This is a genomic window from Geodermatophilus sp. URMC 62, assembly GCF_052931475.1.
This window is the reverse complement of the sequence record NZ_JBRFHY010000001.1, coordinates 576,716-689,919: the sequence shown is the minus strand read 5'-3', so window position 1 is coordinate 689,919 and position 113,204 is coordinate 576,716. Positions and strand designations below refer to the sequence as shown.

The window sequence follows — 113,204 nt, the reverse complement described above, 5'->3', positions numbered from 1 at the left end:
CCGGCGACCGCCTCGACGGCTGGTACGACGCGCTGCTGGCCACGGTGAGCGCCGGGGCCGCCGACACCGCCACCGCCGCCCGGGCCGCCGGCGCCGCCCTCGCCGGGCTCCCGGAGACGGGTGTCCCGCACGACGGCGCGGAGGTGTGCGCGGTGCTCGACCGGCTCGCCGACGGGGACTGCGCACCCGGGAGCTGACGGAGGGCCGGTCTCCCCACCGGGGAGGACGCGGTCCGTGGCGGGACCCGGTACGGGAGCCACCTGCTCGGGACAGGAGCCGGGAGGGGCCGCCTGCTTGGATGGGACTCCCGGTCGGAGAGGAGTGGTCCGTGGCCGTCGAGGAGATCCACGCCGAGATGGTCTCCAGCGTCTGGAAGGTCCTGGTCGCGCCGGGTGCCGAGGTCTCCGCGGGAGACACGCTGGTGATCCTCGAGTCGATGAAGATGGAGATCCCCGTCCTCACCGAGCTCGCCGGCGTCGTGCAGGAGCTGCACGTGGTCGAGGGCGAGGTGCTCCAGGAGGGCGACCTCATCGCCACCGTCGTCGACGGCTGAGCCGCGCGGCTCCCGGCGCGCCCAGGCCGCTCGGCTCCGTCAGCCGGGTCCGTCAGCCGGCATCCTCAGCCGGCTCCGCCGAGCCGCGCGGGGGTCCGCCCGGCCAGCTCGGCCAGCCGCTGCCCGAGGATCCCGTAGACCCCCGGGTGGACGCCCATGCCGATGTGGCTGGAGTCGACCTCGACGTTGTCGGCGTCCGGGTCGACGCAGGCGTGCCAGTCGACCACCCAGTCGCTGCGCGAGTAGACCGAGACGTACGGGACGCCGGCGGGGAAGGGCCGGGTCAGCTCCTCGGCGAGCTCGCCGGCGCACCCGCCCTGCAGGCAGTCGTCGTGGAACAGACCCGGGACACCCGCGGTGCCCAGCGCGGCGACCAGCCGCACCTGAGCGGCGACGAGCGGGTTGATCGCCATGTGGTCGACGTTCGGGCTGCCCAGGGTCACGATCCCGCTGACGCGGTCGGGCCGGCGCACGGCCATGAGCTTGGCGAACAGTCCGCCCCGGCTCTGGCCGACGATCGCCGCGGGCCGCCCCGTCCGGTCGGTGAACTCGATCAGGCGGCGCTCCAGGCGCTCGACCGCTGCGCGGGTGCAGTCGACGTTGGCGCGGATCTGCGAGGTGCACGTCCGGTAGCCCCGGGCGCGCAGCCAGCGCTCCAGCACCGACAGCGACGGGTCGCCGGCCAGGAAGCCGGGCACGAGCAGCACCGGCAGGCCGCCGCCGTCCGGGACGTCCCGGCCGCGCCACACGGGGGAGCGCAGGAGGGCGGCCATCTCCCGCCACGGCCGCTGCGCCGCCAGCAGCGCGACGACCGGGGAGGCGCCGGTCCACGGGGGAGCATCCCCGGCCGGTGCCCGGTGGAGCGGTGGCGCTGTGCCCATGTCGTGTCCTCGTCCCCGTCCGTGTGCCGGGACGGCGCGGCACCCACCTCCGGGCGCCGGGGGCGCTCGTCTCGCACGCAGGAGTGTGACTCCTGGCACACTCCTGCACACTCCGGGGGCCACCCGGGGCGCGTCGCGGGTGGGGCGCGGTCCGTGGTCCCCGCCGCCGACGCGAGGGGCAGGGACGATGAAACAGCTGTCGGGGCTCGACGCGACGTTCCTGCACCTCGAGACCTCCGCGCAGTTCGGCCACGTCTCGAGCGTGTCGGTCTACTCCCGCCCGGACGACCCGGACTACCGGCCCTACGACGCCTGGCGGGCCCAGCTGCAGCAGCGGCTGCACCTGCTCGAGCCGCTGCGCCGGCGCCTGGCCGAGGTGCCCCTGGGCCTGGACCACCCGTACTGGGTGGCCGACCCCGCCTTCGACCTCGACTTCCACGTGCGGCACACGGCCGTCCCACCGCCGGGCACCGACGACCAGCTCGCGGCGCTGGCCGCCCGCCTGGTCTCGCGGCCGCTGGACCGGCGCAAGCCGCTGTGGCTGTCCTACGTCATCGAGGGCCTGGCCGACCGCCGGTTCGCCGTCCTGACGATCGTCCACCACGCCACGATCGACGGGGCGTCCGGCGTGGAGCTGATGACGCTGATGCTCGACGACCGTCCCGAGGGCGGCACCGTGCCGCCGGAGACCGAGCCGTGGACGCCCGAGCGGCCGCCCGGCGACCTGGAGATGCTGGCCCGCGGCGCGCTCGGCCTGGCCCGCAAGCCCGCGCGAGGGGTGCTGCTCGCCGCGTGGAGCGCCCGGGAGATCGGCCGGGCGACGCGCAACCCGGTGCTGGTGCGGGCCGCCAACGACGTCCGCCGGAGCCTGCGCGGCCCGCTGGGCACGGTGCTCAACCTCGGCCGCTCCCGCCCCGAGGAGCCCGACCAGCCGCCACCGCTGCCCAGCGTCCGGCCGCCGCGCACACCGTTCAACGGACCCGTGACCCCGCACCGGAAGCTCGCCATCCGGTCGACGTCGCTCGACGTGGTCAAGCAGGTGAAGTCGGCCCTCGGCGTCACCGTCAACGACGTCGTCATGGCCGCGTGCGCCGGCGGGCTGCGCACCTTCCTCGACCGCCGCGGGGCACTGCCCACCGACCCGCTCGTGGCGCTCGTCCCGGTCTCGGTGCGGACCGGGGAGGAGACCGACCGCTGGACCAACCGGGTGTCGATGCTCTCGGCCGTCCTGCCCACCGACGAGCCCGATCCGGTCCAGCGGGTCCGGCGCGTGCACGAGGCGATGTCCACGAGCAAGGAGCTCTTCTCCGCGCTCCCCGCCGAGCGGCTCACCGACTTCGCCGAGTTCCCGCCGCCGGCGGTCTTCGCGCGGGCGATGCGGCTGGCCGCCCGGCTGCGCCTGGGCTCGCGGCTGGCGCCGGGCAACCTCGTCATCTCCAACGTGCCCGGCCCGCGCACCCCGCTCTACGCCGCCGGCGCGCGGCTGGAGCACTACTACCCGGTCTCGACCATCATCGAGGGCCAGGGCCTCAACATCACGGTGCAGAGCTACCTCGACCGCCTCGACTGGGGCCTGGTCTCGTGCGCCGAGCTGCTGCCGGACGTCGACGTGCTGCTCGGCGACGTCCTCGACGACCTCGACGCCCTCGCCGCCGCGGCGGGCGTGGCGCCGCCGGAGGCCCCGCCGGCCGCCCCCGCGCCCCGCCGTCCGGCCCGGCCCCGCAGCGGAGCGGCCCGCGCCCGGAGCTGAGCGGGCTGTTCAGAGGTCGAGCGCGTAGACCAGCAGGTCGATGCCCGGCTGCGGGGCCCAGTCGCGCCCGGGCAGCCGGGTGAAGCCGAGCCGGGCGTAGAGCCGGTGCGCGGCGGTCATCACCGGGTCGGTGGAGAGCACCACCCGCCGCTTGCCGGCCGCCCGCGCCCGCGCCAGGCACTCGGTGACCAGCAGCTCCCCGACGCCGCGCCCCCGCGCGCCGGGGTCGACGACGAGCATCCGGAACGCCGCCTCGTCCTCCGACTCGGTGGTCTCGCCGAAGTCGCCCTCGAGGACCAGGGCCACCGCGCCGACCAGGTGACGGCCCACCCGGGCCACGAGCAGCTGCGACCGGCCGGCGCGGCCCTCGACGTCGGCGAGCTGCGGCAGGTAGGCGTCCGAGGCCAGCCCCTCGTCGCGGTACACGCCGACGGTGAGCGCCGCGATGGCCGGGAAGTCGGCGAGCACGGCGTCCTCGACGGTCACGGGGGGCGGAGCGGGGGAGGGGAGAGCCACGGGTGGCCAGCCTAGGGAGAGGACCTCCCCGCCCCCCGGCGCCCGCAGGCTCGCGGCGGGACCCTGCGGGCAGGCCACCTACGCTCGGGGCACGATGAGCACCCTCTCCGAACGCCTGCACCGTGGCTCGGCGACCGCCCCCTCGCAGGTCGACCACGCCCGGCGGCTCGTGGCCGACTGGCAGCTGCTGGCCGACCTGGCCTTCGCCGACCTCACGCTGTGGGTCCCGCTGCGCACCGGCGCCTGGTGGTGCGTGGCCCAGGTGCGCCCGCTCACCGCTCCCACCAGCCAGCCCGAGGACCTCGTCGGCAGCGAGGTCGAGGGCCCCGGGGCCGACCCGTTCCGCGTGGCCCACCGCGAGGGCCGGCCGGTGACCGAGGGCGACCCGGACTGGTCGGGCGCCCACCCCCGCCGCCGGGAGGTCATCCCGGTGCGGCACGACGGCGTCGTCGTCGCCGTGCTGGTCAAGGACACGAACCTGGCCGTCACGCGGTCGCCGTCGACGCTGGAGCTGACCTACCTCGACATCGCCGCCGACCTCTGCCTCATGGTCTCGGCCGGCACCTTCCCACCGGAGAAGCTGCTCGGCGGCGAGATGAGCCCGCGGGTCGGCGACGGGCTCGTGCGCCTGGACGCCGCCGGCCGCGCCGTGTACGCCAGCCCCAACGCCCTGTCGGCCTACCGGCGGCTGGGGGTGACCGGCGACCTCGTCGGCGCCGACCTGGCGCGCCTGACGCGCGCGGCGGCCGCCGACCGGGTGGCCGGCGAGGCGGTCGCGGCGGGCATCGCCGCGGCGGTGGGCGGCCGGTTCCCCGACCCGATGGACGTCGAGGGCGACACGGCCACGCTGCTGGTGCGGGCACTGCCGCTGCAGGCACCCGGCGCCGAGGAGGGCGCCCTGGTGCTCGTCCGCGACGTCACCGACCTGCGCAGCCGCGACCGGGCCCTGCTGACCAAGGACGCCACCATCCGGGAGATCCACCACCGGGTGAAGAACAACCTGCAGACCGTCGCCGCGCTGCTGCGGCTGCAGGCCCGGCGGATGACCGAGCCGGCCGCGCGCGCGGCGCTCGAGGAGTCGGTGCGCCGGGTGGCCTCGATCGCCGTCGTGCACGAGACGCTGGCCGGCGGCCGGGAGGACGTCGTCGACGTCGACGACGTGCTCGACCGGGTGCTGCCGATGCTCGGAGACCTCACCTCGATCGGCCCGGCGGCGCGCACGCGGCGGGTGGGTGCCTTCGGCGAGCTGCCGGCTGCGACCGCCACGCCGCTGGTGATGGCGGTGACCGAGCTGCTGCACAACGCCGCCGAGCACGCCTTCCCCGCCGACGGCCAGCCCGGCTCGATCGAGCTGGTGGCCGAGCGGGACGGCGACGACCTGGTGGTGCGCGTGCGCGACGACGGGCAGGGGCTGCCGGAGGACTTCGACCCGGCGGCCAGCGACGGTCTGGGCCTGCAGATCGTGCGGACGCTGGTCACCAGCGAGCTCGGGGGCTCGCTGCGCATGACGACGCCGGCGCAGCCGCCGGGCCCGGGCCGGCCCGGCACGGAGGTGGTCCTCGACGTCCCCGGCGCCGCGCGACCCCGGCGGTAGGTGCGCCGACGACACGAGGCCGGCCCCCCGACGGGGGACCGGCCTCGTGTCGTCGGCGCGTGCTGTGTGGTGGGGCTCAGGCGCGGATGCGGGCGCGGGACTGACGGCGCTTGAGCGCGCGCCGTTCGTCCTCGGAGAGCCCGCCCCAGACGCCGGAGTCCTGGCCTGCGCTCAGCGCCCAGTCCAAGCAGGACTGGACGACCGGACAGCGGCCACACACCGCCTTGGCCTGCTCGATCTGCACGAGGGCGGGGCCGGTCGTCCCGATGGGGAAGAACAGCTCGGGGTCCTCGTCCCGGCAGAGCGCGCGGTGGCGCCAGTCCATGTCGGTGTACTCCTCGGTGTCGGCTACGGTCGGTGCTGCAGATCGCTGACGTCGGGCCGCTCGCGCAGGCGACACCGGTTCCCCAGCGCCTCGTTCCAGCGACCACCCGCCGCTTGTTACCGGCAGGTTGCGTTCCTCTCGCGATGTTTTCACCTGAGGGACGCGTGTCAAGCGCACAGAGGTCCTGTCTCGACCCCTCGTGAGCAAGCTCACCACGCGCGTGCTAGGGCCGCCACTCGACACCGCCGAGGTGGTTGACACGACCCGGCCGGCGTGCTTCCCGGCCTCCGCGCAGGGGTCCGCGGGCGGGAGGGTCGGGGGTGTCCCTAGGCGACGACGGAGAGGGCGGCGGGCACCGACCGCACGTGCAGGCCGGTCGCCGTGCCCAGGTGGTCGCCGTCGAGCTGCCAGCCCTGCGGCCGCGAGGCGGTCAGGGTCAGCCCGGCGACGGAGTGCCGGCGGTGCACACCCCGGCCGCGGGCGTCTGGCCGGCGGGCCAGGACCTGCCGCGAGCGGTGCAGCATCCGCAGCACGCCCGTGCGGCCGAGGGCGAAGACGTCGAGGTCGGCGTCGAAGGACGCCTCGGGGCTCGGGTTGACCGGCCGGGACCCCAGGTAGGTCCAGGGGCTGACGTTGGACACCAGGCAGAGGAACAGCCCGTCGAGGTCGGCCTCGCCGGGCAGGGACAGGGTCATGGCGGGGCGGCGCCGCTCCCGCCCGAGCACGAAGGTGCGCGCGGCCTCGCGGACGTAGAGGGACCCGGTGGACCGGCGGCCGCGGGCCCGCTGCGCCTCCACGCGGGCGATGACGTCGGCGTCGAAGCCCATGCCCGCGGCGAAGACGAACCAGCGCGGCTCGGTCCACCCCCCGCCGGCCGCGGCGTCGGTCGCGGCGTCGGTCGCGGCGCGGGCCGCCGCGACCGCGGGGTCCCCGCCGCCGAGCGTCGCGCCGCTCGTGCCGGAGGCGCTGGCGGTGCCCAGCGAGACCCGCCGCGTCCGGCCGGACCGCAGCGAGGCGAGGATCTCGCCGGTGGCCTCGACCGGGTCACGCGAACGTCCCAGCGCGCGGGAGAAGACGTTGGTCGAGCCGCCGGGGACGACGGCCAGCGTGGGGACGTGCGCGCCCGGGCCGTCGGACAGCAGCCCATTGACCACCTCGTTGACGGTGCCGTCGCCACCGAGGGCGACGACGACGTCGACGCCGTCGGCCAGCGCCTGCCGGCCCAGCTCGCGGGCGTGACCGCGGTGGGTCGTCTCCGCGAGGTCGACCTTGAACTCGCCGGCCAGGGCGCCCAGGAGGACGTCGCGCACCTGCCCGGTCGTCGTCGTCGCCGCGGGGTTGGCCACCACGAGCGCACGCATGACGGTCAGGCTAACCAGCGCAGCTGGCCGCTGACCGGCGCGGACGGCCGTGGCGTGGCCGGTGGCGCGTAGCCTCACCGGTGTGACGGAGGAGGACGGGGCGCGGCGCCCCAGCCGCGCCGAGCGGCTCCTCGGCGGAGCCGCCGCACCCTCGTCCCGCCCTGCCCGCCGGCCCGGGCGGGAGGCGCCGGCCGCCGTCCGCCGAGCCGCGCTGGTCGCCGCGGTGGAGGCCGCGCTGCTGCTCGGCGCGGCGCTGGTGGTCCTGTGGCTGACCCTCACCGGCTCGCCCGACAGCGTCGGCCGGGCCCTGGCCGAGGTCGTCTACGTCGGGCTGTTCGGCGGAGCGCTCGCCGTGGCCGCCGCGGGGCTGCGGCGGGTGGCGGCGTGGTCGCGCGGGCCGGTCGTCGCCCTGCAGATCCTCCTCGGGCTCTTCGGCTACAGCACCGCCTTCCCCGGCCAGCAGCCGCTGCTGGGCATCCCGCTGATCGCCCTCGCCGTCGCCGAGCTGTACCTGCTGATGACGCCCGAGGCGCGGCTGGCCTTCTCCGACCGCTGAGCTACACCAGGTCGACGACGTCGGCGATCGAGTCGAGCACCCTGCCCGGGCGGAACGAGAACCGGGCGACGTCGGCCGCGGTCGTCGACCCGGTGAGCACCAGGATCGTGTCCAGGCCCGCCTCGATGCCGGCGACGACGTCGGTGTCCATGCGGTCACCGATCATCACCGTGCTCTCCGAGTGCGCCTCGATGCGGTTCATGGCGCTGCGGAACATCATCGGGTTGGGCTTGCCGACGAAGTAGGGCTTCGCGCCGGTGGCCTCGGTGATCAGCGCGGCGACCGACCCGGTGGCCGGCAGCGGCCCCTCCGGCGAGGGGCCGGTGACGTCGGGGTTGGTGGCGATGAACCGCGCGCCGGCGCCGATCAGCCGGATGGCGCGGGTGATCGCCTCGAAGGAGTAGGTGCGGGTCTCGCCCAGGACCACGTAGTCGGGGTCGGTGTCGGTGAGGGTGTAGCCGGCCTCGTACAGCGCGGTGGTCAGGCCGGCCTCGCCGATCACGTAGGCCGAGCCGCCGGGCAGCTGGCCGGACAGGAAGTCCGCCGTCGCCAGGGCCGAGGTCCAGATCGACGCCTCCGGCACCTGCAGCCCGGAGCGCGCCAGCCGGGCGGCCAGGTCGCGCGGCGTGAAGATCGAGTTGTTGGTGAGGACGAGGAAGCGGCGCCCGGTGTCGACCAGGCGGGCCAGGAAGTCGGCGGCCCCCGGGAGGGCCAGCCCCTCGTGCACGAGGACGCCGTCCATGTCGGTCAGCCAGCACTCGGCCGGCGCGCGCTCGGTGCTCACGCCGCCAGCCTGCCGCACCGGCCCGGTGCGCGTCGGGCGGGAGGTTCAGGGACGCCGGTCGGCGGCGACGTCGGAGAGTGCCCGGTCGGTGAGCCGGAAGACGGTCCACTCGTCCATCGGGACGGCTCCCGCGGCCCGGTAGAACCCGACGGCGGGCTCGTTCCAGTCGAGCACCGACCACTCCAGCCGGTCGTAGCCGCGCTCGACGCAGGTGGCCGCCAGCGTGCGCAGCAGCTCCCGGCCCAGTCCCGCGCCGCGGTGGGCGGGCTGGACGTAGAGGTCCTCGAGGTACACGCCGTGGGTGCCGCGCCAGGTGGAGAAGTTGAGGAACCACAGCGCCACCCCGACGACGGCGCCGTCCGGCCCGAGGGCGACGTGCCCGAACAGGGCCGGGGAGCCGCCGAACAGCGCCGTGTGCAGCTGCTCCTCGGTGAGCCGCACCTCGTGCGCGGCCTGCTCGTACTCGGCCAGCTCGCGCACCAGGCCCACCACGGCGGCGACGTCGTCGGGCTCGACCGGGCGGACCGTCACGTGAGCGCCTCCCGGACCCGCTCGGGCACGAGACGGCCCAGCGGCGAGACCAGGGGCACCAGCACCGGCGCGAGCAGGTAGCCGTAGGCCAGCACGCAGCCGGTGACCACCGGGACGGTGGCGAAGCCGATCACGAGGGCCACCGCGGTGGCGACCAGGCCGTAGGGGCGCCCGCTCCTCGGGCTCACCAGCGAGCGGAACGAGCGGAACCGGATGGTGCTGACCATGAGCAGCGCCGGCACGGCGACGATGAGCAGCACCCACAGCCGGTCGCGGCCCTGCATCTGGTCGCCGAAGGCGAAGACCGAGGCCAGGACGACCCCGGCCGCGCCGGGACTGGGCATCCCGGTGAAGTAGCGCTTGTCCGCCGTCGGGTCGATGGTCGTGTTGAACCGGGCCAGCCGGATCGCCGCGCAGGCCACCCAGAGGAAGCAGATCACCCAGCCCAGCGGGTCCCACTCGTCGCGGCCCTGGGAGAACAGCGTGAACGCGAGCAGGGCCGGGGCCAGGCCGAAGGAGACCAGGTCGGCCAGGGAGTCGAACTGCAGGCCGAAGGAGCTCACCGCGCCCACCAGCCGGGCCACCGCGCCGTCGGTGATGTCGAAGAGCACCGACAGGCCGATGAGGACCGCGGCGAGCGTGTACTGGCCGCGGATGGACACCAGGATGGCGGCGAAGCCGCACATCATGTTGCCCAGCGTGAACAGGCTGGGCAGGGTCGCGAGCGCCCGGCGGCGGGAGCCGCGCACCGAGCCGCGCACGAACTCGACGGTGGCCGTGCGCCGCGTCTGGGGCCGGCCGGAGCCGGAGGCAGAACTGGGCACCGGGACCCCTCAGCCGGCGGCGGGCCAGCGGGCGATGACGGTCTCGCCGCCGCGCACGCGCTGCCCCTTGCGCACGGTCAGGGTGCACTCGGGTGGCAGGAAGACGTCCATCCGCGACCCGAACTTCATCAGGCCGAACCGCTCCCCGGTGGCCAGGTGCTGCCCGACGCCGGTGCGGGTGACGATGCGGCGGGCCAGCGCGCCGACCAGCTGGCGGACGACGAGCGTCCGGTCGCCGTCGCGCAGCCACAGCTCGCTGCGCTCGTTGCGGTGCGCCGACTCCGCCCGGTAGGCAGCGAGGAAGCTGCCCCTGCGGTAGGAGCTCTCCACCACCTCGCCCCGGTGGGGGGAGCGGTTGACGTGCACGTCGACCACGGAGAGGAAGACGCTGACCTGCTGCCAGCCACCCACGGGGGCCGGTTCCGGTGCGACGCCCTCCTGGGGCTCCCCGGCGACCATGACCATCCCGTCGGCGGGGGAGACGACGACGTCGGCCGGCGGCTCGACGCGGTCGCAGTCCCGCTCGGGGTCGCGGAAGAACAGCGCCATGTAGGCCGACAGGGCCAGGAACGGCCAGGCGGCCAGCCGGAGGCCGCGGTGTCCGGGGCGGCGTCCGGCGGCCCGTCCGGCGGCGGCGAGGACGGCGGCGGGCGCCAGGGGCCCGGTGATGAACGGCCACCCGGCCGGGTCGATACGCATCGAGGTCAGACGGTACCGGGCCGCAGTCAGCCCGAATCGCCGCCGGCGGGCCGCGAGGTCCCTCAGCCGGCGGGGGTGGCGATGTTGACCAGCCAGCGCGGGCCGAAGCGGTCGGTGACCTGACCGGAGGTGTCGCCCCACGCCTGCTCGTCCAGGGGGACGTCGACCTGCCCGCCCCCGGCCAGCGCCTCGAACCAGCGGGTGAGGGTCTCGGCGTCGTCCCCGGACAGCGACAGGGACACCGTGTCCGGTCCGCCGGCGTCCGGGTCGTGCCCGTCGGGGTGCGGGGTGGGTCGGTCGAGGCGCGGACCGGACGGGCCGCGGGGACCCGTCGCCGGGCCCGTGCACGGCAGCGGCCGGCGGGCACCGAGGTGCCCGCCGGCCGCTGCCGTCTGTGACGTCCTGGAACGGCCCCCGTGCCGGGCCCCGCCGCGAGCCTGCGAGCGGTGGGGGGCAGGGAGGTCCTCCCTCAGGCCGCGGCCTTGGTCTCCCAGAAGATCTTGTCGATCTCGGCGATGTAGTCGAGCAGCTTCTGGCCCTCCGCGGGGTCCATGCTGCCCTTCCCACCGGCCGCGCCGGCCTGCTTGGTGGCCTTGTTGAACAGCTCGTGCAGCTGCGGGTACTTCTCGAAGTGCGGGGGCTTGAAGTAGTCGGTCCACAGCACCCACAGGTGGTGCTTGACGAGGTCGGCGCGCTGCTCCTTGATGAGCACGCAGCGCATCCGGAAGACCGGGTCCTCGTTGCCCTGGTACTTCTCCTGGATGGCCTTGACGGACTCCGCCTCGATGCGGGCCTGGGCCGGGTCGTACACGCCGCACGGGAGGTCGCAGTGCGCGGTGGCCTCCACGGCGGAGAACAGGCGGCTGAACAGCATGTCCCTGCCTCTCGGTGTCTCGGGATCTGGTCGTCTGCGACCCTACTCGCGGTGATCAGACCCGACACGTCCGAGCGCGGGGTCCCCGGGCTGCCCTCGGCCTGGGTGCTGGCCCGGGTGAGCGGCCCGTCCATGACGCCGACGGTGCGGCACGGCGACCGGCTGCTGGTGCGCCGGTCGCGCCCCGGGACCGCGCGGCCGGGCGACGTCGTGCTGGCCCGCTTCCCGTCCCGCCCCGACCTGCTCGTGGTCAAGCGGGTGCAGCGGGTCCTCGACGACGGCGGCGTCTGGGTGGTGGGCGACAACCCGCTCGTCACCGACGACAGCCGCGCCTACGGGCCCGCGGTCGCCGTCGGCCGCGTCGTCCTCCGGCTGCGTCCCCGCCCCGGCCGGGTCGGACCGCCGCCGGACCCCGGCGGGCTCTCCTAGTACTACAGCCGCACTTGTTTCGCGTCTCTTCGGCGTGCCTGCGGAGCTGAGGCGATCGGGCGGATCACGGTCATTGGATGGCCGAGGATGTCACCGTGGCCGAGGTCGAGGACTGGGCCGCTCACCGACGGCGACCTGGCCCACTACCTGTGCTTCTGCCCGCCGCAGACCCCGCTGGAGGACCTGATCGCCGTCGCCGGCCGCCGGTGGGCGATCGAGGAGTCCTTCCAGACCGCCAAGAGCGAGATCGGCCTGGACCACTACCAGGTCCGCCGCTACGACGCCTGGTACCGGCACATCACCCTGGCGATGCTCGCGCACGCCTACCTGACCATCACCCGCGCCGCCGCAGCCGGCGAAAAAAGGGGATCTGCGATCTCCGCGGCGAGCTGACCGAGTTGACGATTCCCGAGATCCGCCACCTCATCACCCGCCTGGTCTGGCACCTCGACCAGGCCTCCGAGCAGGTCCTGCACTGGTCCCGATGGCGCCGCAGACACCAAGCCCGCGCCCGCCGCTGCCACTACGCAACCAGAGAACGACGCCTACAGATGCGGCTGTAGTACTAGCCGCCCGCGCGCAGCTGCGCGTAGCGGGCAGCGCACTGCTCCATGGTCGGCAGCAGGCCCTGCTCGCGGGCCTGCGCCAGCGTCGGCGCGGCCCGGTCCTTGTCCGAGAGCCGCACCTCGACGTCGGCGGGCCACGGCAGCCCGAGGTCGGGGTCCAGCGGCGAGATCCCGAACTCCCGGCCGGGGGAGTACCCCGAGGAGACTAGGTAAGTGACCGAGGAGCGGTCCTCCAGGGCGAGGAAGGCGTGGCCCAGTCCCTCGGCCAGGAAGACCGCGCGGGGACGCTCGGCGTCGAGCACGACGGCGTCGGACGCGCCGAACGTCGGGGAGCCGACCCGGACGTCGACGACGACGTCGAGCACCCGGCCCGCCGGGCAGTAGACGTACTTGGCCTGCCCGGGTGGGACGAGCGCGAAGTGCACGCCGCGCAGCACCCCGCGGGCCGACACGCTGTGGTTGGCCTGCGCGAGCGGCAGTGCCCAGCCGGTGGCGGCGGCGAGGACGTCGGCCCGGTACCACTCGGTGAAGCGACCGCGGTCGTCCCCGTGCGGCACCAGGTCGAGCACGTAGCCGTCCGGCACGGCGAGCCCGCGGATCTCCACGGGCGGCACGGTAGCGAGCGGGCCGCGGCGGTGCCGGGCGGCGACCCGGGGACAGGACTACCTTCCCGACCCATGGGTGCACAGACCGACACCGCCGGGGACAGCGCCGACCGCACCGCTCGGGCCTCGGCGGTGGAGCGCACACCGCAGGCCGCGGCGGTCGATCGCTTCGCGCAGGACCCGGCCTTCGGCGTCCACGAGGGCGGCAAGCTCGCCGTCCGGCCCACCCGCGGGATCAAGTCGCGGGAGGACCTCGCGCTGACCTACACGCCGGGGGTCGCCCGCGTGTCGAGCGCCATCGCCGCCGAGCCGGAGCTCGCCCGCCGGTTCACCTGGGCGCCGCGCGTGGTGGCCGTGGTCTCCGACGGCACCGCCGTCCTCGGGCTGGGCGACATCGGCCCGGCCGCGGCGCTGCCGGTCATGGAGGGCAAGGCCTGCCTGTTCAGCGAGTTCGCCGGGTTGTCGTCGGTGCCCGTGGTGCTCTCGACCACCGACGTCGACCGGATCGTCGAGACGGTCGCGACGATCGCGCCGTCCTTCGGCGGCATCAACCTCGAGGACATCAGCGCGCCGCGCTGCTTCGAGATCGAGGACCGGCTGCGCGAGCGGCTCGACATCCCGGTCATGCACGACGACCAGCACGGGACGGCGATCGTCGTCCTGGCCGCGCTGCGCAACGCCGCACGGGTCACCGGCCGGCAGATGGGCGACCTGCGCGTCGTCGTCTCCGGCGCCGGGGCGGCCGGCGTGGCCTGCACCAAGATCCTGCTGGAGGCCGGGGTCGGCGACCTCGCCGTCGCCGACTCCCGGGGCGTCATCCACACCGGCCGCGAGGACCTGACGCCGATCAAGCGCTGGGTCGCGGAGAACACCAACCGGAGCGGCTACGCGGGCACGATGGTCGGCGCGCTGGAGGGCGCCGACGTGTACCTCGGCCTGTCCGGGGGCTCGGTGCCCGAGGCGGCGGTCGCCGCGATGGCGCCGGACTGCATCGTGTTCTCGCTGGCCAACCCCACACCCGAGGTCGACCCGGAGATGGCGGCCCGGTACGCGGCGGTGGTGGCCACCGGCCGCAGCGACCTGCCCAACCAGATCAACAACGTGCTGGCCTTCCCCGGCGTGTTCCGCGGCGCGATCGACGCCCGCGCCACGGCGATCACCGAGCGGATGAAGATCGCGGCGGCCGAGGCGATCGCCGGGGTCGTGGGCGAGGACCTGGCGGCGGGGTACATCGTCCCGAGCCCCCTGGACCGGCGGGTGGCCACCGCGGTCGCCGAGGCCGTGGCCGGCTGCGCCCGCGAGGAGCAGGTCACCGTGTGAGGACGGCCCCTCCGCCACTCGGCGCGGCCGGGCTCAGCCGAGGTCCCGCAGCGCCTGCAGGTAGGGGTCCAGGAGGGTGTGGGCGCCGGTGTTGGCGTAGACGAACCACACGGCGACGCCGAGGAACAGCGGCGCGAGCACCGCCTTCTCCAGGGTCGTCCCGGTGCGCATGGGGGTCAGCGCCAGCCGCCTGCGGCGCAGCAGCCACAGCAGCGGGACGGGCACCCCCTGCGTCGTGATCAGGTCCCCGGCGATGTGCGTGAGGACGCCGAGCGCGACCGCCCACGGCAGCCACGTCGGCTGGGGCGTGTCGGCCAGCAGCAGCCAGGCCCCGCCCCAGGACAGCACCAGGTTGCCGACGACGGTGTTCTCCGCCCGGCCCGGGATGACGAAGTGCAGCGCGCGCAGCGCCAGCCCGATGGCCAGCGCCATCACCAGCAGGCTCGACCAGAACAGGTTCGCCGCGGCCAGCGCGAGCGCACCGCAGGCGACCGGCGCGAGCAGGGCGTCGTGGGTGCCCCAGCGGTGGCCGCCGGCCAGCCGGCCGACCGCCCCGGACGGGACGTCGGTCACCGGGCCCCACATGTCGGAGACCGTCGAGCCGCTGTGGTCGAGGTCGGGCAGCATCGAGAACCCGCCGACGGCGGCCACCCACGCGACCTGGCCGACGGCGCCCTCGACCGGCGCCCAGGGGAGGGTCGCCGCGCCGGCGGCCAGACCGGACAGGGCGTGCGAGTGACCGAGCACCCACGCAGCGTCTCTCCCCGCACCGGGCCCGCGGGGGAGGCGCACCGGCGCGATGATCAGGGACCCTGATCGTCGCGCGTCCTCCCTCACGTTCCACGGTGAGGGAGGACGCTCCACGATCAGGTCACCTGATCATCGCCGTCAGTCGTCGACGTCGTCGGTGCCGCCGCGCGCCAGCCAGGTGGCCAGCCGCTCGACCGGCACCTCGAAGTCGGGGTGCGCGTCGACGAAGGCCTGGAGCTGGTCGGCCAGCCAGGCGAGGGTCACCTGCTCCTCGCCCCGCCGGTCGGCCAGCTCCTCCAGCCCGCGGTCGGTGGAGTACACGGTCGGTGCCCCGTCAGCCGGCGAAGGCCTGCGCGACGAGCTCCTTCTGCTCCGCCTCGTGCACCTTCGCCGAACCCACGGCCGGGCTCGCCGACGCGCGGCGGCTGACGCGGCGCAGCGTCCGCCCGTCGAGGTGCTCGGGCAGGTTGAGGGCCATGAACGACCAGGCGCCCATGTTGGCCGGCTCCTCCTGCACCCACACCAGGTCCGTGGCGTTCGGGTAGCGCCCGATCGCCTGGCGGATCTGCTCGGCCGGCAGCGGGTACAGCTGCTCGACCCGGACGACGGCGGTGTCGGCGGTGCCCGCGGCCTCCCGCTGCGCCAGCAGGTCGTAGGCGACCTTGCCGCTGCACAGCAGCACCCGGCGGACCGCGCCGGCGTCGAGCGGCTCGCCGCCCACACCCGGGTCGGGCAGCACCGGCGCGAAGCCCTCGTCGGTGAACGCCGACACCGGGCTGACCGCGGCCTTGGCCCGCAGCAGCGACTTCGGCGTGAACACGACCAGCGGCCGGTGCACGTCCGAGAGCGCCTGCCGGCGCAGCAGGTGGAAGTAGTTGGCCGGGGTCGTGCAGTTGGCGACGGTCATGTTGTTCTCCGCCGACAGCTGCAGGAACCGCTCGATGCGACCGCTGGAGTGGTCGGGGCCCTGGCCCTCCAGCCCGTGCGGCAGCAGCAGGACGACGCCGGAGCGCTGCCCCCACTTGGCCTCGCCGGAGCTGATGAACTCGTCGATGACCATCTGCGCGCCGTCGACGAAGTCGCCGAACTGCGCCTCCCAGAGCACCAGCGCCCGGGGGTTGGCCACCGAGTAGCCGTACTCGAAGCCGAGCGCGGCGTACTCGCTGAGCAGGGAGTCGTAGACGAAGAACTTCGCCTGGTCCTCGGCGAGGTTGGCCAGCGGCGTGTACTCCGCGGCGGAGTCGCGGTCGATGAGGACGGCGTGCCGCTGCACGAAGGTGCCGCGGCGGGAGTCCTGCCCGGCCAGCCGGACCGGTACGCCCTGCACGAGCAGCGACCCGAAGGCCAGCAGCTCGCCCATGGCCCAGTCGATGCCGCCCTCGCTGGCCATCGCCGCGCGGCGCTCGAGCATCCGCTTGAGCTTGGGGTGCGCGGTGAAGTCCTGCGGGAAGGAGACGTGCGCGTCGCCGATGGTCTTGAGGACCTCGGTGCTGATCGCCGTCGCGACCGTCGACTGCTCCGGGGTGCGCGGGTCCATGACCGGCTGGGGCTTGGCCGTGTCGCTCGCGTCGTGCGTCTCGGCGAAGGCGCGCTCCAGCTGGTCGCGGAAGTCCTTGAGCGCCTCCTCGGCCTCGACCAGGGTGATGTCGCCGCGGCCGACCAGCGCCTCGGTGTAGAGCTTCCGGACCGAGCGCTTGCGGTCGATGATGTCGTACATCAGCGGCTGGGTCATCGACGGGTCGTCGCCCTCGTTGTGCCCGCGGCGGCGGTAGCAGACGAGGTCGATGACGACGTCCTTCGTGAACGCCTGCCGGTACTCCACGGCCAGCCGGGCCACGCGGATGCAGGCCTCGGGGTCGTCGCCGTTCACGTGGAAGACCGGAGCGCCGATCATCCGGGCGACGTCGGTCGAGTAGAGGCTCGAGCGGGCCGCGGCCGGGCTGGTGGTGAACCCGACCTGGTTGTTGACGACGACGTGCACGGTGCCGCCGGTGCGGTAGCCGCGCAGCTGGGAGAGGTTCAGCGTCTCCTGGACGACGCCCTGGCCCGCGAAGGCCGAGTCGCCGTGCAGCAGGACCGGCAGGACGGTGAAGCCGCCCTCGCCCTTGTCGATCATGTCCTGCTTGGCGCGGACCATGCCCTCGAGGACGGGGTTGACCGTCTCCAGGTGCGAGGGGTTGCTCGCCAGGGAGACGGCGATCTCGGCGTCGGACCGGAACGGGTTGCGGAAGGTGCCCTCGGCGCCCAGGTGGTACTTGACGTCGCCGGAGCCCTGGACCGTGCCGGGGTCGATGTTGCCCTCGAACTCACCGAAGATCTTCGCGTAGCTCTTGCCGAGCACGTTGGCCAGCACGTTGAGCCGGCCGCGGTGCGGCATGCCGATCGCGACCTCGTCGAGGCCGTGGTCGGTGGAGGCGATGAGCACCTCGTCGAGCACCGGGATCAGCGACTCACCGCCCTCGAGGCTGAACCGCTTCTGCCCGACGTACTTCGTCTGCAGGAACGTCTCGAACGCCTCGGCGGCGTTGAGCCGGCCGAGCACGTGCTTCTGCTTGTCGCGGTCGGGCTGGGCGTGCTTGACCTCGATGCGCTCCTGGAGCCACTGGCGCTCCTCGGGGTCGGTGATGTGCATGTACTCCACGCCGACGGTGCGGCAGTAGGAGTCGCGCAGGACGCCGAGGATGTCGCGCAGCGGCATGGTCCGCTCGCCGGCGAACCCGCCGACCGGGAACTCGCGGTCGAGGTCCCACAGGGTCAGGCCGTGCTGGAGGATGTCCAGGTCGGGGTGGCTGCGGACCTTGAACTCGAGCGGGTCGGTGTCGGCCATGAGGTGGCCGTTGCGCCGGTAGGCCTCGATGACCTCGATGACCCGGGCTTCCTTGTCGATCTGCCCCTCGCGGCCGACCCGCACGTCGGGCATCCAGCGCACCGGCTCGTAGGGCAGGCGCAGCGAGCGGAAGACCTCGTCGTAGAAGCCGTCCTCGCCCAGCAGCAGCTGGTGCAGCCGGCGCAGGAAGTCGCCGGACTGGGCGCCCTGGATGATCCGGTGGTCGTAGGTGGAGGTCAGCGTGATGGTCTTGCTGACCGCCATCTCGGTGAGCGCCTGGGGGCTCATCCCCTGGAACTCCGCCGGGTACTCCATGGCGCCGACGCCGATGATCGCGCCCTGGCCGGCGGTCAGCCGCGGCACGGAGTGGTTGGTGCCGACGGTGCCCGGGTTGGTCAGACTGATGGTGGTGCCGGAGAAGTCCTCGAGGGTCAGCTTGCCGGCGCGGGCGCGGCGGATGACGTCCTCGTAGGCGCCCCAGAACTGGGCGAAGTCCATCGTCTCGGCGGCCTTGATCGAGGCGACGACGAGCGACCGGCTGCCGTCGGACTTGGGCAGGTCGATGGCCAGGCCGAAGTTGACGTGCTCGGGCTGCACCAGGGTCGGCTTGCCGTCGACCTCGGTGAAGGAGGCGTTCATCTCCGGGAAGTCGTCGAGCGCCCGGACCAGCGCGTAGCCGATCAGGTGCGTGAAGGAGACCTTGCCGCCGCGGGCCCGCTTGAGGTGGTTGTTGATGACGATGCGGTTGTCGGCCAGGAGCTTGGCCGGCACCGAGCGCACGCTGGTCGCCGTCGGCACGGTCAGCGAGGCGTTCATGTTCTTCACGACGCTGGCGGCGGCGCCGCGCAGCGGCGTCCGCTTCGGCCCGTCGGCGGCCGGGGCCTCGGGGGCCTTCGGTGCGGCCTTCGGTGCGGCCTTGGCGGCGGGCTCCGGCGCGGCGGCGGGGGAGGCCGCGCGCTGCTGGTCGGCGCGGTCGGAGGCGCGGCCGACCACGGTGGCCTCGGTCCGCTCGGCGACGGGAGTGGACCGCGGGGCGGGCTCCGGCGCGTCCGGGGCGACGGCGGGGCTGCTGGGCCGGGTGGCCGAGCCGGCGGCGTCGGCGACGGCGGGGCGCTCGGGGGAGGTGGCGGCGGCCGCGGGGGCGGGCTGCTGCGCGCGGGCGGCGGGGGCCGCGCCGTTCGCCGACCCGTTGCCGGAGGCCGGGGCGGCCGGGGCAGGGGCGGGGGCGGTGTCGTCGGTCGGCGTGGCGGAGCCGCGCTCGCGGTCGTCACTGGCGGCGACGGGGCTGCCCGGCCGGTAGTCGGCGAAGAACTCGTGCCAGGCCTGGTCCACGCTGGAGGGGTCGGCGAGGAACTGCTGGTACATCTCCTCGACCAGCCACTCGTTGGTGCCGAATCCCGCCACCGCGGAGGAGGAGGAGGTGGTGGACGGCCGGGGTGAGTTGTCGCGTGACACGGGTCGGGTGCCTTCTTCGTCGTCGTCGGGGGACGTCTCTGAGCCGGGGCCGGAGTCTACGCCCGTCGGTGGGGCCGAACGGCGGAACGCGGGCGCCAGGAGACGGTCCGCGGCCCGTCGGTGCGGTGGGTCAATCCGTGGCGCCGGAGGCGACCAGGAGGTCGACCAGGCCGTCCACGGCCCGCGCCTGACCTGCGTCGTCGCGCCGGGAGCGGGCTGCGGCGACCCGGCTGATGTCCAGGGCGCTGGCGCCGTCGCTGGTGGTGGCGTTGACGTCGGCCCCGGCGGCCAGCAGCACGCGCACCACCTCGGGCGCGTCGCCGCCCGCGCCGGCCGACACGGCCTCGTGCAGTGGTGTGCGCCCGGTGTCGGGGTCGCGCCGGTCGACCGACGCGCCGGCCGCCAGCAGCACGCGCACCAGGTCGGCCCGCCGGAGCGTGGCCGCGGCGGCCAGCGCGCCGCCGTCGGGGTCGGCGCCGCGGTCGAGCAGCAGCCGCAGGGTCTGCGCGGCGCCGCCGGCCGCGGCGAGGGTGAGCAGGTCCAGGCCGCTGGCCGGGTCGGTGAGCGGGGCGCCGGCGTCGAGCTCGCGGGCCAGCCGGCGGGCGTCGTCGAGGGAGGCCGCGGCCGGCGCGTCCGGCACGGCACCCAGCTCGCCGAGCACCTCCACCAGCCCGGGGGCGTGCTCGACGGCCACGTGCAGCGGCGTGCGCCCGGACTCCGTGCGGGCCGTGAGGTCGGCACCGGCACCGACCAGGACCCGCACGACGTCCTCCCGGCCGGCTGCGGCGGCCAGGTGCAGCGGCGTCCAGCCGGTCTCACCGGCGTGTTCCACCGTGCCGGTCAGGAGCCGGGAGGCGTCGGCGACCGCCGTCCGCACCCCGGCGACGTCGCCGGCGGCCACCAGCCGCGCGAGGCGCGACGCGGTCATGCGGGTCGTCATCCGGGGTCCCCCGTCCTCCGTGCGGCGCCCGGGCTCAGACCACGTCACGGCGGACGGCGAGGACCGTGCCGAGCAGAGCGGTGAGCAGACCGTAGCCGAGCAGCAACAGGCCGCCAGCGGCGGGCCCGAGCAGGTCCGGGGCCTGGAGGGTGGCGGTCAGCGCCTCGAGCCCGCCGCCCGGCATCCACTTGTACGCGGCGGCGGTGGCCGGGATCTGCCGGATGATCGGCTCGACCACGTAGAGGTAGACCAGCGCGCCGACGATGGCCCCGACCTGGTTGCGCAGCAGGGCGCCGATGCCCACCCCGATGACCGCGTAGACCACGAGCGCGAGCCCGCTGCTGAGCAGGACGCGGAGGTCGTCCCCGTCGAGGTCGGGCACGGCGCCGCGCGCGCCGGCGGCGACGTAGACGACCAGGACGTTGACGGCCAGCACCACCAGCGCCAGCGGGACGGCGGCCAGCGCGTAGGCCAGCAGCTTGGCCGCCACCACGCGGCCCCGGCGGGGTGTGGTCAGGAACGTCGGTGTCGCCGTCCGGTGCCGGTACTCCTGGGTCGTCCCGATGACGCCGAGGATGAGGAACAGGACGACGACGTTCGTGCTGGTGGCGAAGGCCAGCTGCTCGTAGACGTCGCTGCCGACGGAGGGGACCGGGCTCCGGGCGTTCCCGGCGAAGGCGGTCAACAGGATGCTGAACCCGGCGACGAGCACGCAGGCGCCGACCAGCAGGCCGATCCAGACGCGCGTGGTGAACAGCTTGGTCCACTCGGCGCGGACGAGCCCGGTCATCGCGCGGCTCCCTCGGGGGTCGGGGTGGGGGAGCCGGCGGCGAACTGCTCCTGCCCGGCGGTGAGCCGGAAGTAGAGGTCCTCCAGGCCGGTGGTCTCGGCCCGCAGCTCGTGCAGCTCCACCCCGGCGGCGAAGGCGCGGGCGCCGACCTCGGCCGGCGTCGACCCGGTCACGGTCACCACACCGTCCTCGTCGCGGGCGGGGTCGAGGCCGGCGTCGGCGAGCACGGCGGCGAGCCGGCCGGCCTCCGGGCTGCGCGCGAGCACGGTGCCGGCGCCGTGCGCGCCGGAGCGCAGCTCGGCGATCGAGCCCTGCCGCACCAGCCGGCCGGCGCCCACGATGACCACGCGGTCGGCGGTCTGCTCCATCTCCGCCAGCAGGTGGCTGGAGACCAGGACCGTCCGGCCCTCGTCGTGGGCCAGGTGCCGCAGGAAGCCGCGCAGCCACAGGATGCCCTCGGGGTCGAGGCCGTTGGCCGGTTCGTCGAGCACCAGCACCGGCGGGTCGCCCAGCAGGGCGGTGGCCAGGGCCAGCCGCTGCCGCATGCCCAGGGAGTAGCCCCCGGCGCGGCGCCGGCCGGCCGCGGCCAGGCCGACGGTGGTGAGGACCTCGTCGGCGCGGGCGGGGGACAGGCCCGCGGCGCGGCAGTAGACCCGCAGGTGGTCGCGCCCGGAGCGGGCGGGGTGGAAGGCGGTCTCGAGGACCGCGCCGACGGTGCGCACCGGGTCGGGCAGCGCCGCGTAGGGGGCGCCGTCGAAGGTCGCGGTGCCGGCGTCGGGCGTGATCAGGCCGAGCACCATGCGCAGCGTCGTGGTCTTGCCCGCTCCGTTCGGGCCGAGGAAACCGGTGACCGCGCCCGGTTCCACGGTGAAGCCGAGGTCGGTGACCGCCCGCACGGGACCGAAGCTCTTGGTCAGGCCCGACACCTCGACCCGTACGGGTCCGCGGTGACCGGCCGCGTCGCTGGCCGTGGTCGCGATTGTCCTGTCTCCCCTCGTCGTCCACCCCCGTGCACCGGCCATCCTGGCCCACGCGGCCCCGCGGACGGCAGCCCCGTCAGTCGCGACACGCCCTCCCCGGGCGGTTCCGCGCGAGGTCCCCGAGTCGGCGTGACCGGCGGCACGGTGCCGTCCGCCGGTCACTAGAGTCGCGCCGTGAGCGCCTACCGGACGATCGTGGTCGGCACGGACGGCTCCGTCCCCTCCCTCCGCGCGAGCGGTCCCCGGCGGCCGGGCCGAGGCGAGCCCGTCGTGCACGCCACCGACTGACCGCCGGTCCGGCCGCCATGGACGCCCCCGGCACGGACCCTCCCGGACGGGACCCGGACTCCGCGATCCGGGACGCGCTCGAGCGCCTGCTGCTCGGCGGGCCGCGCCGGCTGACCCGGCTGCAGGTCGCCGAGGCCGCCGGCATGCCGCCCGAGCGCACCCAGCGGCTGTGGCGGGCGCTCGGGTTCCCCGACGTCGCCGACGACGACCCCGCCTTCACCCTCGCCGACGTCGGGGCACTGGGGACCCTCACGGCGCTCATCGACTCCGGCTTCGTCGACGCCGACACCGAGGCCTCGATCGCCCGGGCCACCGCGCAGGCGCTGTCGCGGCTGGCCGACTGGCAGACCGACATGCTCGCCGAGGTCCTCACCCGGCAGGCCCGGGAGCACGGGAGGGCCGACGCCGTGGCCGCCGCCGAGGTGCTGCTGCCGCTGCTGACCCGCACCCAGGACTACGTGTGGCGCCGGCACCTGGCGGCGAACGTCGACCGGCTGCTGTCGGCCGACGCGCCGGGGGACCGGCGGGAGCTGGCCGTCGGCTTCGCCGACCTGGTCGACTACACCGCCCGCTCGCGCGGCATGGACGGCCGCGAGCTCGGCGCGATGGTCGAGGCGTTCGAGGCGACGGCCACCGAGGTGATCGCCCGCTCGCACGGCCGGGTCGTCAAGACCGTCGGCGACGGCGTCCTGTACACCGCTGCCTCGGCCGTCGACGCCGTCGAGATCGGGCTGACCCTGCCCGACGCGTGGGAGACCGAGGACCGCCCGCCGCTGCGGGTGGGGGCCGCCCACGGCACGGTGCTCACGCGGCTGGGCGACGTCTACTCACCGGTGGTCAACCTGGCCAGCCGGCTGACCTCGCTGGCCCGGCCTGGGACGGTGCTGGTCGACCGTGTGCTCGCCGGTCACCTGCGCGGCCTGCACGGCTACCGGGTGCGGCCGCTGCGCCGGGTCTCGGTGCGCGGCTACGAGCAACTGCAGCCGTGGCTGGTGCAGCGCCGGCCGCCGGGAGAGGACGACAACGCCCTGGAGGAGATGCTCGACGAGCTGACCGACGACGTGCTGGCCACCGGCCCGGAGGACGACGTGGGCGGCCTGTTCGAGGGCGCCGACCCGGGGAACGACGAGGACGGCTGAGCCGGTCGCGCGCTATGGTGGCCCCGTGCTGTGAGCCCCGAGACCGACGTCGTGTGGATCCGACCGTCCTCCCGGGAGCACCTCATGAGCGCCACCCTCGTCGCGCGCGGCCTGGCCGCCGGCCACGGAGCCCGCGTCCTCTTCTCCGACCTCGACCTCGTCGTCGCCCCCGGTGACGTCGTCGGGCTGGTCGGCGTCAACGGCGCCGGCAAGTCCACGCTGCTGCGCACGCTGGCCGGCGAGCTGCCGGCCGAGTCCGGCTCGATCGCGCTGAGCCCGCCGACGGCGACCGTCGGCCACCTGCCGCAGGAGCGCGAGCGGCGCGAGGGCGAGACCGTCGCCGCGGCGCTGGCCCGCCGCACCGGCGTCACCGCCGCGCAGGCCGCCCTGGACGCCGCCACCGAGGACCTCACCGCCGGCCGGCCCGGTGCCGACGACGCCTACGGCGAGGCGCTGGAGCGGTGGCTGGCCCTCGGCGGCGCCGACCTCGACGAGCGGCTCGGTCAGGTGCTGGCCGACGTCGCTCCCGGTGTCGACCCGGGTGCGCCGATGCCCTCGCTGTCGGGTGGCCAGGCGGCGCGGGTCGGGCTGGCCGCGCTGCTGCTGTCGCGCCACGACGTCCTGCTGCTCGACGAGCCCACCAACGACCTCGACCTGGCCGGCCTCGAGCAGCTGGAGGCCTTCGTCGCCGGCAACCGCGCGGGCATCGTGCTGGTCAGCCACGACCGGGAGTTCCTGTCGCGCACGGTCACCCGCGTCGTCGAGCTCGACCTGGCCCAGCAGCTGGTCCGGGTGGTCGACGGCGGGTACGACGCCTACCTGGCCGAGCGGGAGGTGGCCCGCCGGCACGCGCGCGAGGAGTACGAGGAGTACGCCGAGACGAGGGCCGACCTCGAGGCCCGGGCGCGGATGCAGCGCAACTGGCTGGCCAAGGGCGTGCGGGACGCCGTGAAGAAGCAGAAGGACCCGGACAAGTTCATCAAGGCGCACAACCGGGCGACGGCGGAGAAGCAGGGCGCGAAGGCCAAGCAGACCGAGCGGCGCATCGAGCGGCTGGAGGTGGTCGAGGAGCCCCGCAAGGAGTGGGAGCTGCGGATGACCATCGCCGCCGCGCCGCGCGCCGGGGCCGTCGTCGCCACGCTGCGCGACGCCGTCGTCCGGCGGGGCGGGTTCACGCTCGGGCCGGTGAGCCTGCAGGTCGACTGGGGCGACCGGGTGGCCATCACCGGGCCCAACGGGTCGGGCAAGACGACCCTGCTGGGCGCGCTGCTGGGGCGGGTGCCGCTGGACTCCGGCAGCGCCTCGCTCGGCCCGGCGGTGCGGCTGGGCGAGGTCGACCAGGCGCGCGGGCTCTTCGTCGGCGAGCGCCGGCTGCTCGACGCGTTCGCCGCGGAGGTGCCCGACTGGCCGACCGCCGAGGTGCGCACCCTGCTGGCGAAGTTCGGGCTCACCGCCGAGCACGTGCTGCGCCCGGCCACCTCGCTGTCCCCGGGCGAGCGCACCCGCGCGGCGCTGGCGCTGCTGCAGGCCCGCGGGGTCAACGTGCTGGTGCTCGACGAGCCCACCAACCACCTGGACCTGCCGGCCATCGAGCAGCTCGAGTCGGCGCTGGCCGCCTATCCCGGCACGCTGCTGCTGGTGACCCACGACCGCCGGATGCTCGAGGCGGTCGCGACCACCCGCCGCGTCGCCGTCGACGGCGGCCGGGTCACGGGAGGGTGAGCCGACCTGCGGGGGCGCCCCGCAGGTCAGCTCAGGTCCTGGCCGAGCGCCTCGTCCAGGCCGACGGTGGCCATGCCGGCCCAGGTCTCGTCGACGTGGTGGGCCAGCACCATCAGGTCGCGCAGCTGCCCCTCGCGGTCGCGGACGTGGTCGCGCAGCAGCGCCTCGCCGGTGAAGCCGAGGTCGGTGAACAGCGCCAGCGCCGCGCCCTGCTCGGCGACCACCTCGACCACCAGCTTGGCCAGCCCGTCGCCGACCGCCGACACCAGGGCCAGGCGGGCCAGCTGCCGGCCCAGCCCCGAGCCGCGCCGGGTGGGGGAGACGACCAGCCGCACCTCGCCCACGTGCGACGACCAGCCGGTGAGCGGGCGGACGGCGACGTAGCCGGCCACCTCGCCGGAGTCGCCGTCCACGGCCACCCACCGCCGACCACCGGCCTTCCCCGTCGCCCACGACCGGACGACGTCGGGGTCGGTGACCTCCTCCTCGATGAACGTCAGGTCGCCCTCGGGCAGCCCGCCGAAGAAGCGCAGCAGGGCGTCACAGTGCGCCTCCTGCAGCTCGAGGACCTCCACCGTCACTGGTCCTCCTCCTGCCCGGCCGCCGGGCCGGGCGCGGTCTCGTCACTGCGTCGCCGGAGGAAGTCGATGATCTCCGGCACCGTCGTCTTCGCCGCCGTCCGGCCGACGACCAGGCCCATGTGGCCGGCCTTGAGCCGCAGCTCGTGCTTGTCCTCCGAGCCGACCAGGTCGATCAGCGGCGCGGTCGCGTCCGGCGGCACGATGTGGTCCCGGTCGGCCCGCACGGTCAGGAACGGCCACCGGATGTCGGACAGGTGCACCCGGTCACCGCCGACGGTCAGCCGGTCGGTGACCATCCCGTTGTCCCGCACGAGCATCTGCACCGTCTCGCGCGCGGCCGCCCCGGGGAAGGGGATGTGGTCGTCCGACCAGCCGGTCATCGCCTGGTAGGCCGAGACGTACTCGTCGCTCCAGAGCTTCTCCCACAGCGTCACGTAGCGGGTGACCTCGGCCGTGGGGGTGAGGGTCTTGAAGCCCTGCACCACCACCCGCGGCGGCACGTTGCCGTCCTCGTCCACCACGTCGTCGACCTCGAGGCCGCCGCGGAAGACGTCGGCCATCGGGCCCATCTGCGTGAAGTCGACCGGGGTGGCGAGGACGGTGAGGCTGCGCACCGGTGCGTCGGGGTGGTGGGCGGCGTAGAGCAGGGAGAGGTCGCCGCCGAAGCAGTAGCCGAAGAGGTTGACCTCGTCGGCGCCGGAGATCTCCCGCACCCGCTCGACGGCGGCGGGGACGTAGTCGTCGACGTAGTCCTCGAGCCGGTTCTGCGCGTCGCGGGCGTCCGGCTCGCCCCAGTCGACCATGTACACGTCGAAGCCCGCGTCGAGCAGCTGCTCGATGAAGCTGTTGCCCGGCGTCAGGTCGAGGATGTAGCTGCGGCTGACCAGGCTGAACACGACGAGCAGCGGCGGGGAGTACCGCACCTTGTCGCTGCGGTAGTGCCACAGCTGCGTGCGGCCGCGCTCCCAGACGACGTCCTTGGGCGTGAGCCCGACGCCGGGCCGGTCGACGCCGGCGACGAGCTTGATGCCGTTACGTGCCCGCAGGGCGTTGCGCTCGACGTCGCGCCGGACGCGGTCGAGGACTGCTTGCGGGCTGGGCACCGTCGGCATCGGGCTCCTCCGGGGTCGCGTCGGCGGTGGCGCGGGGACGGCGCCGCTCGTTCTCCAGCTGCACGGTCAGCCGCCGGACCTCCCGGTCGAGCGCGCCGATCTGGGCGCGCAGGCGGGCCAGGTCGGTGCCGGCCGGCAGGTTGAGCAGGTGCCAGGCGCGGGCCGACACCCCGCGGGCGCCGTCGCGGGCGAGGTTCTGCGCGCGGCGGACGAGGGCGACGCCGGTGGCGAACCCCGGCGTCCGGACGAGGTTCTCCGCGTGCGGGGTGACGCGGCGCTCCACGGCGTCGAACGCCTGCCGCCACTGCGGCGACCCCGACGGTGTCCCCGACGTCATGGACGGACCTCCTCCGTGTGCGGACCGGCTGGCGGGGGCTCCCTACCCGCCCCGCCGGTGATACACCCCACACCACGGTTACGGTCCCGGTGGGGTCGGGGGGACCGACAGAGGGACCGACGGAAGGAGTGCGCTCGTGGCGGACAGGACTGTCCTGGACATGTTCCGGCTCGACGGCCGGGTGGCGATCGTGACGGGGGCGTCCTCGGGGCTGGGCGTGGTGTTCGCCCGAGCGCTGGCGCAGGCGGGGGCCGACGTCGCCCTGGGCGCGCGGCGGGAGGACCGCATGGCCGCCACCAGGGAGGCGGTCGAGGCGGCCGGACGCCGGGCGATCACCGTGCGCACCGACGTCGCGCAGGTGGAGGACTGCCAGGGTCTGGTCGACGCCGCGATGGCGGAGTTCGGCCGGGTCGACGTCCTGGTCAACAACGCCGGCATCGGCACCGCGGCGCCGGCCACCCGGGAGAAGCCCGAGGAGTTCCGGCAGGTCATCGACGTCAACCTCAACGGCTGCTACTGGATGGCGCAGGCCTGCGGGCGGGTCATGCAGCCGGGCAGCTCGATCGTGAACATCTCCAGCGTGCTGGGGCTGACCACCGCCGGGCTGCCGCAGGCGGCCTACGCGGCGAGCAAGGCGGGGCTGATCGGCCTGACCCGCGACCTGGCCCAGCAGTGGACCGGGCGCAAGGGCATCCGGGTCAACGCGCTGGCCCCGGGCTTCTTCGCCTCGGAGATGACCGACCAGTACCCGGAGGGCTACCTCGACCAGCAGATGGGCCGCGTCCTCGCCGGCCGGCCCGGTGACCCGATGGAGCTGGCCGCCGCGCTGGTCTTCCTCGTCAGCGACGCCGGCGGCTACGTCACCGGGACGACGATCCCGGTGGAGGGCGGCATGCTCACCAGCTGACGCCGTCCCGGGGCCCCGCGCGCGGCGGGGCCCCGGAGGGCGGGGTCAGCGCCCGGCGGCGCCGACCATCTCGGGCCGGTCCTCGGCGGCGGCCGGACGCTGCAGGCCGGCGCCCTCCACGTCGAGGACGGGCAGCCAGCGCAGCCAGCGGGGCAGCCACCACGCCCGGTGGCCGAGCAGCGCCAGCGCGGCCGGCACCAGCACCATGCGGACGACGAAGGCGTCGAAGAGGATGCCGGCGGCCAGCGCGAAGGCGATCGACTTGATGGTCGCCTCGCCGGCGGGGACGAACCCGGCGAAGACGCTGAACATGATCAGCGCGGCCGCGACGACGACCGGCGCCGCCTGCCGGAAGCCGGTGCGGATCGCCTCCAGCGGCGGGGCGCCGTGCGCGTGCGCCTCGTGCATCCGCGACACCAGGAAGATCTGGTAGTCCATCGCCAGGCCGAACAGGATGCCGATGACCAGGATCGGCGTGAGGCTGATCAGCGGCCCGGTCCCGTCGAGGTTGACCACGTCGGCCAGCCAGCCCCACTGGAACACCGCGACGGTCGCCCCGAGCGAGGCACCGATGGTGAGCACGAAGCCCAGGACGCCGACCAGCGGCACCAGCAGTGAGCGGAAGACCAGCACCAGCAGGACCAGCGCCAGGCCGACCACGAGCGCCAGGTAGACCGGCATCGCCTCGTCCAGGCTCCGCGCGACGTCGACGCTGACCGCGGTCTGGCCGGTCACCGACGCCCGGACCCCGTCGGTGCCGGCGAGCAGGTCGCGCAGGTCGGCGACGAGCTGCTCGGTGGCCGGGTCCGTGGGACCCGACCGCGGGACGACCGTGAGCAGCGCCGCGGTGTCGTCGGCGTCGGGCACCGGCGGGGTGACCAGCGCGACGTCGTCGAGGCCGGTGACCGCGCCGCTGACCCCGGCCGCGGCCTCGGCCGCGCCGTCGCCCTCGAACAGGACGGTGATCGGGCCGTTGACGCCCTCGCCGAAGCCGTCGGCGAGCAGCTCCTGGGCGCGGGCCTGGGTGCTGTCGCTGGCGGGGGTCTGCACCAGCGTCGTCTGCATCGAGAAGAACGGGACGGCGACCGCGCCCAGGGCCACCACGGCCAGCACCAGCGACACGGCCCGGTGCCGGGTGACCGTGGCGACCCACCCGGCCAGGAAGCTGCGCCGGGCGGCCTCGTGGGCGCCGTGCCGCACGTGGCGGCCGCCCGTCGGCCGGTGCCGGCGGGGCAGCGCCCGGGTGCCGAGGAACCCGAGGACGGCCGGCACCAGGGTGAGGGCGATGAGGACGGCGACGACGATCGTGGCGGCCGCGGCCACGCCCATCTGGGTCAGGAACGGGATGCCGACGACCGACAGGCCGACCAGCGCGATGACCACGGTGAGACCGGCGGTGACCACGGCCGAGCCCGCGGTCCCCGTGGCGATGGCGACCGCGGTGCCGACGTCGGCGCCCCGGCGCAGCTCCTGGCGGAAGCGGGTGACGATGAACAGCGTGTAGTCGATGCCGACGGCCAGGCCGAGCATCGCCGCGAGCGTCGGCGTCGTCGAGGACAGGTCGGTGAAGCCGGTGGCGATCGTGATGCCCAGGACCCCGATGCCCACGCCGACCAGCGCGGTCAGCAGGTTCAGCCCGGCCATCACCAGCGTGCCGTAGGTGACGGCGAGGACCACGAGCGCGACGACGACACCGATCGCCTCCGCGGGACCCCCGACGTGCGGCGGCTCCTGGACGGCCTCGCCGCCGACCTCGACGGTCAGCCCGGTGTCGCGGGCGTCGTCGACGGCGGTCAGCAGCGCGTCCTGCTCCTCGGGCGTGACCTCGCCCGGCGCGGCGTCGTAGGTGACGGTGCTGTAGCCGGTGGTCTGGTCGGCGTTGACCGCGGGCGCCGCCGGGTCCAGCGGGTTGGTCGCCGACGCGACACCCGGCAGCTGCGCCAGCTCGCCGGCCAGCGCGGTGACCGCCGCGGCGTTGTCCGGCGAGGTCAGCTGAGCGCCGTCGGGGGCCTGCACGACCACCCGGGCGCTCGCGCCGCCGCTCACGCCGAACTCCTCGCCGATCCGCTCCAGCGCGGTCGTCGACTCCTGCCCGGGGATGGAGAAGGAGTTGGTGGTCTCGCCGGCCAGGGTGACCGCACCGACGCCGCCGGCGACGAGGACGACGAGCCAGACGAGGAGGACGGACAGCCGGTGCCGGTGCGAGGAGGCGCCGAGCCGGGACAACAACACAGCCATGCTGATCAGGCCTCCGCCTGGTCGGGGGTGGGGAGGGCGGCGCCGGGGCGGCGGTGGCCCAGCGCGTCGGTGCAGGTGGCGACGACGTGCGGCCGCCACGCGGTGGTGCGGTCCTCGGCGTGGGCCGCGAGGGTCAGGACGGCGAGCGCGGCCAGCGCCCCGAGGACCCGGACGAGGCGCTGCGGCTCGGTGGCCTCGCGGTCGACGCCGAAGACCTGCAGCACCAGCTCGGGCACCGAGGTGTCCGGGTCCTCGACGCCGTCGATCCGGGTGCCATCGATCCGGGTGCCACCGATCCGGGTGCCACCGATCCGGGTGCCCTCGAGCCGGGTGACCGGGGCGAGCAGCAGGGCGACCAGGCCGGGGTGGGCGAGGGCGACGTCGACCAGCACCTCCACGGCGCGCCGGTCGCGCTCGGCACCGGCCGGGAGGTCGCGCACCTCGTCGAGGACCTGCTTGCCGAACGTGTCGGCCTGGGCGAGGACGGCCCCGTACAGCGCGTCCTTGGAGGGGAAGTGGTGCAGCAGCCCGGCCTTGGACAGGCCGACGGCGGCCGCGACGTCCTGCACGGACGTCTTGGCGAAGCCGCGACGGGCGAAGAGGGCGGCGGCGCGGTCGAGGATGCCCTCGTCCACCTGCTGCCGGAACGGTCGTCCCACGGGGTCCACCGTACGGCGGGCCGACCGTATCGGTCGGTCTACCGACCGAACCGGTCGGTGGTGTCGCCTACAGCGGGGGACCGGCCGGAGGCCGCGGGCCGGGTGTGGGGCGATCCGGGTCTGACCAGCCCGCTCTCGTAGGCGACCACGACGGCCTGCGCGCGGCTGCCCAGGTGCAGCTTGGCCGTGACCCGGCCCAGGTGGGTCTTCACCGTCGCCTCGGTGACGAACAGCTCGCGGGCGATCTCCTGGTTGCTGCGGCCGGTCCCGACCAGCCGCAGGACGTCGACCTCCCGGTCGGTCAGGCCGTCGAGGCGCACCGTGGACGGCCGCCAGGAGGGGTCGGGACCGCGGGTGAACTCGGCGATGAGCCGGCGGGTGAGGTCAGGGGAGAGCAGCGCGTCGCCCTGGGCGACGACCCGGACCGCGGCGAGGAGCTCGACCGGCCGGGTGTCCTTGAGCAGGAAGCCGGAGGCGCCGGCGTACAGGGCCGCGAACACGTGGTCGTCGAGGTCGAAGGTGGTGAGGACCAGGACCCGCGGCCGGCTCCCGTCGTCGGCCCGGCAGCGCTCCAGGATCGTCCGGGTGGCCTCGATGCCGTCCATCACCGGCATCCGGACGTCCATGAGGACGACGTCGGGGCGGTGGGCGCAGGCCAGCTCGACGGCCTCCTGCCCGTCGCCGGCCTCGCCCACGACCTCGAGGCCGTCGTCGCGCAGCAGGGCGCAGAAGCCGGCCCGGACCAGCTCCTGGTCGTCGACGACGAGCACGCGGACGGTCACGCCAGGCCCTGCGGCGCCGGTGCCGGCCGCACGGGCAGCGGCAGCCTCGCGCGGAGGAGGAAGCCGCCGCGCGGTCCGGGCCCGGTCTCGAGGTCCCCGCCGACCGAGGCGGCGCGCTCGCGCAGGCCGACCAGCCCGTAGCCGCCGCCGGGCCGACCGCTCGCCGGCCCGGGCCCGTCGTCGTCCACCTCGATCAGCAGGCCGTCGTCGCGCCAGGTGAGCGCGACCTCGACCGTCGCCGGGCCAGCGTGCTTCGCGGCGTTGGTCAGCGCCTCCTGCAGGATGCGGTAGGCGGCCAGGTCCAGCTGGGCGGTCAGCGGCCGGGGCGTCCCCGACGTCGACAGCGTGACCGCGGACCCGGCTGCCCGGGCCGTGGCCAGCAGCTCCCCGAGCCGGTCGAGCCCCGGCTGCGGGGCGCGGGTCGCCGCTCCTGCCGCCGCGCCCGCCGGTGCGGCGCCGTCGCCGGCGGCCCTGCCGTCGGTGGCCCTGCCGTCGGTGGCCCTGCCGTCGGTGGCGGTGCCGTCGGTGGCGGTGGCCACGTCGTCGGTGACCTCGTCATCGACGCGGAGGACGCCGAGCAGCTGGCGCATCTCGGCCAGCGTGCGGCGGCTGGTGTCCTCGACGACGGCGAGCGCCCGGCGGGCGGTCCCGGGGTCGCGGTCCATGACGTGACGGCCGACGCCGGCCTGGACGGCGATGACGCTCATGCTGTGCGCCATCACGTCGTGGAGCTCGCGGGCGATCCGCAGGCGCTCGTGCACGACGGCCTCGCGGCTGTGCGCCTCGCGGCTCGCCTCCGCCTCCCGGGCCCGCTCGGCCAGGGCGCGGGCCTGCCTCCGCTGCGTGCGGGCCGCGTCGCCCAGGGCCCACATCGCGCCGGTCACCAGCAGGTCGGCCAGCACGTCGTTGAGGGTGTACCCCTGTGGCCACGAGAGGGAGAAGACGACCATGCCCGCCAGCACGAGCGGGACCGCCCCGAGCGAGATCCGCCGCGGGTACCGCGCCGCCACGCCGTAGAGCGCGACGAGGACGCCGTAGCCCGAGATCGACTCCGGATGGCCCAGGAGGCTGTAGCCGACCACCCCGGCGGAGGTCAGCGCCATCGCCGTCCACGGCCGCCGCCGGAGCAGCAGGACCGGCAGCGCGGCCAGCGCGGCCAGCGCCCAGGCGACGGCGTCGACGGGCCGCTGGCCCGCGACCGCGGCCGGCGCGGCCAGCAGCTGCGCCGCGGTGACCACGGTGACGGCTCCGGTCAGGGCGACGTCGGCGAGCCAGGGCGGGATCCGTCGCGCGGGGGCGGGGGAGTGCGCCACGGCCGCCACGGTAGGGCCGGGCCGGGCCCGTGGCGTCCTCCTCCAGGACGACACCCGGCCTCCTCCCCGGGTCGGGTACGCGACCTCGCCGTGCCCTCCCCGGGGGAGGTCGAGGACCCCGCCGCCGGCTGACGCGCACCCGGCTCCGCCGCTCCTAGCGTCCGGGGCCGTCCCGAGCGGGACACCGGCGAGGGGGGGGAGCGCGATGGCGGCCAGCGAGGTGTCCGGACCGACCGGCCGGGACGGCGACCGGTGGGCGTGGCGGCCGGTCGTCCTGTTCTGCGCGGTCGCGCTGCCGGCCGCGGGTGCGCTGCAGCGCGTGGCGGGAGCGACCCGGTTCTGCCCCCAGGCCTGGAGCCTCGTGCAGTTCGCGCCCTCGATCGCGGTGGCCGCCGTGCTCGCGGTCTTCCCACACCTGCGGAGCCTGGTGGCGGCCACCGTCCGCGGGAGCAGCGCCGCCACGGTGCGCCGGCTGGGTCCGGTCACGGGCACCGTGGCCCTCGTCCTCCTCGCGTACGTGGGGGTCCGCGCCGGGCTGGGGTGGCCGGTCGAGGTGCTGCCGCTGCGCGACCTGACCGCTCCGCTCGTGGTCGTGGCCCCGCTGGCGCTGCTGGGCGCGTGCGGCGAGGAGCTGGGCTGGCGGTGCCTGCTCCAGCCGCTGCTGCGCCGCCGTTTCCCCGTGCTGGGGGCCAGCACCGTCGTCGGCCTGTTGTGGACCGCCTGGCACGTGCAGGTGTTCGCGCGCGGGGTGGTCGTGGCCGGCGCCTTCGTGCTCTCCGGCGTGGCGATGTCCGTGGTGCTGGGCGTGGCCGTGGAGCGCGGCCGTGGCTCCTCCCTGCTGGTCGCAGGGGTGTTCCACGCCCTGGTCAACCTCGGCGGGCTCCTCCTCCGGGACGACGGGGTGGGCAGCGGCGCGGACGGCTGGGTGTTCGCGTTCGTGTGGGTGCTCGCCGCCGCCATGTGGGTCCTCGCCGACCGGAGGCCACCCCGCCGTCCGTCGGCGGGTGCGGCGCCCCGGCTCCGCCGCCGGAGGACGCGGGCCGGGACGCCGCCCGGCCTGGCGCGCGCGACGGCGGGCGGGGTGGTGGCCGGGGTGGCGGGCGCGCTGGTCCTCCTCCCGGGCGCGGCGGCCTCCGCCGCCCCGGCGGGCGGCGTGGCCCCCACCGGCGTGGAGCAGCGGGTGCGGGCCCAGCTGGCGGCGTCCTCCGTCCCCGTGGCGTCCTACGCGGTCGTCGACGGCGGGCGGGTGCGGACCGGGGGCTGGGGTCCCGGCATCGACGGCGACACCCCGTTCGTCATCGGCTCGGTCACCAAGACCGTCACCGCGCTGGCGGTCGTGCAGCTGGCCGACCGCGGCCTGGTCGACCTCGACGCGCCCGTCGCCCGCTACCTGCCCGGCTTCCGCACCGCCGACCCGGCCGCCGTCGTCACCGTGCGGCACCTGCTGGCGCAGACCAGCGGACTGCCCACCGAGGCGGGGCTGGACGTCTACGCGGACCCGCGGCTGTCGCTGCGCGAGCGGGTCGCCGGAGCCGCGGACGTCGAGCCGGTCAGCCGGCCCGGCGACGCGTTCCACTACTGCAACCTCAACTACGCCGTCCTGGGCCTGCTGGTGGAGCGGGTGTCCGGGCGGTCCTTCGGCGACTACGTCGAGGACGAGGTGTTCGCGCCGCTCGGCATGGCGCACAGCTCCGTCCGGCTCGCCGACGCGGAGGCCGACGGCCTGCCCGAGGGGTCGACGGTCTGGTTCGGGGTGAGCGTCGGCCAGGACGCGCGGTGGTACGACGGCGCGCTGGCCGACGGCCAGCTGGTCTCCACCGCGCACGACCTGGCGACCTACCTGCGGTTCCAGCTCGGGGACGGCACCTGGCAGGGGCGCCGGGTCATCTCCGCGGCCGGCCTGCGCGCCATGCACACCGCCGCCGTGCCGACGCCGCCCGGCGCCGCGGCCGAGGACACGGCATCCTACGGCCTCGGGTGGGGGATCGGCAGCGTCGGCGGGCACCGGGTGGTCGCCCACACCGGGGACGAGGTCGGGTTCCACGCCGACGTGGGGCTGCTGCCCGACACCGGGCAGGCCCTCGTCGTCCTGACCGCCCGCAACGGCTTCCTCACCGACCCGGCCGCTGCCTACCGCGCCGGCCTGCACGCGCTGGCCGGCCTGCCCGCGGCGGACCCGAGCCGGGCCTTCGGGTGGACCTACGCCGTCGTGGACGCCGCCGCGCTCCTGGCCCTCGCGGCGATGGGGTGGTCGCTGTGGCGGCGACGGAGGTGGGCGGCGTCCCTGCCCGGTCGGGCCACACGCCGCGGCCGGTGGGGCGCCCTCGCGCCGACCGTCGTGCTCGACGTCCTCCTCGCGGGAGCCCTGTACCTCGGGGTGTTCGTGGGACTGGGCACCCTGCTGCTCGGCTCCCCGTTCACCGTCCCGCTGCTGCTCGGCTCCACCCCCGACCTCCTGTGCCTAGTGCTCGCCGGGATCGCCTTCCTGCTGGTCAAGGCCGTCCTCGACCTGCTGCTCGGGCTCCGCGCGCTGGGGCGCCCGTCCGGCCGGCGCGCGCGACCGGTCCCGACCACCGCTGCGGCAGCCCGGTGGAGCGGCTCGTGACGCCCGTCCCGCGGAGGCGGCGACAGCCGGAGCGACCGGGCACGAGCTCGCCCCCGCTCGCCCGTCCCGACACGGCGGCCGGGGCCGCCGGGGGAGCTGCCCGACGAGCGGTCGACGCGCCGGTGGCCGACCCGCCGGTGGGATCGTGGTGTCCGTGGGCAGCCCGCGCGGCGTCCCCGCCGTCACCGTCCGAGGAGCGTCATGACCACCACCCTTCCCGACCGGGACGTCTTCACCCGCGCCTGGGCCGACTGGCACCGGCAGCACGAGGCCCGGCTGGCCGACCCGCACGGCTTCCTCGCCGTCACCGCCCTGCACTGGCTCACCGGCGACCCCCGGCGCTTCGACGGCGTGCCCGGCGCCTGGTCCACCGGCCCGGACGGCGTCGAGGTCGTCCTCGACCCCGGCGAGGAGCTCGCCCTCGACGGCGTCCCGCTGGCCGGCCGGCACTCCTTCGGCGTCGTCCCCGAGCGCGGCGGCGTGCTGGCCGCCTACGGCGACACCGTGCTGGAGATCGCCAAGCGCGGCGGGCACGACATCCTGCGGCCGCGGCACCCGGACAACCCGCTGCGCGCCCGCTTCCGCGGCACGCCGGCCTACGAGCCGGACCCGCGCTGGGCCGTCCCCGGCCGCTACGTCCCGTTCGACGAGCCGCGGCCGACCACGGTGGGCGCCGCGGTCGACGGGCTGCTGCACGTCTACGACGCCCCCGGCCGCGTCGAGTTCGAGCTCGACGGTCAGCCGCTGGCGCTCACCGCCTTCCCCGGCAAGGACCCCGGCAGCCTCGTGGTGCTGTTCACCGACGCCACCAGCGGCGTCACTACCTACGCGGCCAACCGGTCGCTGGCACTGGGCGTGCCGGGCCCCGACGGCTCGGTCCTCCTGGACTTCACCCGGGCGACCAACCTGCCGTGCGCCTACACCGACCTGGCCACCTGCCCGCTGCCGCCCGCGGAGAACCGGCTGCCCGTGGCCGTGGAGGCCGGCGAGCGGATCCCGTACGAGCGGCTGGAGGAGTCCTCCCGTGCCTGACCCCCTGGACACCGGCCACCTGCACCTGGCCGTCGCCCTGGACGGCGCCGGCTGGCACCCCGCTGCCTGGCGTGAGCCGGACGCCCGCCCGGCGGAGCTGTTCACCGCCGGGTACTGGGCCGACCTGGTCGGCGAGGCCGAGGCCGGCCTGCTCGACCTGGTCACCCTCGAGGACTCCTTCGCGCTGCAGTCCGACGACCGGTTCCGGCCCGACGACCGCACCGACCGGGTGCGCGGCCGGCTCGACGCCGTCCTCGTCGCCGCCCGCGTCGCGCCGCTCACCCGGCACATCGGCCTGGTGCCGACCGCCCTGGTCACCCACACCGAGCCGTTCCACCTGTCCAAGGCGATCGCCACTCTCGACTTCGTGAGCGGCGGGCGCGCCGGCGTGCAGGTGCGGGTGTCGCTGGCGCAGCACGAGGCCCGGTTGTTCGGCCGGCGCGAGTTCCCCGAGTTGACCCGCGTCGACCGCGACGACCCCGCCGTGCAGCAGGTGCTGCGCGACGCGTTCGACGAGGCCGCCGACTGGGTCGAGGTGGTCCGCCGGCTGTGGGACAGCTGGGAGGACGACGCGGAGATCCGCGACGTCGCCACCGGCCGGTTCGTCGACCGCGAGAAGCTGCACTACACCGACTTCGCGGGCCGCTCCTTCTCGGTCAAGGGCCCGTCGATCACCCCGCGCCCGCCGCAGGGCCAGCCGCTGGTCGCGGCGCTGGCGCACCAGCGCATCCCGTACGAGCTGGTCGCCTCGTCCGCCGACCTCGGCTTCGTCACCCCGCGGGACGCCGACGACGCCCGCTCCGTCGTCGCCGAGGTGCGGCAGGCGCAGGAGGCCGCGGGCCGTGCCGGCGAGCGGGTGCACCTCTTCGGCGACGTCGTCGTCTTCCTCGACGACGACGCGGCCGCGGCCCGCGCGCGCAGGGAGCGCCTCGACGAGCGGGCGGGTGCGGAGTACCGCAGCGACGCGCTCGTCGTCGCCGGCACGCCGGCGGACCTGGCCGACCTGCTGCAGGAGTGGGCCGCCGCCGGGCTCACCGGGTTCCGGCTGCGCCCCGGCGCGCTGCCGCACGACCTGACCGCCATCACCCGCGGCCTGGTGCCCGAGCTGCAGCGCCGCGGCGCGTTCCGCACCGGGTACGAGGCAGGGGCGGGGACGCTGCGCGGGCTGCTCGGCCTGCCGCGCCCGGCCAACCGCTACGCCCGCGACGACGCCACCGTCGCGTGACAGGAGAGACCGTGACCAAGCAGGTGCACCTCGCCGCGCACTTCCCGGGCGTCAACAACACCACCGTCTGGAGCGACCCGGCGTCGGGCAGCCAGATCGACTTCAGCTCGTTCGTGCACTTCGCGCAGACCGCCGAGCGCGGGAAGTTCGACTTCCTGTTCCTCGCCGAGGGGCTGCGGCTGCGCGAGCAGAACGGGGCCATCTACGACCTCGACGTCGTCGGCCGGCCGGACACGTTCACCGTGCTGGCCGCCCTCGGCGCGGTCACCGACCGGCTGGGCCTGACCGGCACGATCAACTCGACGTTCAACGAGCCGTTCGAGGTGGCCCGCCAGTTCGCCAGCCTCGACCACCTCACCGGTGGGCGGGCCGCCTGGAACGTCGTCACCTCGTGGGACGCCTTCACCGGCGAGAACTTCCGCCGGGGCGGCTTCCTGCCGCAGGACCAGCGCTACGAGCGCGCCCGCACGTTCCTGCAGACCACGTGGGAGCTGTTCGACTCGTGGCGCGGCGACGAGGTGGTCGCGGACGAGGAGTCCGGGGTCTTCCTGCGCGACCCGCACCCGGGCGCGTTCGCGCGCACCGACGCGCACTTCGACATCGCCGGGCAGTTCTCCGTGCCGCGCAGCCCGCAGGGCCGGCCGGTCGTCTTCCAGGCCGGCGACTCGGAGGAGGGCCGCGAGTTCGCCGCGTCGTCCGCCGACGCGATCTTCAGCCGGCACGCCACCAAGGAGGCCGGCCAGGCCTTCTACCGCGACGTCAAGGGCCGGCTGGGGAAGCACGGGCGCACGCCCGACCAGCTGCTCATCCTGCCGGCGGCCACGTTCGTCGTCGGCGACACCGACGCCGAGGCCGCGGAGCTCGCCCACGAGATCCGCCGCCAGCAGGTGTCCGGGCAGACGGCGCTGCGGTTCCTCGAGCAGGTGTGGAACCGCGACCTGTCCGACTACGACCCCGACGGCCCGCTGCCCGACGTCGACCCGCTGGTGGGGGAGACCCACGTGGCCCAGGGCCGGGCGCAGGTGCGCATGTACCGCGACCCGCTGGCCACCGCGCGGCAGTGGCGCGAGCTCGCCGCGGAGAAGGGCTACTCCATCCGCGAGCTGATGATCGAGGTGCAGAGCCGGCAGTCGTTCGTCGGCAGCCCGCAGACGGTGGCCGCGGAGATCGACGACCTGGTGCAGTCCGACGCCAGCGACGGCTTCATCCTCGTGCCGCACCTGGTGCCCGGCGGGCTGGACCCCTTCGTCGACGCCGTCGTCCCGCTGCTGCAGGAGCGCGGTGTCTTCCGCGCCGACTACGAGGGGACGACGCTGCGCGACCACCTGGGCCTGGCGCCCCTGCCCTGACGGCCGTCCCCTCAGCGCCGCCGCGCCGCGGCCACCTGCGGCGCGGCGGTGGCCAGCCACGGGTCCAGGGCCGCCGGGTCGTCCCAGCTCTTCTCCAGCAGGTAGAGCCCGCGGGTGGGTGCGGTCGCCCCCAGCTCGACCAGCACCGGCTTGAGCAGCAGCTCCGGCGCCAGGTGGTGGGTCGGCCCGCCGCCCAGCATGAGCGGGACGGCCACCACGCCGGCCAGGTCGCCGGTGCCCACCTGGTCGAGGAACAGCTTGAGCAGCCCGGTGTAGGTGGCCTTGTACGTGGGGCTGGCCACGACGGCGACGTCGGCGGCCTCCAGCGCCTCGACCGCCGCGCCGACCGCGGGGTCACCCCAGCCGAGCAGGCCCGGACCGAGGTCGACCACGTCGACCACGACGTCCGGCGGGGCGCCGGTGAGCCGCTCGACCACCAGCTCGGCCGCGGCGCGGGTGCGGGAACGGGGCTTGGGGTTGCCGACGACGGCGATCGTGCTCATGCCACACAGTGGACTACCCCATCCCGATCGGGTGTGACGGACGTGTCCGTTCCCCGGGAGCCCGGGACCGGTCACGAGTGCCGGCGCGGAGCCCCGGCTCGCCGGCCGCCCTCGCCCGCGGCGTGCGGAGATCCCCGGTGACCGCGGGAAGGCCGGCCGCGGGCCCGCTGTTGGTCCCGGGTGAGGAGAGGAGGGGACGCGTGCGCCGACCGGTCCTGTCGCGACGCCGGCACATCGACCTGCTCCGCACCAGCAGCGCCCTGTGCCGGGCCCGCTGACCACCGTCCCTCCCGCGACGTCCCGGCCTGGAGCCCCCCTCTCATGACCCTCCCGTCCACCCGTCCCGCCGTCCTGTGCGTGGTCGGCGCCGGCCCGACCGCCGTCGGTGTACTCGAGCGCCTGGTCGCCAACGCCGTCGAGCTGCGCGACGGCCGGCCGCTCGAGGTCCACCTGGTCGACCCGCACCCGCCGGGCGGCGGCCGCGTCTGGCGGGCCGAGCAGCCGCGGCTGCTGTGGGCCAACTCGCTCGTCGCCGACGTCACCGTGCTGCCCGACCGCTCCGTCGTCGTCGACGGGCCGGTGGGGGAGGGGACCACGCTGTGGCAGTGGGTCGAGCGCGTCGGCCGCACGCTGCCCGAGGCCGACCCGGTCGGCGCCGAGGCGCGGCGGCTGACCCCGACGTCGTTCCCGTCCCGGCCGCTGGTCAACGCCTACCTCGGCTGGGTCCTCGAGCAGGTGGTGGCCGCCGGCGAGCCGGAGGTGCGGGTGCACCGCCACCGGCAGCGGGCGGTCGACGTGCGGCCCCGGCCGGACGGGGCCGACGTCGTGCTCGCCGACGGCCGGGTGCTCGCGGCCGACGTCGTCCTGCTGGCCCAGGGCCACCTCGACGCCCGGCCCACCACCGCCGAGCGGGCCACGCAGCGCTGGGCCGCCGCCCGCGGGCTCACCTACGTGCCGCCGGGCTACACCGCCGACCTGGACCTCTCGGCGCTCCGGCCCGGTGAGGACGTCCTCGTGCGCGGGGCCGGGCTCGCGTTCGTCGACCTCGTCGTCCTGCTCACCAGTGGCCGGGGCGGGGAGTTCGAGCGCGGGGACGACGGCCGGCTGCGCTACCTCGCCTCCGGGCGCGAGCCGGTGCTGCACGTCGGGTCCCGCCGCGGGGTGCCCTACCGGGCGAAGCTCGGCTACGTCTGGCCGGGCCCGCCCGTCCCGCTGCGCTTCTTCACCCCCGCGGCGATCGACGAGGAGTTCGGCCCGGGACAGCTGGACCTCCGCGTGGACCTCGCGCCGGTCATCGAGCGGGAGCTCGCGTGGGCGCACTACACCGAGCTGTTCCGCGCCCACCCGCAGCGGACGCGGATGGCCTGGGACGAGTTCGCCGAGCGCTTCGCCAGCGACCCGGACGGCGTGGACGCGCTGGTCGCGCAGGCCGTTCCCGACCCCGCCGACCGCTTCGACCTGCCCACCCGCAACCGCCCGCTGGCCGACCGGCGGTTCGCCGACGCCGACGAGCTGCAGGAGTGGCTGCGGGCCCACGTCCGCGCCGACCTCGCCCGCGCCGCGGACCCGGCCCACAGCCCGGACGCCGCGGTCTTCACCGCGCTGCTGTTCTGCCACGGCACGGTGGCCACCCTCGCCGCCACCGGCCGGCTCTCCCCGCGCTCGGAGGCCGAGGACGTCGCCGGCTGGTGGATGAACCTGTTCAGCTACCTGGCCAGCGGTCCGCCGGCACCGCGGCTGGAGGAGCTGGTCGCGCTCTCCGAGGCCGGCGTCGTCCGCTTCCTCGGCGGCGACGTGCAGATCGACCTCGACGCCTCCACCGGCCTGTTCCGGGCGACGTCGGCCGGTGTCGACGGCGTCACCGAGGCCCGCGCCCTGGTCGAGGCGCGGCTGCCCGCCCCCGACGTCGCCGTGACGCCGGACCCGCTGGTCAGCGGCCTGCTGCAGCGCGACGAGGCGGCCGGCAGGGGTGGCGGGGGCCGGCTGCACGTCGACGCCGCCCAGCGCGTGGTCGACGCCGTGGGCGCCCCGCACCCCCGGCTGTTCGCCGCCGGCTACTGGACCTCCGGCGCGCAGATCGCGGCCTTCGCCCGACCGGGCACCAATGCTCCGTTCTTCCGGCAGAACGACGCGCTGGCCCGCGCGCTCTGGCAGGAGCTCGCGCCGGCGCAGGCCGCGGTGGAGGTGGCCTCGTGACGGCGCCCGCCGACGTCCCCGGGAGGTCGTGACCGCGCCCGACGACGCGTAGCCGGTGCCGGATGACTGGTCGAACAGTCGGACGGGGTCAGCCCGGCCGCCGCGCGGCGAGGACCACCTGGCCCGGCAGAGCAAGGGCCGACGGCTCCGCAGCAGGTGGTGGCAGCCGCAGCTCGGCGACCGGCTGCAGGCCGGCCCGGGCGAGCAGGGCGGCCAGCTGCCGGGGCTGCCAGAGGTGGGTCGTCCAGGTGACGGGCTCGCCGTAGACCTCGGTGCGCTCGACGTCGCCGTCGCCCACGTGCATCCCGAGCAGGAGCTGCCCGCCCGGGCGCAGCGCCCGGGCGAACGAGGTGAGCACGTCGGGCAGCACGTGGCGAGGCAGGTTGAACAGCGACCACCAGCCGAGGACGCCACCGAGGGAGGCCTCGGCCAGGTCCAGTTCGGTGGCGGAGGCGACGACGAACCGCAGTCCGGGGTGCAGCCGGCGGGCGTACGCGATCATCCGCGGCGACAGGTCGACACCGGAGACGTCGACGCCCAGCTCCGCGAGGTGGGCGGTGACCGTTCCCGGGCCACAGCCGACGTCGAGCACCGGCCCGAGGGCGCGGACGTCCTCGGCGAACGCTCCCAGAGCGGCGCGCAGCCACGGGGCCGGTGACAGGTCACCGATCCCCATCGCGACGTAGTTGTCGGCCACCCGGTCGTAGGACGCCCGAACGCGGTGCAGGTCCGCGGGCTGCTCGACCGAGTCGGACACGCGGCCCGAGGCTAGCGGCCGATCAGAGCCGGCGTGTACGTCGCGCCGGGATGCGGTGGTTCCTGGGATCCTGTGCCCGACCGCGGCATCCGATCCTCGAGCAAGGACGACGGCATGACCGGAGCGCACGTCCCCCTCGGTTCCGACCTGTACGAGGTCGCCCTGCTCGCCGGCGGGCCGCGCCGGGTGGTCGACGCCGCGGTGGTGGCCCTGATCGAGGCCGGGCGCCTGCAGGTCTTCCGGTCCATCGCCGAGGTGCACGTGGTCGACCCCCATCCCCGGCACCCCGTCGAGGCCGCCGTGCTCGACGCAGCAGAGCCGCACGCCCGCCGGTCGCTCGACGGGGTCGTCCGGCGGGTGCGCACCGACGCCCGGCTGGTCGCTCTCGCCGATGGCCTCCGGCAGGCCGGTCTGGTCTCCCGGCGCGGCGGCGTCGACGCCACGGGGGAGTGGCCCTGGACGGCCGTCGGACTGACCCGGGCCGGACGGCGCGCCCTCCGCCGCCTCCGGTCCGACTCGACGCTCGTCGGGCGCTCCGAGGCCCACGCGGTGGCACTGGGTGGTCCTCGGACGTGGGCGGACGGCGAGCTGCTACGGGCGGTCGTCCTCGTTCCTCCTCGGCCGCATCCACCGGCGGACCCGGAGTCGAGCGGGCGGGAGGCCCTCCGGAGCCGCTCGGCGACCTGGGTTCACGGCGCCGGAGCCGGGTGGGCCGTGGCCGACTGGGGTGGCCTCGGGGGCGGTTACGGCGGTGACTGCGGCGCCGGCGGTGGCGGTGCCGGCGGCGGGTGCTGAGACGGACGCGAGTTCCCCCAGGTCGGCAGTGGCTGCTGGCTCAGCCGCGTGTGTCCTCGACCTCGGAGCCCAGGGACGCTGCTGGCCGGACGTGGCTGGTGGCGCACTCTCGACGCTGCAGTTCGGCGGTCAGGTCCGCATCGTCGTCATCCGCTGCGGCCCGGTGGGGTGCACACCGATCCGCGGCAGCGACCAGGGCCAGCAGGAGGACCGCCACCGCGGTCACCGCCAGCCACAGCTGCAGCGCATCGGTCCAGTCGTTCCACAACCACATCCCCGTCCTCCTCCGCTCGTGGGGAGGAAACGATCCGGGCGGGGGAGCCGGCGGAGCCATGCACGGGCGGGCCGCCTCACCCGAGGGAGCGAGGTCGGTGCCGTCCCCGCGGCGATGACGCCGGACCGGTACGGGCACGACGGATCTGGCGACTGCTCGACCATGGACCAGCAGTCGCCACCGCTACTTGACAGACACAGGAGCGTCATCTTGGGAGCGAGTCCTGCGCGGAGTAGGCCGCGGCCCGGCGCAGTACCTCGTTCTCCATCTCCAGCCGGCGCAGCTTGCGGCGCAACTGCACCAGCTCGGACCGCTCGCTACTGGTATGGCCCTCGACGACGCCGTCGTCGATGTCAGCCTGCCGGACCAACGGCGCACCGACTCCACCGAGATGTCAGCCCGGCTCGGGCCGCGGTCGCGGCTGCCCCGCGTCAGCCGCACGGGATGCGGCTGGCGCGGGGCGAGTCCTCATGCGTCGAGCGTGACGACGATCTTGCCGTTGGCCTTGCCTGCGGCGAGCGCACCGAGGGCGTCGGCGGCCTGCTCCAGCGGGACCACCGAGGAGACGCTGACCGTGAGGGCGCCGCTGGCAGCCTGCTCGGCCAGCGGGGTGATGACCTCGCGCGTCGGGCGGGCCATGATCGACGTGCCGGTGAGCCCGGCGGTGCTGAGCGCCTGCTCGTCGGGCAGCGCGGTGGTGCTGGCGACGGCGCCGCCGCTGCGCACCGCGCCGGCCGGCACCTGAGCCGGGTCGAAGCCGGCGACGTTGACCAGCGCGTCGACGCCGTCGGGGTACGCGTCGCGGACCTGGTCCACCACCGGACCAGCGGTCCAGTCGACGATGGTGGTCGCGCCCAGCTGGCGCAGGCGGTCGGCGGACGCGGGCGTCCCCGTCGCGACGACGGTCACGCCGCGGGCGGCGAGCAGCTGGACGGCGTAGGAGCCGACGCCGCCGTCCGCGCCGTTGACCAGCACGGTCTGGCCGGACTGCGGCTGGACCGCGTCGACGGACTGCGCGGCGGCGGCGCCGGCGAGCGGCAGCGCCGCGGCCGTGACGTCGTCGAGGCCCGCGGGCTTCTTGGCGACCGACGCGGCGGGCAGGACGGCGTACTCCGCGAGGGTGCCCATCTTAATGGGCGGCACGAGCAGGACGTGACCGAAGACCTCGTCTCCGACCGCCAGGTCGCTGACCCCGTCACCCACGCCCTCGACGACCCCGGCGGCATCGCGGCCGAGCACGAGTGGGTACTCGTGCGGCATCATCCCGGCCATCATCCCGCTGGCAAGACCGTTGTCGAGCGCGTTGAGGCCGGCGGCCTTGACCCGGATGAGCACCGTGCCCTCGCCGGCGGTGGGGGTGGGCAGGTCGCCGAGCTCGATCGCGGCTCCGGCGGCGGGGACGTGCAGGGCGCGCATGGTCTCTCCCAGGTGTGAGGGGACACCGGAGGTCGACGTCCCGGCGGGGCGTGCCGGGTCGAGGTGCTCGGTCAGGTGGGCCCGGACGGCCTCGGCGAGCTGACGGATCCCCGCCTGGTCCTGCTCCTTGCTGCTCTCCGGGAAGCCGTGGTCGACCCCGGGGATGCACAGGTAGTCGATCGCCGCGCCTGCGTTGCGGGCCTTGTCGGTGAAACGCTCGTCGAACACGCGCACCGAGTCGCGCTCGGCGGTCACGACGAGCGTCGGGGGCAGCGTGGCCATCCCGGCGTCGTTGTACACGGGGGACGCCAGCGGGTCGGTGCGGCGGGTAGCGTCGGCGAAGTAGTTCTCTTGGCTCACCCGGACGAGTCGCTCATTCACGAACGGCGCAGGCGCGCCGCTGCCGGCGGGCATCGGGCTGACGAACTCCGCCGCCCCTGCTGCCGCGTCGACGAACGGGACGATGAGCGCCGCCGCGCGCAGCGGAGGGTCGCCCGCCCGGCGGGCCTGCTCGATCACCGCGAGGGCCAGGTTGCCACCGGCGCTGACGCCGCTGACCGACACCCGATCGGCGTCCCACCCCATGGCCTGGCCGGAGGAGCGGACCCAGCGCAAGGCGTCGTACGCCTCCTCATGGGCCCGCGGGAAGCGGGTGCCGTACGCCGTCGTGTAGTCGACGTTGACGACGGTCGCGCCGACCTCGCCGGCGACCAGCCGCGCGAGGTGCTCGTCCTGCCACGGGGCGCCGACCAGGAACGCTCCGCCGTGGAAGTGCAGGTGGACCGGCGGGGTCCCGGATGCCAGCGGTGCGTCGGCGGCTGGCCGGGTGACGAAGGCGCGGATGCTCCCGTGCCGGGTGGGGATGGAGACGGTCTCGGTCGCCGGCACGGAGCGGGTCGTGAGGCTGATGGGCGTTGCCTTCACCAGGCGCGTGGCGATGGTCGCGAGGAAGCGCGCGTACAGCGCGTCGGCGAGTGAGGTCAGGGTCATGAACGTGCCTCTCAGTAGGACCTGGCGGTTGCGTGTCCACGTGCCGGACGCGAGATGCCGATCTCGAGCCGGGCGTCCGGCAGGCGACCAGCCATCGGGCAAGCGGTGTTCAGTGGGGGCGTTCTCGTGCCGTAGCCGACCGTTGGACATGCGCGGCCGCTGCCAGGGGGTCGTGCGGCCGCACAGCGGGCCGAGCGGAGGTCACCGGGTGGAAGAGGCGGTCCTGACACCCCCGAGCGCCTGCCTCTCGGGACCCTCGTGACGGCGTTCCCCACGACTGCTCGCACATGCAGCCGGAGCGCGCCGAGGACCTGCCCCAGCACGGCGCGTTCGCGGTCCGCCTTGCCACTCCGGCAACGTAGGGACCGCTGTGCGCTCACAGCAAACTGAGAGTCGTGCTCGTGTCAGTGCCCTCCGGGAGTGGAGGTCGAGCCGGCGGCTGCGGCGCTGCTGCTGGAGCTCCTGGCCACGCGCAGGCGGGACCTGCGGCGCTCGGGACGCTGGATGGCGACGCCGGCGTCGCTCCGGTGGTGCGGCGAGCTACGACGTCGTCGGCCGAGCGACGACGGGAGCGGCACGTGCGCAGCTGACTGCGGCGACGAGCGGGTGGCAGGCTCTACTCGGTGCGTGCAGCCGGAGAGTCGGCGGGTAGCTCGCTGAGCAGGAGCGGCCTGGACCTCCGCTGTGCGTTCGGACACGCGGTGTCCGAGGAGCCGCTCCACCCGGTCGAGGCGGCTGATGAGGGTGTTGCGGTGCAGGAACAACAGCTCCGCGGTGGGCGCGACCCGCATGCGTGTCGCGAAGAAGGCCCGAAGGGTGGCACGGAGGGTGACCATGTCGTGGTCGGGTCCGGCGAGGTCACCCAGTGTGTGCTCGACGTACCACCGGGCGCGTTCCTCGTCCTGGTTGAGCGTCGCGGCGAGTGCCACGTCGGCGTAGCGCAACGGCGACGTAGCGGAGCGGCGCGCGAGCCGCATCGCGTCGCTCGCCTCCACGTAGGTGCGGCGCAGTCCGCTCGGGCCGCTGCACGCACGACCGACCCCGACGACGAGCGGCGGGGGGATCTCCAGTCCCGCCGGCTCCGGCGCCCGCCCTGGTCGCTCAGCACACACCCACAGGGCCACCTGACCGGTGCTGCTCTCGTGTTGGAGCACGGTGCCGCCGCCGACGGCCCTGACCAGGGAAGCGGCCACGCGCGCGACCGAGCTGCTCTCGACAGTGCTCCCGACGGCAGCACCGACGACGCAGGCGACATGCCACCCCGCCAACGGCACGCCGAGCAGCGTTGACGCGGCACCAGTGTCAACAGCGTTCCCGGCGAGCAGCGCCTGGACGACGGCGCGGCGACGCGTGTGGGTCGACTCGAGGGCCCGCTGTCGTTCGGCGACCACGTCGACGATCAGGTCGTCCACCCAGCCGTCCAGGGCGGAGGTGAGGATGTGCACTCCCTGCGACGCGGCCGCTGCGCCCTCAGGCCGTCGGAGAGCGTGCACGAGGAACAGCTGCAGGAGCGCGTGCTGCAACGTGCGGACCAGGGCCGTCAAGGTCGGCAGGTCGACGTCGCGTCCGACGATGTCCTGGATGACGACCGCGTCCCTGCTGGTGCCGTCCGGCACGGTGGACACGTCTCCCGCGACCATGCGGACCAGGCAGTCCGCGATGGTGCGCTGCAACCGCCAGCGGACCCGGTCCCAGGGGGCCATCAGGTCGGAGCCACCGGCGCCCCGGGCTTCCTCGATGGCCTGCTCGACCGCCCCGGCGACCCAGCGCGTCGCCCCTTCACCCAACACCCCCACGAGCCGGGCCGCCTCCGGCGGAGGCAGGACGAGCTCGGGGGCGTGCGGCCAGTCGAGGCTCCGCACGACGTCGTGGACGCTGCTCGCGGTCAGGCTCACGACTGGAACGTACGGCTGAGGCACTGTGCCCAGCGCGACGTCGGAACGCCGGTCACCTTGACCGTGGGCAGGGGGCTCTCGCGCGAGCAGTCTGGTCGTGCACCCCAAGGACCACTACTCGACCCCGGAGATCACCATGTCCCACAACGTCATCGCCATCGCCTTCGGCGAGCGCAGCAGGGCCTTCGAGGCTCTCAGCGAGCTGAAGGGGGCGGGGTTCGAGGGCCGCGTCGACGTCCTGTCGGCCGCGGTCGTCGAGCGCGACGCTGACGGCCTGCTCAGCGTGCCCGACGGGGTGGACAACGTCGGCGGCGCGGGATGGACCGCTGGAGGACTCGTCGGTCTCACGTTCGGCATCCTCGGGGGCCCCGTCGGCATGCTCTTCGGCTGGGCGACTGGCGCTCTCATCGGCAGCGCCGACGACGTCAAGCGCGCCGGGGACTCGACGCTCCTGCTGGACGCCGTGAGCGCGGCCATCCCCGCCGGAGGCACGGCGCTGTTCGCCGAGGTCGAGGAGTCGACCGAGGAGATCCTCGATGGGCTCGCGGCGAGCCTTGGCGGGGTCCTCACCCGGCGCCCCGCAGAAGAGGTCCTGGCCGAGCTCGAGATCGCGCAGCGTGCCTTCGACGACGCCCGCCAGGCGGCCGACAAGGCCGCGCGCCAGGAGAAGAGGGCCGTGAAGAAGGCCGAGATCAAGCAGGACCTCACCGAGCGCAAGGAGGCGCTCAAGGCCAAGCTCGGCAAGAAGTAGCCCCGAGGTCCCGGCCGCGCTCGCTGCGGCCGGGACGGATCCGGCGCGGGCCGGCCGGAGCGCTGCCCGCGGGACGACGCCTGCCCCTCGGCACCACGGCCGACAGCGCGCATGCCACCCGCGGCTGGTGGCCGTTGCGTCGCGCCGGTGTCCTGCCGCCTCCCCCCGGTCCCGGGCTCCTTCCGGACGGCGCTGCTGAGGTCGTGCGTCGCATCAGTCGCTGAGCCGACGCACCACCCGCATGGTCGCCACGGTCATGAGGACCGGGAGGACGATGCCCAGGACGACGAAGACGGTGGCGCCGTCCAGGTGGTCGGCCATCCAGCCGAAGTTCATGCCGAAGAAGCCGCCCGCCAGCGTCAAGGGCAGGAAGACCGTGCTGACGATCGTCAACCGCTCGCTGACGGTCGTGCGCAGGTCGTCGAGAGCGTCGCCGAGGGCCGCGTAGGCCGCAGCAGCGCTGTCGGCGGCCGCGGCGTAGCGCTCGGCAGCGGACGCCAGCCCTGGTACGGCCTCGGAGAGGTCGGCGTCGCGGGTGAGCACGCGCTGTTGCGCCGCGCACTGGTGCTGCAGGCGGAGCAGCCGTGCGCGGAACGCCACCATCGTGCGCCGCTGCTCACCGGTGAAGAAGCCGTTCGTCGCCACGTCCACGTCCTCGGCGCTCTCCGCCAGTGCGGCGACGCGCTGCTCGGTCTGGTCGGCGATGGTGAGCGCAGCAGCGGCGAGGGCTCGGACCGGGCCGTCCGCACGGCTCACCGCCGTGGACACGGCTCCGGCAACCGGCTCGTCGACGACCACGAGGAGCCCGCGGCCTGTCGACGCGGCCACTGCCACAGACGGCTCGCTCCGAACGTCGATCGTCCACAGAGTGAGGACGACCGACTCGGGAGTCAGGTCAGCCCGCGCAGACCGCGCGGGGTCGGCGAGGGTCGCCCTTGTGGCCGGACTCACACCCAGCCGTTCGGCCGCGAGCGCGAGCAGTTCACTGTCGCCGGGTGCCACGAGCAGGCACACGGCCTCCGCGACCTCCTGCCGGTGCTCAGACAGCTCCGCCGCTCGGAAGACGTCCATCCTGCCGACCTCAGCCGTCCGCGTCGGCGGGCGCAAGCGCGGCGTCCGGGGGTCCAGGCGAGCGACACCGCGACGCCGGCCCTACGGCGCCACCGTGAACGTGCTGGCCCAGCCGGGGCAGGCCGCAGGAGCCGCTGGTCCTCGAGCTCCAGCTCTCGCGGGCGGCCGACGTGTTCGTCACGAGCTCTTGGCAGGTGCGGCGCTGCCCGCGTTCCCGCCCTCGCCCGGCTGACCGTGGGGGAGTGGACCGACCGGTGGCTCGCCGGGCAGGTGCACCTGAAGCCCTCGACCCTGGAGCGCTACGCCGGGATCGTGCGCCGTCACATCTCGCCGACCTGGGGCACGGTCAGGTTGGCCGACGTCTCTCATGCCGAGGTGCAGCGGTGGGTGACACGGCTGGCGGCTCACGGGGAGCCGGCCACGGTGCGCAAGGTCGACCGCGTGCTCTCGCTGATCCTGGACCTGGCCGTACGCGACGGCCGGCTCGCGAGGAACCTCGCCGCCGGCATCAAGCTGCCCCGGGCCGTCGGCCGGGAACGGCGCTACCTGACCCACCGGCAGGTCGACCCATCGGCCGCGATGACGCTCGACCAGTACGGGCACCTGTTCGGCGACCGGCTGGACGAGGTGGCCGAGGCGATGGCGGCCGCGCGCGCCGCTGCTGTTGCCCGAGTGTTGCCCGAGGCCGAGGTCATCGACCTCGGCGGCGCCCGGCGGAGCGGGACATCCCCGCTCCGACCAGGCGTTATACGAAGTGCCCCCGGCAGGATTCGAACCTGCGCACCCGCCTCCGGAGGGCGGTGCTCTATCCCCTGAGCTACGGGGGCTCGCGGTGGGGCAGGGGAGAAGTTACCAGCCCCCTCCGCGCCCTCCGCCGACGGGCGGTCAGGGCGCCGGCAGCGGCGTCCCGCCCCGCGCGGTCAGCATCCCGGCCATCGTGGTGACCTCGGCGGTCTGCGTGTCGGCGATCGAGCGGGCGAGGGTGCGCACCGCGGGCTCGGCGGCGTGCTCCGCGGCGTACTGCGCCATCTCCAGGCCGCCCTGGTGGTGGCGGATCATCAGCCGCAGGAACTCGACGTCGAACGCCGTCCCCGACAGCGACCGCAGGTCCGCGAGCTCCGCCTCGGTGGCCATACCGGGCATCAGCGCGCCGTCGGACCCCGGCATCGACGCCATGTCGTGCCCGGCGTGCTCGCCGCCCATCCAGGCCATGTGCTCCCCGCCCGAGCGGGGCAGGCCCCACAGCGACAGCCAGCCCTCCATCCGGCCGGCCTGGTTGGTCTGCGTGCTGGAGATGTCGAAGGCGATCTGCCGGATCTCGGGGTCGGTGCTGCGCTCCAGCGCCAGGTTGGCCATCTCCACGCCCTGCCGGTGGTGCAGCGACATGTCCCGGGCGAACCCGGCGTCGACCGAGTCGGTCGACGGCGTCCGCTCGTGGCCGATGCCCAGCCCCACCGCCAGCCCACCGCCGAGCGCGACGAGCGCGACGGCGATGACGGCCAGGAGGACGGCGCGCAGCCCGCGCCCGCGGGGAGCGGGAGCAGGGGCGTCCTGGTCGGGGCGGACGGCGGTGGCGGTCATCGCGGGCTCACTGGGGGGTCGGCGTGGTCGGGGCGTCGGTGGTCATCGCGCCCGTGCCGCGGCTGCCGTCGCCGACGACCAGTGGGTCGGTCACGAACGTCGGGTTCTCGCAGCTCGCGCCGATCTCGGGGTAGTGGCCCTCGACGTCGCCGTTGAAGGTGAGGAAGTCGGCGAACTGCTCGATGCGCGGGTCGTCGGCCGAGTCGACCTTGAGCTGGTGGTTCCAGGACTGCAGGCTGACCGCGGAGTCCAGCCCCGCGTAAGGCGACATGAGCCGGCCGGAGACGCCGTCGACGAGCTCGGCCAGCTTCGCGACGTCGTCGCCGGAGACCTCGTCGGGGTTGTACGCGATCCACACCGCGCCGTGCTCCAGCGAGTGGACGGCGTTCTCGTGCCGGATGTCGACGTCGTAGACGGTGCCGGTGCAGTCGGCCCACTCGCCGTCGTGCGGCCCGCCGACCGGCGGCGACTGCTCGTAGTCGACCGGGGTGCTCACGTGCTCCTGCCCCGCGGCGTAGTCGAAGCTCTGGATGCCGGCGATCTCGTCGAGCGCGTCGATCTGCTCGGCGTCGGCCTGCCGCACCTGCACCACCGCGTAGGTGATGGCGGCGGCGGCGAAGACGACGACCGCGACGGCCGCGGCGATCAGCCCCCACGGCCGCTGCTGCGTCACCACCTGCGTCGGCGGCCGGGTGCGCCCGCGGTTGCCGGCCCGGTTCGCCGCCGGGCGGGCGCCGGAGCCCGACCGGCTCGAGCCGCCCCCGGCACGGCCGGCATCGGGCTTGCGGTCCTTGGCCACGGGCTCTCCTCGTCCTCGGGCTCCGTCGCCGTCCGGCGGCGGTCGTGTCCTCGTGTGCGGCGGCTCCGGGTGGTGCTCTCGGGCGGGGGAGCCCACGATGAGGGCCTCCGGCCCCGCGGCCGCTGCTCGTCCGCGAGTCTAGGTCGGTTCCCTCTGTGCTCCCCCGACCGCGCGGGTGCGGCGGGGAAGCGCGTCGTGTCCGCTGCCTACGATGACGCGGTGACACCGGAGCAGCTGCGAGACCTCGTGCGGACCGCGGTCGGGGCGGTCGTCGAGCGCGGCACGCTCGCCGTCGCCGTCCCCGACGAGGTCGTCATCGAGCGCCCCAGGAACCCCGAGCACGGCGACTACGCCACCAACGTCGCCCTGCGCCTGGCCAAGCCGGCCGGGCGGCCGCCGCGCGAGGTCGCGGAGGTCCTCGCCGAGGAGCTGCGTGCGCAGGCGGGCATCGCCGCGGTCGACGTCGCCGGCCCCGGGTTCCTCAACATCCGCCTCGCCCAGGGTGCGCTGGGCCGCATCGCCGTCGAGGCGGTCACCGCGGGGCAGGCCTACGGCCGCACCACGACCCTGGCCGGGCAGAAGCTGAACCTCGAGTTCGTGTCGGCCAACCCGACCGGCCCGGTGCACATCGGCGGCACCCGCTGGGCCGCGGTCGGCGACGCCCTGGGCCGGCTGCTGGAGGCCAGCGGCGCGACGGTCACGAGGGAGTACTACTTCAACGACGCCGGCGCGCAGATCGACCGCTTCGCGAAGAGCCTGATGGCCACCGCGCACGGCCGGCCGGTGCCCGAGGACGGCTACGCCGGCGACTACGTCGGCGAGATCGCCGCCCAGGTCGTCGCCGCCGAGCCCGGCGTCCTCGACCTGCCCGAGGCCGAGCAGCAGGAGCGCTTCCGCGAGCGCGGCGTCGAGCTGATGTTCACCGAGATCAAGCGCACGCTCGCCGCGTTCGGCGTCGAGTTCGACGTCTACTTCAGCGAGCGCACGCTGCACGACACCGGCGCGCTGGAGAAGGCGATCGCGCGGCTGCGGGAGAACGGCCACGTGTACGAGGCCGACGGCGCCGTCTGGCTGCGCACCACCGACTTCGGCGACGACAAGGACCGGCCGCTGGTCAAGAGCGACGGCGACCCGACCTACTTCGCCGCCGACTGCGCCTACTACCTGGACAAGCGCACCCGCGGCTTCGACAAGGTCGTGATCATGCTGGGCGCCGACCACGCCGGCTACGTCGGCCGCTACGAGGCGCTGGTGGCCGCGGTCGGCGACGACCCCGAGGCCAACCTGGAGATCCTGCTCGGCCAGCTGGTCAACCTCGTCCGCGACGGCGAGCCGGTGCGGATGAGCAAGCGGGCCGGCACCGTCGTGCTGCTCGAGGACCTCGTGGAGGCCGTCGGCAAGGACGCCGCCCGCTACGCCCTGGCCCGGGCCTCGGTCGACCAGCAGATCGACCTCGACCTGGACCTGTGGAGCCGGCAGACCAACGACAACCCGGTCTTCTACGTGCAGTACGCGCACGCCCGGATCGCCTCGGTGCTGCGCAACGCCGCCGACCTCGGGCTGTCGCTGGGCGGGACGGACGGCGTCGACGCCGGGCTGCTCACGCACGAGCGGGAGAACGACCTGCTGCGGGCGATCGGCGAGTTCCCGCGGGTGCTGACCTCGGCCGCCGAGCTGCGCGCCCCGCACCGGGTGGCCCGCTACCTCGAGGAGCTGGCCGGCACCTACCACCGCTTCTACGACGCCTGCCGGGTGCTGCCGCGCGGCGACGAGGAGGCCGGCCCCCTGACCACCGCGCGGCTGTGGCTGTGCGCGGCCACCGCCGTGGTGCTGCGCAACGGCCTGGACGTGCTCGGCGTGAGCGCCCCGGAGCGGATGTGAGGGCGCACCCGGCGGGTCCGCTGCACGGGGGCATGACCCCGCCGCCGTCGGTCGGCCTCCCGCCGGAGGACCTCGGCGCGCTCGACCCGCAGGTGTGGCCGCGCTCGGCCCGCCGCGTCGACGGCGAGCTGCACCTGGGCGGCCGGCCGGTGACCGAGCTGGCCCGCGCCCACGGCACCCCGCTGTTCGTCCTCGACGAGGACGACTTCCGCGGCCGCGCCGCCGACTTCGCCACCGCGTTCGACGGCGCCGACGTCCACTACGCCTCCAAGGCGTTCCTCTGCGGCCAGGTGGCCCGCTGGATCGCCGACGACGGCCTGCACCTGGACGCCTGCAGCGGCAACGAGCTCGCCGTCGCGCTGGCCGCAGGCTTCCCGGCGCAGCGGATCGCCCTGCACGGCAACAACAAGTCGCCGCTCGAGCTGCAGCTGGCCGTCGACGCCGGCATCGGCCACGTCGTCCTCGACTCCTTCGACGAGATCGACCGGCTGGTGCCGATGGCCGCCGCCCGGGTGGCCGCCGGCGGCACGCCCGTGCCGGTGCTGGTGCGCACCACCGTGGGCATCGAGGCGCACACCCACGAGTTCATCGCCACCGCGCACGAGGACCAGAAGTTCGGGTTCTCCCTGGCCACCGGTGACGCGCTGACCGCCGCCGTGCGCGTCATCCGGGAGCCCGCGCTGCGCCTGTCGGGGCTGCACAGCCACATCGGCTCGCAGATCTTCGACACCGCGGGCTTCGAGGCCGCCGCGCACCGGGTCGTCGGCCTCGTGGGCCAGGTGCAGCAGGCCACCGGCGAGGTGCTCGAGGAGCTCAACCTCGGCGGCGGCTTCGGCATCGCCTACCTCTCCGACGACGACCCGGTGACCCCCGCCGACGTCGCCGGCCGGCTGCGTGCGGTGGTCGCCGCGGAGTGCGCGGCACTGGACCTGCCGGTGCCGCGGCTGGCCGTCGAGCCCGGGCGGGCCATCGCCGGGCCCGGCACGGTGACCCTCTACGAGATCGGCACCATCAAGCCGGTCCGCCTCGGCAGCGGCGGCCACGGCGCGCCGCAGGTGCGCAACTACGTCTCCGTCGACGGCGGGATGAGCGACAACATCCGCACCGCCCTCTACGACGCGAGCTACACCTGCGTGCTGGCCAACCGCACCTCCGAGGCGCCGCCGGCGCTGTGCCGCGTCGTCGGCAAGCACTGCGAGAGCGGCGACGTGCTGGTGCGCGACCTGTGGCTGCCGTCGGACGTGCAGCCCGGCGACCTGCTCGCCGTCGCGGCCACCGGCGCCTACTGCTGGTCGATGGCCAGCAACTACAACTACCTGCTCAAGCCGCCGGTGGTGGCCGTCCGGGACGGCGCCGCCACCGAGATCGTGCGGCGCCAGACACTGGCCGACGTCTTCGCCCTGGACGCCGTCCTCGCGGGCACGCCCGCGCCCCCCGCCCCGTCCCAGCCCGCCCCCGAGCACGCCGTGGGAGCTCGGCCGACGAGCTCGAGAGTCGGCGTAGGAGTACAGCCGTGACACCCCTGAAGGTCGCCCTGCTCGGCTGCGGCACCGTCGGCAGCGCCGTGCTGCGGCTGGTCGAGGAGCAGGCCGACGACCTCACCGCCCGGGTCGGCCGGCCCGTCGAGGTCGTCGGCGTCGCCGTCCGCCGGCCCGACCGGCACCCCGGGGTGCCCGCCGCGATGCTCACCACCGACGCGCACGGGCTGGTCACCCGTGACGACGTCGACCTCGTCGTGGAGGTCATCGGCGGCATCGAGCCGGCCCGCTCGCTGATCCTCGCCGCCGTCGAGGCCGGCAAGTCGGTGGTCAGCGCCAACAAGGCGCTGCTGGCCGAGGACGGCGTCGCGCTGCACGCCGCGGCGGCCAAGGCCGGGGTCGACCTGTACTACGAGGCGGCGGTGGCCGGCGCGATCCCGCTGCTGCGCCCGCTGCGCGAGTCGCTGGCCGGCGACCAGATCCGCCGCGTCGTCGGCATCGTCAACGGCACGACCAACTACATCCTCTCCCGCATGGCCGAGACCGGCGCCGGGTTCAGCGAGGCGCTGGCCGAGGCCACCGAGCTCGGCTACGCCGAGGCCGACCCGACCGCCGACGTCGACGGGTTCGACGCCGCCGCCAAGGGCGCCATCCTGGCGTCGCTGGCCTTCCACAGCGCCGTCACCGCCGCCGACGTGCACCGCGAGGGCATCTCCGCGGTCACCGCCACCGACGTCGCCCGCGCCGCCGAGATCGGCTGCACGGTCAAGCTGCTGGCCATCTGTGAGCGGGTGGCGGGGGAGGACGGCGACTCGGTGGCCGTCCGCGTGCACCCGGCGATGATCCCCACCAGTCACCCGCTGGCCGCCGTGGGCGGGGCCTTCAACGCCGTCTTCGTCGAGGCCGAGGCCGCCGGGCAGCTGATGTTCTACGGTCAGGGCGCGGGCGGCGAGCCCACCGCCAGCGCCGTTCTCGGCGACCTGGTCGCCGTCGCCCGCAACCGGGTGTCCGGCGCCGCCGGGGCCGGGCCCAGCGCCTACGCCGACCTGCCGGCGCGGCCGATCGCCGAGACGCCGACGCGCTACCACGTCAGCCTCGACGTCGCCGACGTCCCCGGCGTGCTGGCGACCGTGGCCACGGAGTTCGCCCGGCACGAGGTCAGCATCGCCACCGTCCGCCAGGACGGGCACGGCGACGCGGCCACACTGGTCATCGTCACGCACAGCGCCCCGGACGCGGCGCTGTCGGCGACGATCGCCGCACTGCGGGAGGTCCCCGCCGTCCGCGGGGTCACGAGCGTGCTGAGGGTGGAGGGTCTGTCATGACGGGGACGCTGCGCGGGGCCGTCTCGCCGGTCTGGCCCGGGCTGATCGAGGCATACCGGTCGCGGCTGCCGGTCAGCGACACGACGCCGGTGGTGACGCTGCACGAGGGGGCGACCCCGCTGGTGCCCGCGGTCGAGCTGTCGCGGCGGACCGGCTGCGAGGTGTTCCTCAAGGTCGAGGGCGCCAACCCGACCGGGTCGTTCAAGGACCGCGGCATGACCATGGCTATCACCAAGGCCGTGGAGGAGGGCGCCCAGGCGGTCATCTGCGCCTCCACCGGCAACACCAGCGCGAGCGCCGCCGCCTACGCCGCGCGGGCCGGCATCGTCTGCGCCGTCCTCGTGCCCACGGGCAAGATCGCGCTGGGCAAGCTGGCCCAGGCGCTGGTGCACGGCGCCAAGCTGCTGCAGGTCGAGGGCAACTTCGACGACTGCCTGGCCCTGGCGAGCAAGTTGTCCATCGACTACCCGGTGAGCCTGGTCAACAGCGTCAACCAGTACCGCATCGAGGGGCAGAAGACCGCGTCGTTCGAGATCGTCGACGTCCTCGGCGACGCCCCCGACGTGCACTGCCTGCCGGTCGGCAACGCCGGCAACATCACCGCCTACTGGCAGGGCTACCGCGAGTACGCCGCCGACGGCGTGGCCACCCGGACGCCGCGGATGTGGGGCTTCCAGGCCGCCGGCGCCGCACCCATCGTCACCGGCCGGGTGGTCGAGCAGCCGAGCACCATCGCCACCGCCATCCGGATCGGCAACCCCGCGTCCTGGACCAAGGCGCTGGCCGCGCGCGACGAGTCCGGCGGACGGATCGACGCCGTCACCGACCGCGAGATCCTCGCCGCCTACCGCCTGCTCGCCCGCAGCGAGGCGGTCTTCGTCGAGCCGGCGTCGGCCGCGTCGGTGGCCGGCCTGCTCAAGGTGGCCGCCGCGGGCGAGCTCGAGCCGGGACGGCGCGTCGTGTGCACCGTCACCGGCAACGGGCTCAAGGACCCCGACTGGGCCATCTCCGGTGCCCCCACGCCGGTGACCGTGCCCGTCGACGCCGCCGCGGCCGCCGCGCAGCTGGGTCTCTGATGGGAGGACCACGTCCTCCCCTCCGGTCGACGAAGGACCCCCTGCCCCCCACCACTCGTGAGCTCGCGGCGGGACCATGCACGGGGCCGACCCGGGACGTGGCCGGACCGAGCGGCGCGTCCGTCCGGGTCCGCGTGCCCGCGACCAGCGCCAACCTCGGCCCGGCCTTCGACTGCGCGGGCCTGGCGCTGACCTGTCACGACGTCCTGGAGTTCGCCGTCGCCGACGCCGGGCTGGGCGTCGAGGTGTCCGGCGTCGGGGCGGGGGAGCTGCCCACCGACGAGTCGCACCTGGTGGTCCGTGCGTTCCGCGCCGCCTGTGCGGAGCTCGGCTGGTCGCCACCGGGGCTGCGGGTGGTCGCGGAGAACGGCATCCCGCAGGGGCGGGGGATGGGCTCCTCGGCGGCGGCCGTCGTCGCCGGCGCGGTCGGCGCCTGGGCGCTGTGCCCCGCCGTCGACGGCGTCGACGCGGACGCCGTGCTGCGGCTGACCACCGAGCTCGAGGGTCACCCGGACAACGTGGCGCCCTGCCTGCTGGGCGGGGCGACGCTGTCGTGGATGACCGACGGCGGTGCGCGTGCCGCGCGACTGGCCGTCCTGCCCGAGGTGCGGCCGGTGGTGCTGGTGCCCGAGGCCCGGCTGTCCACGCACGTCGCCCGCGGGCTGCTCCCCGATGTCGTCCCGCACGCCGACGCCGCCCACGCCGCCGGCCGGGCCGCGCTCCTGGCGCACGCGCTGACCCGGGAGCCGGCGCTGCTGCTCGAGGCCACCGAGGACCGCCTGCACCAGCGGCAGCGGGCCGCGGCGATGCCGGGCTCGATCGACCTGCTCGAGCGGCTGCGCGCCGCGGGGCACGCCGCGGTGGTCTCCGGCGCCGGCCCGAGCCTGCTGGTGCTCGGGGCCGGGGACCGCGACGCGGTGGTGCGCGACGTGAGCTCCCTCACCCCTCCGGGGTGGCAGGTGTACCCCGTGGAGGTGGACGGCGACGGAGCCCACGTGCTGGCGCCGGGACCTGGGGTATCGTCTCGATGACGAGGAACACACTGCCGTCCAGCAGTGTTGTCCCGTCCGTGGGGTGAGTCTAAAGTTCGGCTCAGCCGCCCCCTCGGGCGAGCCTCGCGCGGGGCGATGCAGACGTTCTCACCCGTCGTCGCTGAATCCGCTCCGCACCCACTCGATCCGCCGTCTGTCCCGCTGTCCCGTCATCCGGCCGGACAGGCAGGCGCCGGGTCACCCCCTGCGCTGGTAGGCGCAGGTCACCGCAGGGAAGGACCTGTACGTGAGCGAAACCACCGACCTCGCGACCGTCGGTGCCACCGAGGGCACCGCGGCGGGCGAGGCAGCTGCGGCCACGGGGACGGCGGGCCGGTCCCGCCGCCGCGGCAGCGGACTGGCCGGGATGCTGCTCCCCGAGCTCCAGCGGCTCGCGGCCGAGCTGGGCATCCCCGGCACCGGCCGCATGCGCAAGGGCGACCTCGTCGCCGCCATCTCCGCCCGGCAGGTCGGCGGCGAGGCCCCGGGCAGCAGCGCCCCGGCGCCCAGCGCCCCGGCCGACGGCACGACCGCCGAGGCCGCCGGTGCTCCCGCGGCGCGCGGCGTCGCGGCGACCGCCGCACCCCTCGAGGCCCCCGTCAGCGGCGGGGCCAACGGCGGGCCGCTGACCGCCTCGCCCACCACCGACGGCGCCGGGAGCACGCCCCGCCGCCGCCGTGCGGCCAGCCGCCCCGCCGGCGCGCCCACCGAGGCGGGCGCCGAGCCGGCCCCCGCCCCCGAGCAGGCCACCGCTGCCACGCCCGCCGCCCCGCCCGCGGAGCGGACCGAGGGCGAGCGGACCGAGGGCGAGCGGACCGAGGGCGGACGCACCGACGGTCAGGACGACCGCACCGAGGACCGCACCGAGGACCGCACCGAGGACCGCACCGACGGCGACCGTCCGGCGCGTCGCGACCGCAGCCGCCGCGACAGCAACGGCAACGGCCGGGATGGCGGTCGGGCCGAGCGCGACGGCGGCAGGGACGGGGAGCGCGCCGAGCGCAACCGCGACGGCAACCGTGATGGCAGTGGTCGTGACGGCAGCGGCCGTGACGGCGAGCGGGCCGAGCGCGCCGGCCGCGACCGCGACGGCGCCCGTGACGGCGCCGGCCGGGACGGCCGCGGCCCCGACCGGGGCGAGCGCCCCGACCGCGCCGCCCGGCAGGACAACCGCACCGACCGCGGCAACGACCGCGGCGCCGACCGCGAGGACGACGACGACGACTTCGAGGGTGGCCGCGGCCGCCGGGGGCGCCGCTACCGCGACCGCAACCGCCGGGGTGGGCGCGAGCGCTTCGACCAGCCCACCGAGCCGACCGTCAGCGACGACGACGTCCTGCTGCCGGTCGCCGGCATCCTCGACGTCCTCGACAACTACGCGTTCGTCCGGACCTCCGGGTACCTGACCGGCCCGAACGACGTCTACGTCTCGCTGTCGCAGGTGCGCCGGCACGGCCTGCGCCGCGGTGACGCCATCACCGGCGCGGTCCGCCAGCCGCGCGAGGGGGAGCGCAAGGACAAGTACAACGCGCTCGTCCGCCTCGACACGGTCAACGGCCTGGACCCCGAGCAGGCGCGCAACCGGCCGGAGTTCACCAAGCTGACGCCGCTCTACCCGCAGGAGCGGCTGCGGCTCGAGACCGAGCCCCACCAGCTGACCACCCGCGTCATCGACCTCGTCATGCCGATCGGCAAGGGCCAGCGGGCGCTCATCGTCAGCCCGCCCAAGGCCGGCAAGACGATGGTGCTGCAGTCCCTCGCCAACGCGATCACGACGAACAACCCCGAGTGCCACCTCATGGTCGTCCTCGTCGACGAGCGTCCCGAGGAGGTCACCGACATGCAGCGCTCGGTGAAGGGCGAGGTCATCGCCTCGACCTTCGACCGGCCGCCGTCGGACCACACCACGGTCGCGGAGCTGTCCATCGAGCGGGCCAAGCGCCTGGTCGAGATGGGGCACGACGTCGTCGTCCTGCTTGACTCGATCACCCGCCTGGGCCGCGCCTACAACCTGGCGGCCCCCGCCAGCGGGCGCATCCTCTCCGGTGGTGTCGACTCCACGGCGCTCTACCCGCCCAAGCGCTTCCTCGGCGCCGCCCGCAACATCGAGAACGGCGGCTCGCTGACCATCATCGCCTCGGCGCTGGTCGAGACCGGCTCCACGATGGACACGGTCATCTTCGAGGAGTTCAAGGGCACCGGTAACGCGGAGATCAAGCTCGACCGCCGCCTGGCGGACAAGCGGGTCTTCCCTGCCGTCGACGTCAACGCGTCGGGCACGCGCAAGGAGGAGATCCTCATGTCGCCCGACGAGCTGGCCATCGTCATCAAGCTGCGCCGGGTGCTCGCCGCGCTCGAGCCGCAGCAGGCGCTGGAGCTGCTGCTCGGCCAGCTGCGCAAGACGCGCAACAACGTCGAGTTCCTCATGCAGGTCCAGAAGAACACGCCGGGCACCGCCCTCGACTGAGCAAGGACCCTCCTGCCCCGACCCCTCGCCGGCCCGGGTGGGGGAGGGCAGGAGGGCCCGGCGACGGGGCCCGGCCGCTCAGGGATACTGGTCGGCCGAGCCCCGCGCCACGGCCGGGGAGCGGCCGGAATGACCGGTCGGCCGCCCGCGTTCAGACAGACAGCAACGACGTCCCGGAAGAGGCCCGCATCATGAAGCCCGGTATCCACCCCGACTACCACACCACCACGGTGACCTGTGGGTGTGGGAACACCTTCACCACCCGCAGCACCGCGCCCAGCGGTCAGCTGACCGTCGAGACCTGCTCGGCCTGCCACCCCTTCTACACCGGCAAGCAGCGCATCCTCGACACCGGTGGCCGCGTGGCCCGCTTCGAGAAGCGGTTCGGCAAGCGCGGCGCCACCGCCGGCAAGTAGCACCTCCGACGGCGCCCGTCCCACCTCGCGTGGGACGGGCGCCGTCGTCGTGTCCGCCCCCGTGGGCGCTTCTGCGCAAGTGCCCGTCCTGCACGAGAGGTCCCCGTGAGCAGTCCCACCGACGCCGCACCCGACCGGCTGCGCGGGCTGCTCGAGGAGCACGCCGCGCTGGAGACCGAGCTGGCCGACCCGGCCGTGCACGCCGACCCCGGCCGCGCACGGCGGCTGGGCCGCCGCTACGCCCGGCTGGCGCCGGTGGTGGAGACGGCGCGGGCGCTCGACGCCGCCCGCGACGACCTGGCCGCCGCCCGCGAGCTGGCCGCCGAGGACTCCTCCTTCGCCGAGGAGGCCTCCGGGCTCGAGGGCCGCATCGAGGAGCTCACCGACCGGCTGCGCGAACAGCTGCTGCCGAAGGACCCCGACGACGACAAGGACGTCATCCTCGAGATCAAGGCGGGGGAGGGCGGCGCGGAGTCGGCGCTGTTCGCCGGTGACCTGCTGCGCATGTACCTGCGGTACGCCGAGCGGCGCGGCTGGGCCACCGAGGTGCTCGACGCCGTCCCCGCCGAGCTCGGCGGCTACAAGGACGTCTCGATCGCGGTGAAGTCCCGCACCGACGAGGGCATCTGGTCGCGGCTGAAGTTCGAGGGCGGCGTCCACCGCGTGCAGCGCGTGCCGGTCACCGAGTCGCAGGGCCGCATCCACACGTCCGCCGTCGGCGTCCTGGTGCTGCCCGAGGCGGAGGAGGTCGACGTCACCGTCGACCCGAACGACCTGCGCATCGACGTCTTCCGCTCCTCGGGACCCGGCGGGCAGAGCGTCAACACCACCGACTCGGCGGTCCGCATCACCCACCTGCCCACCGGCATCGTGGTCAGCTCGCAGAACGAGAAGAGCCAGCTGCAGAACCGCGAGTCGGCGCTGCGCGTGCTGCGCTCCCGGCTGCTGGCCGCCGCCCGCGAGGAGGCCGCGGCCACCGCCAGCGACCAGCGGCGCAGTCAGGTGCGCACCGTCGACCGCAGCGAGCGGGTGCGCACCTACAACTTCCCGGAGAGCCGCATCTCCGACCACCGGGTCGGCTTCAAGGCGCACAACCTCGACGCCGTCCTCGACGGCGAGCTCGACCCGGTCATCGACGCGCTCACCCGCGCGCACACCGCCGAGCTGCTGGCGGCGGGCTCCTGAACACCCGCACGCTGCTCGCCGACGCGGCTCGGCGGCTGGCCGCCGCCGGCGTCGAGTCGTCCCGCGTGGACGCCGAGCTGCTGCTCGCCCACGTCCTCGGCGTCCCCCGGACGGCGCTGCTCACCCGTGCCGACGTCGACGACGCGGCCGCCGCCCGCTTCGCCGCGCTGCTCGACCAGCGCGGCGAGCGGGTGCCGCTGCAGCACCTGACCGGGCGGGCGCCGTTCCGCCACCTCGAGCTCGCCGTCGGCCCCGGCGTGTTCGTGCCGCGGCCGGAGACCGAGCAGCTCGTCGAGTGGGCGCTCGCCCGGCTGGCCGGTCTCGACGAGCCGGTCGTCGTCGACCTGGGCAGCGGGTCGGGGGCCATCGCGCTGTCCCTCGCGCACGAGCACCCCGGCGCGGAGGTCACCGCCGTCGAGCGCGACCCGCAGGCGCTGGAGTGGACGCGGCACAACGCCGCCCTGCGGGCCGCCGCCGGCGACCGGCCGGTGACCGTGCTCGCCGGTGACATGACCGACCCCGCGCTGCTGGCCGACCTCGACGGCGTCGTCGACCTGGTGGTCTCCAACCCGCCCTACGTGCCCGACGGCGCCCGCGTGCCCCGCGAGGTCGCCGACCACGACCCGCCGCTCGCGCTGTGGGGCGGTCCCGACGGCCTCGACGTCGTCCGCGGGCTGCTGCGCACCGCCGCCCGGCTGCTGCGCCCCGGCGGCGCCCTGGGCATCGAGCACGCCGACCAGCAGGGGAGCGCGCTGCCCGCCCTGGTGCGCGGCGCCGGCGACTTCACCGACGTCGCCGACCACCCCGACCTCGCCGGCCGCCCCCGCTTCACCACCGCCCGCCGGGCCGCGCGAGACTGACCACCCGTGGCCGACGTCTACGACTGCACCGACCCCGACGCGCGCGCGGCCGGCCTGGCCGCCGCGGCCGCCGCCATCGCCCGCGGCGAGCTGGTCCTGCTGCCCACCGACACCGTCTACGGCGTCGGTGCCGACGCCTTCTCACCCGCCGCGGTCACCGGCCTGCTCGCCGCGAAGAACCGCGGCCGGGCCATGCCGGTGCCCGTGCTGGTGGGGGAGGCCTCGACCCTGGCCGGCCTGGTGCTGACCGTGCCCCCGGTCGCCACCCGGTTCGCCGAGGCGTTCTGGCCCGGTGGGCTGACCCTCGTCGTCGAGCACGCCTCGTCACTGGCCTGGGACCTCGGCGACGCCGAGGGCACGGTCGCCGTCCGCCTGCCCGACGACGACGTTGCCCGCGAGCTGCTCCGCCGCACCGGTCCGCTGGCCGTCTCCAGCGCCAACCGCTCCGGCCGGCCGGCCGCGACGACGGCCGAGGAGGCGGTCGCCCAGCTCGGCGAGCACGCCGCGGTGGTCCTCGACGGCGGCCCGCGGACCGGGTCGGCGGCCAGCACGATCGTCGACTGCACCGGTGCCGTGCCGCGGGTGCTGCGGGTCGGCGCGGTGCCCGTGGACCGGCTCCGCGAGGTCGTCCCCGAGACCACCGAGTGAGGCCCCCGGCGCCCGGCCGAGGGCCTTCGGTCCGCCTCCGGACGCAGGGGTGGCGATACCGTGGGAGGTCAGCCCTGTCGCCTCGCCCCGGGAGCACCGTCGCGATGAGCCCCTCCGCCGCGCTCCCGGCCCGGGTGCCGCGCGGTCCCCGTGGGGGCTGAGCCGTGCGCGAGTACGCCGTCGTCCTGCTGACCGCCGCGCTGGTGACCTTCCTGGCCACCCCGGTCGTGCGGGTCGCCGCGGTCCGGCTGCGGATGATGGCCGCGCCGCGCGAGCGCGACGTGCACGTCATCCCCACCCCGCGCGGCGGGGGGGTGGCGATGTACCTGGGCGTAGCCGCCGCGGTGCTCGTGGCCACCCGGCTGCCGGCGCTGCAGCGCACGTTCGACGACTCTCAGACCGCCGCGGTGCTCGTGGCCGGCGGGCTGATCTGCCTGCTCGGCGTCCTCGACGACAAGTTCGGCCTCGACGCGCTCACCAAGCTGACCGGCCAGATCGCCGCTGCCGGCGTGATGGTGCTGATCGGGGTGCAGCTGGCGTTCCTGTTCCTGCCCGTGGCCGACATCGGGACCCTGTCGCTGGGTCCGGACGTGGGCGTGCCGGCGACCATCCTGCTGACCGTCTTCACGGTCAACGCGCTCAACTTCATCGACGGCCTCGACGGACTGGCCGCCGGCGTCTCGGCGATCGCCGCGCTGGCCTTCTTCGCCTACAGCTACCACCTCGGCCGGGTCGGGTACGACGACGTGGCGAGCGCCCCGGCCCTGATCACCGCCGTGCTCGCCGGCGCCTGCCTGGGCTTCCTGCCGCACAACTTCAGCCCGGCGCGCATCTTCATGGGCGACTCGGGCTCGATGCTCGTCGGGCTGATGCTGTCGGCGGCCGCGGTGTCCGCGACCGGGCAGACCGACTCGCAGACCCTGGGCTCCGCGGCGAACCTGCTGCCGCTGACCCTGCCCCTGCTCGTGCCGATCGCGGTGCTCTTCATCCCGTTCGTCGACCTGCTCCTGGCCGTCGTCCGGCGGACCCGGCGCGGCCAGTCGCCGTTCTCGCCCGACAAGATGCACCTGCACCACCGGCTCCTGGCCATCGGCCACTCGCACCGCCGGGCGGTGCTGACCATGTACTTCTGGGCGGCTCTCCTGTCCTTCGGCGCGGTGGCACTGTCCATCACCGGCGGCAAGGTGGAGCTGCTCGTCCTGATCGGGGTGCTGCTCGCCGTGGGTGTCGTCGTCGTCCTCGGCCCGCACGCCCGGCGCGCGGCCCGGGAGGCCCGGGCCGCCGAGATCGCCGCGCAGCGGCGCCGCAGCCGAGCGGCGCACCCGAGCACCCGCGCTCCCCGCGCCCCCGCGCTCCCGGCCGACCCCGCGGACCGTCCCAGCACCGGCCCCGGGGACCGTCCCAGCACCGCTCCCGCGGTCCGCCGCACCGGCGCCGGGCAGGTGATCCCGTGACCCGCCGCCCGCCGGAGCGGCCCGGCTGGGACCTGTCCTTCCTGCGCGTCGGTGCCCTCGCGACCGCGGTCGTCGCGACGGTCGCAGCGCTGGTCGCCGGGCTGGTCGGCGGCTGGACCGACGCGGTCGGTGTGCTCGTGGCCGCCGCGGTGGTCACGTCCTTCTTCGTCGTCTCGGGCGTCGTCATCGCCTGGGCCGGCCGCATCCACGACACCTTCACCCTGCCGGCGGCACTCGGGACCTTCTTCGTCAAGGCGCTGGTCCTCTTCGCCGTGCTCAACGCACTGCCCGAGGACGGCTGGCTCGACCGGCTGACCCTGGCCTGGTCGGTGATCGTCGGTGCCCTGTTGTGGAGCGGCGTGCAGCTGCGCTGGGTGTGGACCCGGCCGCTCTACTACGTGACACCGCCGGCGCCACCCGGTCAGGCGACCGTGCCCCCGGGACCGGACGGGCCCGCGACACGCGGCTGATATGGTCCCCGGGATGGCCGAGGACGACCCCGCCCGCGGGGATCCCCCTCGGCCCCGACCTGCGCGGGAAGCCCCCCGGGGCAGCGGTGCCGAGACCGGCTATGCGGTCATCGGCACGATGATCTCCGGGATGGCCGTGTGGGGCGGTGCCGGGTGGTTGCTCGACCGGTGGTGGGACACGCGGGTGTTCCTGCCGGTCGGGATCCTCCTCGGCATCTCGGCGGCCATCTACCTGGTCGTGAAACGGTACGGCGGGCTGCCACCAACCCCTGGTGCACCCGAGAAGAGCGACACCCCGGGCGGACGACGGAGCCGGCCCAGGACGCAGAAGGGACAACGGTGACCTCCAGCGCCCTCGCGCACGTGCACGTCCTCGCCGCCGAGGGCGGCGCAGCGGGTGACGGGTTCCAGGCTCCCGGGATCGGTGAGTTCTACCCCGAGCCCCTCGCGCAGTTCTCACTGCTCGGCGTCGACTTCGAGATCACGCGCATCACGCTGGGTCTGTGGTTCGCCACCCTGGCGATGCTCGTCTTCATGGTGCTGACGGTCCGCAAGCCGCAGATCATCCCCGGCAAGCTGCAGTTCGTCGGCGAGAGCGGCTACTCGCTCGTCCGCGACGGCATCGCCCGCGACGTCGTCGGCCCGAAGGGCATCCCCTTCGCGCCGTTCCTGGCCTCACTGTTCTTCTTCATCCTCGCGAACAACTTCATGTCGATCCTGCCGCTGGCGCAGATCTCCCCCATGTCGCGGTTCGCGTTCCCGCTCGTGCTCGCCGCCATCTGCTGGGTCGTCTACATCTACATCGGCATCCGTGAGCAGGGCGCAGGCCGCTACTTCAAGGACATCCTGTTCCTGCCGGGCGTGCCCAAGCCGATGTACATCCTGGTCACGCCGATCGAGATCCTGCAGAACTTCATCGTCCGGCCCTTCACGCTGGCCGTCCGGCTCTTCGCCAACATGTTCGCCGGCCACATGCTGCTGGTCGTCTTCTCCCTCGGCGCGGTCTACCTCTTCAGCCGCGACAACTTCTCGATCGTGTTCGGGCCGATCTCGGCACTGATGGCGATCGTGATGACCTTCTTCGAGTTGCTGGTCATCTTCCTGCAGGCCTACGTCTTCACCGTGCTGATGGGGACCTACCTCAACGGCTCGATCGAGGCCGAGCACTGAGCCCCGGGCTCGGCCCCCCGGACCGCACCACCCGCACGACCCCCGCAAGCCGCCCGGAGCGCCCGGGCGACGACACAGGAGGAACACCCCGTCATGGATCTGGATATCTTCGCTGAGCTGAGCGGCAGCATCGGCTCCGTGGGCTACGGCCTCGCCGCTGTCGGCCCGGGCATCGGCGTCGGCATCGTGTGGGCCGCCTACATCCAGGCCACCGCGCGTCAGCCCGAGTCGGCCGGCCTGACCCGGACCTATGCCTTCCTCGGGTTCGCTCTCTCCGAGGCCCTCGCGCTCATCGGCTTCGTCGTCCCCTTCGTCTTCGGCATCTGACTCGTGCCCACGGGCACGGTCACCGACTCCAGACAGGGACACTGAGACCATGGGAACCCTCGCAGCGGAGGAAGCGCACAACCCCCTCCTGCCGCCGCTCGGCGAGATCATCATCGGCCTGATCGCCTTCGCGGTCGTCATGATCGTGTTCTTCCGGCTCATCGCGCCGCGCTTCGAGCAGGTCTTCCGGGCACGCCGGGAGGCCATCGAGGGCGGGATCGAGCGGGCCGAGGCGATGCAGGCCGAGGCCAAGGCCGCGCTGGAGCAGTACCGCGCCCAGCTGGCCGAGGCGCGCACCGAGGCCGCCCAGATCCGGGACCAGGCCCGCGCCGAGGGGCAGCAGATCCTCGAGGAACTGCGGGCCCAGGCGCAGGAGGAGTCGGCCCGGATCGTCGCCCGCGGCGAGGAGCAGCTGGCGGCCAACCGGCAGTCGATCGTCACCGAGCTGCGCGGCCAGATCGGCGCCCTGGCCGTCGACCTGGCCGGCCGCGTGGTGGGGGAGTCCCTCGAGGACGACGCCCGTCGCCGCGGCACCGTCGACCGCTTCCTCGACCAGCTCGACGGCATGACCGGCGGCGGAGCGCCCGACGGGCGCACCGGCAGCACCGTGTTCGTGCCCGGCGGCGACCGCTGATGGACGCCTCCAGCCGGCAGGCGCTCGTGCTCTCGCGCGAGCGCCTGGCGGAGACCACCCGTGGGGCCGCGGGCCCGGGGCTGCTCGCCCTGGCCGACGAGCTGTTCGCCGTCGCGCGGCTGCTCGATGGGCAGATCGCGTTGCGCCGGGCCCTGTCCGACCCCGCGGCCAAGCCGGTCGAGCGGGCCGGCCTGGTCGGCCGCATCCTCGGCGGCCGGGTGTCGGAGGCCACCGTCGACCTCGTGCAGACCGTCGCCCGGCAGCGCTGGTCGCGGCCGCTGGACCTCGTCGAGGCCGTCGAGACGCTCGCCACCGAGGCCGCGCTGGACGCCGCGGAGGCCCGTGGCGAGCTCGAGGGCGTCGAGGACGAGCTGTTCCGGTTCGGCCGGATCGTCGCCGGCGACCCCGAGCTCTCGCGCATCCTCTCCGACGACAGTGCGCCCGTGGAGGGCAAGACCGCGCTGCTCGACCGGCTGGTCTCCGGCCGGGTGAGCCCGGTGACCGAGCAGCTGCTGCGGAACTCCCTGACCGCCCGGCACGTCGGCAACGCGGAGAACCGGGTGGAACGCCTCTCGGAGGCCGCCTCCGCGCGGCGGGGCCGGTCGGTCGCCCACGTGACGACGGCGACGCCGCTCACCGCGGCCCAGGAGCAGCGGCTGCGCGACGTCCTCGGCCGGATCTACGGGCGGGCGATCGGCCTGCAGGTGACCGTCGACCCCGACGTCCTCGGTGGCCTGGTCGTCCGCGTCGGGGACGAGGTCATCGACGGCAGCGTCGCCAACCGGCTCGAGATCGCGGGCCGCCGGCTCACCGGCTGACCCCGCGAGACCCGCCCACCGAACCACCAGACAGCACCCAGCAGCACACCCAGCAGGGAAGAGGACGCGAGCCATGGCCGAGCTGACGATCTCCGCGGACGAGATCCGCAGTGCCATCCAGAACTACGTCACCGAGTACTCCCCGGACGTCTCCCGGGAAGAGGTCGGGATGGTCACCGAGGCCGGCGACGGCATCGCGCGTGTCGAGGGCCTGCCCTCGGTCATGACCAACGAGCTGCTCGAGTTCGAGAGCGGCGTCCGCGGCCTGGCCCTGAACCTCGACGTCCGCGAGGTCGGCGTGGTCATCCTCGGTGACTTCGCCGGCATCGAGGAGGGCCAGCAGGTCCGGCGCACCGGGGAGGTCCTGTCGGTCCCGGTCGGTGACGGATACCTCGGCCGCGTCGTCGACCCGCTGGGCAACCCCATCGACGGCGCCGGCCCGATCCAGACCACCGGCCGCCGCGCACTGGAGCTGCAGGCGCCCACCGTGGTGCAGCGCCAGTCGGTGCACGAGCCGCTGCAGACCGGGATCAAGGCGATCGACGCCATGACCCCGATCGGGCGCGGCCAGCGCCAGCTGGTCATCGGTGACCGGCAGACCGGCAAGACCGCGATCGTCACCGACACGATCATCAACCAGAAGCAGGCCTGGGCCACCGGGGACCCGGCGCAGCAGGTGCGCTGCATCTACGTCGCGGTCGGCCAGAAGGGCTCGACGATCGCCGCCATCCGCGCCTCCCTCGAGGAGGCCGGGGCGATGGAGTACACGACCATCGTGGCGGCGCCGGCGTCGGAGGCGGCCGGCTTCAAGTACATCGCCCCCTACACCGGCTCGGCCATCGGCCAGCACTGGATGTACGAGGGCAAGCACGTCCTCATCGTCTTCGACGACCTGTCCAAGCAGGCCGAGGCCTACCGCGCCGTCTCCCTGCTGCTGCGCCGCCCGCCGGGCCGCGAGGCCTACCCCGGCGACGTCTTCTACCTCCACTCCCGGCTGCTGGAGCGCTGCGCGAAGCTCTCCGACGAGCTCGGTGCCGGGTCGATGACCGGTCTGCCGCTCATCGAGACCAAGGGCAACGACGTCTCGGCCTACATCCCGACCAACGTCATCTCGATCACCGACGGTCAGATCTTCCTCGAGACCGGTCTGTTCAACTCCGGTGTCCGCCCGGCCATCAACGTCGGCATCTCGGTCTCCCGGGTCGGTGGCTCGGCGCAGATCAAGGCGATGAAGTCCGTCGCCGGCCGGCTGCGCCTGGACCTGGCCCAGTACCGGGAGCTGGAGGCCTTCGCCTCCTTCTCCTCCGACCTCGACGCCTCCAGCCGGGCCACCCTGGACCGCGGCCAGCGCCTCGTCGAGCTGCTCAAGCAGGGGCAGTACCAGCCCTACCCGGTCGAGCGCGAGGTCGTCTCGCTGTGGCTGGGCACCACCGGCAGGCTCGACCGCGTCCCGGTCGGCGACGTCCGCCGCTTCGAGTCGGAGTTCCTCGACCACATCGCCCGGGCCGAGCCCGGCGTCTACGACGAGATCCGCACCTCGCGGACGCTCGGCGACGACGCCGTCGGCAGCCTCGAGCGGGCCGTCGAGGGCTTCTACCGGAACTTCACGACGACGGACGGCAGCTCGCTGACCGACGACGACGAGGCGGGCGCCACCGCCCAGGGCGTCTCGACGACGAAGAGCGCCTGACGTGGCCGGCTCCCTCCGCGCACTGCGGCGCCGCATCCGCTCCACCCAGTCGACGAAGAAGATCTTCTCGGCTCAGGAGCTGATCGCCGGTGCCCGCATCGTGCGCGCGCAGGCCCGGGTGGAGGCCTCCAAGCCCTACGCCCGGGAGATCACCCGCGTGCTGACCGCGCTCTCGGCTTCGGCGTCCCTGGAGCACCCGCTGCTCAACGAGCGCACCGACACCCGACGGGCGGCGGTCCTGGTGATCACCTCCGACCGGGGGTTCGCCGGCTCCTACAACGTCAACGTGCTGCGCCGGACCGAGGAGCTGCTCGGCACCCTGCGCCAGCAGGGCAAGGAGCCCGTCCTCTACGTCGTGGGCCGCAAGGGGGAGACCTACTACTCCTTCCGCGACCGGCCGGTGGAGGACACCTTCACCGGGTTCTCCGAGCAGCCGGCCTACTCGGACGCGCAGGAGGTCGGTCGCGCGCTGATCGACGTCTTCGAGCCCGCCGAGGACGGCGACCGCAGTGGCGGTGTCGACGAGGTGCACATCGTCTACACCGAGTTCCGGTCGCTGCTGGCCCAGGTGCCGGTCGCCAAGCGGCTGGCCCCGATGGACCCCGAGGACGTCGAGGGCGGTGACGGGGACGACGACGAGGCGGCAGGCGGCCGGCCGGCCGGTGACAGCGGTGTCCCCACCTCCTACGAGTTCGAGCCCTCGCCCGAGGCGCTGCTCGACGCCCTGCTGCCCAAGTACGTCACCACCCGCATCTACGCGGCGATGCTCGAGGCAGCCGCCTCGGAGTCGGCGTCGCGGCGGCGGGCGATGAAGTCGGCGTCCGACAACGCCGAGGAGCTGGCCAAGAACCTCTCCCGCCAGGCGAACCAGGCCCGGCAGGCGGAGATCACCCAGGAGATCAGCGAGATCGTCGGTGGCGCCGACGCGCTGGTCTCGGCCGGCGCCGACGACTGACCGACCGGTCCCCCCGCCGTCGCCGCGGACGGGGACACTGCAACTGCGAGACCACTGAAGCTGCGAGGGCAGGAGAGCACTCCCCATGACCGTCACCGAGGACCGTCCGACCACCCAGACGACCGGCCGCGTCGTCCGGGTCACCGGGCCGGTCGTCGACGTCGAGTTCCCGCGCGACGCGATGCCCGACCTGTTCAACGCCCTGCACGTCGACGTGACCCTCGCCGACCTGGGCAAGACCCTGACCCTCGAGGTCGCCCAGCACCTGGGTGACAACGTGGTCCGCACCATCTCCATGGCCCCGACCGACGGACTGGTCCGCGGCGCCGAGGTCACCGACACCGGCACGCCGATCAGCGTCCCGGTCGGCCCGGGCGTCACCGGCCACGTGTTCAACGCGCTCGGCGAGTGCCTGGACACCCCCGGCTACGGCGCGGATCTGCCGCGTTGGTCGATCCACCGGCACGCGCCGCGCTTCGACCAGCTCGAGGGCCGCACCGAGCTGCTCGAGACCGGCATCAAGGTCATCGACCTGCTGACGCCGTACGTGGCCGGCGGGAAGATCGGCCTGTTCGGCGGGGCGGGCGTGGGTAAGACGGTGCTCATCCAGGAGATGATCCGCCGCGTCGCCCAGGAGTTCGGTGGCGTGTCGGTGTTCGCCGGCGTCGGCGAGCGCACCCGCGAGGGCAACGACCTCATCACCGAGATGACGGAGTCCGGCGTCATCGACTCGACCGCGCTGGTCTTCGGTCAGATGGACGAGCCGCCGGGCACCCGGCTGAGGGTGGCCCTGTCGGCGCTGACGATGGCGGAGTACTTCCGCGACGAGCAGAACCAGGACGTGCTGCTCTTCATCGACAACATCTTCCGGTTCACCCAGGCCGGGTCCGAGGTCTCCACGCTGCTGGGCCGCATGCCCTCCGCCGTGGGCTACCAGCCGACCCTCGCCGACGAGATGGGCGAGCTCCAGGAGCGGATCACCTCGACGCGCGGTCACTCGATCACCTCGCTGCAGGCGATCTACGTGCCCGCCGACGACATCACCGACCCCGCTCCGCACACGACCTTCGCCCACCTCGACGCGACGACCGTGCTCTCGCGGCCGATCTCGGAGAAGGGCATCTACCCGGCCGTCGACCCGCTGGACTCCACCAGCCGGATCCTCGACCCGCAGTACGTCGGGCAGGAGCACTACCAGGTCGCCCAGACGGTCAAGCAGATCCTGCAGCGCTACCAGGAGCTGCAGGACATCATCGCGATCCTCGGCATCGACGAGCTGTCCGAGGAGGACAAGGTCACCGTGCAGCGCGCGCGGCGGATCGAGCGCTTCCTCTCGCAGAACATGTTCGTGGCCGAGGCGTTCACCGGTCAGCCCGGCTCGTACGTGCCGCTCTCGGAGACCCTGCAGGCCTTCAAGGCGCTCACCGAGGGCAACTACGACCACGTGCCCGAGCAGGCCTTCTTCATGTGCGGTGGCCTCGAGGACCTCGAGCGCAACGCCGAGAAGCTCAAGCGCGGCTGACGAAGGACCCCCTCGCCCCCGCCACTCGTGAGCTCGCGGCGGGACCCTGCGAGGGGGCCGTTCCCGCACGTCACCGGCGACGGCCGGGTCCCCGCACGGGGGCCCGGCCGTCGTGCGTCGCGGTGGCGCGTCATGGTGTCGACGTACCGGTGTCCTCACCGTGCGTCGGGACGCTCCGTGCCGCCGACCGGGGGTGATTGTGCGCCCGGGTCCGTGGGCAGGGGCCTGGCGGTCGCCCCTCAAGTGCAGCAGCATCCCTGCCGATCGAGCAGGTGGTGACCGGAGGGACCGGACGCGCACTGCGGGAGACGACGATGGACTGGCTGGACGCCACGAGCACGGACGGCACGCCGATCCGGCTGCCCGGTGCCGGGGCGATCGACCCCGGCTGGACCTGGCCGCCTTCAGCACCGGTGCCGCACGTCGACGCCCGCTGCTTCGACACCGAGGACTGGGCCCCGGCCTCGACGGTCCGCCACCCGTGGGTGCGGGTGGGGCGCTGGACGCTGCTGTACCGCCGGGCGGCCTGAAGCAGGAACCCCTTCCGCTCCCGGATCGCACGGACAGGTGGCGCCGCCCGGCCCGCGCCGGGCGTCCCCGGTCGCGCGGCTAGAGTGAGCAGGACCGTCGCCGCGCCCGCCCGGCCGGCGTCCTGAGCACCGCTCGTCGGTGGACCCGGAGGAGTGTCGTGGCGACCCTGCAGGTCGAGTTGGTGGCCGTCGAGCGGATCATCTGGTCCGGTGAGGCGAACATGGTCATCGCCCGCACGACCGAGGGTGAGATCGGCGTCCTGCCCAGCCACGCCCCGCTGCTCGGCGAGCTGGCTCCCGGCGGCGTCGTGACCATCCGCACCACCGAGGGCGAGGACCTGGTCGTCGCCGCGCACGGTGGCTTCCTCTCGGTGACCCCGCGCGGGGTGTCCATCCTCGCCGAGACCGCCGAGATCTCCTCCGAGATCGACGTCGAGCGCGCCCGCGAGGCGCTGCGCCGGGCCGAGGAGGGCGGCGACGACCCTGACGCCCTCGCCGCCGCCCGCCGCGCCCAGTCGCGGCTGCGGGCCGCCGGCCAGGCCGACTGAGGTCCTCGTGCCCCCCGGACCTCGCCCCGCTCGGCCCGGGTCCGTGCACGAGGGCCGTTCCGCGGGGCGCGCGACCCGCCGGTGACCACGTTCCTGATCGTCCTGGCGGTGACGCTCGTGGTCGCCCTGGTGGTCGCCTTCCTGCTCCGCCGCCGCCTGCTCTTGACCGGGCTCGGCGCGGTCACCATGTGGCTGCGGCCGGCCGGGAGCTCCCGCTGGTCGGTGGGTGTGGCCTGGTACGGCGGGGACGCCCTGCTCTGGTACCGGGGCCTGTCGCTGTCGGTCCGTCCCCAGCAGCGGCTGTGCCGCAGCGAGATGCGCATCGAGGGCCGCCGCGGTGCCGCCCGCGACGACGTGGCGCTGCCCGACGACGTCGTCGTCCTGTCCTGTGCCACCAGTAGTGGGCGCAAGGAGCTCGCGATGGAGCCCTCGACGGTCACCGGCTTCCTCTCCTGGGTGGAGTCCGCGCCCCCGGGGCGCTGACAGGAGGGCGCTCAGCCCTCGCGGCGCGCCGCGCGCTGGGCGTGCACGCCGCTGTGCGCGCCGGGCTCCCACAGCACGTCGCCGCCGGGGTTGGCCTCGCGGGCGAGGATGAACAGCAGGTCCGACAGGCGGTTGAGGTAGCGCGCCGTCTCGGGGTTGGTGCGCTCGCCGTCGGCCCCGAGCAGCGCCCACACGCTGCGCTCGGCCCGCCGGACGACGACCCGCGCCTGGTGCAGCAGCGCGGCCAGCGGCGTCCCCCCGGGGAGGATGAAGCTGGTCAGCGCCGGCAGCGCCTCGTTGTGCTCGTCGCAGGCCGCCTCCAGCCGCTCGGTGTAGGCGGCGGTCACCCGCAGCGGCGGGTACTGCGGGTCCGGCACCGCCGGGGTCGAGAGGTCCGCGCCGACGTCGAAGAGGTCGTTCTGCACGCTGCGGACCAGCTCGACCAGCTCCGTGGACGGCGAGCCGAGCGCGAGCGCGACGCCGAGCGCGCTGTTGGCCTCGTCGACGTCGGCGTAGGCGACCAGCCGCGGGTCGGTCTTGGCGACCCGGCTCATGTCGCCCAGGTGCGTCTGGCCGGCGTCACCGGTCCTGGTGTAGATGCGGGTCAGCCGGACGGTCATGGCTCCCGAGAGTAGGCGGTGGGCAGAGGCGGGACCCCGCAGCGGGGCCACCGTAGGGTGTGCCGGTGCAGTGCTTCGAGGTGACCGGCGGCACGGCCCTGACCGGCCGGGTCCGGGTCACGGGGGCGAAGAACAGCGCCCTCAAGCTCATGGCCGCCGCGTTGCTGGCCTCCGGTCGGACCACCGTCGAGGAGGTCCCCGACATCCTCGACGTCTCGATCATGAGCGAGGTGCTGCGTCGGCTCGGCTGCGGCGTCACCTACGAGCGATCAGGCCACCCGGGCGGTGGCGGGCGCGTGGTCGTCGACGTCCCCGAGGTCCCCGCGACCGAGACCGACTACGACCTGGTCCGCAAGATGCGCGCCTCGATCAGCGTGCTCGGCCCACTGGTCGCCCGCTGCGGCAGCGCCCGGGTCGCGCTGCCCGGCGGTGACGCGATCGGCTCGCGCGGGCTGGACATGCACATCTCCGGCCTCGAGCGGCTCGGTGCCTCCATCCACAGCGAGCACGGCTTCCTCGTCGCCAGTGCGCCCCGGCTGCGCGGGACGTCGATCTGGCTGGACTTCCCGTCGGTCGGGGCCACCGAGAACCTGCTCATGGCCGCGGTGCTCGCCGAGGGCACCACCGTCATCGACAACGCCGCCCGCGAGCCGGAGATCGTCGACATCTGCTCGATGCTCACCGCCATGGGCGCGCGGATCGACGGCGCGGGCACCTCCACGCTGACCGTCGAGGGCGTGACCCGGCTGGCGCCGGTCACCTACACGACCGTGCCCGACCGGATCGTTGCCGGCACCTGGGCCATCGGCGCCGTGATGACCCGCGGCGACGTCGTCGTCGAGCGGGCCGTGGCCGACCACCTCGCCGTCCCGTTGGACAAGCTGGCCGGCGCCGGCGCCACGGTGGAGGTCGTGCCCGACGGCGTCCGGGTCGCGATGGACGACCGGCCGCGGGGGGTCGACGTCGTGACACTGCCCTTCCCGGGCTTCCCGACCGACCTGCAGCCGATGGCGGTCGCGCTCGCGGCGGTGTCGACCGGCTCGGCGCTCATCACGGAGAACGTGTTCGAGGGCCGGTTCATGTTCGTCAACGAGCTCGTGCGCCTGGGCGCCGACGTGCGCATCGACGGCCACCACGCCGTCGTCCGCGGCCGCGAGCGGCTCTCCAGCGCCCCTGTGCTCGCCACCGACATCCGCGCCGGCGCGGGGCTGGTGCTGGCGGGGCTGGTCGGTGACGGCGTCACCGAGGTGCAGGACGTGCACCACGTCGACCGCGGCTACCCCGACTTCGTCGAGCAGCTGCGCGGCCTGGGTGCGCAGGTCCGGCGGGTCGAGCGCCCCGACTAGCGGCTCCGGGCGCAGGACCCCGCCGCGAGCGGGTGGGCCGCGGGGTCCGTCACGCCGCGGGGAAGGAGGCTGCCAGCTCGCGGGCGCGGGCGGCGTCCTCCGGGAAGACCAGCACGTCGGCCCGGTGCGCCGTGGGGAAGCGGACGGTCGAGCGGATCCCGGCGTCGGAGAGCACCGCGCGCAGGGCGAGGGCCGACTCCCGGCGCGACAGGGTGGCCACGCGGGTGAGCAGCCCGTCGTCGGACGGTGCCGGGCTCCGGCGGCCGCTGCCGGCACCGCCGCTGCCGAAGGCCCACCGCATGAACAGGGCCAGCAGGACCATCACCACGACCGCGACGACCGGTCCGGCGATGTAGCTGAGGCTGCCCGGCTGGAGCACCCGTCCTCCCTCGGCACGACCGGCCCTCGTGCAGGGGGCCCGGCCCGAGCGGAGCGAGGGGCGGGGGCACGAGGGTCCTTCCCCGAGTGTGCCACCGCTGACGTCCCCCCATCGGGGCCGCTACTGGCCGGTAGCAGCCCCTACACTCCGCGGGCATGCCGTTCCCCTCGCAGCCGCGGGAGCGCGACCGCCCCTGGGTCATGCGCACCTACGCCGGCCACTCCTCGCCGGCCGAGTCCAACGCGCTCTACCGCCGGAACCTGGCCAAGGGGCAGACCGGCCTGTCGGTGGCCTTCGACCTGCCGACGCAGACCGGCTACGACCCCGACGACGAGCTGGCGGTCGGTGAGGTCGGCAAGGTCGGTGTGCCGGTCACGCACATCGGCGACGTGCGGGCGCTGTTCGACGGCATCCCGCTCGACGAGATGAACACGTCGATGACGATCAACGCCACCGCCATGTGGCTGCTCGCGCTCTACCAGGCCGTGGCCGAGGAGCAGGGCCACGACGTCGCCCAGCTGGCCGGGACGACGCAGAACGACATCATCAAGGAGTACCTGTCGCGGGGGACCTACGTCTTCCCGCCCGGGCCCTCGATGCGGCTGATCACCGACATGGTCGCCTACACCGTGACGGCGATGCCGAAGTGGAACCCGATCAACATCTGCAGCTACCACCTGCAGGAGGCCGGGGCGACGCCGGTGCAGGAGATCGCCTACGCGATGAGCACTGCGATCGCCGTCCTGGACTCGGTGCGCGACTCCGGGCAGGTGCCGCCCGAGCGCTTCGGCGAGGTGGTCGCCCGCATCTCCTTCTTCGTCAACGCGGGCGTCCGCTTCGTCGAGGAGATGTGCAAGATGCGCGCCTTCACCCAGCTCTGGGACGAGCTGACCCTCGAGCGCTACGGCGTGCAGGACCCCAGGCACCGCCGCTTCCGGTACGGCGTGCAGGTCAACTCCCTGGGCCTGACCGAGGCGCAGCCGGAGAACAACGTCCAGCGGATCGTGCTGGAGATGCTCGCGGTCACGCTGTCCAAGGACGCCCGCGCCCGCGCGGTGCAGCTGCCGGCGTGGAACGAGGCACTGGGCCTGCCCCGGCCGTGGGACCAGCAGTGGTCGCTGCGGCTGCAGCAGGTGCTGGCCTACGAGACCGACCTGCTCGAGTACGACGACCTGTTCACCGGGTCGGTCGTGGTCGAGCGGAAGGTCGCCGAGCTCGTCGAGGGTGCCCGCGCCGAGATCGCCCGCGTGCAGGAGCTCGGCGGGGCGGTCGCCGCCGTCGAGTCCGGCTACATGAAGGGCCAGCTGGTCGCCTCGCTGGCCCGCCGCCGGCGGCGGATGGAGAGCGGTGAGGACGTCGTCGTCGGCGTCAACCGGTTCCAGAGCACCGAGCCCAACCCGCTGCTGGCCGACCTCGACGCCGCCATCCAGGTCGTCGACCCCGCCGTCGAGGCCGCCGCACAGGATGCCGTCCGCGCGTGGCGCGCCGGGCGCGACCCCGGTCCGGTCGAGCGGGCGCTCGCCGCGCTGCGCGAGGCGGCCGGCAGCGACGTCAACCTGGTGCCGGCCACCCTCGAGTGCGCCCGCGCCGGCGTGACGACGGGGGAGTGGGCCGGCGTCCTGCGCGAGGTCTTCGGCGAGTACCGCGCCCCCACCGGGGTCGCGGCGGCCACCGGCGGCGGCGAGGCCGACGAGACGCTGACCGCCGTCCGCGAGCGGGTGCGGGCCACCGGGGAGGAGCTGGGCGGCCGGCTGCGGTTCCTCGTCGGCAAGCCGGGCCTCGACGGGCACTCCAACGGCGCCGAGCAGATCGCCGTCCGCGCCCGGGACGCCGGCTTCGAGGTGGTCTACCAGGGCATCCGGCTCACGCCGGCGCAGATAGTGTCGGCCGCCGTCGAGGAGGACGTCGACGTCGTCGGCCTGTCGGTGCTGTCCGGCTCGCACCTGCAGGTGGTGCCGGCGGTCCTGCGGGGCCTGCGCGAGGCCGGTCTGGACGACGTCCCGGTGGTCGTCGGCGGGATCATCCCCGACAGCGACGCCCGCCGGCTGCGCGAGCAGGGGGTGGCCCGCGTCTTCACCCCGAAGGACTTCGGGCTCGACGAGATCATGGGCCAGGTCGTCGACGTGGTCCGCCGTGCCCGCGGACTCGACGAGCGGGTGGCGGCCCCCGTCTGAGGCGGGTCGTCAGAGCCGCGGGCCGAAGCGGACGTCGACCCCCGGGGAGAACAGCACGCTGTCCGGCGGGCCGCCGATTCCGGGCAGCCCGGCCGCGGCGAGCAGGTCGCCGTCCCAGGTCAGGAGCTCGGCGCGGTGCAGCGGCCAGGCCGGGTGCTCGTTGGGCCAGTAGCGCGTGCGGCCGCGCCAGGTCTGGTGCAGGCCCCACCGGCCGGTGAGGAAGCGCTCGAGCGGGCCGGGGTCGGTCAGCCGCGGTCCCACCCCGACCTCGATCCGGCCGCCGGCGCCGCGGGGGCCCGGCCAGCGCCGGCGGGAGGTGTAGGTCACCCGGTCGCCGTCGCGGGTGAACCGCATCCGCGCCCACAGGTAGGGCAGTCCGGCGGCGCGGGCGACGAGCACCGGCAGCAGCCGGTCGGCGTCCAGGGACCGGAAGACGACGCCGCGACGGCCCTGCGCGTCCACGGAGTACAGCCGCACGTTCGTCTCGAGGAACGAGCCCACCCAGGGCAGCCCGGGGGAGCCGAGGACGCCGATCCGGCGCATGCGGAAGGGGACCAGGCCCACCCATGTGCGCCCGTCCGGGGTCGTGTCCGGCCAGGTCCCCGGCGGCAGCAGCGGCGCGACGAGCGCGGGGTCGACCGCCCAGTGCAGGAAGGCGACGTCGCGCCAGCCCTGGCTGAACAGGGTCCGCCCGGCGGCTCGCGGTGCGGTGTCGGTGACGTCCTCGGGCTGCACGCCTCCAGCCTCCGTTGCCTCCCGGGGAGGGCGCGTGGTGAGGTCCCTCACATGACTGCAGAGGGCGCTCCGCGGGTGGAGCGTGACGGCGACGTCGTCCGCATCACGATGTGCCGGCCGCGGAAGCGCAACGCCCTGTCGCGGGAGCACCTGGGCCAGCTGCTGGCCGCCGTCACCGAGGTGGGCCGGTCGGACGCGGCCGGCATCGTGCTGGCTGCCGAGGGGCCGGTGTTCAGCGCCGGGCACGACTTCGCCGACGTCGTCGACGCGCCGCTGCCGGAGGTGCGCAGCCTGCTGGCGCTGTGCACGGAGCTGATGGAGACCATCCAGTCGGTGCCCCAGGTGGTCCTCGCGCGGGTGCACGCCCTGGCCACCGCCGCCGGCTGCCAGCTGGTCGCCTCCTGCGACCTCGCCGTCGCGGCCGAGTCGGCCGGCTTCGCCGCCCCCGGCGGCAAGGGCGGCTGGTTCTGCCACACCCCGATGGTGGCCATCGCGCGCAACGTCGGGCGCAAGCGGGCGATGGAGCTGGCCCTGACCGGCGACGTCATCGACGCCCGGACGGCGCTGGACTGGGGCCTGGTCAACCGCGTGGTGCCCGACGCCGACCTGGACGCCGCCGTCGACGACCTGCTGGGGCGGGCCGTCCGCGGGTCGCGGGCCAGCAAGGCCTGGGGCAAGCAGACGATGTACGCCCAGCTCGACCGTCCCGAGCGCGACGCCTACACGACCGCCGTCGAGGTCATGGCCGCCGCCAGCCAGCTCGACGGTGCCCGCGAGGGCATGCGCTCGTTCCTGGAGAAGCGCCCGCCGGTCTGGACCGATTGAAGGACCCTCCTGCCCCCACCACTCGCACGCTCGCGGCGGGACCCTGTAGGAGGGCCGGATTACGGGACGACGGGGGCGATCACCCGAGGTCGGCGCACCCGCTCTCGTGCGGCAGCGCCGGCCGGAGCACGATCGACCAGCGGCCGCCGTCCGGGGTGACCCACGGGGTGAGCGCGTTCGCCGAGGCCGCGGCGGCGAGCACGTCGGCCGCCTGCTGCCCGGTCGCGCTCACGCACGTCAGCCCCGCCCCGAGCGGGGGGCCGGGCAGCTCCGGTCCCGGCCAGGCCACGTCGGGCTGCGTCAGCTCGGGGTCGCCGCCGGTGTGGGGCTGCACGACCGCGGCGACCGTCTGCGGGACGTAGGGCCGCGTCGTCCCCGGCAGGCCGGTGAGCTCGTCGAGCAGGTCGCGCAGGCGGCCGCGGGCCTCCCGCTGCTCCGCGGTCAGGGCGTCGTCGGGGGTCTCGGCCAGCGCGTACACCTCCCGGACGGCGGTCCCGTCCTCGGTGACGAGGGTGAAGCGGGTCGTCGTCGCGTCGGCCAGCGGCGGCTGCCCGAGGTCGCCGGTGCCCGTCACCCCCGCGGCCACCGCCCGGTCGAGCAGGTCGCGCACGGTCGCCCGGTCGACCTCCTGCACCTGCACGTTCGGCAGCGCCGGCGCCGGCCACACCGCGATGCGCGGCCCCTGGGTGAGGACCTGGCCATCGCCGTACACGGTGACCAGCGGCAGGCGGGTGGCCAGCTCCGCGGGCGCGGGAAAGCCGCCGGTCTCGGCGACCTGGAGTACCAGACCCGTCGGCAGCGGCGCGGGGCCGGACGACGGGGCGCCGACGTCCCCGGACGGCGCGGCCCCGCCGGAGGCGCAGGCCGCGACCGTCAGCAGCAGGACCAGCGCGGCGGCGCGGCCCGCGGCCCGCGCCGCGCTCCGCCTTCCGGTCCTCCGACGGGTCACGCGACGGGTCACGGTCCTCCGACGCCCGGGCGGCCGGTCCGGTTCCCGACGGCCGGGCCGGCCGGCCCGGTACCGTCGGCGCCCGTGCGCCTGGTCATCGCCCGCTGCTCGGTCGACTACATCGGGCGGCTGACCGCCCACCTCCCCATGGCCAACCGGCTGCTGCTGGTCAAGGCCGACGGCTCGGTGTCGGTGCACGCCGACGACCGCGCCTACAAGCCGCTGAACTGGATGACGCCGCCCTGCTCCCTGAAGGACGAGCTCGTCGACACCCCGGACGGCAGGGCCGGCACGTGGACGGTCACGAACAAGGCCGGTGAGCAGCTCGTCATCACCATCGAGTCGGTCGAGCACGACAGCTCCCACGAGCTGGGCGTCGACCCCGGCCTGCAGAAGGACGGCGTCGAGGCCGAGCTGCAGCGGCTGCTGGCCCTGCACGTGGAGACCTTCGGGGCCGGGTGGCAGCTGGTCCGCCGCGAGTACCCGACGGCGATCGGCCCGGTGGACCTGCTCTGCCGCGACGCCGACGGCGCGACGGTGGCCGTGGAGATCAAGCGGCGCGGGGAGATCGACGGCGTCGAGCAGCTGACCCGCTACCTCGAGCTGCTCAACCGCGACCCGCTGCTGGCCCCGGTGAAGGGCGTCTTCGCCGCGCAGGAGATCAAGCCGCAGGCGCGGGTGCTGGCCCACGACCGCGGCATCGACTGCGTCACCGTCGACTACGCCGTCCTCAAGGGCACCGACGACCCCACCCAGCGGCTGTTCTGACGACGGACCCCGTCCTCCTCACCCTCGCGGGATCCGCTCGGGGTGAGCCTCGGGACGGGGCCGGCGTGGTGAGAGACTCGTCGCCGACGATCCGTTGTGGAGGGATGGCAGCGTGGCCAGAGAACTGACCGAGGTCGGGGTGGTGGGGCTGGGCACCATGGGTGCGGGCATCACCGAGGTCATGGCCCGGGCGGGCCTGTCGGTGACCGCGGTGGAGATCGGTGAGGAGGCGCTGGCCCGCGGCCGGGCGCACGTCGAGCAGTCCACCGAGCGCGCGGTGGCCCGCGGGAAGCTGGAGACCGCCGAGCGGGACGAGATCCTGGGGCGGATCCGGTACTCGACCTGCCTGGAGGACCTGGCCGCCGCCGAGTTGGTCATCGAGGCCGTTCCGGAGCGGATGGAGCTCAAGACCGAGCTGTTCGCCCAGCTGGACAAGGTCTGCCCGCCGGACACGATCCTGGCGACGAACACCTCCAGCCTGTCGGTGACCGAGTTGTCGGTGGCCACCGGGCGGCCGAGCAAGGTCATCGGGATGCACTTCTTCAACCCGGCGCCGGTGATGAAGCTGGTCGAGGTGGTGCGCACCGTGGTCACCGAGCCTGCGGTCGTCGCCGACGTCGAGGCGCTGGCCGCGCGGCTGGGCAAGGTCGATGTGACCATCGGGGACAAGGCCGGGTTCATCGCCAACGCCCTGCTGTTCGGCTATCTCAACCACGCGGTGTCGATGTATGAGAACCGCTACGCCAGCCGCGAGGACATCGACGCGGCCATGCGGTGGGGCTGCGGCCTGCCGATGGGGCCGCTGGCGCTGATGGACCTCATCGGCATCGACACCGCCTATGAGATCCTCGACACGATGTACAAGCAGTCGCGTGACCGGCTGCACGCGCCCAGCCCGATCATCAAGCAGATGATGACCGCCGGGCTGCTGGGCCGGAAGTCCGGCCGCGGCTTCTACACCTACGCCGGCCGCGACTCCGCCGAGGTCGTGGCCGATGAGAGCACGCCGGTGCCCGGCGGTGCCGCCGCCGGGGCCCGCCCGGTGTCGGCCGTCGGGGTGGTGGGGTCGGGGACGATGGCCACCGGCATCATCGAGGTGGTCGCCAAGGGCGGCTACGACGTGCTGTTCCAGGCCCGCTCGGCGGAGAAGGTCGCCGCGGTGCAGACCGCGCTGCGCAAGTCGCTGGACAAGCAGGTCGCCCGCGGCCGGCTGGCGGAGGCCGGCCGCGATGAGGTGCTGGGCCGGGTGCGCGGGACCACGTCGCTGGAGGAGTTCGCCGACTCAGACCTGGTGATCGAGGCCGTGGTGGAGTCGTTGGCGGTCAAGCAGGCGCTGTTCGCCGCCCTCGGGGAGATCGCCCGGCCCGGTGCGGTGCTGGCGACGACGACGTCGAGCCTGCCGGTGATCGAGTGCGCCCAGGCCAGCGAGCGGCCCGGCGACGTCGTGGGCCTGCACTTCTTCAACCCCGCGCCGGTGATGAAGCTGGTGGAGGTGGTCAGCACGATCGCCACCGCGCCCGAGGTCGCGGCCACCGCGCACGCGGTGTGCGCGCGGCTGGGCAAGCACGCGGTGTCCTGCACCGACCGGGCCGGGTTCATCGTCAACGCGCTGCTGTTTCCCTATCTCAACGACGCGGTGAAGATGCTGGAGGCGCACTACGCCACCGCCGATGACATCGACGCGGCGATGAAGGTCGGCTGCGGCTATCCGATGGGCCCCTTCGAGCTGCTCGACGTCGTGGGCCTGGACGTGTCGCTGGCGATCGAGCGGGAGCTCTACACCGAGTTCCGCGAGCCGGGCTTCGCGCCGGCGCCGCTGCTGGAGCACCTGGTCACCGCCGGCTACCTCGGCCGCAAGACCGGCCGCGGGTTCCGGGACTACTCGCGCCGCTGAGGCAGTGCCTCGCCGGGGACGACGCACCGGCGGGGGGCGGCCGGGCGGCCGCCCCCCGCTGTCGCGTCGGCCCGACCCGGTCGAGGAGGCCACGGACGGCGACTGGGCGGTCCGGTCGCTCACCGGGTCGGCCACCACGAAGGCCTACCGCTGCCCGGGCTGCGACCAGGAGGTCCGCCCCGGGACGCCGCACCTGGTGACCTGGCCGGCGTACGCGCGCGACTCCGACCTCGCTCCCTGGGACACCGACTCGGCCGCCGACCTCCGCCGGCACTGGCACACCGCCTGCTGGCGAGCCCGGGGCCGCCGCCACTAGCGGGAGGACCCCGCCGCTCACCCGGTCAGCGTCGCGAAGACGACGACGTTGTCCTCGTAGCTGCGCGCCGAGCGGTTGAAGTCGCCGCCGCAGGTGATCAGCCGCAGCTGCGCGTCCGCGGTCGGCCCGTAGACCTCCCGGGTCGGGAACGCGTCCTTGGGGTGCCGCTCGACCTCGGTGACGGTGAAGCGAGCCGTCGTCCCGTCGGCGCGGTCGACGAACACCTCCTCGCCAGGGGCGAGCTCCCGCAGCCGGTAGAAGACCGCGGGACCGTCGACCGAGTCCACGTGGCCGGCGACCACGGCCGGCCCGACGGCCCCCGGGACGGTCCCGCCCGCGTACCACCCGGCCGTGCCGTAGTCGGCCGGCGCCTCCAGCGCCCCGGCGGCGTCCAGGCCGAGGCCGATCAGCCCGCTGTCCAGCCCGATGGCCGGCACGCGCACCCGGGTGGGCGCCGCGGGAGCGGTTCCCGGCTGCGTCGCGAGTACGACGGGCCCCGGGGCCGTGCCGGCCGTGCCGGTGCCGGCCGAGGCGGGTGCCGGACCGGGAGGGGCGAGCAGGGCGAGCGCAGCGGCGCCCAGCGCGAGGACGGTCAGGACCAGCCGGAGGCCGACCGCGCCGCGCCGGCGCGACGCGCGGTGCCGCGGCTGCCGCCCCGGAGCGCGGTGCCGCTGCCGGACGGTCTCGCGGTACCGGGTGCCGGTCACCGCGTCCGGGAGCGCCTGGCGTGCCGACCCCGGACGCGGGGAGCCCCGGCCGCCCGGGCCCGCGACGGCACCGCCCGTGCCGTCGCCAGGAGGCCGGCCCCCACCGCCAGGGAGCCGCCGACCGCGACGGCCACGACGGGCAGCGACGGGCCCTCCGGAGCCGCCGTGCCGCCGGCCCCGGCCTCCACGCCACCGACCGGCACGACGCCCGGGCTCGCGGCGTCCAGTGCCGTCTGCACGGTCAGCCCGCCGCCGGGGGCGTCGAGCACCAGGACGCTGTACACCGAGCCGGCGGCGACCTGCACCGGCAGCTCGGTGGGCTGCCCGTCGTCGGGGGTCACGGTGATGCTCGTGGCGCCCGCCGGGACGTCGACGTAGCCGGTGGTGTCGGCGAAGGCGAGGTCGGTGGCGAGGGTCGGGCCGCCGGGGACGGCGACGTCGAGGGTGTCGGCCGCAGCCGCCGCGGCGATGACGCGCAGCCGGGAGCTGCCGGCCGGGGGAGGCGTCAGGTCGTCCTGCAGCACCTCCAGCCCGAGGTCGGCGAACGGGCCGACGCCGGCCACCGTCCGCGCGCTGTCGGCGGTGACCTGCACGGTCGTGGACAGCACCGGCGGGCTGTCCGGGTCGGCCCCGGCCGCGCGCATGCTGATCGCGTAGGTGCCGGGAGGCACGTCCTGGTACGCCGACACCGTCCCGTAGTCGACGCCGGGGAACACCTGGCCGGCGGCCGGGTCGGCGACCGAGTCGACGTAGACGTCGACGGCCGGGGTGTCGGGGGACAGGTGCGCCAGTCGCAGCAGGCCGCCCTGGGCCGCGCTCGCCGTCGCCATGGGCAGGCCCGTGACGGCCGCTGCCAGGGCCGTCACCGCCAGGACCCGGCTCGTCCTCGTCACAGGTGCCTCCGCTGCTCAGAGCCCCGCGGCCGGACCGCGGGTGTGTGGGGATGGCCCAGGGTCTACCGGGTCGGCGACCCGCCCGCACCTGGGGGGTGCCCCGGGCGGGTCGTCACCGGTCGTCACCGGTCGTCACCGGGTGGCGGCGGTCACCACGGCGTCGGGGTCGGGGACGTAGCGGAAGGCGACCAGCACGCCGTCGTCGGTCACCTGCACCTCGTCGGGCGCGAACGGCGGCAGCTGCGCCTCGAGCCAGGTCACGAGCCGGTCCGTGGCGGCCGGGTCGCCGGGCACGGGCGCACCGCCGAGGGCGGAGAGGACGACGCGCCGCGCCGGGACGGCGGACCCCTGCTCACCCGTCAGCGCCGGGAAGGAACCGATGCCGATCCCGTCACGGGCGGCCAGGGCGGCGAGCAGGCTGAGCAGCCGCCGGTCCACGTCGGCCCGGGACAGGACGTCCGCGGTCGGGCCGGTGGCACCGGTGGTCGGGTTGGCCAGCAGCGCCGCTACCAGCGCCCGGCGACCGTCGAGCTCCTCGGTGGTCGGCTCACCGGGTGCCGGGTCGACCACCAGCAGCTCGCTGCCGTCGCCGGGCCGGTCGAAGCGGGCCAGCACGCGCGACCCCGCCGGTGCGGGGCCGACGACGGCCAGCAGCGTCCCGCCCGGTACGCCGTCCTCCGCCGGGCGCAGCCGGTCGGCCGGCACGCCCTGCGCGGCGAGCTCGTCGCGGACGGCGGCCGAGGCGACCAGGTCGGTGTCCTCCGGCAGCGCGTCGGGCAGCCAGCCGGTCACCGTGGCCCCGACCGCGGGGCTGCCACCGGGCGGGTCGGACGGGACCGCCGCGGGCGAGGACGGCTCCCCGCTCCCTGGTGCGGTGCTTCCCGGTGCGGTGCTCCCCGGGGCCGTGCTCCCCGGGGCCGTGCTCCCCGGGTCACCGCCCGCGGCGGACGGAGGGTCGTCCAGCGCCACGAGCAGGGCGGCACCGCCGAGGAGGACGGCCAGCGTCAGCAGCACACCGCTGAGGAAGGGCACGAGCAGCCCGCTGACACGGGCCCGGTGCCGTGCGGGGTGCCGGCCCGGGGGCCGCAGCGCGGGGGAGGGGGCGCCCGGTGCACCCGACGGACCGGCGCGCCCCGGTCCGTCCACTCCAGACACGGACACTGCCTACCGTGTCGCGGTCCGTGGCGCGCGCGGAGCGGCCCGGACGGGGTGGCAGCCGTCAGCGGCGACCGGGCACGGCCGGCTGGCCGCCGGTGTCGGCGGGCGAGTCGTCGCGGGAGTCGTCGCGGGCGTCGGAGCCCACGGCGGGCTGCACCGCCGTCCGCACCCCCTCGGACCCGCCGGCCTCCGGCCGCTCGCCGGGGACGGTCCGGGTGGAGCCGGACGGGGCGTCGCTCGCGTGCCGCCCGGGCGCGCCGCCCTGGTCCGGCGCGGACACCGGCCGGATCACCTGGGTCTGCGCGGCCGGGGAGGCGGCGCCGTTCTGCTGCACGGGCGCCTGCACGGCCGGCTGGGTGGGCGGAGCCGGCGCCCGGGCGGGCTGACGCGCCGCCGCGGCCTCGCCGGCGCCACCGGCCGGGGACTCCGGCGACCGGGTGTGCGGCGTGGGCCGCGGCGGCACCGGCTGCGGTGCCGTCTGCGGCCGCACGGCCGGCTGCACCGCCGTCTGCGGGCCGACGGCCGGCTGGACGGCGGTGCGCGGACCGACCACCGGCTGCGCCGCGGTCTGGGCGCCCTGGCCGTCGCCGCGCGCGGGCGCCGGCTCCTGCGACGCCGGGACGGGCTGGCCCTGCGGGGGCTGCGGCGCCGGACCGCGGGGAGCCTGCGGTGCCTGACCCTGCGGGGCCGGGCGCGCCGCCTGCTGCCGGTCGGCGAGGTCGGGGAGGGTGGCGAGCACCCGACGGGCCTCGCCCAGCCGGCCGGCCAGCTCGTCGCGGATCCGCCGGACGGCGGCGGCGGAGGCCTCGGCCTCGCCGACGACGGCGGCCGCGTGCGCCTCGGCGGCGGCGACCCGGTCCCGGGCGGCCTGGGAGGAGGCCCGCTCGCGCTCCTCCTCGTGCCGGGCGGCCTCGGCGCGGCGGGCCCGCTGCGCGATCTCGAAGTCCTCCTCGACCTTGGCGCGGCGGGCCTGCGACTCGGCGTCGAGCCGGGCGACCTTCTCCTGGGCCTTGGCCACCAGCTCGTCGGCGCGGATCTGCGCCTTGCTGGCGATCTGCTCGGCGTTCTGGCGGGCCTCGGCGAGGATGCGCTCGACCTCGGCCCGGCCGGCCGCCTGGCGCTCGAGCATCGCGCGCTCCTCGGCGGCGGTGTGCTCGCGCAGCGCGCGGGCCTCCTGCTCGGCCTGACCGCGGATGTCGGCGGCCTCCTCCTCGGCCAGCCGCAGCATGTGCGAGATGCGCTCGCTCATGTTCTCGAACGTCGCCGGACCGGCGTTGGCGGCCTTGCGGCGCAGCTGCTCGATCTCGGCGTGCATCGCCGACAGCTGGCCGGCGAGGTCGGTCGACCGGCTCGCCGCGGCGTCCCGATCGGCCAGGGCCACGCGGATGTCGGCCTCGAGCCGCTCGATGGTCTCGGCCACCTGGTGCCGGTCGTAGCCCCGCAGCACCACGTCGAACGAGTGCTGGGCCTCGCGCATCGGCAGCAGGTCGCGGCGGGGGTCGCTCATGAGACCATCCTCGCAGAGTCGGCCGGAGGGCGTCACCGCGCGGGACGGGCCGGGCGGTGCCCCGTGCTCAACGGAGCGTGGGCCCCGCCGAGGCCGTGCCGGGGGCGGGGCCCACGGGACCGCTCACACGCCGCGGAAGCGGTTGATCGCGGTCAGGTGCTGCTCGCGCTTCTCGGTGTCCTTGACGCCCAGGCCCTCCTGGGGGGCCAGGGTCAGCACCCCGACCTTGCCCTGGTGGGCGTTGTTCTTCACGTCCCAGGCGGCCTGCCCGACCTCCTCCATCGCGTACACCTTCGACAGCGTCGGGTGGATCAGGCCCTTGTCGATGAGCCGGTTGGCCTCCCACGCCTCCTTGTAGTTGGCGAAGTGCGACCCCACGATCCGCTTGAGGTTCATCCACAGGTAGCGGTTGTCGTAGGAGTGCATGTAGCCGCTGGTGGAGGCGCAGGTGACGATCGTGCCGCCCTTCTTGGCCACGTAGACGCTGGCGCCGAAGGTCTCCCGGCCGGGGTGCTCGAAGACGATGTCGACGTCGTCGCCGCCGGTCAGCTCCCGGATCCGCTTGCCGAAGCGCTGCCACTCCTTGGGGTCCTGGGTCTCCTCATCACGCCAGAACCGGTAGCCCTCGGCCGTGCGGTCGATGACCAGCTCCGCGCCCATCGACCGGACGATGTCGGCCTTCTCGGGGCTGGAGACGACGCAGACGGGGATGGCGCCGCCGCCCAGCGCCATCTGCGTGGCGTAGGAGCCCAACCCGCCCGAGGCGCCCCAGATGAGCACCACGTCGCCCTGCTTCATCGCCGCCCCGTTGCGGGAGACCAGCTGCCGGTAGGCGGTGGAGTTCACCAGCCCGGGTGCGGCGGCCTCCTCCCAGGTCAGGTGGGCGGGCTTGGGCATCAGCTGGTTGGACTTGACCAGCGCGAGCTCGGCCAGGCCACCGAAGTTGGTCTCGAAGCCCCAGATCCGCTGCTGCGGGTCGAGCATCGTGTCGTCGTGGCCGGCGGGGTCCTCCAGCTCCACCGACAGGCAGTGCGCCACCACCTCATCACCGGGAGACCACCGGTTCACCCCCGGACCCACCCGCAGCACCACACCGGCCAGGTCGGAGCCCACCACGTGGTAGGGGAGGTCGTGCCGGCGGGTGAGGGCGTTCTGCCGGCCGTAGCGCTCCAGGAACCCGAAGGTGCTCACCGGCTCGAAGATCGACGTCCAGACGGTGTTGTAGTTCACCGAGGAGGCCATCACGGCCACGATCGCCTCCCCCGGGCCCAGCTCGGGGGTGGGCACCTCCTCCACGTGCAGCGACGTGCGCGGGTCCTTGTCCTTGGTCGGCAGGCCGGCGAACATGTCCTGCTCGTCCTTGCGGACCAGCACGGCCCGGTAGGACTCCGGCACCGGCAGGCCGCCGATGTCGGCCAGCTGGTCGGTGAGGATGGCGTCCCTGATCTCTTTCACGCGGTCTCCCGGGTCTTCGTCGGCTCGTGAGTCGGTGGAGGGGCAGTGCGGCGGCAGATGTTACCGATGGGTAGGGACCCGGTCAGCTCTCCGGTCGGGTGGTCCCGGCGCCGCGCGCCGGCTCCACCAGCTCCACGAGGACCCCGCCGGTGTCCTTGGGGTGGACGAAGTTGACCCGGCTGTCCGAGGTGCCGCGCCGCGGGGTGTCGTAGAGCAGTCGCAGGCCGCGCTCGCGCAGGGTCGCGCCGACCGCCTCGACGTCGTCGACCCGGAAGGCGAGCTGCTGCAGGCCGGGGCCCGAGCGGCCGATGAACTTCGCGATCGTCGACTCGGGGGTCAGCGGTGCCAGCAGCTGGATGCGCGTGTCGCCGCTGCCGACGGCGAGCATCGCCTCGCGGACGCCCTGCTCCTCGTTGGTCTCCTCGTGCACCGAGCGCACGCCGAACGTGGCCGCGTAGAAGGCGATCGCCTCGTCCAGGTCGGGCACCGCGATGCCGACGTGGTCGATGGTGGTGAACAGCTCGGCGGGCAGACCCGCGGGCGCGTCGGCAGTCATCGGGTCATGGTGGCGCAAGACGTCTGGGACGACATCGGTGGGTGGCGCGCGCGGAGGGGCCCGCCGCACCTGCGGTGCGGCGGGCCCTGCGGTCAGGTCCCTCAGCGGGCGAGGAAGTCCAGCAGCGCCCGGTTGAACTGCTCGGGGTGCGAGGCGTTGACGCCGTGCGGGCCGCCCTCGATGACGACCAGCTCGCTGCCGGCGATGGCCTCGTGCGTGCGCCTGCCGCTGACCTCGAGCGGCACGATGGCGTCGCTGTCCCCGTGGATGACCAGGGTCGGCACGGTCACCGCCGCGACGTCGGGGCGGAAGTCGGTCCGGCCGAAGGCGGTGATGCAGTCGAGCGTGCCCTTCGGCGAGGCGAACGCGGCGATCTGCCAGGCGTAGCGGCGCTGCTCCTCGCTCACGGCCGCGCTCGTGAGCAGCCCCGAGCCGCCGGGGGAGAAGAAGTCCTTGGTGAAGCCGTCCAGGAAGGCCAGCCGGTCGGTGCGGACGCCCTGCTGGAACTGCTCGATCGTCGCGTCGTCGAGGCCGCCGTCGGGGTTCTCGGCGCTCTTGTAGAGGTAGGGCGGGACGGCGGCGGCCAGGACGGCGCTGCGGACCCGGGCGGCGCCGTGGCGGGAGAGGTAGCGCACGACCTCGCCGCCGCCCATGGAGAAGCCGACGAGGGTGACGTCGGTCAGGTCCAGCGCGGTGAGCAGCGCGTCGAGGTCGGCGGCGAAGGTGTCGTAGTCGTAGCCGGTCCAGGGCTGCGAGGAGGCGCCGAAGCCGCGGCGGTCGTAGGTGACGACCCGGTGGCCGGCCTCCACCAGCGGCCCGACCTGCGCCTCCCAGGAGCGGCCGGACAGCGGCCAGCCGTGGATGAGCACGACCGGGCGGCCCGTGCCGTGGTCCTCGTAGTACAGCTCGACGGGCTGGCCGTTCTCGGTGCCGACGGTCAGTCGGGGCATGGGGTCTCCCTCGTCTCGGGTGCTCGTCTCGGGCGTGTGATCACTGGCGCCCTACCCGGTGGCACGCGATCGAACGCATCGAGACGCCCGTCACGCCGGTGACCACGCCGGGACCGCCGTCCTATCCTCCGAGGGATGGATGCCGTGTCGCAGTGACGCGGCGGTACCGATCCCGCGGTCGCCAGTGGCGGCGGCCGGCACTGGAGGCAGCATGTCCCGCTCGGTCATCGTCGGCGGCGCCCGGACCCCCATGGGCCGGCTCCTCGGCTCCCTCAAGGACTTCTCCGCGGTCGACCTCGGTGGCATCGCCATCAAGGCCGCGCTCGAGCGCGCCGGCATCTCCGGAGACCAGGTCGACTACGTGATCATGGGTCAGGTGCTGCAGGCCGGCGCCGGGCAGAACCCCGCCCGGCCCGCGGCCGTGGCCGGTGGGATCCCGATGTCGGTGCCCTCCTTCACCCTCAACAAGGTCTGCCTGTCGGGCATCGACGCGATCGCTCTGGCCGACCAGCTCATCCGCGCCGGCGAGTTCGACGTCGTGGTCGCCGGCGGCATGGAGTCGATGAGCCAGGCCCCGCACCTGCTGCCCAGCTCCCGGACCGGCACCAAGTACGGCGACGCCAGGCTGGTCGACTCCATGGCCCACGACGGGCTGTCGGACACCTTCGACCAGGTCGCCATGGGCGCACTCACCGAGCAGGCCAACGCGAAGTACCAGCTGACCCGCGAGGAGCAGGACGCGTTCGCCGCGGAGAGCCACCAGAGGGCCGCCCGCGCGGCCAAGAACGGGGTCTTCGACGAGGAGGTCACCCCCGTCCTCATCCCGCAGCGCAAGGGCGACCCCATCGAGTTCCGCGAGGACGAGGGCGTCCGCCCCGACACCACCGTCGAGACCCTGGCCCGGCTCAAGCCCGCCTTCGCGAAGGACGGGACGATCACCGCCGGCACCGCCTCGCAGATCTCCGACGGCGCGTGCGCGGTCGTGGTCATGTCGGCCGAGAAGGCCGCCGAGCTGGGCCTGACCCCGATCGCCGAGATCGGCGCCCACGGCGTCGTCGCCGGGCCGGACGCCACCCTGCAGAGCCAGCCGTCGCGGGCGGTCGCCAAGGCCTGCGCGCGGGAGGGCATCGACCCGGCCGACCTCGACCTCGTCGAGTTCAACGAGGCCTTCGCCGCCGTCGCGATCGTCTCCACCCGCGAGCTCGGCATCGACCCGGAGAAGGTCAACCCCAACGGCGGCGCCATCGCCCTCGGCCACCCGATCGGCATGAGCGGGGCGCGCATCGTGCTCGACCTGGTGCTGGAGCTACGCCGTCGCGGCGGCGGCGTCGGTGCCGCCGCGCTGTGCGGCGGCGGCGGCCAGGGTGACGCGCTGATCCTGCACGTGCCCGCGAAGGCGTGACCTCCGACGGCCTCGCCGTCCGCACCGGCGCCCCCGCCACCCCGCCCGGGCGCCGGGGGCGCCGGCACGTCGACGTCCCCGACCTCGTCACCCGGGCCCGCGACGGCGAGCCCCGCGCGGTGGCCCGGCTGATCTCGCTGGTCGAGGACGCCAGCCCGGTGCTGCGCGAGGTCGCCGCGGCGCTGGCCCCGCACACCGGGCACGCGCAGGTGCTCGGTCTCACCGGCTCGCCCGGGGTGGGCAAGTCGACGACGACGACCGCACTGGTCCGGGCGCTGCGGCGCGGGGGCCGGCGGGTCGGGGTGCTCGCCGTCGACCCGTCCTCGCCCTTCTCCGGCGGAGCGCTGCTCGGCGACCGCGTCCGGATGCAGGAGCACGCCGGCGACCGCGGCGTCTACATCCGCTCCATGGCCTCCCGCGGCCACCTCGGCGGGCTGGCCTGGGCCACGCCGCAGGCGGTGCGGGTGCTCGACGCCGCCGGCTGCGACGTCGTGCTGGTCGAGACGGTCGGTGTCGGCCAGTCGGAGCTGGAGATCGCCTCGCTGGCCGACACCACGCTGGTGCTCGTGGCCCCCGGGATGGGCGACGGCATCCAGGCGGCCAAGGCCGGGATCCTCGAGGTGGCCGACGTCCTCGTCGTCAACAAGGCCGACCGCGACGGCGCGGACCAGACGGTGCGCGACCTGCGGTACGCGCAGTCACTCGGCGGCCGGCACACCGGGCCGGGTGCGTGGCGGCCCCCGATCTGCCGGACCGTGGCCGCCCGGGAGGAGGGCGTGGACCGGGTGCTCGAGCAGGTCGAGGCGCACCGGCGCTGGCTGGAGGCGTCCGGCGAGGAGGCGCGCCGCCGTGCCGAGCGGGCCGCCCGGGAGATCGAGGCCATCGCGCTGGCCGGGCTGCGCGAGCGGATGGGCGAGGTCCGCGGATCGGCGGCGCTGGCCGCGCTGGCCGACGCGGTGGTGGCGGGGGAGACCGACCCCTACCGCGCGGCCGACCGGCTCCTCGGGCAGCTCTGACCCGTCCCGGGGAGACTGGCCCGATGAACGGACTGTGTCCATGAACGGCGAGCCGGACGCCGTCGTCGTCGGATCCGGGCCGAACGGCCTGGCCGCCGCCCTGCGACTGGCCGCCGCCGGCCTGCGCGTGCAGGTGGTCGAGGCGGCCGCCAAGCCCGGCGGGGGGATGCGCACCGAGGAGCTGATGCGGCCGGGGTACCGGCACGACGTCTGCTCGATCGTGCAGCCGATGGCCGCCGCGGCGCCGTTCTTCCGTGAGTTCGACCTGCCCAGCCGGGGGGTCCGCCTCGTGCAGCCGGAGGTCAACTTCGCGCACCCCCTCGACGGCGGCGGCGCCTCGGTCGCCTATCACTCGCTGGAGGAGACCGCGGCCGGCCTCGGGCCGGACGGGCCGGCCTACCGGCGGCTGTTCGAGCCGCTCGTCGAGCACGGCCAGGACGTCGTCGACTTCTTCCTGACCAGCCGGCTGCGGCGGCTGCCCACCCACAGCGTGCCGCAGATCGCGCACTTCGGGCTCAACGGGCTGCCCAACGTGCGCTGGCTGGCGCACCGGTACTTCGAGACCGAGGGGGCCCGCGCGCTGCTCGGGGGAGCGGCCGCGCACGGGATGCTCGACCTGACCCGGCCGCTCACCTCCGCGCTCGGGATGCTGCTCACGATGCTCGGGCACCACGCCGGCTGGCCGCTGGTCGAGGGCGGCTCGCAGAACCTCGCCGACGCGATGGTCACCGCCCTGGAGGAGCAGGGCGGTGAGGTGGAGACCGGCCACCTGGTCACCGACCTGCGCGAGTTCGACGGCGTGCCGGCCGTGCTGCTCGACACCACGCCCGAGGCCTTCGTGTCGATGGCCGGTGACCGGGTGCACGAGGGCTACCGCCGCTGGGTGGACCGCTACGACCACGGCGCCGGCGTCTTCAAGATCGACTGGATCCTGTCGGAGCCGGTGCCCTGGACCAACCCCGAGGTGCGGCGGGCCGGGACCATCCACGTCGCCGGCACCCTGGAGGAGACGATCGACGGCGAGCGGGCCCCCAACCACCGGCGGATCACCGACCGCCCCTACGTGCTCGCCGTCCAGCCGACCGTGCCGGACCCGACGCGCGCCCCCGAGGGCGGCCACGTCTTCTGGGCCTACGTGCACGTGCCCAACGGCTCCGACGTCGACATGACCGCGGCGATCGAGGACCAGATCGAGCGCTTCGCCCCCGGGTTCAGGGACACGGTCGTCGAGCGGGCCACGAAGAACGCCGTCCAGATGGAGGCCTGGAACCCGATGTACCTGGGCGGGGACATCTCCAACGGTCAGGCGACGCTGCGGCAGATGCTGGCCCGGCCGGTCCCGCGGTGGAACACCTACAAGACCCCCGTGCCGGGCGTCTACCTGGCCTCGTCGGCGACGCCGCCCGGGCCGGCCGTGCACGGCGCCTGCGGCGACAACGCCGCGCAGGTGGCGCTGCGCGAGGTGTTCGGCGTCCGCGACGTCCCGCCCCTGCGCCCGGCCGCCTGAGCGCCCTGCCCGTCCCGCTGGGATGCCGAGAGCGGTGCGCGGGGGCACGGTGACGCGGGCCGACCTCCGCGTCGTCACGTCGCCGGGGGACAGGGCCCGGCGACCGAGGACGATCCTCCCGACGTCACCGGAGCGGCACGTCGAGCGGAGGTCCGCAGCCGGGCCGGTGTGCGGAGCCCCGCTCGCACCACGACCGACCCACGGAACACCCTGCCCGCCAGCTCGGGTGGACAGCGGCGGTCGAGGCACGGGCCGGGTGCTGCCGCGGCCGACGCCGGTCCTGCTCCCGCCGTCCACAGGCGTGCGCGAGATCCGGCACGGCGCGGTCATCGACACCGGGAGGCGACGGCGATCCGCGTCTCGGTGCGGGGAACGGGCGCGCGACACGTGGCAGGTAGCGTCGGCGGCATGGTCCGGGCGCTGGGGCTGCCGTTCGACCCGATCGAGCGCGCGGGGGAGACTTGGGAGCAGCGCTTCGGGCCGGCCGCGGCGATGCGCGCGGCGACGTCGGTCTTCCGGGTCCAGCAGATCCTGCTCGCCCGCTTCGACGAGGTGCTGCGGCCGCACGGGCTGACCTTCGCCCGGTACGAGGTCCTGGTGCTGCTCACCTTCAGCCGCACCGGGCAGCTGCCGCTCAAGGTCATCGGCAGCCGGTTGATGGTGCACCCGACCAGCGTCACCAACGCCATCGACCGGCTGGTCGCGGCCGGCTTCGTCGACCGCCGGCCCAACCCCGCCGACGGCCGCGGTGTGCTGGCCGGCATCACCGAGCGCGGCCGCGCGGTGGTCGAGGTGGCCACCGGCGAGCTCACCGCGCTCGACTTCGGCCTCGGCGACCTGCCCGAGGCCGAGCTCGACACGCTGTTCCGGGTGCTGCGGCGGGTCCGGCTGGGGGCCGGGGACGTCGCGGAGGGCGCCGTCGAGGGAGGCTGAGCGGCCGGCGGCGCCGCGCTGTCCGCCGGTGGGATCATGGGGGCATGCAGCCCACCCGTCCCGGACGCCCCGACCCGCGCGCGCAGGCCCAGCAGGCACAGCTGGCCGCCTCCCTGGCCGGTGCGGTCGACCTCGCCGCCGTCAAGGCGCGCTCCGAGGCCGCCGCGCGGGCCCAGTCCGCGCCGCCGCCGAGCGCCGCGGCCCCCGCGGGCGCCCCCGGCTCGGCGGTCGTGGACGTCACCGAGGCCACCTTCCAGACCGAGGTCCTCGACCGCTCCTTCCAGGTGCCCGTGGTCCTCGACCTGTGGGCGGAGTGGTGCGGGCCGTGCAAGCAGCTGTCCCCGGTGCTCGAGCGCCTCGCCGCCGAGGGCGACGGCTCCTGGGTGCTCGCCAAGGTCGACGTCGACGCCAACCCGGCCCTCGCCCAGGGCCTGCGCGTCCAGGGCATCCCGGCGGTCAAGGCCGTCTGGCAGGGCCAGCTGGTCGCCGAGTTCACCGGCGCCATCCCCGAGGACCAGGCCCGCCAGTTCGTCACCGAGCTGGTGCGCGCCACCACCGGCGGCGCGGTGCCCGGTGCCGCCGAGGGCGAGGACGACGGCCTCGACGACCCCCGCCTGGACGCCGCCGAGGCCGCTCTGGAGAACGGTGACCTCGAGGCCGCCGAGGCCGCCTACGCCTCGATCCTCGAGACCGAACCCGACCACCCCGTCGCCGGCCTCGCGCTGCGCCAGGTGCAGCTCTTCCGCCGCGCCGACGCCGCCGGCCCCGACGCGCTGGCCCGCGCCGACGCCGCCCCCGACGACGTCGAGGCGCAGACCCGGGCCGCGGACTTCCTGCTCGGCACCGGCGACGTCGAGGGCGCCTTCACCCGCCTGGTCGACCTCGTCCGGCGCACCGCGGGCGAGGACCGCGACCGGGCCCGCCAGCACCTGGTCGAGCTGTTCGGGGTGGTCGGCGACGCCGACCCGCGCGTCGCCGCCGCCCGCCGCCAGCTCATGGCCGCCCTCTACTAGAAGGACCTCCCGGCCCCCACCACTCGCAGGCTCGTGGCGGGCCCCTGCAGGGAGGCCTACACCCCCACGTCGCAGGGGCCCGCGCCCTGCAGGAAGCCGGCGCGGAAGACGTCGACGAGCTGGAACCCGGTCAGCTCGGTGTCGGCCAGCACGTCGGGGTCGTTGCCGTACTCGAGCAGGAACTGCACGCTCTCGTCGAGGTCGCCGGGTGAGATCTGCACGCTGGTCAGCGTCCGGTTGAAGACCTGCGCGGAGTACCAGCCGGTGAGGCAGACCGCCGACTGCAGGGCGGCGGTGTCGTCGGTGGACAGGCCCAGCTGGTCGCGGGCCGACAGCGCGTAGGGCAGGGCGACGCCGGTCACCACCGCGAAGTCGCCGAGCTTGTAGGCGTCCTGGGCGAAGCCGGTGTCGTAGGCGACCAGCCCGGTGTCCCCGTCGCCGCCGTCCGCGCAGTAGACCAGCGCGACGTCCTCCGTGGCGCAGCCCGGCGGGTTCCCCGAGAACGTCTCCAGCGACGGGGGCTGGAAGGTCCCGTCCAGGACCTCGATGAAGGCGCGGGTCCAGAACTCCGGCAGCGAGTCCTCGATGAGGCCCTGCGTCTCGTCGAGGGGTGCGTTGCCGCCGGAGGCGAGGTCGTCGTCGCGGGTGAACTCGCCCTGCGTGAAGATCCGTTCGGGTCCGAACCGGTCGCGGCAGGCCTCGGCGCCGTCGTCGAAGCCCTCCTGGAAGGCCGAGACGCGGTCGAAGTAGGAGCCGTGCGCCTGCTGTTCGCCGCTGCCGGTGCCCACCGGGTCGCGCAGCAGGAAGTAGCCGCGCAGCAGCTGGTCGAGGTCGTCGGTGTCGATCCGGGCGTACTCGCCGTTGCCGTCGGCGACCCACGCCGTCCAGGCGCCGGCCATGCAGTCGGCCTGCGTCTCGGTGGCGATCGAGGTCTGCGGGTACCCGACCCGGGCCTGCACCGCGTGGCCGAACTCGTGGGCCATCACCAGCTGGGGCAGCACCTCGCCGTAGCGGGAGGCCAGCTCGGCGAGGAAGGCGCGGTCGTAGCTGATCGAGTCGGAGTTGGGCGCGCCCTGCGCCGAGCAGTAGAAGGCGTTGTTCTCCAGGTCGAGCGGGTTGGTGCCGCAGCCGATGCCGTCGGGGTAGGTCGACGGGTCGACGTCGTTCGGGTCGACGCTGTAGTACCCGCCGGTCAGCGGCTGGAAGGGCTGCCCGTAGACGTCGGGGAACCGCTGGGACCAGAAGGTCTGCAGGTCGGCGAGGGCGTTGCGGGCGAGATCGTCGATCGGGCCGTCGGTCGCGCCCTCGACCGGCACCGTGCCGTCGCCGACGGACTCCTGCGGCGCCATCTGCGAGCTCGGCCGGCCGACGACGACGTACGAGCACGCCGACGTCAGCAGGACGCCCAACGTGAGCAGGAGGAGCAGGCTCCGGGAGCGCGCGGTCAGGTCCATCGGGGGCCTCCTACCCGGGGACGGCGCCGGCGAACGCCCAGCGTGCGGCGGCGTGCGGCCGGCGTCCGTCCTGGTCGGGACGCCGGCCGCCTCGTGCCCCGGCCCGGGAGGTCAGCCCTCGTGCAGCAGCCAGACGGTGCCCAGGGGAGGAGCCGAGAGGGTGGCCGAGTACGGCTGGCCGTGCCACGGCTCCTCGACGGCGTCGACACCGCCGTAGTTGCCGACGCCGGACCCGCCGTAGCCCTCCGCGTCGGTGTTGAGCACCTCGCGCCACCGTCCGCCGCGGGGCAGGCCGATCCGGTAGCCGTGGTGCGGGGAGCCCGAGAAGTTGCAGACGACGGCCAGCGCCTGGCCCGGCGTCTGCCCGCCGTCGGTGGCCGGGGCGTCCCCGGCGCCGGACTCGGCCGACTGGGTCGGGGTGGGCACGTCGACGACCTTCGGGCGCCCGAAGCGCAGGAAGGTGATGACGTTGCCCGAGGCGTCGTTGGCGTCAATCCACTGGAAGCCGGCCGGGTCGACGTCGAGTGACCACAGCGCCTCGGTCTCCCGGTAGCGGGCGTTGAGGTCGGTGACCAGCTGCAGCACGCCGCGGTGGGCCGGGTCGTCGAGGTGCCACCAGTCCAGCGAGCGGCTCTCGGCCCACTCGGAGTCCTGCGCGAACTCCGAGCCCATGAACAGCAGCTGCTTGCCGGGGTGGGCCCACATGTAGGCGAGGTAGCCGCGCACGTTGGCCAGCTGCTGCCACCGGTCGCCGGGCATCTTCCGCAGCAGCGAGCCCTTGCCGTAGACGACCTCGTCGTGGCTGATCGGCAGCACGTAGTTCTCGGAGTAGGCGTACATCATCGAGAACGTCAGCTGGTTGTGGTGGTAGCTGCGGTGGACCGGCTGGCGCTGCACGTAGGACAGCGAGTCGTGCATCCAGCCCATGTTCCACTTGAAGCCGAAGCCCAGGCCGCCGAGGTGGGTGGGCCGGGTGACGCCGGGCCAGGCGGTCGACTCCTCGGCGATGGTCACCACGCCCGGCACCTCGCGGTAGACCGTCGCGTTGACCTCCTGCAGGAACGACACCGCCTCGAGGTTCTCCCGGCCGCCGTACTCGTTGGGCACCCACTCGCCGTCCTCGCGCGAGTAGTCGAGGTAGAGCATCGAGGCGACGGCGTCGACCCGCAGCCCGTCGACGTGGAACTCCTGGCACCAGAACAGCGCGTTCGCGACGAGGAAGTTGCGCACCTCGGTGCGGCCGAAGTTGAACACGAAGGTGCCCCAGTCCGGCTGCTCGCCGCGGCGGGGGTCGGCGTGCTCGTAGAGCGCGGTGCCGTCGAAGCGGCCCAGCGCCCACTCGTCCTTCGGGAAGTGCGCCGGCACCCAGTCGACGATGACGCCGAGGCCGGCCTGGTGGGCCCGGTCGACGAGGTACCGGAAGTCGTCGGGGCTGCCGAAGCGCGACGTCGGCGCGTAGTAGCTGGTGACCTGGTAGCCCCACGAGCCGCCGAAGGGGTGCTCGGCGACGGGCAGGAACTCCAGGTGGGTGAACCCGGCGGAGACGGCGTAGTCGACGAGCTCCTCGGAGAGCTGCCGGTAGGACAGGCCCTGCCGCCACGAGCCGAGGTGGACCTCGTAGACGCTCATCGGCCGCTCGTGCCAGTTGCCGGCCGCACGGTCGGCCAGCCACGCGTCGTCGCCCCACTGGTGGGTGGACTCGACGACGACGGAGGCGTTGGCCGGGGGGACCTCGGTGGCGAAGGCCATCGGGTCGGCCTTCTCCCGCCAGACGCCGTCGGCGCCGAGCACGTGGTAGCGGTACCGGGTGCCCACGGGGACGCCGGGGAGGAAGACCTCCCACACCCCGGTGGCGCCCAGCTGGCGCATCGGGTGGGCGCGGGCCTCCCAGTAGTCGAAGTCGCCGGTGACCTTGACGCCCTGGGCGTTGGGCGCCCAGACGGCGAAGGAGACGCCCTCGACGGTGCCGCGCGGGGTGTCGTAGCGCCGCACGTGGGCGCCGAGCACCTGCCAGAGCTGCTCGTGCCGGCCCTCGCCGATCAGGTACTGGTCGAGCTCGCCCAGCGTCGGCATCCACCGGTAGGGGTCGTCGACGACGAAGGTGTCCTGCCCGCCGTCGGCCCCGGGGTAGGTCACCTCGACCCGGTAGTCGCCGGGCGGGTGCGGGAGGGTGGCCTCGAAGACGCCGCCGTCGTGGATCCGCCGGGCGTCGTAGCGGGTGTCGTCATGGTCGAGGACGGCGACCGAGACCGCGTTCGGGCGCAGTGTGCGCACCACCCAGCCGTCGGCGGCCGGGTGCGCGCCCAGCACGCGGTGCGGGTCGCGCGACCACCCGTCGACGACGGCGCGCAGGTCCTCCCCGCCGACGTCGTCGGGCACGGCCTGCCCGGTGACCGGGCCGCCGGCCGACTCCTCGCCGGCGGACCCGGTGACCGCCTCGGGTGCGGGCGTGGTCTCGGTGCCCGGCTCCGGCGACTCCGGGGCCGGGGGCGCGGGCGGCTCCGCGGGGGCGCCGGAGGGCGAGCCCGGCTCGGCGATCGGCGCCGGGGCGACGACCGGTGGCGTGGTGCTGCCGCCCTGCTCGGCGACGACCTCGCCGGTCGGCTCCTCGATCGTGTCGGCGACGGTCCGCTTCGCCGGCGCGCGCTTGCGGGTGGCCGGGGCGCCGTCGCCGGCGGGGGCGGCCTTCTTCGTCGCGCGCTTGGCGGCCTTCTTCGCGGCTGCGGGCTCCGCGTCGCCGTCGGCCGCGGTCGCCGCGGCCACGGCCTTCGCCGGGGCCTTCTTCGCCGGAGCCTTCTTCGCGGCGGCCTTCTTGGCCGGCGCGCGCTTCTTCGCGGGGCCGGGGTTGACGACCGGCTCGGTCTCGGCCGCCTGCGCCTGCGCCGTCCGCTCCGCGACCACCCGCTGCAGCTCGTCCTTGGTCGCCGGCGCGTCCCCGGGTGTCGAGTCACTCGTCGTCATCGTCGCGTTGCCGTCCTCTGCCTCGTCGTCTGCGTGCGTGCTGCGGTGCCGTGCCGTCCGACCTGGTCGGTCACGCCTCGGCGGTGAGCCGTGACAGCGACTGCAGCGGGATCATGAGCCAGTTGGGCCGGTTGCGCGCCTCGTAGACGCACTCGTAGACGGCCTTGTCCGCCTCGAAGGCCCGCAGGAGGGGGGAGCCCCCGCACGGGTCCATGCCGCTGGCCGCCGAGTAGCCGGTGCAGAAGGCGCCGCGGTTGCGCACTGCCCACTCCTGCGCCCGGTATGCGCGCTGGGCGTCCTCGGGCTGCTCGACGAGCATGTGCCGTGCGGCGTAGTCGAAGCTGCGCAGCATGCCCGCGACGTCGCGCATCGGGCTGTCGAGCTGGCGCCGCTCGGCCAGCGGCCGCGCCGGCTCGCCCTCGAAGTCGAGCACCACCCAGCCGGTCGCCGTCCGCAGCACCTGGCCGAGGTGGAGGTCACCGTGCACCCGCTGGCGCACGACGGTCTCCGGGCTGTCGGCCACCGCGGCGTAGACCGCGCGCAGGCCGGCGAGGTGCTCCTCCAGCTGGGGGACGACCGGCAGCGCCTGCTCCAGCCGCGCGGTCATGGCCTGGCCGGTGGCCGAGAACCACTCCCGGTCGGCCGGCTCGGTGGGCAGCACCTGCGCGAGGTCGGCGTGCACGGCCGCGGTCGCCGCGCCGAGCCGCTCGCTGTCGGCGGCGAAGTCCCCGCCGACCTCGTCGGCGTGCAGGTCGCCCTCGGCGTAGAGGTCGCGGACGCTGGCCGTGGCCAGCCGCCACCCGTCGCTGGCGTTGGGGACGAACGTCTGCAGCATCGCGGCCGTCGCTGGCTCCGTACCCGGGTCGGGATCGTCGATCTCGATGTGGCCGAGCAGCGGCGCGATGTACTTGTTGTCCGTGCGGCGCAGCGCGTCGTGGATCTCGACGTCGGGGTTGAGCCCGGGCTCCAGCCGGCGGAACAGCTTGAGGATCGCGTCCTGGCCGTAGACCAGCGAGGTGTTGCTCTGCTCGGTGGACACGACGTCGCCGGGCACGCCCTCGGGGATGGCCTCGACGCCGGCCGGGTGGAAGTGCATCGGGCCGACCGTCGAGGCGGCCACGAGATGGGTCAGCCAGGGCGTCGTCGCGTCGCGGTCGCGCAGGGCGTCGTAGGCGTAGTTCTCCCGGTCGGCTCCCGGGACGGCGCCGATGAAGGCCGAGCTCAGCTCCTCCTCCGGGTGCGCCCGCCACGACAGCGGGACCAGGTAGGTCTCGGTCGCGCCGTCGGTGTAGGTGACCCGGACCCGGTGCACCGAGAGCACCGGGTCGGTCTTGGAGAGCAGGAAGCCCTCCTCGGCGACGTCGGCCCACTCGCGGCCCTTGCCGCCGAACCACCGCTGGTGCGGCATCCAGTCGCGCAGCAGCTCGGTCAGGGCGGTGTGCGGGGCGGAGCTCATCGGGGTCCTCCGGTGCTGGGCGGGACGTCGTCGCCGGTGCGCGTGTCGCTGCCGCCGGGGATCTCCTCGGCGGCGGCGACCACGCCCGCGGCCAGCAGCGAGTCGGCGACGGGACTGGTCTGCTCGGCCGGCTCCTCCACCACCGGCTCGGCCGCCTCCTCCGGCGGCCTGGCCAGCTCGAACCAGTAGAAGCCGTGGCCGGCGAGGGTGAGCATGTAGGGCAGGACGCCGATCTGCGGGAACTCCACCCGGCCGGTGAGCTCGATCGGCGTGTAGCCGTCGAAGCGGCGCAGGTCGAGCTCCACCGGCTGCGGGAACCGGGAGAGGTTGTTGACGCAGAGCACCACGTCGTCGCCGAACTCGCGGACGAACGACAGCACCGTGGGGTTGCGCGAGCCGATCTCCTCGTAGGTGCCGCGGCCGAAGGTGGGGTGCTCCTTGCGGACGGCGATCATCCGGCGGATCCACTGCAGCATCGAGTTGCTGTTGCGCAGCTGTGCCTCGACGTTCGTGGTCTGGTAGCCGTACACCGGGTCCTGGTTGAGCGGCAGGTACATCCGCTGCGGGTCGGCGGTGGAGAAGCCGCCGTTGCGGTCGGGCGTCCACTGCATGGGCGTGCGGACGCCGTCGCGGTCACCGAGCCAGATGTTGTCGCCCATGCCGATCTCGTCGCCGTAGTAGAGGACCGGCGAGCCGGGCAGGCTCAGCAGCAGCGCGTTGAACAGCTCGAGGGTGTTGAGGTCGTTGTCCAGCAGCGGCGCCAGCCGGCGGCGGATGCCGATGTTGGCCTTCATGCGGGGGTCCTTGGCGTACTCCGCCCACATGTAGTCGCGCTCCTCGTCGGTGACCATCTCCAGGGTCAGCTCGTCGTGGTTGCGCAGGAAGATGCCCCACTGGCAGTTGTCCGGGATGTCCGGCGTCTGCGCCATGATCTCCGAGATCGGGAACCGCTGCTCGCGGCGGGCGGCCATGAACAGGCGCGGCATCACCGGGAAGTGGAAGGCCATCTGGCACTCGTCGCCGTCCTCGCCGAAGTACTCGACGACGTCGCCCGGCCACTGGTTGGCCTCGCACAGCAGCACCCGGTCGGGGTAGTCGGCGTCGACCACCTTGCGGACGTGCTTGAGGAACTCGTGGGTCTTGGGCAGGTTCTCGCCGTTGGTCCCCTCCTCCTCGAACAGGTAGGGGACCGCGTCGAGGCGGAAGCCGTCGATGCCCAGGTCCAGCCAGAACCGGAGGGCGTCGACGATCGCCTCCTGCACCGCCGGGTTCTCGAAGTTCAGGTCGGGCTGGTGGGCGAAGAACCGGTGCCAGAAGTACTGCTTGCGCACCGGGTCGAACGTCCAGTTCGAGCTCTCGGTGTCGACGAAGATGATCCGCGCGTCGGCGTAGCCGGTGTCGTCGTCGGCCCACACGTAGAAGTCGCCGTAGGGGCCCTCGGGGTCGCTGCGGCTGGCCTGGAACCACGGGTGCTGGTCGGAGGTGTGGTTCATGACGAAGTCGATGATCAGCCGCATGCCGCGGCTGTGGGCCTCGGCGATGAGGTCCTTGAAGTCCTCGATGTCGCCGAACTCCGGCAGCACGGCGGTGTAGTCGCTGACGTCGTAGCCGCCGTCGCGCAGCGGCGAGGCGAAGAAGGGCGGCAGCCAGAGGCAGTCCACGCCGAGCCACTGCAGGTAGTCGAGCTTGTCGATCATGCCGCGGAGGTCGCCGATGCCGTCGGCGTTGCTGTCGGCGAAGCCGCGGACGAGGACCTCGTAGAAGACGGCGCGCTTGTACCAGAGGGGGTCGGTGCCCCGCGCGGGGAGCGCGGAGCCCGTGTCGGCGGAGTCGGGCACGGGGAGCGTCATCGGTGCGGGGAGCCCTTGTGAGTCGTCGGTACCTGAACGGGAGGTCGCGGCCCCCTGCCGGGGCCCGCCGCGAGCCTGCGAGTGGTGGGGGGCAAGGGGGTCCTTCTTCAGCGGGCCGTCGGCGGCCAGGTGACCTGCCGCGGGAGCCCGACGGAGAACACGTGCGCCGGCTCCCGGTAGGGGTCGAGCTCGACGTAGTTGAACTGCCCCCAGTCGTACCGGGCGCCGGTGATCTCGTCGGTGACGCCGAACCGCTCGTGCCAGTCCAGGCCCAGCGCCGGCAGGTCCAGCGCCGTCGTCCCGATCTGCCGGTTGTGGCTGTCGAGCGCGACGACGACGAGGACGGCGTCCTGCGAGCCCGGGTCGGTCTTGGAGAAGCACAGCAGGTTCGGGTTGTCGACCGGGTGGAAGTGCAGCGTCCGCAGCTGCTGCAGCGCCGGGTGCTGACGGCGGATCTCGTTGAGCCGCCGCAGGTAGGGCGCCAGGGTCCGCCCGGAGGCCTCGGCGCCGGCCCAGTCGCGCGGACGCAGCCGGTACTTCTCGCTGTCGAGGTACTCCTCGCTGCCCGGGCGCACAGCCACGTGCTCGTAGAGCTCGAACCCGGAGTAGACGCCCCAGGTGGGGCTCATCATCGACGCGAGGACCGCCCGGATCTTGAACATCGGCGGGCCCCCGTACTGCAGGCTCTCGTGCAGGATGTCCGGGGTGTTCACGAAGAAGTTCGGCCGCATGTAGTGCGCGTTGGCGGCCAGCTCGCGGCCGTAGTCCTCGATCTCCCCGCGCGCGGTCCGCCAGGTGAAGTACGTGTAGGACTGCGTGAACCCCAGCCGTGCGAGCTGGTGCATCATCGCCGGCCGGGTGAAGGCCTCGGCGAGGAAGAGCACGTCCGGGTCGGTTTCCTTGACCTTCCAGATCAGCCAGTGCCAGAAGTCCAGCGGCTTGGTGTGCGGGTTGTCGACGCGGAAGATCCGCACCCCGGCGTCCATCCAGACGCGCACCACCCGCAGCACCTCGGCGTAGAGACCCTCCGGGTCGTTGTCGAAGTTGATCGGGTAGATGTCCTGGTACTTCTTCGGCGGGTTCTCCGCGTAGGCGATCGTCCCGTCGGGCTTGGTGGTGAACCACTCCGGGTGTTCCTTCACCCACGGGTGGTCCGGCGCGGCCTGCAGCGCGAGGTCCAGCGCCACCTCCATGCCGTGCTCGCGGGTGTGGGCGACGAAGGCGCGGAAGTCCTCCATGGTGCCCAGCTGCGGGTGGACGGCGTCGTGGCCGCCCTCGTCGCTGCCGATGGCCCACGGCGAGCCGACGTCGTCGGGCCCGATCTCGTGGGGGTTGCCGCCCGGGTAGACCGCCGTGTTCGGGCCCTTGCGGTTGACCTTCCCGATCGGGTGGACCGGCGGCAGGTACACGACGTCGAAGCCCATGTCGGCGACGGCGGGCAGCCGGTCGGCCGCCGTCGCGAACGTCCCGTGCGTCGGGGTGCCGCCGACGACCGCCCCCTCGGAGCGGGGGAAGAACTCGTACCAGGAGCCGTAGAGCGCGCGCGGGCGGTCGACCCACACCTCGTGGTCCGGCGAGGGCGTGACCAGCTCGCGGACCGGGTGCTCGTCGAGGTAGCGCTGCACGCCGGCGGCCAGCGCCGGGGCGACCCGGTCGTGCAGGCCGCGGTCGTCGTCGCGCAGCGCGGCGGCGGCGTCGGTGAGCCGGGTGCGCCACTCGCCGTCGGCGTCGGCGGCCACCCGCTCCAGCAGCCGGGCGCCCTCCTCGAGGTCGTTGGCCAGCTCGGCCGGCCCCTGACCGGCCTCGATCTTCACCTCCACGGCGTGGTGCCAGGTGGCCAGCGGGTCGCTCCACGCCTCGACCCGGAAGGTCCAGCGGCCCTCCCGGTCGGGGACGACGGAGGTGATCCACCGGTCGGGCTGGTCGCCGTAGCGCCGCATCCGGTTGAGCGGGGCGCGCGTCCCGTCCGGGGCGGTCCAGACGACGTCGGCCGCGACGGCGTCGTGGCCCTCGCGGAACACGGTGGCGGTGACCGGCAGGTGCTCGCCGACCACGGCGCGGGCCGAGAAGGACCCGCAGGACACGACGGGGGCGACATCGGTGATGCCGAGACGGAGGTCGGTGCGGCGAGTCATCCCGGCCACGCTATCGACGGGGCGTCGGGTGAGCACATCGGCCACCGAGGGCTGGCGTTCGTGCTGCCGGACCGGCGGGACGGAGGGGTGGCCGGGACGTCTGCTCGCCATGGCTCATCCTGGCGCGTCGGCCGGGGAACCGCCCGGCCGGTCCGGTCTCCTGCGGCTGACTAGTCTCTCCGCGTGCGAGCACTGCGTCGGTTCACCGTCCGGGCGGCCCTCCCCGAGGCCCTCACGCCCCTCTCCCAGCTGGTGATGAACCTCCGCTGGTCGTGGCACGCCGAGACCCGCGACCTCTTCGAGGCGCTGGATCCCGAGCTGTGGCAGACCTGTGGCAACGACCCGGTCACGGTCCTCGGGGAGGTGTCGGCCGAGCGGCTGGCCACCCTCTCGCGCGACCGGCGGTTCCTGCGCCACATGCAGGACGTCGTCGACGACCTGGAGGACTACCTGTCCTCCGAGCACTGGTACCAGTCGCTGGGTCCGGACGCGCCGCGCAGCATCGCCTACTTCTCCGCCGAGTTCGGCATCACCGAGGTGCTGCCCCAGTACTCCGGGGGCCTGGGCATCCTCGCCGGCGACCACCTGAAGGCCGCCTCCGACCTGGGCGTGCCGCTGATCGGCGTCGGCCTGCTCTACCGCGCCGGCTACTTCGAGCAGGGCCTGTCGGCCGACGGCTGGCAGCTGGAGCGCTACCCGTCGCTGGACCCGCACGGCCTGCCGGTCAAGCTGCTGCGCCAGCCCGACGGCTCGGCCGTCGTCGTCAGCGTGCCGCTGCCCGAGGGCCGCACCCTGCACGCGCACGTCTGGCGGGCCCAGGTGGGCCGGGTCTCGCTGCTGCTGCTCGACAGCGACATCGAGGAGAACGCCCCCGCCGAGCGCGGCGTCACCGACCGGCTCTACGGCGGCGACGAGGACCACCGGCTACGCCAGGAGATGCTGCTGGGCATCGGCGGGGTCCGCGCGCTGCGCGCCTACTGCCAGCTCACCGGCACCCCGCAGCCGGAGGTCTTCCACGCCAACGAGGGCCACGCCGGCTTCCAGGGCGTCGAGCGGATCCGCGAGCTCACCGAGTCCCACGGGCTGTCCTTCGCCGAGGCGCTGCAGGCCGTCCGCGCCGGCACGGTGTTCACCACCCACACGCCGGTGCCCGCGGGCATCGACCGCTTCCCGCGTGCGCTGATCGAGCGCTACTTCGCCGGCTTCGGCGTCCCGCTGGAGCACCTCATCCCGCTCGGCGCCGAGGACGACCCGTCGAAGTTCAACATGGCGCACATGGGCCTGCGCCTCGGGCAGCGGGCCAACGGGGTCAGCCAGCTACACGGGCACGTCAGCCGGTCGATGTTCAGCGACCTGTGGCCCGGCTTCGACGAGGGCGACGTCCCGATCGGCTCGATCACCAACGGCGTGCACGCCCCGACCTGGACCGCCCGGGAGCTGGTCGAGCTCGGTACGCAGACCTCCAGCGAGGGCGACCCGATCGAGGCCCGCGGTCCGGTGTCCTTCGACGGCGTCGACCGCATCCCCTCCGGCGAGCTGTGGAGCACCCGCCGGATGCTGCGCGGCCGGCTCGTCGACGAGGTGCGCCGCCGGCTGCGGGAGACGGCGCTGTCCCGCGGCGCGGCCGAGGCCGAGGTCGGCTGGACCGACGCCGCGTTCGACCCCGACGTCCTCACCATCGGCTTCGCCCGCCGGGTGCCCTCCTACAAGCGGCTCACCCTCATGCTGCGCGACCCCGAACGGCTGCGGGCCCTGCTGCTCGACCCCGACCGGCCGGTGCAGCTGGTGATCGCCGGCAAGAGCCACCCGGCCGACGACGGCGGCAAGCAGCTCATCCAGCAGATGGTGAAGTTCGCCGACGACCCCTCGATCCGCCACCGGATCGCGTTCCTGCCCGGCTACGACATCGGCATGGCCCGCTACCTGTACTGGGGCTGCGACGTCTGGCTCAACAACCCGCTGCGCCCGCTGGAGGCCTGTGGGACGTCGGGGATGAAGGCGGCGCTCAACGGCGGGCTCAACCTCTCCATCCGCGACGGGTGGTGGGACGAGTGGTTCGACGGCCAGAACGGCTGGTCCATCCCGACCGCCGACGGCGTGGCCGACCCCGACCGCCGTGACGACGTCGAGGCGCGGGCCATCTACGACCTGCTGAGCACGCAGGTGGTGCCGCGGTTCTACGAGACCGACCGCGACGGCGTGCCCACCCGCTGGGTGGAGATGGTCCGGCACACGCTGCGCGAGACCGGCCCGAGGGTGCTGGCCACCCGGATGGTCCGCGACTACGTCCAGCAGCTCTACGTGCCGGCGGCCGGCTCGTCGCGGACCATGGCCGACGGCGGCTACGGCCCGGCGCGTACCGAGGCCCAGTGGCGGGCGCGGGTGCAGGAGAACTGGACCGGCGTGCGGGTCGCCCACGTCGAGGCGACCGGCGGTGGCGACACCCCGGAGATCGGCTCCACGCTGGCGCTGCGGGCCGAGGTGGAGCTGCCGCACCTGACGCCGGGCGACGTCGAGGTGCAGGCGGCCTACGGGCGGGTCGACGATGCCGACGGCCTGCACGAGGTGACCACGGTGCCCATGGAGCACGAGCACACCGAGGGCTCCCGGCACTGGTTCACCACCACCGTGCCGCTGGAGCGCACCGGCGCCTTCGGCTACACCGTGCGGGTGCTGCCGCACTCCGAGCACCTGGCCGACCCCGCCGAGCTGGGGCTCGTCCGCAGCGCCTGAGGAGGACCCGGACGGCAGCACACCCGTCACGCCGGTCGCAGCGTCCTCAGGCGGCCCGGGGACCGGCGTGGCGGTGGCGCCGGACCTGGCGGTTCGCCGAGCGGTCACTAGGCTGGCGCGCATGCCCGACCGCTGTGAAGTCCTGCCCGGAGACGCCGTCGTCGCCCGACGCGGCGGGGGTCTGCTCTGGGTGGACGCTCCCGGCTCACCCGCCCTGGTCGCCGCGCTGCACGCCTGCCTGGGCGTCTCGGGGCCCGGCGCCGACCGCGTCCTGGCGGCCGTCGCCGCCCAGGTGTCCCGGCTCGGCGGCTCGGCGTCCTTCGCGCTCGTCCTCGTCGACCCGGCCGAGGGGTCGGGCACGGGCGTCGCGCTGTGGTCGGGCAAGGGCCAGCCGGCCGTCGACGGCGTCCCGGTGTCGGGGCAGCCGGTCGACGGCGGCTGCAGCATCGCTGCCGGCTTCCCGCTCGGCGCCACGCTCTACGTGGGCCCCGGCCAGGCTGCGCCGCAGATGCCGCCGGGCGTCGCCTACGACCTCACCGAGGGCACCGTCCCCGGCTCCGGCGCGATGCTGCAGCTCGCCGCCGCCGCGCACGTCTCCGCCGCCGTCCCGCCGGCCACCGCCGCGTCGCCGGCGTCGGCGCCGTCGCCGTTCACGGCCGGCTCCGACGCCGGGTTCGCCGGCGCCGGGTCCTACGGCTCCGGCGGCGGCTCGTCGGCGTCCGGTCAGAACGCCCGCGCCAGCGACGGCGGCGAGGAGACGGCCTTCTGGAAGCCGGAGTCCGCCTCGGCGCCGGTGCTGCGCTTCGACGACGGCCTGGTCGTGACCGTCGACGAGGACCTCGTCCTCGGCCGGCGCCCCGACAGCCACGAGCTGGTCACCAGCGGCACGGCCCGCCCGGTGCCGATCGCCGACACCCAGAACGTGCTGTCCTCGGCCCACGCGGCCATCCAGCGCACTGGCGGCGAGGTCACCCTCACCGACCTCGGCTCGCTCAACGGCACGCACGTCGCCGGACCCGAGGCCACCGAGTGGACCCAGCTCGAGCCCGGCGTCGCCCACCCGCTCTCCGACGGCGACCGCCTGCTGCTGGGCTGGACCGTCATCACCTACGAGGACGCGCAGGACTGAACCCCGCAGGACCCGACGTCGACGAGAGCCCCGTCCGCCCACCGGACGGGGCTCTCGCACGTCCGGGCCACCGCGGGGGCCGGCGCCTCGTGGTCCGCGCGGACCACGCGCCGGCGTCCTCCCGCACCGGAGCGCGTCCTCCCTCACCGCAGCGCGTCCTCCCTCACGGTGGACGGTGAGGGAGGACGCGCCACGATCAGGTCACCTGATCGTCGCGCGACCCCGCGGACGAGCGGCGGAGGACGCGGAGGAGCCAGACCGTCCGCGGCGGCACCACGATCGGGCCGGGGGCGACGACGGCCGGCCGCGGCGGGGCCCCCGTCGGGTACTCGGTGCTGACGACGAACTCGTAGCCGTCCGACCACGGCGGCCCGGGCAGGTCGACCGTCACCGGCTCGGGCCCGGCGTGCAGCTGCACGAGGTAGGAGTCGTCGACGACGGGCCGGCCGCGCTGGTCGCGGTGCCGGATGCCGCGCCCGTCGAGGTACATGCCGATCGTCTGCAGCCGGTTGTCGAACCAGTCGGCGGTGGTCAGCTGCCCGCCGTCGGGGGCGAACCAGGCCAGGTCGCGGGTGCCGTGCGTCCCGGGCAGCGCGGTGCCGGGGATCTCGTGGCCCTCGAAGAAGGCCTCCTGCCGCAGCACGGGGGAGCGGCGGCGCAGGTCCACCAGCCGGCGGACGAAGGCCAGCAGGTCCGCGTCGGCGGCGGCCCAGTCCATCCAGGAGACCTCGCCGTCCTGGCAGTAGGCGTTGTTGTTGCCGCCCTGGGTGCGGCCCAGCTCGTCGCCGGCGGTGAGCATCGGCACGCCGGTCGACAGCAGCAGCGTGGCGAGGTGGTTGCGCACCTGCCGCGCGCGCAGCGCCCGCACGTCGGGGTCGTCGGTGGGGCCCTCGGCGCCGCAGTTCCAGTTGCGGTTGTGGCTCTCGCCGTCCCGGTTGTCCTCGCCGTTGGCCTCGTTGCGCTTGCGCTCGTAGGTGACCAGGTCGGTCAGGGTGAACCCGTCGTGGGCGGTGACGAAGTTGACGCTGGCGAACGGGCGCCGGCCGTCGGAGCGGTAGAGGTCCGAGGAGCCGGTGAGCCGGTAGGCGAGGTCGCGGACGCCGACGTGCGCGCCGGACCAGACGTCGCGGACGGTGTCGCGGTACTTGCCGTTCCACTCGGTCCACAGCGGCGGGAAGTTGCCCACCT

104 protein-coding genes, 1 tRNA gene and 2 pseudogenes (2 of these 107 running past the window's edge) are annotated in these 113,204 nt (G+C 74.7%); 56 read left to right on the top strand and 51 right to left on the bottom strand.

All coding sequences use genetic code 11. The features are described from left to right. On the top strand, nucleotides 1-197 hold the 3' portion of the coding sequence (locus ACU616_RS03255; protein ID WP_446757057.1) for a biotin carboxylase N-terminal domain-containing protein. Its footprint begins 853 nt before the window's first position; only the last 197 of its 1,050 coding nucleotides appear in the window; its start codon lies beyond the left edge, outside the window; it ends in the stop codon at nucleotides 195-197. A gap of 131 nt (nucleotides 198-328) precedes the next feature. Next, nucleotides 329-553, top strand: a complete 225-nt coding sequence (locus tag ACU616_RS03250) for a biotin/lipoyl-binding carrier protein (protein ID WP_446757056.1) — start codon at nucleotides 329-331, stop codon at nucleotides 551-553. Between the two features lie 65 nt (nucleotides 554-618). Here ACU616_RS03250 and ACU616_RS03245 read toward each other — a convergent pair whose 3' ends face one another. Next, nucleotides 619-1,434 carry an esterase/lipase family protein gene (locus ACU616_RS03245; protein ID WP_446757055.1) on the bottom strand — a complete coding sequence of 272 codons (816 nt, stop codon included), beginning with the start codon at nucleotides 1,432-1,434 and terminating at the stop codon, nucleotides 619-621. 187 nt (nucleotides 1,435-1,621) lie between these two features. Between ACU616_RS03245 and ACU616_RS03240 the strand changes: the two genes are divergently transcribed. Further along, nucleotides 1,622-3,184, top strand: coding sequence for a WS/DGAT/MGAT family O-acyltransferase (locus ACU616_RS03240; protein WP_446757054.1), 1,563 nt, complete (start codon nucleotides 1,622-1,624; stop codon nucleotides 3,182-3,184). A 9-nt stretch (nucleotides 3,185-3,193) separates the two neighbouring features. On the opposite strand, the gene ACU616_RS03235 is transcribed toward ACU616_RS03240, so the two are convergent. Next, nucleotides 3,194-3,700 (bottom strand): GNAT family N-acetyltransferase, encoded by a 507-nt coding sequence (locus tag ACU616_RS03235; RefSeq protein WP_446757053.1) that lies wholly within the window; start codon nucleotides 3,698-3,700, stop codon nucleotides 3,194-3,196. A gap of 94 nt (nucleotides 3,701-3,794) precedes the next feature. On the opposite strand from ACU616_RS03235, the gene ACU616_RS03230 reads away from it, so the two are divergent. Continuing rightward, nucleotides 3,795-5,294 carry a sensor histidine kinase gene (locus ACU616_RS03230; RefSeq protein ID WP_446757052.1) on the top strand — a complete coding sequence of 500 codons (1,500 nt, stop codon included), beginning with the start codon at nucleotides 3,795-3,797 and terminating at the stop codon, nucleotides 5,292-5,294. Between the two features lie 76 nt (nucleotides 5,295-5,370). Here ACU616_RS03230 and ACU616_RS03225 read toward each other — a convergent pair whose 3' ends face one another. Together ACU616_RS03225 and ACU616_RS03220 are read right to left on the bottom strand one after the other, a co-directional pair. Continuing rightward, a complete protein-coding gene (locus ACU616_RS03225; protein ID WP_446757051.1) occupies nucleotides 5,371-5,619 on the bottom strand; it encodes a WhiB family transcriptional regulator in 249 nt (82 codons plus the stop codon). A gap of 326 nt (nucleotides 5,620-5,945) precedes the next feature. Continuing rightward, nucleotides 5,946-6,980, bottom strand: a complete 1,035-nt coding sequence (locus ACU616_RS03220) for a diacylglycerol/lipid kinase family protein (protein WP_446757050.1) — start codon at nucleotides 6,978-6,980, stop codon at nucleotides 5,946-5,948. A gap of 82 nt (nucleotides 6,981-7,062) precedes the next feature. Between ACU616_RS03220 and ACU616_RS03215 the strand changes: the two genes are divergently transcribed. After that, entirely contained in the window at nucleotides 7,063-7,536 is a 474-nt protein-coding gene (locus ACU616_RS03215) for a hypothetical protein (RefSeq protein ID WP_446757049.1), read from the top strand. Between the two features lies 1 nt (nucleotide 7,537). On the opposite strand, the gene ACU616_RS03210 is transcribed toward ACU616_RS03215, so the two are convergent. The 6 genes from ACU616_RS03210 to sodN form a co-directional block, all read right to left on the bottom strand. After that, nucleotides 7,538-8,320, bottom strand: coding sequence for an HAD-IIA family hydrolase (locus ACU616_RS03210; RefSeq protein ID WP_446757048.1), 783 nt, complete (start codon nucleotides 8,318-8,320; stop codon nucleotides 7,538-7,540). 45 nt (nucleotides 8,321-8,365) lie between these two features. Continuing rightward, complete coding sequence (locus tag ACU616_RS03205) at nucleotides 8,366-8,851, bottom strand: N-acetyltransferase family protein (protein ID WP_446757047.1); 486 nt, start codon at nucleotides 8,849-8,851, stop codon at nucleotides 8,366-8,368. Next, entirely contained in the window at nucleotides 8,848-9,675 is an 828-nt protein-coding gene (gene pssA / locus ACU616_RS03200; RefSeq protein ID WP_446757046.1) for a CDP-diacylglycerol--serine O-phosphatidyltransferase, read from the bottom strand. Before pssA ends, ACU616_RS03205 begins: the two co-directional genes overlap by 4 nt. Before the next feature lie 9 nt (nucleotides 9,676-9,684). Further along, the gene (locus ACU616_RS03195) at nucleotides 9,685-10,374 is read right to left on the bottom strand and encodes a phosphatidylserine decarboxylase (RefSeq protein WP_446757045.1); all 690 of its coding nucleotides are present in this window, start codon (nucleotides 10,372-10,374) and stop codon (nucleotides 9,685-9,687) included. 62 nt (nucleotides 10,375-10,436) lie between these two features. Further along, nucleotides 10,437-10,616 (bottom strand): hypothetical protein, encoded by a 180-nt coding sequence (locus tag ACU616_RS03190; protein WP_446757044.1) that lies wholly within the window; start codon nucleotides 10,614-10,616, stop codon nucleotides 10,437-10,439. 227 nt (nucleotides 10,617-10,843) lie between these two features. Beyond that, a complete protein-coding gene (gene sodN, locus ACU616_RS03185; protein ID WP_446757043.1) occupies nucleotides 10,844-11,248 on the bottom strand; it encodes a superoxide dismutase, Ni in 405 nt (134 codons plus the stop codon). Nucleotides 11,249-11,299: 51 nt separating this feature from the next. Here sodN and ACU616_RS03180 point away from each other — a divergent pair, with 51 nt between their 5' ends. Further along, the gene (locus tag ACU616_RS03180; RefSeq protein WP_446757042.1) at nucleotides 11,300-11,677 is read left to right on the top strand and encodes a S24/S26 family peptidase; all 378 of its coding nucleotides are present in this window, start codon (nucleotides 11,300-11,302) and stop codon (nucleotides 11,675-11,677) included. 174 nt (nucleotides 11,678-11,851) lie between these two features. Continuing rightward, nucleotides 11,852-12,070, top strand: a pseudogene (locus tag ACU616_RS03175) (IS701 family transposase); the annotation flags it as partial. Nucleotides 12,071-12,242: 172 nt separating this feature from the next. On the opposite strand, the gene ACU616_RS03170 reads toward ACU616_RS03175, so the two are convergent. Then, nucleotides 12,243-12,848: a dTDP-4-dehydrorhamnose 3,5-epimerase family protein gene (locus ACU616_RS03170; RefSeq protein WP_446757041.1), complete on the bottom strand. Its 606-nt coding sequence runs from the start codon at nucleotides 12,846-12,848 to the stop codon at nucleotides 12,243-12,245. A 72-nt stretch (nucleotides 12,849-12,920) separates the two neighbouring features. Between ACU616_RS03170 and ACU616_RS03165 the strand changes: the two genes are divergently transcribed. Then, complete coding sequence (locus ACU616_RS03165) at nucleotides 12,921-14,168, top strand: NAD(P)-dependent malic enzyme (RefSeq protein WP_446757040.1); 1,248 nt, start codon at nucleotides 12,921-12,923, stop codon at nucleotides 14,166-14,168. Nucleotides 14,169-14,201: 33 nt separating this feature from the next. Here ACU616_RS03165 and ACU616_RS03160 read toward each other — a convergent pair whose 3' ends face one another. The 6 genes from ACU616_RS03160 to ACU616_RS03135 all read right to left on the bottom strand — a co-directional run bounded on the left by ACU616_RS03160 (nucleotide 14,202) and on the right by ACU616_RS03135 (nucleotide 21,856). Continuing rightward, the gene (locus ACU616_RS03160) at nucleotides 14,202-14,915 is read right to left on the bottom strand and encodes a metal-dependent hydrolase (RefSeq protein ID WP_446757039.1); all 714 of its coding nucleotides are present in this window, start codon (nucleotides 14,913-14,915) and stop codon (nucleotides 14,202-14,204) included. Nucleotides 14,916-15,056: 141 nt separating this feature from the next. Next, entirely contained in the window at nucleotides 15,057-15,239 is a 183-nt protein-coding gene (locus ACU616_RS03155; RefSeq protein ID WP_446757038.1) for a DUF6104 family protein, read from the bottom strand. A gap of 13 nt (nucleotides 15,240-15,252) precedes the next feature. Continuing rightward, a complete protein-coding gene (locus tag ACU616_RS03150) occupies nucleotides 15,253-19,200 on the bottom strand; it encodes a multifunctional oxoglutarate decarboxylase/oxoglutarate dehydrogenase thiamine pyrophosphate-binding subunit/dihydrolipoyllysine-residue succinyltransferase subunit (RefSeq protein WP_446757037.1) in 3,948 nt (1,315 codons plus the stop codon). Nucleotides 19,201-19,330: 130 nt separating this feature from the next. Further along, nucleotides 19,331-20,128, bottom strand: a complete 798-nt coding sequence (locus tag ACU616_RS03145; RefSeq protein WP_446757036.1) for an ankyrin repeat domain-containing protein — start codon at nucleotides 20,126-20,128, stop codon at nucleotides 19,331-19,333. A 46-nt stretch (nucleotides 20,129-20,174) separates the two neighbouring features. Next, nucleotides 20,175-20,930 carry an ABC transporter permease gene (locus tag ACU616_RS03140; RefSeq protein ID WP_446757035.1) on the bottom strand — a complete coding sequence of 252 codons (756 nt, stop codon included), beginning with the start codon at nucleotides 20,928-20,930 and terminating at the stop codon, nucleotides 20,175-20,177. After that, nucleotides 20,927-21,856, bottom strand: coding sequence for an ATP-binding cassette domain-containing protein (locus ACU616_RS03135; protein WP_446757034.1), 930 nt, complete (start codon nucleotides 21,854-21,856; stop codon nucleotides 20,927-20,929). Before ACU616_RS03135 ends, ACU616_RS03140 begins: the two co-directional genes overlap by 4 nt. 359 nt (nucleotides 21,857-22,215) lie before the next feature. On the opposite strand from ACU616_RS03135, the gene ACU616_RS03130 reads away from it, so the two are divergent. Together ACU616_RS03130 and ACU616_RS03125 are read left to right on the top strand one after the other, a co-directional pair. Then, nucleotides 22,216-23,337 (top strand): adenylate/guanylate cyclase domain-containing protein, encoded by a 1,122-nt coding sequence (locus ACU616_RS03130; RefSeq protein WP_446757033.1) that lies wholly within the window; start codon nucleotides 22,216-22,218, stop codon nucleotides 23,335-23,337. Between the two features lie 84 nt (nucleotides 23,338-23,421). Continuing rightward, nucleotides 23,422-25,059 carry an ABC-F family ATP-binding cassette domain-containing protein gene (locus ACU616_RS03125; RefSeq protein WP_446757032.1) on the top strand — a complete coding sequence of 546 codons (1,638 nt, stop codon included), beginning with the start codon at nucleotides 23,422-23,424 and terminating at the stop codon, nucleotides 25,057-25,059. A gap of 26 nt (nucleotides 25,060-25,085) precedes the next feature. Here the strand turns inward: ACU616_RS03125 and ACU616_RS03120 are convergent, their stop codons facing one another. Genes ACU616_RS03120 through ACU616_RS03110 form a run of 3 tightly spaced genes read right to left on the bottom strand, consistent with a single transcriptional unit; the run spans nucleotide 25,086 to nucleotide 27,089 of the window. After that, nucleotides 25,086-25,640, bottom strand: a complete 555-nt coding sequence (locus tag ACU616_RS03120) for an N-acetyltransferase family protein (protein WP_446757031.1) — start codon at nucleotides 25,638-25,640, stop codon at nucleotides 25,086-25,088. Beyond that, complete coding sequence (locus ACU616_RS03115) at nucleotides 25,637-26,752, bottom strand: alpha/beta fold hydrolase (RefSeq protein ID WP_446757030.1); 1,116 nt, start codon at nucleotides 26,750-26,752, stop codon at nucleotides 25,637-25,639. The genes ACU616_RS03120 and ACU616_RS03115 overlap by 4 nt, the downstream gene beginning before the upstream one ends. Further along, nucleotides 26,673-27,089, bottom strand: a complete 417-nt coding sequence (locus ACU616_RS03110) for a hypothetical protein (protein WP_446757029.1) — start codon at nucleotides 27,087-27,089, stop codon at nucleotides 26,673-26,675. Before ACU616_RS03110 ends, ACU616_RS03115 begins: the two co-directional genes overlap by 80 nt. A gap of 136 nt (nucleotides 27,090-27,225) precedes the next feature. Here ACU616_RS03110 and ACU616_RS03105 point away from each other — a divergent pair, with 136 nt between their 5' ends. Continuing rightward, entirely contained in the window at nucleotides 27,226-27,996 is a 771-nt protein-coding gene (locus tag ACU616_RS03105) for an SDR family NAD(P)-dependent oxidoreductase (RefSeq protein WP_446757028.1), read from the top strand. A gap of 45 nt (nucleotides 27,997-28,041) precedes the next feature. On the opposite strand, the gene ACU616_RS03100 is transcribed toward ACU616_RS03105, so the two are convergent. Genes ACU616_RS03100 through ACU616_RS03085 form a run of 4 tightly spaced genes read right to left on the bottom strand, consistent with a single transcriptional unit; the run spans nucleotide 28,042 to nucleotide 32,988 of the window. Next, a complete protein-coding gene (locus tag ACU616_RS03100) occupies nucleotides 28,042-30,234 on the bottom strand; it encodes an MMPL family transporter (RefSeq protein ID WP_446757027.1) in 2,193 nt (730 codons plus the stop codon). A gap of 5 nt (nucleotides 30,235-30,239) precedes the next feature. Then, nucleotides 30,240-30,893: a TetR/AcrR family transcriptional regulator gene (locus tag ACU616_RS03095; RefSeq protein WP_446757026.1), complete on the bottom strand. Its 654-nt coding sequence runs from the start codon at nucleotides 30,891-30,893 to the stop codon at nucleotides 30,240-30,242. Between the two features lie 38 nt (nucleotides 30,894-30,931). Then, nucleotides 30,932-31,675, bottom strand: coding sequence for a response regulator (locus ACU616_RS03090; protein ID WP_446757025.1), 744 nt, complete (start codon nucleotides 31,673-31,675; stop codon nucleotides 30,932-30,934). Beyond that, nucleotides 31,672-32,988 carry a sensor histidine kinase gene (locus tag ACU616_RS03085; protein ID WP_446757024.1) on the bottom strand — a complete coding sequence of 439 codons (1,317 nt, stop codon included), beginning with the start codon at nucleotides 32,986-32,988 and terminating at the stop codon, nucleotides 31,672-31,674. Before ACU616_RS03085 ends, ACU616_RS03090 begins: the two co-directional genes overlap by 4 nt. Before the next feature lie 205 nt (nucleotides 32,989-33,193). On the opposite strand from ACU616_RS03085, the gene ACU616_RS03080 reads away from it, so the two are divergent. From ACU616_RS03080 to ACU616_RS03065, 4 genes are all read left to right on the top strand, one after another. After that, nucleotides 33,194-35,593 carry a serine hydrolase gene (locus ACU616_RS03080; RefSeq protein WP_446757023.1) on the top strand — a complete coding sequence of 800 codons (2,400 nt, stop codon included), beginning with the start codon at nucleotides 33,194-33,196 and terminating at the stop codon, nucleotides 35,591-35,593. Between the two features lie 201 nt (nucleotides 35,594-35,794). After that, nucleotides 35,795-36,625 carry a DUF1684 domain-containing protein gene (locus ACU616_RS03075; RefSeq protein ID WP_446757022.1) on the top strand — a complete coding sequence of 277 codons (831 nt, stop codon included), beginning with the start codon at nucleotides 35,795-35,797 and terminating at the stop codon, nucleotides 36,623-36,625. Beyond that, complete coding sequence (locus ACU616_RS03070; RefSeq protein WP_446757021.1) at nucleotides 36,618-37,850, top strand: LLM class flavin-dependent oxidoreductase; 1,233 nt, start codon at nucleotides 36,618-36,620, stop codon at nucleotides 37,848-37,850. Before ACU616_RS03075 ends, ACU616_RS03070 begins: the two co-directional genes overlap by 8 nt. An 11-nt stretch (nucleotides 37,851-37,861) precedes the next feature. Then, the gene (locus ACU616_RS03065; protein WP_446757020.1) at nucleotides 37,862-39,199 is read left to right on the top strand and encodes an NtaA/DmoA family FMN-dependent monooxygenase; all 1,338 of its coding nucleotides are present in this window, start codon (nucleotides 37,862-37,864) and stop codon (nucleotides 39,197-39,199) included. 11 nt (nucleotides 39,200-39,210) lie between these two features. Here ACU616_RS03065 and ACU616_RS03060 read toward each other — a convergent pair whose 3' ends face one another. After that, complete coding sequence (locus ACU616_RS03060) at nucleotides 39,211-39,702, bottom strand: NADPH-dependent FMN reductase (protein WP_446757019.1); 492 nt, start codon at nucleotides 39,700-39,702, stop codon at nucleotides 39,211-39,213. A gap of 8 nt (nucleotides 39,703-39,710) precedes the next feature. Between ACU616_RS03060 and ACU616_RS03055 the strand changes: the two genes are divergently transcribed. Further along, a complete protein-coding gene (locus ACU616_RS03055; RefSeq protein ID WP_446757018.1) occupies nucleotides 39,711-39,980 on the top strand; it encodes a putative leader peptide in 270 nt (89 codons plus the stop codon). A gap of 43 nt (nucleotides 39,981-40,023) precedes the next feature. Next, nucleotides 40,024-41,898 (top strand): FAD/NAD(P)-binding protein, encoded by a 1,875-nt coding sequence (locus ACU616_RS03050; RefSeq protein WP_446757017.1) that lies wholly within the window; start codon nucleotides 40,024-40,026, stop codon nucleotides 41,896-41,898. Nucleotides 41,899-41,986: 88 nt separating this feature from the next. Here the strand turns inward: ACU616_RS03050 and ACU616_RS03045 are convergent, their stop codons facing one another. Beyond that, nucleotides 41,987-42,655, bottom strand: coding sequence for a class I SAM-dependent methyltransferase (locus ACU616_RS03045; protein ID WP_446757016.1), 669 nt, complete (start codon nucleotides 42,653-42,655; stop codon nucleotides 41,987-41,989). A 114-nt stretch (nucleotides 42,656-42,769) separates the two neighbouring features. Between ACU616_RS03045 and ACU616_RS03040 the strand changes: the two genes are divergently transcribed. Next, entirely contained in the window at nucleotides 42,770-43,450 is a 681-nt protein-coding gene (locus ACU616_RS03040) for a TIGR04222 domain-containing membrane protein (RefSeq protein ID WP_446757015.1), read from the top strand. A 40-nt stretch (nucleotides 43,451-43,490) separates the two neighbouring features. Here the strand turns inward: ACU616_RS03040 and ACU616_RS03035 are convergent, their stop codons facing one another. The 4 genes from ACU616_RS03035 to ACU616_RS03020 form a co-directional block, all read right to left on the bottom strand. Next, nucleotides 43,491-43,724 carry a hypothetical protein gene (locus tag ACU616_RS03035; RefSeq protein ID WP_446757014.1) on the bottom strand — a complete coding sequence of 78 codons (234 nt, stop codon included), beginning with the start codon at nucleotides 43,722-43,724 and terminating at the stop codon, nucleotides 43,491-43,493. A 205-nt stretch (nucleotides 43,725-43,929) separates the two neighbouring features. Further along, a complete protein-coding gene (locus ACU616_RS03030; protein ID WP_446757013.1) occupies nucleotides 43,930-44,094 on the bottom strand; it encodes a hypothetical protein in 165 nt (54 codons plus the stop codon). Nucleotides 44,095-44,192: 98 nt separating this feature from the next. Next, nucleotides 44,193-46,130, bottom strand: coding sequence for an alpha/beta hydrolase fold domain-containing protein (locus tag ACU616_RS03025; RefSeq protein ID WP_446757012.1), 1,938 nt, complete (start codon nucleotides 46,128-46,130; stop codon nucleotides 44,193-44,195). Between the two features lie 404 nt (nucleotides 46,131-46,534). Further along, nucleotides 46,535-48,025, bottom strand: a complete 1,491-nt coding sequence (locus ACU616_RS03020) for a PucR family transcriptional regulator (RefSeq protein WP_446757011.1) — start codon at nucleotides 48,023-48,025, stop codon at nucleotides 46,535-46,537. A gap of 97 nt (nucleotides 48,026-48,122) precedes the next feature. On the opposite strand from ACU616_RS03020, the gene ACU616_RS03015 reads away from it, so the two are divergent. Further along, a complete protein-coding gene (locus ACU616_RS03015) occupies nucleotides 48,123-48,776 on the top strand; it encodes a DUF1269 domain-containing protein (protein WP_446757010.1) in 654 nt (217 codons plus the stop codon). A gap of 213 nt (nucleotides 48,777-48,989) precedes the next feature. Here the strand turns inward: ACU616_RS03015 and ACU616_RS03010 are convergent, their stop codons facing one another. Beyond that, on the bottom strand, nucleotides 48,990-49,847 hold the full coding sequence (locus ACU616_RS03010) for a CorA family divalent cation transporter (protein WP_446757009.1): 858 nt from the start codon (nucleotides 49,845-49,847) through the stop codon (nucleotides 48,990-48,992). On the opposite strand from ACU616_RS03010, the pseudogene ACU616_RS03005 reads away from it, so the two are divergent. Next, a pseudogene (locus ACU616_RS03005) lies at nucleotides 49,812-50,345 on the top strand (N-terminal phage integrase SAM-like domain-containing protein); the annotation flags it as partial. The gene ACU616_RS03010 and the pseudogene ACU616_RS03005 overlap by 36 nt on opposite strands. 257 nt (nucleotides 50,346-50,602) lie before the next feature. Here ACU616_RS03005 and ACU616_RS03000 read toward each other — a convergent pair. The 3 genes from ACU616_RS03000 to ACU616_RS02990 all read right to left on the bottom strand — a co-directional run bounded on the left by ACU616_RS03000 (nucleotide 50,603) and on the right by ACU616_RS02990 (nucleotide 52,227). Further along, a tRNA-Arg gene (locus ACU616_RS03000) sits at nucleotides 50,603-50,674 on the bottom strand. A 58-nt stretch (nucleotides 50,675-50,732) separates the two neighbouring features. After that, nucleotides 50,733-51,428, bottom strand: a complete 696-nt coding sequence (locus ACU616_RS02995) for a DUF305 domain-containing protein (protein WP_446757008.1) — start codon at nucleotides 51,426-51,428, stop codon at nucleotides 50,733-50,735. A gap of 7 nt (nucleotides 51,429-51,435) precedes the next feature. Continuing rightward, nucleotides 51,436-52,227, bottom strand: a complete 792-nt coding sequence (locus ACU616_RS02990; protein ID WP_446757007.1) for a DUF3105 domain-containing protein — start codon at nucleotides 52,225-52,227, stop codon at nucleotides 51,436-51,438. Between the two features lie 219 nt (nucleotides 52,228-52,446). On the opposite strand from ACU616_RS02990, the gene argS reads away from it, so the two are divergent. The 23 genes from argS to ACU616_RS02875 all read left to right on the top strand — a co-directional run bounded on the left by argS (nucleotide 52,447) and on the right by ACU616_RS02875 (nucleotide 75,195). After that, the gene (gene argS / locus ACU616_RS02985) at nucleotides 52,447-54,108 is read left to right on the top strand and encodes an arginine--tRNA ligase (RefSeq protein ID WP_446757006.1); all 1,662 of its coding nucleotides are present in this window, start codon (nucleotides 52,447-52,449) and stop codon (nucleotides 54,106-54,108) included. A 32-nt stretch (nucleotides 54,109-54,140) separates the two neighbouring features. Next, nucleotides 54,141-55,625 (top strand): diaminopimelate decarboxylase, encoded by a 1,485-nt coding sequence (lysA, locus tag ACU616_RS02980; protein WP_446757005.1) that lies wholly within the window; start codon nucleotides 54,141-54,143, stop codon nucleotides 55,623-55,625. After that, the gene (locus ACU616_RS02975) at nucleotides 55,622-56,911 is read left to right on the top strand and encodes a homoserine dehydrogenase (RefSeq protein ID WP_446757004.1); all 1,290 of its coding nucleotides are present in this window, start codon (nucleotides 55,622-55,624) and stop codon (nucleotides 56,909-56,911) included. Before lysA ends, ACU616_RS02975 begins: the two co-directional genes overlap by 4 nt. After that, the gene (gene thrC / locus ACU616_RS02970; protein ID WP_446757003.1) at nucleotides 56,908-57,987 is read left to right on the top strand and encodes a threonine synthase; all 1,080 of its coding nucleotides are present in this window, start codon (nucleotides 56,908-56,910) and stop codon (nucleotides 57,985-57,987) included. The genes ACU616_RS02975 and thrC overlap by 4 nt, the downstream gene beginning before the upstream one ends. Before the next feature lie 134 nt (nucleotides 57,988-58,121). Continuing rightward, nucleotides 58,122-59,018 (top strand): homoserine kinase, encoded by an 897-nt coding sequence (gene thrB, locus ACU616_RS02965; protein ID WP_446757002.1) that lies wholly within the window; start codon nucleotides 58,122-58,124, stop codon nucleotides 59,016-59,018. A gap of 247 nt (nucleotides 59,019-59,265) precedes the next feature. After that, nucleotides 59,266-61,485, top strand: coding sequence for a transcription termination factor Rho (gene rho, locus ACU616_RS02960; RefSeq protein WP_446757001.1), 2,220 nt, complete (start codon nucleotides 59,266-59,268; stop codon nucleotides 61,483-61,485). Nucleotides 61,486-61,676: 191 nt separating this feature from the next. Further along, a complete protein-coding gene (gene rpmE / locus ACU616_RS02955; protein WP_446757000.1) occupies nucleotides 61,677-61,901 on the top strand; it encodes a 50S ribosomal protein L31 in 225 nt (74 codons plus the stop codon). Nucleotides 61,902-62,006: 105 nt separating this feature from the next. Then, nucleotides 62,007-63,086: a peptide chain release factor 1 gene (gene prfA / locus ACU616_RS02950; protein WP_446756999.1), complete on the top strand. Its 1,080-nt coding sequence runs from the start codon at nucleotides 62,007-62,009 to the stop codon at nucleotides 63,084-63,086. After that, on the top strand, nucleotides 63,083-63,946 hold the full coding sequence (gene prmC / locus ACU616_RS02945) for a peptide chain release factor N(5)-glutamine methyltransferase (protein WP_446761446.1): 864 nt from the start codon (nucleotides 63,083-63,085) through the stop codon (nucleotides 63,944-63,946). Before prfA ends, prmC begins: the two co-directional genes overlap by 4 nt. A gap of 6 nt (nucleotides 63,947-63,952) precedes the next feature. After that, entirely contained in the window at nucleotides 63,953-64,594 is a 642-nt protein-coding gene (locus ACU616_RS02940; protein ID WP_446756998.1) for an L-threonylcarbamoyladenylate synthase, read from the top strand. A 164-nt stretch (nucleotides 64,595-64,758) separates the two neighbouring features. Then, nucleotides 64,759-66,048, top strand: coding sequence for a glycosyltransferase family 4 protein (locus tag ACU616_RS02935; RefSeq protein ID WP_446756997.1), 1,290 nt, complete (start codon nucleotides 64,759-64,761; stop codon nucleotides 66,046-66,048). Beyond that, nucleotides 66,045-66,518: a hypothetical protein gene (locus ACU616_RS02930; protein ID WP_446756996.1), complete on the top strand. Its 474-nt coding sequence runs from the start codon at nucleotides 66,045-66,047 to the stop codon at nucleotides 66,516-66,518. Before ACU616_RS02935 ends, ACU616_RS02930 begins: the two co-directional genes overlap by 4 nt. A 13-nt stretch (nucleotides 66,519-66,531) precedes the next feature. Beyond that, complete coding sequence (locus ACU616_RS02925; protein ID WP_446756995.1) at nucleotides 66,532-66,861, top strand: AtpZ/AtpI family protein; 330 nt, start codon at nucleotides 66,532-66,534, stop codon at nucleotides 66,859-66,861. After that, nucleotides 66,858-67,688, top strand: a complete 831-nt coding sequence (gene atpB / locus ACU616_RS02920) for a F0F1 ATP synthase subunit A (protein WP_446756994.1) — start codon at nucleotides 66,858-66,860, stop codon at nucleotides 67,686-67,688. The genes ACU616_RS02925 and atpB overlap by 4 nt, the downstream gene beginning before the upstream one ends. Nucleotides 67,689-67,781: 93 nt before the next feature. Beyond that, nucleotides 67,782-68,015, top strand: a complete 234-nt coding sequence (gene atpE / locus ACU616_RS02915; RefSeq protein WP_446756993.1) for an ATP synthase F0 subunit C — start codon at nucleotides 67,782-67,784, stop codon at nucleotides 68,013-68,015. Nucleotides 68,016-68,064: 49 nt separating this feature from the next. Next, complete coding sequence (locus ACU616_RS02910) at nucleotides 68,065-68,649, top strand: F0F1 ATP synthase subunit B (protein WP_446756992.1); 585 nt, start codon at nucleotides 68,065-68,067, stop codon at nucleotides 68,647-68,649. Then, the gene (locus ACU616_RS02905; protein ID WP_446756991.1) at nucleotides 68,649-69,467 is read left to right on the top strand and encodes a F0F1 ATP synthase subunit delta; all 819 of its coding nucleotides are present in this window, start codon (nucleotides 68,649-68,651) and stop codon (nucleotides 69,465-69,467) included. The genes ACU616_RS02910 and ACU616_RS02905 overlap by 1 nt, the downstream gene beginning before the upstream one ends. A 73-nt stretch (nucleotides 69,468-69,540) precedes the next feature. Next, on the top strand, nucleotides 69,541-71,157 hold the full coding sequence (gene atpA, locus ACU616_RS02900) for a F0F1 ATP synthase subunit alpha (protein WP_446756990.1): 1,617 nt from the start codon (nucleotides 69,541-69,543) through the stop codon (nucleotides 71,155-71,157). A 1-nt stretch (nucleotide 71,158) separates the two neighbouring features. Further along, entirely contained in the window at nucleotides 71,159-72,112 is a 954-nt protein-coding gene (locus ACU616_RS02895; RefSeq protein WP_446756989.1) for a F0F1 ATP synthase subunit gamma, read from the top strand. A gap of 85 nt (nucleotides 72,113-72,197) precedes the next feature. Further along, nucleotides 72,198-73,634 carry a F0F1 ATP synthase subunit beta gene (gene atpD, locus ACU616_RS02890; RefSeq protein ID WP_446756988.1) on the top strand — a complete coding sequence of 479 codons (1,437 nt, stop codon included), beginning with the start codon at nucleotides 72,198-72,200 and terminating at the stop codon, nucleotides 73,632-73,634. A 275-nt stretch (nucleotides 73,635-73,909) separates the two neighbouring features. After that, nucleotides 73,910-74,164 (top strand): hypothetical protein, encoded by a 255-nt coding sequence (locus tag ACU616_RS02885; protein ID WP_446756987.1) that lies wholly within the window; start codon nucleotides 73,910-73,912, stop codon nucleotides 74,162-74,164. Between the two features lie 158 nt (nucleotides 74,165-74,322). Next, on the top strand, nucleotides 74,323-74,712 hold the full coding sequence (locus ACU616_RS02880) for a F0F1 ATP synthase subunit epsilon (protein ID WP_446756986.1): 390 nt from the start codon (nucleotides 74,323-74,325) through the stop codon (nucleotides 74,710-74,712). 81 nt (nucleotides 74,713-74,793) lie between these two features. Further along, nucleotides 74,794-75,195 carry a DUF2550 domain-containing protein gene (locus tag ACU616_RS02875; protein ID WP_446756985.1) on the top strand — a complete coding sequence of 134 codons (402 nt, stop codon included), beginning with the start codon at nucleotides 74,794-74,796 and terminating at the stop codon, nucleotides 75,193-75,195. An 11-nt stretch (nucleotides 75,196-75,206) separates the two neighbouring features. Here the strand turns inward: ACU616_RS02875 and ACU616_RS02870 are convergent, their stop codons facing one another. Next, nucleotides 75,207-75,815: a cob(I)yrinic acid a,c-diamide adenosyltransferase gene (locus ACU616_RS02870; protein WP_446756984.1), complete on the bottom strand. Its 609-nt coding sequence runs from the start codon at nucleotides 75,813-75,815 to the stop codon at nucleotides 75,207-75,209. A gap of 65 nt (nucleotides 75,816-75,880) precedes the next feature. Here ACU616_RS02870 and murA point away from each other — a divergent pair, with 65 nt between their 5' ends. Continuing rightward, nucleotides 75,881-77,161: a UDP-N-acetylglucosamine 1-carboxyvinyltransferase gene (gene murA, locus ACU616_RS02865; protein WP_446756983.1), complete on the top strand. Its 1,281-nt coding sequence runs from the start codon at nucleotides 75,881-75,883 to the stop codon at nucleotides 77,159-77,161. Between the two features lie 49 nt (nucleotides 77,162-77,210). Here the strand turns inward: murA and ACU616_RS02860 are convergent, their stop codons facing one another. Next, nucleotides 77,211-77,540 carry a hypothetical protein gene (locus ACU616_RS02860; protein WP_446756982.1) on the bottom strand — a complete coding sequence of 110 codons (330 nt, stop codon included), beginning with the start codon at nucleotides 77,538-77,540 and terminating at the stop codon, nucleotides 77,211-77,213. Nucleotides 77,541-77,695: 155 nt separating this feature from the next. Here ACU616_RS02860 and ACU616_RS02855 point away from each other — a divergent pair, with 155 nt between their 5' ends. Next, on the top strand, nucleotides 77,696-79,714 hold the full coding sequence (locus ACU616_RS02855) for a protein meaA (protein ID WP_446756981.1): 2,019 nt from the start codon (nucleotides 77,696-77,698) through the stop codon (nucleotides 79,712-79,714). Nucleotides 79,715-79,723: 9 nt separating this feature from the next. On the opposite strand, the gene ACU616_RS02850 is transcribed toward ACU616_RS02855, so the two are convergent. Next, nucleotides 79,724-80,449 (bottom strand): YqjF family protein, encoded by a 726-nt coding sequence (locus ACU616_RS02850; RefSeq protein ID WP_446756980.1) that lies wholly within the window; start codon nucleotides 80,447-80,449, stop codon nucleotides 79,724-79,726. Between the two features lie 51 nt (nucleotides 80,450-80,500). On the opposite strand from ACU616_RS02850, the gene ACU616_RS02845 reads away from it, so the two are divergent. Then, nucleotides 80,501-81,274: an enoyl-CoA hydratase-related protein gene (locus ACU616_RS02845; RefSeq protein WP_446756979.1), complete on the top strand. Its 774-nt coding sequence runs from the start codon at nucleotides 80,501-80,503 to the stop codon at nucleotides 81,272-81,274. 79 nt (nucleotides 81,275-81,353) lie between these two features. On the opposite strand, the gene ACU616_RS02840 is transcribed toward ACU616_RS02845, so the two are convergent. Continuing rightward, entirely contained in the window at nucleotides 81,354-82,223 is an 870-nt protein-coding gene (locus ACU616_RS02840; RefSeq protein WP_446756978.1) for a hypothetical protein, read from the bottom strand. A gap of 84 nt (nucleotides 82,224-82,307) precedes the next feature. Between ACU616_RS02840 and nucS the strand changes: the two genes are divergently transcribed. From nucS to ACU616_RS02825, 3 genes are all read left to right on the top strand, one after another. Continuing rightward, nucleotides 82,308-82,991 carry an endonuclease NucS gene (nucS, locus tag ACU616_RS02835; RefSeq protein ID WP_446756977.1) on the top strand — a complete coding sequence of 228 codons (684 nt, stop codon included), beginning with the start codon at nucleotides 82,308-82,310 and terminating at the stop codon, nucleotides 82,989-82,991. Nucleotides 82,992-83,103: 112 nt separating this feature from the next. After that, complete coding sequence (locus ACU616_RS02830) at nucleotides 83,104-84,885, top strand: 3-hydroxyacyl-CoA dehydrogenase family protein (protein WP_446756976.1); 1,782 nt, start codon at nucleotides 83,104-83,106, stop codon at nucleotides 84,883-84,885. A 4-nt stretch (nucleotides 84,886-84,889) separates the two neighbouring features. Continuing rightward, nucleotides 84,890-85,201 carry a hypothetical protein gene (locus ACU616_RS02825; RefSeq protein WP_446756975.1) on the top strand — a complete coding sequence of 104 codons (312 nt, stop codon included), beginning with the start codon at nucleotides 84,890-84,892 and terminating at the stop codon, nucleotides 85,199-85,201. Nucleotides 85,202-85,218: 17 nt separating this feature from the next. Here the strand turns inward: ACU616_RS02825 and ACU616_RS02820 are convergent, their stop codons facing one another. From ACU616_RS02820 to ACU616_RS02790, 7 genes are all read right to left on the bottom strand, one after another. Further along, nucleotides 85,219-85,908, bottom strand: coding sequence for a class F sortase (locus ACU616_RS02820; RefSeq protein WP_446756974.1), 690 nt, complete (start codon nucleotides 85,906-85,908; stop codon nucleotides 85,219-85,221). Beyond that, nucleotides 85,905-86,801 (bottom strand): DUF4397 domain-containing protein, encoded by an 897-nt coding sequence (locus ACU616_RS02815; RefSeq protein ID WP_446756973.1) that lies wholly within the window; start codon nucleotides 86,799-86,801, stop codon nucleotides 85,905-85,907. The genes ACU616_RS02820 and ACU616_RS02815 overlap by 4 nt, the downstream gene beginning before the upstream one ends. Nucleotides 86,802-86,933: 132 nt before the next feature. Further along, nucleotides 86,934-87,833, bottom strand: coding sequence for a hypothetical protein (locus ACU616_RS02810; RefSeq protein ID WP_446756972.1), 900 nt, complete (start codon nucleotides 87,831-87,833; stop codon nucleotides 86,934-86,936). 187 nt (nucleotides 87,834-88,020) lie between these two features. Beyond that, on the bottom strand, nucleotides 88,021-89,466 hold the full coding sequence (locus tag ACU616_RS02805) for a hypothetical protein (RefSeq protein ID WP_446756971.1): 1,446 nt from the start codon (nucleotides 89,464-89,466) through the stop codon (nucleotides 88,021-88,023). Between the two features lie 123 nt (nucleotides 89,467-89,589). Then, nucleotides 89,590-90,921 carry a crotonyl-CoA carboxylase/reductase gene (gene ccrA / locus ACU616_RS02800; RefSeq protein ID WP_446756970.1) on the bottom strand — a complete coding sequence of 444 codons (1,332 nt, stop codon included), beginning with the start codon at nucleotides 90,919-90,921 and terminating at the stop codon, nucleotides 89,590-89,592. Between the two features lie 82 nt (nucleotides 90,922-91,003). After that, nucleotides 91,004-91,477 carry a methylmalonyl-CoA epimerase gene (mce, locus tag ACU616_RS02795; protein ID WP_446756969.1) on the bottom strand — a complete coding sequence of 158 codons (474 nt, stop codon included), beginning with the start codon at nucleotides 91,475-91,477 and terminating at the stop codon, nucleotides 91,004-91,006. 101 nt (nucleotides 91,478-91,578) lie between these two features. Continuing rightward, entirely contained in the window at nucleotides 91,579-92,427 is an 849-nt protein-coding gene (locus tag ACU616_RS02790) for an alpha/beta fold hydrolase (protein ID WP_446756968.1), read from the bottom strand. A gap of 211 nt (nucleotides 92,428-92,638) precedes the next feature. Here ACU616_RS02790 and ACU616_RS02785 point away from each other — a divergent pair, with 211 nt between their 5' ends. The 5 genes from ACU616_RS02785 to ACU616_RS02765 all read left to right on the top strand — a co-directional run bounded on the left by ACU616_RS02785 (nucleotide 92,639) and on the right by ACU616_RS02765 (nucleotide 98,298). Then, entirely contained in the window at nucleotides 92,639-93,829 is a 1,191-nt protein-coding gene (locus ACU616_RS02785) for an acetyl-CoA C-acetyltransferase (RefSeq protein WP_446756967.1), read from the top strand. Beyond that, entirely contained in the window at nucleotides 93,826-94,845 is a 1,020-nt protein-coding gene (meaB, locus tag ACU616_RS02780) for a methylmalonyl Co-A mutase-associated GTPase MeaB (protein WP_446756966.1), read from the top strand. Before ACU616_RS02785 ends, meaB begins: the two co-directional genes overlap by 4 nt. A 40-nt stretch (nucleotides 94,846-94,885) precedes the next feature. Further along, complete coding sequence (locus ACU616_RS02775; RefSeq protein ID WP_446756965.1) at nucleotides 94,886-96,352, top strand: phytoene desaturase family protein; 1,467 nt, start codon at nucleotides 94,886-94,888, stop codon at nucleotides 96,350-96,352. A 408-nt stretch (nucleotides 96,353-96,760) separates the two neighbouring features. Further along, nucleotides 96,761-97,285 carry a MarR family winged helix-turn-helix transcriptional regulator gene (locus ACU616_RS02770; RefSeq protein ID WP_446756964.1) on the top strand — a complete coding sequence of 175 codons (525 nt, stop codon included), beginning with the start codon at nucleotides 96,761-96,763 and terminating at the stop codon, nucleotides 97,283-97,285. A 44-nt stretch (nucleotides 97,286-97,329) separates the two neighbouring features. Next, nucleotides 97,330-98,298, top strand: coding sequence for a tetratricopeptide repeat protein (locus tag ACU616_RS02765; protein ID WP_446756963.1), 969 nt, complete (start codon nucleotides 97,330-97,332; stop codon nucleotides 98,296-98,298). Nucleotides 98,299-98,354: 56 nt separating this feature from the next. Here ACU616_RS02765 and ACU616_RS02760 read toward each other — a convergent pair whose 3' ends face one another. The 5 genes from ACU616_RS02760 to ACU616_RS02740 form a co-directional block, all read right to left on the bottom strand. Then, nucleotides 98,355-99,752, bottom strand: a complete 1,398-nt coding sequence (locus tag ACU616_RS02760) for a neutral zinc metallopeptidase (protein ID WP_446756962.1) — start codon at nucleotides 99,750-99,752, stop codon at nucleotides 98,355-98,357. 111 nt (nucleotides 99,753-99,863) lie between these two features. Further along, nucleotides 99,864-102,713, bottom strand: a complete 2,850-nt coding sequence (gene glgB, locus ACU616_RS02755) for a 1,4-alpha-glucan branching protein GlgB (RefSeq protein WP_446756961.1) — start codon at nucleotides 102,711-102,713, stop codon at nucleotides 99,864-99,866. A gap of 70 nt (nucleotides 102,714-102,783) precedes the next feature. Continuing rightward, nucleotides 102,784-104,169: a maltokinase N-terminal cap-like domain-containing protein gene (locus ACU616_RS02750; RefSeq protein ID WP_446756960.1), complete on the bottom strand. Its 1,386-nt coding sequence runs from the start codon at nucleotides 104,167-104,169 to the stop codon at nucleotides 102,784-102,786. Further along, complete coding sequence (gene treS, locus ACU616_RS02745) at nucleotides 104,166-106,007, bottom strand: maltose alpha-D-glucosyltransferase (protein ID WP_446756959.1); 1,842 nt, start codon at nucleotides 106,005-106,007, stop codon at nucleotides 104,166-104,168. Before treS ends, ACU616_RS02750 begins: the two co-directional genes overlap by 4 nt. Before the next feature lie 119 nt (nucleotides 106,008-106,126). Continuing rightward, nucleotides 106,127-108,154 (bottom strand): alpha-1,4-glucan--maltose-1-phosphate maltosyltransferase, encoded by a 2,028-nt coding sequence (locus ACU616_RS02740; protein WP_446756958.1) that lies wholly within the window; start codon nucleotides 108,152-108,154, stop codon nucleotides 106,127-106,129. 183 nt (nucleotides 108,155-108,337) lie between these two features. Here ACU616_RS02740 and glgP point away from each other — a divergent pair, with 183 nt between their 5' ends. Together glgP and ACU616_RS02730 are read left to right on the top strand one after the other, a co-directional pair. Next, nucleotides 108,338-110,887: an alpha-glucan family phosphorylase gene (gene glgP / locus ACU616_RS02735; protein ID WP_446756957.1), complete on the top strand. Its 2,550-nt coding sequence runs from the start codon at nucleotides 108,338-108,340 to the stop codon at nucleotides 110,885-110,887. Nucleotides 110,888-111,008: 121 nt separating this feature from the next. Then, complete coding sequence (locus tag ACU616_RS02730) at nucleotides 111,009-112,016, top strand: FHA domain-containing protein (protein WP_446756956.1); 1,008 nt, start codon at nucleotides 111,009-111,011, stop codon at nucleotides 112,014-112,016. 196 nt (nucleotides 112,017-112,212) lie between these two features. On the opposite strand, the gene glgX is transcribed toward ACU616_RS02730, so the two are convergent. Continuing rightward, nucleotides 112,213-113,204, bottom strand: partial view of a glycogen debranching protein GlgX gene (gene glgX / locus ACU616_RS02725; RefSeq protein ID WP_446756955.1) — the end only. The gene runs 1,201 nt beyond the window's last position; 992 of the gene's 2,193 nt are visible here — the last part of the coding sequence; its start codon lies off the right edge, out of view; the stop codon is at nucleotides 112,213-112,215.

What these genes read in the sequence shown, in the direction of transcription:
- ACU616_RS03245 (WP_446757055.1), bottom strand. Translation starts at nt 1,434, where the DNA reads ATGGGCACAGCGCCACCGCTCCACCGGGCACCGGCCGGGGATGCTCCC.
- ACU616_RS03240 (WP_446757054.1), top strand. Translation starts at nt 1,622, where the DNA reads ATGAAACAGCTGTCGGGGCTCGACGCGACGTTCCTGCACCTCGAGACC.
- ACU616_RS03230 (WP_446757052.1), top strand. Translation starts at nt 3,795, where the DNA reads ATGAGCACCCTCTCCGAACGCCTGCACCGTGGCTCGGCGACCGCCCCC.
- ACU616_RS03225 (WP_446757051.1), bottom strand. Translation starts at nt 5,619, where the DNA reads ATGGACTGGCGCCACCGCGCGCTCTGCCGGGACGAGGACCCCGAGCTG.
- ACU616_RS03220 (WP_446757050.1), bottom strand. Translation starts at nt 6,980, where the DNA reads ATGCGTGCGCTCGTGGTGGCCAACCCCGCGGCGACGACGACGACCGGG.
- ACU616_RS03195 (WP_446757045.1), bottom strand. Translation starts at nt 10,374, where the DNA reads ATGCGTATCGACCCGGCCGGGTGGCCGTTCATCACCGGGCCCCTGGCG.
- sodN (WP_446757043.1), bottom strand. Translation starts at nt 11,248, where the DNA reads ATGCTGTTCAGCCGCCTGTTCTCCGCCGTGGAGGCCACCGCGCACTGC.
- ACU616_RS03165 (WP_446757040.1), top strand. Translation starts at nt 12,921, where the DNA reads ATGGGTGCACAGACCGACACCGCCGGGGACAGCGCCGACCGCACCGCT.
- ACU616_RS03145 (WP_446757036.1), bottom strand. Translation starts at nt 20,128, where the DNA reads ATGACCGCGTCGCGCCTCGCGCGGCTGGTGGCCGCCGGCGACGTCGCC.
- ACU616_RS03140 (WP_446757035.1), bottom strand. Translation starts at nt 20,930, where the DNA reads ATGACCGGGCTCGTCCGCGCCGAGTGGACCAAGCTGTTCACCACGCGC.
- ACU616_RS03130 (WP_446757033.1), top strand. Translation starts at nt 22,216, where the DNA reads ATGGACGCCCCCGGCACGGACCCTCCCGGACGGGACCCGGACTCCGCG.
- ACU616_RS03125 (WP_446757032.1), top strand. Translation starts at nt 23,422, where the DNA reads ATGAGCGCCACCCTCGTCGCGCGCGGCCTGGCCGCCGGCCACGGAGCC.
- ACU616_RS03115 (WP_446757030.1), bottom strand. Translation starts at nt 26,752, where the DNA reads ATGCCGACGGTGCCCAGCCCGCAAGCAGTCCTCGACCGCGTCCGGCGC.
- ACU616_RS03110 (WP_446757029.1), bottom strand. Translation starts at nt 27,089, where the DNA reads ATGACGTCGGGGACACCGTCGGGGTCGCCGCAGTGGCGGCAGGCGTTC.
- ACU616_RS03100 (WP_446757027.1), bottom strand. Translation starts at nt 30,234, where the DNA reads ATGGCTGTGTTGTTGTCCCGGCTCGGCGCCTCCTCGCACCGGCACCGG.
- ACU616_RS03080 (WP_446757023.1), top strand. Translation starts at nt 33,194, where the DNA reads ATGGCGGCCAGCGAGGTGTCCGGACCGACCGGCCGGGACGGCGACCGG.
- ACU616_RS03075 (WP_446757022.1), top strand. Translation starts at nt 35,795, where the DNA reads ATGACCACCACCCTTCCCGACCGGGACGTCTTCACCCGCGCCTGGGCC.
- ACU616_RS03060 (WP_446757019.1), bottom strand. Translation starts at nt 39,702, where the DNA reads ATGAGCACGATCGCCGTCGTCGGCAACCCCAAGCCCCGTTCCCGCACC.
- ACU616_RS03050 (WP_446757017.1), top strand. Translation starts at nt 40,024, where the DNA reads ATGACCCTCCCGTCCACCCGTCCCGCCGTCCTGTGCGTGGTCGGCGCC.
- ACU616_RS03040 (WP_446757015.1), top strand. Translation starts at nt 42,770, where the DNA reads ATGACCGGAGCGCACGTCCCCCTCGGTTCCGACCTGTACGAGGTCGCC.
- ACU616_RS03035 (WP_446757014.1), bottom strand. Translation starts at nt 43,724, where the DNA reads ATGTGGTTGTGGAACGACTGGACCGATGCGCTGCAGCTGTGGCTGGCG.
- ACU616_RS03025 (WP_446757012.1), bottom strand. Translation starts at nt 46,130, where the DNA reads ATGACCCTGACCTCACTCGCCGACGCGCTGTACGCGCGCTTCCTCGCG.
- ACU616_RS03010 (WP_446757009.1), bottom strand. Translation starts at nt 49,847, where the DNA reads ATGGACGTCTTCCGAGCGGCGGAGCTGTCTGAGCACCGGCAGGAGGTC.
- ACU616_RS02995 (WP_446757008.1), bottom strand. Translation starts at nt 51,428, where the DNA reads ATGACCGCCACCGCCGTCCGCCCCGACCAGGACGCCCCTGCTCCCGCT.
- lysA (WP_446757005.1), top strand. Translation starts at nt 54,141, where the DNA reads ATGACCCCGCCGCCGTCGGTCGGCCTCCCGCCGGAGGACCTCGGCGCG.
- thrC (WP_446757003.1), top strand. Translation starts at nt 56,908, where the DNA reads ATGACGGGGACGCTGCGCGGGGCCGTCTCGCCGGTCTGGCCCGGGCTG.
- rpmE (WP_446757000.1), top strand. Translation starts at nt 61,677, where the DNA reads ATGAAGCCCGGTATCCACCCCGACTACCACACCACCACGGTGACCTGT.
- ACU616_RS02925 (WP_446756995.1), top strand. Translation starts at nt 66,532, where the DNA reads ATGGCCGAGGACGACCCCGCCCGCGGGGATCCCCCTCGGCCCCGACCT.
- atpE (WP_446756993.1), top strand. Translation starts at nt 67,782, where the DNA reads ATGGATCTGGATATCTTCGCTGAGCTGAGCGGCAGCATCGGCTCCGTG.
- ACU616_RS02910 (WP_446756992.1), top strand. Translation starts at nt 68,065, where the DNA reads ATGGGAACCCTCGCAGCGGAGGAAGCGCACAACCCCCTCCTGCCGCCG.
- ACU616_RS02905 (WP_446756991.1), top strand. Translation starts at nt 68,649, where the DNA reads ATGGACGCCTCCAGCCGGCAGGCGCTCGTGCTCTCGCGCGAGCGCCTG.
- atpA (WP_446756990.1), top strand. Translation starts at nt 69,541, where the DNA reads ATGGCCGAGCTGACGATCTCCGCGGACGAGATCCGCAGTGCCATCCAG.
- atpD (WP_446756988.1), top strand. Translation starts at nt 72,198, where the DNA reads ATGACCGTCACCGAGGACCGTCCGACCACCCAGACGACCGGCCGCGTC.
- ACU616_RS02870 (WP_446756984.1), bottom strand. Translation starts at nt 75,815, where the DNA reads ATGACCGTCCGGCTGACCCGCATCTACACCAGGACCGGTGACGCCGGC.
- ACU616_RS02855 (WP_446756981.1), top strand. Translation starts at nt 77,696, where the DNA reads ATGCCGTTCCCCTCGCAGCCGCGGGAGCGCGACCGCCCCTGGGTCATG.
- ACU616_RS02845 (WP_446756979.1), top strand. Translation starts at nt 80,501, where the DNA reads ATGACTGCAGAGGGCGCTCCGCGGGTGGAGCGTGACGGCGACGTCGTC.
- ACU616_RS02805 (WP_446756971.1), bottom strand. Translation starts at nt 89,466, where the DNA reads ATGAGCGACCCCCGCCGCGACCTGCTGCCGATGCGCGAGGCCCAGCAC.
- mce (WP_446756969.1), bottom strand. Translation starts at nt 91,477, where the DNA reads ATGACTGCCGACGCGCCCGCGGGTCTGCCCGCCGAGCTGTTCACCACC.
- ACU616_RS02790 (WP_446756968.1), bottom strand. Translation starts at nt 92,427, where the DNA reads ATGCCCCGACTGACCGTCGGCACCGAGAACGGCCAGCCCGTCGAGCTG.
- ACU616_RS02785 (WP_446756967.1), top strand. Translation starts at nt 92,639, where the DNA reads ATGTCCCGCTCGGTCATCGTCGGCGGCGCCCGGACCCCCATGGGCCGG.
- ACU616_RS02775 (WP_446756965.1), top strand. Translation starts at nt 94,886, where the DNA reads ATGAACGGCGAGCCGGACGCCGTCGTCGTCGGATCCGGGCCGAACGGC.
- ACU616_RS02770 (WP_446756964.1), top strand. Translation starts at nt 96,761, where the DNA reads ATGGTCCGGGCGCTGGGGCTGCCGTTCGACCCGATCGAGCGCGCGGGG.
- ACU616_RS02765 (WP_446756963.1), top strand. Translation starts at nt 97,330, where the DNA reads ATGCAGCCCACCCGTCCCGGACGCCCCGACCCGCGCGCGCAGGCCCAG.
- ACU616_RS02760 (WP_446756962.1), bottom strand. Translation starts at nt 99,752, where the DNA reads ATGGACCTGACCGCGCGCTCCCGGAGCCTGCTCCTCCTGCTCACGTTG.
- glgB (WP_446756961.1), bottom strand. Translation starts at nt 102,713, where the DNA reads ATGACGACGAGTGACTCGACACCCGGGGACGCGCCGGCGACCAAGGAC.
- ACU616_RS02750 (WP_446756960.1), bottom strand. Translation starts at nt 104,169, where the DNA reads ATGAGCTCCGCCCCGCACACCGCCCTGACCGAGCTGCTGCGCGACTGG.
- ACU616_RS02740 (WP_446756958.1), bottom strand. Translation starts at nt 108,154, where the DNA reads ATGACTCGCCGCACCGACCTCCGTCTCGGCATCACCGATGTCGCCCCC.
- ACU616_RS02730 (WP_446756956.1), top strand. Translation starts at nt 111,009, where the DNA reads ATGCCCGACCGCTGTGAAGTCCTGCCCGGAGACGCCGTCGTCGCCCGA.